Annotated in this window: 108 protein-coding genes and 1 other RNA gene (2 of these 109 only partly in view); 72 read left to right on the plus strand and 37 right to left on the minus strand. The window is 64.5% G+C overall.

Annotated features, from left to right (window positions below; translation table 11 throughout):
* The 4 genes from PJW05_RS05925 to PJW05_RS05940 all read left to right on the plus strand — a co-directional run.
* A protein-coding gene (locus PJW05_RS05925; protein WP_271410800.1) for a fatty acid--CoA ligase crosses the window boundary here: on the plus strand, positions 1–115 show its final stretch. Its footprint begins 1,568 nt before the window's first position; only the last 115 of its 1,683 coding nucleotides appear in the window; its start codon lies off the left edge, out of view; its stop codon occupies positions 113–115.
* Positions 116–385: 270 nt separating this feature from the next.
* Positions 386–2,341 carry a DUF1302 domain-containing protein gene (locus tag PJW05_RS05930; protein WP_271410801.1) on the plus strand — a complete coding sequence of 652 codons (1,956 nt, stop codon included), beginning with the start codon at positions 386–388 and terminating at the stop codon, positions 2,339–2,341.
* A 31-nt stretch (positions 2,342–2,372) separates the two neighbouring features.
* On the plus strand, positions 2,373–3,740 hold the full coding sequence (locus PJW05_RS05935) for a DUF1329 domain-containing protein (RefSeq protein ID WP_271410802.1): 1,368 nt from the start codon (positions 2,373–2,375) through the stop codon (positions 3,738–3,740).
* A gap of 152 nt (positions 3,741–3,892) precedes the next feature.
* Positions 3,893–6,598 carry a LuxR C-terminal-related transcriptional regulator gene (locus PJW05_RS05940; protein ID WP_271410803.1) on the plus strand — a complete coding sequence of 902 codons (2,706 nt, stop codon included), beginning with the start codon at positions 3,893–3,895 and terminating at the stop codon, positions 6,596–6,598.
* On the opposite strand, the gene PJW05_RS05945 is transcribed toward PJW05_RS05940, so the two are convergent.
* Complete coding sequence (locus tag PJW05_RS05945; protein ID WP_271410804.1) at positions 6,587–7,447, minus strand: hypothetical protein; 861 nt, start codon at positions 7,445–7,447, stop codon at positions 6,587–6,589. The two genes, PJW05_RS05940 and PJW05_RS05945, sit on opposite strands and share 12 nt — an antisense overlap.
* 220 nt (positions 7,448–7,667) lie before the next feature.
* Here PJW05_RS05945 and PJW05_RS05950 point away from each other — a divergent pair, with 220 nt between their 5' ends.
* The gene (locus tag PJW05_RS05950) at positions 7,668–8,609 is read left to right on the plus strand and encodes an alpha/beta fold hydrolase (protein ID WP_271410805.1); all 942 of its coding nucleotides are present in this window, start codon (positions 7,668–7,670) and stop codon (positions 8,607–8,609) included.
* 136 nt (positions 8,610–8,745) lie between these two features.
* Here PJW05_RS05950 and PJW05_RS05955 read toward each other — a convergent pair whose 3' ends face one another.
* The 5 genes from PJW05_RS05955 to gatC are packed head-to-tail and all read right to left on the minus strand — an operon-like array spanning position 8,746 to position 12,783.
* Entirely contained in the window at positions 8,746–9,123 is a 378-nt protein-coding gene (locus tag PJW05_RS05955; RefSeq protein ID WP_271410806.1) for a carboxymuconolactone decarboxylase family protein, read from the minus strand.
* Between the two features lie 13 nt (positions 9,124–9,136).
* The gene (locus tag PJW05_RS05960; RefSeq protein WP_271410807.1) at positions 9,137–9,520 is read right to left on the minus strand and encodes a septal ring lytic transglycosylase RlpA family protein; all 384 of its coding nucleotides are present in this window, start codon (positions 9,518–9,520) and stop codon (positions 9,137–9,139) included.
* Between the two features lie 52 nt (positions 9,521–9,572).
* Positions 9,573–11,018, minus strand: a complete 1,446-nt coding sequence (gene gatB / locus PJW05_RS05965; RefSeq protein ID WP_271410808.1) for an Asp-tRNA(Asn)/Glu-tRNA(Gln) amidotransferase subunit GatB — start codon at positions 11,016–11,018, stop codon at positions 9,573–9,575.
* Positions 11,019–11,029: 11 nt separating this feature from the next.
* Positions 11,030–12,481: an Asp-tRNA(Asn)/Glu-tRNA(Gln) amidotransferase subunit GatA gene (gene gatA, locus PJW05_RS05970; protein WP_271410809.1), complete on the minus strand. Its 1,452-nt coding sequence runs from the start codon at positions 12,479–12,481 to the stop codon at positions 11,030–11,032.
* A 14-nt stretch (positions 12,482–12,495) separates the two neighbouring features.
* Positions 12,496–12,783: an Asp-tRNA(Asn)/Glu-tRNA(Gln) amidotransferase subunit GatC gene (gene gatC / locus PJW05_RS05975; RefSeq protein ID WP_271410810.1), complete on the minus strand. Its 288-nt coding sequence runs from the start codon at positions 12,781–12,783 to the stop codon at positions 12,496–12,498.
* A gap of 218 nt (positions 12,784–13,001) precedes the next feature.
* Here gatC and mreB point away from each other — a divergent pair, with 218 nt between their 5' ends.
* The 8 genes from mreB to tldD all read left to right on the plus strand — a co-directional run bounded on the left by mreB (position 13,002) and on the right by tldD (position 23,868).
* Entirely contained in the window at positions 13,002–14,039 is a 1,038-nt protein-coding gene (mreB, locus tag PJW05_RS05980; protein ID WP_103102876.1) for a rod shape-determining protein MreB, read from the plus strand.
* An 80-nt stretch (positions 14,040–14,119) separates the two neighbouring features.
* Entirely contained in the window at positions 14,120–15,094 is a 975-nt protein-coding gene (gene mreC, locus PJW05_RS05985; protein ID WP_271412178.1) for a rod shape-determining protein MreC, read from the plus strand.
* A complete protein-coding gene (gene mreD, locus PJW05_RS05990; protein WP_271410811.1) occupies positions 15,094–15,582 on the plus strand; it encodes a rod shape-determining protein MreD in 489 nt (162 codons plus the stop codon). Before mreC ends, mreD begins: the two co-directional genes overlap by 1 nt.
* A 51-nt stretch (positions 15,583–15,633) precedes the next feature.
* Positions 15,634–16,224: a Maf family protein gene (locus PJW05_RS05995; RefSeq protein WP_271410812.1), complete on the plus strand. Its 591-nt coding sequence runs from the start codon at positions 15,634–15,636 to the stop codon at positions 16,222–16,224.
* 9 nt (positions 16,225–16,233) lie between these two features.
* A complete protein-coding gene (gene rng, locus PJW05_RS06000; protein WP_271410813.1) occupies positions 16,234–17,691 on the plus strand; it encodes a ribonuclease G in 1,458 nt (485 codons plus the stop codon).
* A 32-nt stretch (positions 17,692–17,723) separates the two neighbouring features.
* Positions 17,724–21,518, plus strand: a complete 3,795-nt coding sequence (locus PJW05_RS06005) for a YhdP family protein (protein ID WP_271410814.1) — start codon at positions 17,724–17,726, stop codon at positions 21,516–21,518.
* 56 nt (positions 21,519–21,574) lie between these two features.
* Positions 21,575–22,429 carry a carbon-nitrogen hydrolase family protein gene (locus PJW05_RS06010; RefSeq protein WP_271410815.1) on the plus strand — a complete coding sequence of 285 codons (855 nt, stop codon included), beginning with the start codon at positions 21,575–21,577 and terminating at the stop codon, positions 22,427–22,429.
* Positions 22,426–23,868 carry a metalloprotease TldD gene (tldD, locus tag PJW05_RS06015; protein WP_271410816.1) on the plus strand — a complete coding sequence of 481 codons (1,443 nt, stop codon included), beginning with the start codon at positions 22,426–22,428 and terminating at the stop codon, positions 23,866–23,868. The genes PJW05_RS06010 and tldD overlap by 4 nt, the downstream gene beginning before the upstream one ends.
* Positions 23,869–23,886: 18 nt before the next feature.
* On the opposite strand, the gene yjgA is transcribed toward tldD, so the two are convergent.
* Positions 23,887–24,408, minus strand: a complete 522-nt coding sequence (gene yjgA / locus PJW05_RS06020; RefSeq protein WP_271410817.1) for a ribosome biogenesis factor YjgA — start codon at positions 24,406–24,408, stop codon at positions 23,887–23,889.
* Positions 24,409–24,555: 147 nt separating this feature from the next.
* Here yjgA and pmbA point away from each other — a divergent pair, with 147 nt between their 5' ends.
* The gene (gene pmbA / locus PJW05_RS06025) at positions 24,556–25,902 is read left to right on the plus strand and encodes a metalloprotease PmbA (protein WP_271410818.1); all 1,347 of its coding nucleotides are present in this window, start codon (positions 24,556–24,558) and stop codon (positions 25,900–25,902) included.
* Positions 25,903–26,247: 345 nt separating this feature from the next.
* Here the strand turns inward: pmbA and PJW05_RS06030 are convergent, their stop codons facing one another.
* From PJW05_RS06030 to PJW05_RS06075, 10 genes are all read right to left on the minus strand, one after another.
* Positions 26,248–26,520, minus strand: a complete 273-nt coding sequence (locus PJW05_RS06030; protein WP_044872096.1) for an HPr family phosphocarrier protein — start codon at positions 26,518–26,520, stop codon at positions 26,248–26,250.
* Between the two features lie 16 nt (positions 26,521–26,536).
* Positions 26,537–27,394 carry an RNase adapter RapZ gene (rapZ, locus tag PJW05_RS06035; protein WP_271410819.1) on the minus strand — a complete coding sequence of 286 codons (858 nt, stop codon included), beginning with the start codon at positions 27,392–27,394 and terminating at the stop codon, positions 26,537–26,539.
* 9 nt (positions 27,395–27,403) lie between these two features.
* The gene (gene ptsN / locus PJW05_RS06040) at positions 27,404–27,868 is read right to left on the minus strand and encodes a PTS IIA-like nitrogen regulatory protein PtsN (RefSeq protein WP_271410820.1); all 465 of its coding nucleotides are present in this window, start codon (positions 27,866–27,868) and stop codon (positions 27,404–27,406) included.
* Between the two features lie 13 nt (positions 27,869–27,881).
* Positions 27,882–28,190, minus strand: a complete 309-nt coding sequence (hpf, locus tag PJW05_RS06045; protein WP_016490962.1) for a ribosome hibernation-promoting factor, HPF/YfiA family — start codon at positions 28,188–28,190, stop codon at positions 27,882–27,884.
* An 84-nt stretch (positions 28,191–28,274) separates the two neighbouring features.
* A complete protein-coding gene (locus tag PJW05_RS06050; RefSeq protein ID WP_271410821.1) occupies positions 28,275–29,771 on the minus strand; it encodes an RNA polymerase factor sigma-54 in 1,497 nt (498 codons plus the stop codon).
* A 147-nt stretch (positions 29,772–29,918) separates the two neighbouring features.
* Entirely contained in the window at positions 29,919–30,644 is a 726-nt protein-coding gene (gene lptB, locus PJW05_RS06055; protein ID WP_271410822.1) for an LPS export ABC transporter ATP-binding protein, read from the minus strand.
* On the minus strand, positions 30,644–31,180 hold the full coding sequence (gene lptA / locus PJW05_RS06060) for a lipopolysaccharide transport periplasmic protein LptA (RefSeq protein ID WP_271410823.1): 537 nt from the start codon (positions 31,178–31,180) through the stop codon (positions 30,644–30,646). Before lptA ends, lptB begins: the two co-directional genes overlap by 1 nt.
* A complete protein-coding gene (lptC, locus tag PJW05_RS06065; protein ID WP_271410824.1) occupies positions 31,167–31,736 on the minus strand; it encodes an LPS export ABC transporter periplasmic protein LptC in 570 nt (189 codons plus the stop codon). Before lptC ends, lptA begins: the two co-directional genes overlap by 14 nt.
* Before the next feature lie 9 nt (positions 31,737–31,745).
* Positions 31,746–32,270, minus strand: coding sequence for a KdsC family phosphatase (locus PJW05_RS06070; RefSeq protein ID WP_271410825.1), 525 nt, complete (start codon positions 32,268–32,270; stop codon positions 31,746–31,748).
* A complete protein-coding gene (locus tag PJW05_RS06075; protein ID WP_271410826.1) occupies positions 32,270–33,244 on the minus strand; it encodes a KpsF/GutQ family sugar-phosphate isomerase in 975 nt (324 codons plus the stop codon). Before PJW05_RS06075 ends, PJW05_RS06070 begins: the two co-directional genes overlap by 1 nt.
* Positions 33,245–33,474: 230 nt before the next feature.
* On the opposite strand from PJW05_RS06075, the gene PJW05_RS06080 reads away from it, so the two are divergent.
* From PJW05_RS06080 to hisC, 10 genes are all read left to right on the plus strand, one after another.
* Complete coding sequence (locus tag PJW05_RS06080; RefSeq protein WP_271410827.1) at positions 33,475–34,284, plus strand: ATP-binding cassette domain-containing protein; 810 nt, start codon at positions 33,475–33,477, stop codon at positions 34,282–34,284.
* Complete coding sequence (mlaE, locus tag PJW05_RS06085; protein WP_271410828.1) at positions 34,284–35,081, plus strand: lipid asymmetry maintenance ABC transporter permease subunit MlaE; 798 nt, start codon at positions 34,284–34,286, stop codon at positions 35,079–35,081. Before PJW05_RS06080 ends, mlaE begins: the two co-directional genes overlap by 1 nt.
* The gene (gene mlaD / locus PJW05_RS06090) at positions 35,081–35,548 is read left to right on the plus strand and encodes an outer membrane lipid asymmetry maintenance protein MlaD (RefSeq protein ID WP_271410829.1); all 468 of its coding nucleotides are present in this window, start codon (positions 35,081–35,083) and stop codon (positions 35,546–35,548) included. The genes mlaE and mlaD overlap by 1 nt, the downstream gene beginning before the upstream one ends.
* 11 nt (positions 35,549–35,559) lie before the next feature.
* Positions 35,560–36,204 (plus strand): MlaC/ttg2D family ABC transporter substrate-binding protein, encoded by a 645-nt coding sequence (locus PJW05_RS06095; protein WP_271410830.1) that lies wholly within the window; start codon positions 35,560–35,562, stop codon positions 36,202–36,204.
* On the plus strand, positions 36,201–36,509 hold the full coding sequence (locus PJW05_RS06100) for an STAS domain-containing protein (protein ID WP_271410831.1): 309 nt from the start codon (positions 36,201–36,203) through the stop codon (positions 36,507–36,509). Before PJW05_RS06095 ends, PJW05_RS06100 begins: the two co-directional genes overlap by 4 nt.
* Before the next feature lie 109 nt (positions 36,510–36,618).
* Positions 36,619–36,858, plus strand: a complete 240-nt coding sequence (locus tag PJW05_RS06105) for a BolA family protein (protein ID WP_271410832.1) — start codon at positions 36,619–36,621, stop codon at positions 36,856–36,858.
* A 19-nt stretch (positions 36,859–36,877) separates the two neighbouring features.
* On the plus strand, positions 36,878–38,143 hold the full coding sequence (murA, locus tag PJW05_RS06110; RefSeq protein WP_271410833.1) for a UDP-N-acetylglucosamine 1-carboxyvinyltransferase: 1,266 nt from the start codon (positions 36,878–36,880) through the stop codon (positions 38,141–38,143).
* A gap of 85 nt (positions 38,144–38,228) precedes the next feature.
* Positions 38,229–38,864: an ATP phosphoribosyltransferase gene (hisG, locus tag PJW05_RS06115; protein ID WP_271410834.1), complete on the plus strand. Its 636-nt coding sequence runs from the start codon at positions 38,229–38,231 to the stop codon at positions 38,862–38,864.
* A 121-nt stretch (positions 38,865–38,985) separates the two neighbouring features.
* Positions 38,986–40,299, plus strand: coding sequence for a histidinol dehydrogenase (gene hisD, locus PJW05_RS06120; protein WP_271410835.1), 1,314 nt, complete (start codon positions 38,986–38,988; stop codon positions 40,297–40,299).
* Positions 40,300–40,301: 2 nt separating this feature from the next.
* Positions 40,302–41,354: a histidinol-phosphate transaminase gene (gene hisC, locus PJW05_RS06125; protein ID WP_271410836.1), complete on the plus strand. Its 1,053-nt coding sequence runs from the start codon at positions 40,302–40,304 to the stop codon at positions 41,352–41,354.
* Positions 41,355–41,414: 60 nt separating this feature from the next.
* On the opposite strand, the gene PJW05_RS06130 is transcribed toward hisC, so the two are convergent.
* From PJW05_RS06130 to algW, 3 genes are all read right to left on the minus strand, one after another.
* On the minus strand, positions 41,415–42,143 hold the full coding sequence (locus tag PJW05_RS06130; protein ID WP_271410837.1) for a DUF4198 domain-containing protein: 729 nt from the start codon (positions 42,141–42,143) through the stop codon (positions 41,415–41,417).
* 11 nt (positions 42,144–42,154) lie between these two features.
* Entirely contained in the window at positions 42,155–44,254 is a 2,100-nt protein-coding gene (locus PJW05_RS06135; RefSeq protein WP_271410838.1) for a TonB-dependent siderophore receptor, read from the minus strand.
* 128 nt (positions 44,255–44,382) lie between these two features.
* A complete protein-coding gene (gene algW / locus PJW05_RS06140) occupies positions 44,383–45,534 on the minus strand; it encodes a Do family serine endopeptidase AlgW (protein WP_271410839.1) in 1,152 nt (383 codons plus the stop codon).
* A gap of 111 nt (positions 45,535–45,645) precedes the next feature.
* Between algW and PJW05_RS06145 the strand changes: the two genes are divergently transcribed.
* From PJW05_RS06145 to cysN, 3 genes are all read left to right on the plus strand, one after another.
* Positions 45,646–46,404 (plus strand): Nif3-like dinuclear metal center hexameric protein, encoded by a 759-nt coding sequence (locus PJW05_RS06145; protein WP_271410840.1) that lies wholly within the window; start codon positions 45,646–45,648, stop codon positions 46,402–46,404.
* Between the two features lie 150 nt (positions 46,405–46,554).
* Positions 46,555–47,472, plus strand: a complete 918-nt coding sequence (gene cysD / locus PJW05_RS06150) for a sulfate adenylyltransferase subunit CysD (RefSeq protein WP_271410841.1) — start codon at positions 46,555–46,557, stop codon at positions 47,470–47,472.
* A 12-nt stretch (positions 47,473–47,484) separates the two neighbouring features.
* Entirely contained in the window at positions 47,485–49,386 is a 1,902-nt protein-coding gene (gene cysN, locus PJW05_RS06155; RefSeq protein ID WP_271410842.1) for a sulfate adenylyltransferase subunit CysN, read from the plus strand.
* A 90-nt stretch (positions 49,387–49,476) separates the two neighbouring features.
* Here the strand turns inward: cysN and PJW05_RS06160 are convergent, their stop codons facing one another.
* Positions 49,477–49,917, minus strand: a complete 441-nt coding sequence (locus PJW05_RS06160; RefSeq protein ID WP_271410843.1) for a YhcB family protein — start codon at positions 49,915–49,917, stop codon at positions 49,477–49,479.
* Positions 49,918–50,043: 126 nt separating this feature from the next.
* Here PJW05_RS06160 and PJW05_RS06165 point away from each other — a divergent pair, with 126 nt between their 5' ends.
* From PJW05_RS06165 to zapE, 3 genes are all read left to right on the plus strand, one after another.
* Positions 50,044–50,673 carry an alpha/beta hydrolase gene (locus PJW05_RS06165; RefSeq protein WP_271410844.1) on the plus strand — a complete coding sequence of 210 codons (630 nt, stop codon included), beginning with the start codon at positions 50,044–50,046 and terminating at the stop codon, positions 50,671–50,673.
* A 30-nt stretch (positions 50,674–50,703) separates the two neighbouring features.
* On the plus strand, positions 50,704–52,053 hold the full coding sequence (locus tag PJW05_RS06170) for a tryptophan--tRNA ligase (protein ID WP_271410845.1): 1,350 nt from the start codon (positions 50,704–50,706) through the stop codon (positions 52,051–52,053).
* A 95-nt stretch (positions 52,054–52,148) separates the two neighbouring features.
* Positions 52,149–53,243 carry a cell division protein ZapE gene (gene zapE, locus PJW05_RS06175; protein WP_271410846.1) on the plus strand — a complete coding sequence of 365 codons (1,095 nt, stop codon included), beginning with the start codon at positions 52,149–52,151 and terminating at the stop codon, positions 53,241–53,243.
* Between the two features lie 171 nt (positions 53,244–53,414).
* Here the strand turns inward: zapE and PJW05_RS06180 are convergent, their stop codons facing one another.
* Together PJW05_RS06180 and PJW05_RS06185 are read right to left on the minus strand one after the other, a co-directional pair.
* Positions 53,415–54,380, minus strand: coding sequence for a hypothetical protein (locus tag PJW05_RS06180; RefSeq protein ID WP_271410847.1), 966 nt, complete (start codon positions 54,378–54,380; stop codon positions 53,415–53,417).
* A gap of 149 nt (positions 54,381–54,529) precedes the next feature.
* The gene (locus PJW05_RS06185) at positions 54,530–55,429 is read right to left on the minus strand and encodes a GlxA family transcriptional regulator (RefSeq protein ID WP_271412179.1); all 900 of its coding nucleotides are present in this window, start codon (positions 55,427–55,429) and stop codon (positions 54,530–54,532) included.
* A gap of 253 nt (positions 55,430–55,682) precedes the next feature.
* Here PJW05_RS06185 and PJW05_RS06190 point away from each other — a divergent pair, with 253 nt between their 5' ends.
* On the plus strand, positions 55,683–56,822 hold the full coding sequence (locus PJW05_RS06190) for an acyl-CoA dehydrogenase family protein (RefSeq protein ID WP_271410848.1): 1,140 nt from the start codon (positions 55,683–55,685) through the stop codon (positions 56,820–56,822).
* Positions 56,823–56,867: 45 nt separating this feature from the next.
* On the opposite strand, the gene PJW05_RS06195 is transcribed toward PJW05_RS06190, so the two are convergent.
* Positions 56,868–57,905 (minus strand): NADP(H)-dependent aldo-keto reductase, encoded by a 1,038-nt coding sequence (locus PJW05_RS06195; protein WP_271410849.1) that lies wholly within the window; start codon positions 57,903–57,905, stop codon positions 56,868–56,870.
* Positions 57,906–58,179: 274 nt separating this feature from the next.
* Between PJW05_RS06195 and rplM the strand changes: the two genes are divergently transcribed.
* From rplM to PJW05_RS06230, 7 genes are all read left to right on the plus strand, one after another.
* A complete protein-coding gene (gene rplM / locus PJW05_RS06200) occupies positions 58,180–58,608 on the plus strand; it encodes a 50S ribosomal protein L13 (protein ID WP_003448479.1) in 429 nt (142 codons plus the stop codon).
* Positions 58,609–58,623: 15 nt separating this feature from the next.
* Positions 58,624–59,016, plus strand: coding sequence for a 30S ribosomal protein S9 (gene rpsI, locus PJW05_RS06205; RefSeq protein ID WP_003448478.1), 393 nt, complete (start codon positions 58,624–58,626; stop codon positions 59,014–59,016).
* Positions 59,017–59,269: 253 nt separating this feature from the next.
* Positions 59,270–59,863, plus strand: coding sequence for a ubiquinol-cytochrome c reductase iron-sulfur subunit (gene petA, locus PJW05_RS06210; RefSeq protein WP_271410850.1), 594 nt, complete (start codon positions 59,270–59,272; stop codon positions 59,861–59,863).
* Positions 59,863–61,074: a cytochrome b gene (locus PJW05_RS06215; protein ID WP_271410851.1), complete on the plus strand. Its 1,212-nt coding sequence runs from the start codon at positions 59,863–59,865 to the stop codon at positions 61,072–61,074. The genes petA and PJW05_RS06215 overlap by 1 nt, the downstream gene beginning before the upstream one ends.
* Positions 61,074–61,856: a cytochrome c1 gene (locus tag PJW05_RS06220; protein ID WP_271410852.1), complete on the plus strand. Its 783-nt coding sequence runs from the start codon at positions 61,074–61,076 to the stop codon at positions 61,854–61,856. Before PJW05_RS06215 ends, PJW05_RS06220 begins: the two co-directional genes overlap by 1 nt.
* A gap of 88 nt (positions 61,857–61,944) precedes the next feature.
* Positions 61,945–62,562, plus strand: coding sequence for a glutathione S-transferase N-terminal domain-containing protein (locus tag PJW05_RS06225; protein WP_271410853.1), 618 nt, complete (start codon positions 61,945–61,947; stop codon positions 62,560–62,562).
* A gap of 10 nt (positions 62,563–62,572) precedes the next feature.
* On the plus strand, positions 62,573–63,001 hold the full coding sequence (locus tag PJW05_RS06230) for a ClpXP protease specificity-enhancing factor (RefSeq protein ID WP_271410854.1): 429 nt from the start codon (positions 62,573–62,575) through the stop codon (positions 62,999–63,001).
* 47 nt (positions 63,002–63,048) lie between these two features.
* On the opposite strand, the gene PJW05_RS06235 is transcribed toward PJW05_RS06230, so the two are convergent.
* From PJW05_RS06235 to PJW05_RS06250, 4 genes are read right to left on the minus strand one after another with little or no spacing between them, the layout of a single operon-like run.
* Positions 63,049–63,579 (minus strand): BON domain-containing protein, encoded by a 531-nt coding sequence (locus PJW05_RS06235; RefSeq protein ID WP_271410855.1) that lies wholly within the window; start codon positions 63,577–63,579, stop codon positions 63,049–63,051.
* Entirely contained in the window at positions 63,576–64,169 is a 594-nt protein-coding gene (locus tag PJW05_RS06240) for a phosphoheptose isomerase (protein WP_044872060.1), read from the minus strand. The genes PJW05_RS06235 and PJW05_RS06240 overlap by 4 nt, the downstream gene beginning before the upstream one ends.
* A 28-nt stretch (positions 64,170–64,197) precedes the next feature.
* Positions 64,198–64,566, minus strand: a complete 369-nt coding sequence (locus PJW05_RS06245; RefSeq protein WP_271410856.1) for a YraN family protein — start codon at positions 64,564–64,566, stop codon at positions 64,198–64,200.
* Positions 64,563–66,374 (minus strand): penicillin-binding protein activator, encoded by a 1,812-nt coding sequence (locus PJW05_RS06250; RefSeq protein ID WP_271410857.1) that lies wholly within the window; start codon positions 66,372–66,374, stop codon positions 64,563–64,565. The genes PJW05_RS06245 and PJW05_RS06250 overlap by 4 nt, the downstream gene beginning before the upstream one ends.
* A gap of 120 nt (positions 66,375–66,494) precedes the next feature.
* On the opposite strand from PJW05_RS06250, the gene rsmI reads away from it, so the two are divergent.
* From rsmI to PJW05_RS06345, 19 genes are all read left to right on the plus strand, one after another.
* Positions 66,495–67,367 carry a 16S rRNA (cytidine(1402)-2'-O)-methyltransferase gene (gene rsmI, locus PJW05_RS06255; RefSeq protein ID WP_271410858.1) on the plus strand — a complete coding sequence of 291 codons (873 nt, stop codon included), beginning with the start codon at positions 66,495–66,497 and terminating at the stop codon, positions 67,365–67,367.
* A 40-nt stretch (positions 67,368–67,407) separates the two neighbouring features.
* An RNA gene (gene rnpB / locus PJW05_RS06260) (RNase P RNA component class A) lies at positions 67,408–67,766 on the plus strand.
* 320 nt (positions 67,767–68,086) lie between these two features.
* Positions 68,087–68,542, plus strand: a complete 456-nt coding sequence (gene mraZ / locus PJW05_RS06265; RefSeq protein ID WP_151131983.1) for a division/cell wall cluster transcriptional repressor MraZ — start codon at positions 68,087–68,089, stop codon at positions 68,540–68,542.
* Positions 68,539–69,486 (plus strand): 16S rRNA (cytosine(1402)-N(4))-methyltransferase RsmH, encoded by a 948-nt coding sequence (rsmH, locus tag PJW05_RS06270; protein ID WP_271410859.1) that lies wholly within the window; start codon positions 68,539–68,541, stop codon positions 69,484–69,486. Before mraZ ends, rsmH begins: the two co-directional genes overlap by 4 nt.
* Positions 69,483–69,776, plus strand: coding sequence for a cell division protein FtsL (ftsL, locus tag PJW05_RS06275; RefSeq protein ID WP_271410860.1), 294 nt, complete (start codon positions 69,483–69,485; stop codon positions 69,774–69,776). Before rsmH ends, ftsL begins: the two co-directional genes overlap by 4 nt.
* A complete protein-coding gene (locus PJW05_RS06280; RefSeq protein ID WP_442969212.1) occupies positions 69,773–71,506 on the plus strand; it encodes a peptidoglycan D,D-transpeptidase FtsI family protein in 1,734 nt (577 codons plus the stop codon). Before ftsL ends, PJW05_RS06280 begins: the two co-directional genes overlap by 4 nt.
* Positions 71,506–72,969, plus strand: coding sequence for a UDP-N-acetylmuramoyl-L-alanyl-D-glutamate--2,6-diaminopimelate ligase (gene murE / locus PJW05_RS06285; protein WP_271410861.1), 1,464 nt, complete (start codon positions 71,506–71,508; stop codon positions 72,967–72,969). Before PJW05_RS06280 ends, murE begins: the two co-directional genes overlap by 1 nt.
* Entirely contained in the window at positions 72,962–74,326 is a 1,365-nt protein-coding gene (locus PJW05_RS06290; protein WP_271410862.1) for a UDP-N-acetylmuramoyl-tripeptide--D-alanyl-D-alanine ligase, read from the plus strand. The genes murE and PJW05_RS06290 overlap by 8 nt, the downstream gene beginning before the upstream one ends.
* Positions 74,327–74,328: 2 nt before the next feature.
* On the plus strand, positions 74,329–75,411 hold the full coding sequence (gene mraY, locus PJW05_RS06295; RefSeq protein WP_271410863.1) for a phospho-N-acetylmuramoyl-pentapeptide-transferase: 1,083 nt from the start codon (positions 74,329–74,331) through the stop codon (positions 75,409–75,411).
* A 6-nt stretch (positions 75,412–75,417) separates the two neighbouring features.
* On the plus strand, positions 75,418–76,764 hold the full coding sequence (gene murD, locus PJW05_RS06300; RefSeq protein WP_271410864.1) for a UDP-N-acetylmuramoyl-L-alanine--D-glutamate ligase: 1,347 nt from the start codon (positions 75,418–75,420) through the stop codon (positions 76,762–76,764).
* The gene (ftsW, locus tag PJW05_RS06305) at positions 76,764–77,972 is read left to right on the plus strand and encodes a putative lipid II flippase FtsW (protein WP_271410865.1); all 1,209 of its coding nucleotides are present in this window, start codon (positions 76,764–76,766) and stop codon (positions 77,970–77,972) included. The genes murD and ftsW overlap by 1 nt, the downstream gene beginning before the upstream one ends.
* Positions 77,969–79,039, plus strand: coding sequence for an undecaprenyldiphospho-muramoylpentapeptide beta-N-acetylglucosaminyltransferase (gene murG / locus PJW05_RS06310; protein WP_271410866.1), 1,071 nt, complete (start codon positions 77,969–77,971; stop codon positions 79,037–79,039). The genes ftsW and murG overlap by 4 nt, the downstream gene beginning before the upstream one ends.
* A complete protein-coding gene (gene murC / locus PJW05_RS06315; protein WP_271410867.1) occupies positions 79,032–80,492 on the plus strand; it encodes a UDP-N-acetylmuramate--L-alanine ligase in 1,461 nt (486 codons plus the stop codon). The genes murG and murC overlap by 8 nt, the downstream gene beginning before the upstream one ends.
* Positions 80,489–81,436 carry a D-alanine--D-alanine ligase gene (locus PJW05_RS06320; protein ID WP_271410868.1) on the plus strand — a complete coding sequence of 316 codons (948 nt, stop codon included), beginning with the start codon at positions 80,489–80,491 and terminating at the stop codon, positions 81,434–81,436. The genes murC and PJW05_RS06320 overlap by 4 nt, the downstream gene beginning before the upstream one ends.
* Before the next feature lie 4 nt (positions 81,437–81,440).
* Positions 81,441–82,304, plus strand: coding sequence for a cell division protein FtsQ/DivIB (locus PJW05_RS06325; RefSeq protein ID WP_271410869.1), 864 nt, complete (start codon positions 81,441–81,443; stop codon positions 82,302–82,304).
* A gap of 22 nt (positions 82,305–82,326) precedes the next feature.
* On the plus strand, positions 82,327–83,577 hold the full coding sequence (gene ftsA / locus PJW05_RS06330; RefSeq protein ID WP_271410870.1) for a cell division protein FtsA: 1,251 nt from the start codon (positions 82,327–82,329) through the stop codon (positions 83,575–83,577).
* 47 nt (positions 83,578–83,624) lie between these two features.
* Positions 83,625–84,812 (plus strand): cell division protein FtsZ, encoded by a 1,188-nt coding sequence (ftsZ, locus tag PJW05_RS06335; RefSeq protein ID WP_271410871.1) that lies wholly within the window; start codon positions 83,625–83,627, stop codon positions 84,810–84,812.
* Positions 84,813–84,924: 112 nt separating this feature from the next.
* Complete coding sequence (gene lpxC / locus PJW05_RS06340; protein WP_271410872.1) at positions 84,925–85,836, plus strand: UDP-3-O-acyl-N-acetylglucosamine deacetylase; 912 nt, start codon at positions 84,925–84,927, stop codon at positions 85,834–85,836.
* 151 nt (positions 85,837–85,987) lie between these two features.
* Positions 85,988–87,190, plus strand: a complete 1,203-nt coding sequence (locus PJW05_RS06345; RefSeq protein WP_271410553.1) for an ISL3 family transposase — start codon at positions 85,988–85,990, stop codon at positions 87,188–87,190.
* Between the two features lie 26 nt (positions 87,191–87,216).
* Here PJW05_RS06345 and PJW05_RS06350 read toward each other — a convergent pair whose 3' ends face one another.
* Positions 87,217–87,672 (minus strand): DUF721 domain-containing protein, encoded by a 456-nt coding sequence (locus tag PJW05_RS06350; protein WP_271410873.1) that lies wholly within the window; start codon positions 87,670–87,672, stop codon positions 87,217–87,219.
* A 282-nt stretch (positions 87,673–87,954) separates the two neighbouring features.
* On the opposite strand from PJW05_RS06350, the gene secA reads away from it, so the two are divergent.
* From secA to PJW05_RS06370, 4 genes are all read left to right on the plus strand, one after another.
* The gene (gene secA, locus PJW05_RS06355; protein ID WP_271410874.1) at positions 87,955–90,696 is read left to right on the plus strand and encodes a preprotein translocase subunit SecA; all 2,742 of its coding nucleotides are present in this window, start codon (positions 87,955–87,957) and stop codon (positions 90,694–90,696) included.
* 116 nt (positions 90,697–90,812) lie between these two features.
* The gene (gene argJ / locus PJW05_RS06360; RefSeq protein WP_271410875.1) at positions 90,813–92,030 is read left to right on the plus strand and encodes a bifunctional glutamate N-acetyltransferase/amino-acid acetyltransferase ArgJ; all 1,218 of its coding nucleotides are present in this window, start codon (positions 90,813–90,815) and stop codon (positions 92,028–92,030) included.
* 142 nt (positions 92,031–92,172) lie between these two features.
* On the plus strand, positions 92,173–92,811 hold the full coding sequence (locus tag PJW05_RS06365; protein WP_271410876.1) for a glutathione S-transferase family protein: 639 nt from the start codon (positions 92,173–92,175) through the stop codon (positions 92,809–92,811).
* The gene (locus PJW05_RS06370; RefSeq protein WP_271410877.1) at positions 92,808–93,749 is read left to right on the plus strand and encodes a Nudix family hydrolase; all 942 of its coding nucleotides are present in this window, start codon (positions 92,808–92,810) and stop codon (positions 93,747–93,749) included. Before PJW05_RS06365 ends, PJW05_RS06370 begins: the two co-directional genes overlap by 4 nt.
* A 49-nt stretch (positions 93,750–93,798) precedes the next feature.
* Here the strand turns inward: PJW05_RS06370 and PJW05_RS06375 are convergent, their stop codons facing one another.
* The 4 genes from PJW05_RS06375 to PJW05_RS06390 are packed head-to-tail and all read right to left on the minus strand — an operon-like array spanning position 93,799 to position 98,311.
* Positions 93,799–94,374 carry a cob(I)yrinic acid a,c-diamide adenosyltransferase gene (locus PJW05_RS06375; RefSeq protein ID WP_271410878.1) on the minus strand — a complete coding sequence of 192 codons (576 nt, stop codon included), beginning with the start codon at positions 94,372–94,374 and terminating at the stop codon, positions 93,799–93,801.
* 1 nt (position 94,375) lies between these two features.
* Positions 94,376–96,394, minus strand: coding sequence for a sensor histidine kinase (locus tag PJW05_RS06380; protein WP_271410879.1), 2,019 nt, complete (start codon positions 96,392–96,394; stop codon positions 94,376–94,378).
* A gap of 46 nt (positions 96,395–96,440) precedes the next feature.
* Positions 96,441–97,352, minus strand: a complete 912-nt coding sequence (locus PJW05_RS06385) for a putative 2-dehydropantoate 2-reductase (RefSeq protein WP_271410880.1) — start codon at positions 97,350–97,352, stop codon at positions 96,441–96,443.
* Positions 97,349–98,311 (minus strand): GGDEF domain-containing response regulator, encoded by a 963-nt coding sequence (locus tag PJW05_RS06390; protein WP_271410881.1) that lies wholly within the window; start codon positions 98,309–98,311, stop codon positions 97,349–97,351. The genes PJW05_RS06385 and PJW05_RS06390 overlap by 4 nt, the downstream gene beginning before the upstream one ends.
* Before the next feature lie 224 nt (positions 98,312–98,535).
* Between PJW05_RS06390 and PJW05_RS06395 the strand changes: the two genes are divergently transcribed.
* Together PJW05_RS06395 and PJW05_RS06400 are read left to right on the plus strand one after the other, a co-directional pair.
* Positions 98,536–99,015 (plus strand): YajQ family cyclic di-GMP-binding protein, encoded by a 480-nt coding sequence (locus PJW05_RS06395; protein ID WP_271410882.1) that lies wholly within the window; start codon positions 98,536–98,538, stop codon positions 99,013–99,015.
* Between the two features lie 114 nt (positions 99,016–99,129).
* Positions 99,130–99,957, plus strand: a complete 828-nt coding sequence (locus PJW05_RS06400; RefSeq protein WP_271410883.1) for a mechanosensitive ion channel family protein — start codon at positions 99,130–99,132, stop codon at positions 99,955–99,957.
* A gap of 54 nt (positions 99,958–100,011) precedes the next feature.
* Here the strand turns inward: PJW05_RS06400 and PJW05_RS06405 are convergent, their stop codons facing one another.
* Positions 100,012–101,751, minus strand: a complete 1,740-nt coding sequence (locus PJW05_RS06405) for an AmpG family muropeptide MFS transporter (RefSeq protein WP_271410884.1) — start codon at positions 101,749–101,751, stop codon at positions 100,012–100,014.
* A gap of 87 nt (positions 101,752–101,838) precedes the next feature.
* On the minus strand, positions 101,839–102,225 hold the full coding sequence (locus PJW05_RS06410) for an MGMT family protein (protein WP_271410885.1): 387 nt from the start codon (positions 102,223–102,225) through the stop codon (positions 101,839–101,841).
* Here PJW05_RS06410 and PJW05_RS06415 point away from each other — a divergent pair.
* The 8 genes from PJW05_RS06415 to PJW05_RS06450 all read left to right on the plus strand — a co-directional run bounded on the left by PJW05_RS06415 (position 102,224) and on the right by PJW05_RS06450 (position 109,335).
* On the plus strand, positions 102,224–103,222 hold the full coding sequence (locus PJW05_RS06415; RefSeq protein WP_271410886.1) for a DUF481 domain-containing protein: 999 nt from the start codon (positions 102,224–102,226) through the stop codon (positions 103,220–103,222). The genes PJW05_RS06410 and PJW05_RS06415 overlap by 2 nt on opposite strands.
* A 129-nt stretch (positions 103,223–103,351) precedes the next feature.
* Entirely contained in the window at positions 103,352–104,356 is a 1,005-nt protein-coding gene (locus PJW05_RS06420; protein WP_271410887.1) for a DUF481 domain-containing protein, read from the plus strand.
* A gap of 243 nt (positions 104,357–104,599) precedes the next feature.
* The gene (locus PJW05_RS06425) at positions 104,600–105,556 is read left to right on the plus strand and encodes an ornithine cyclodeaminase family protein (protein WP_271410888.1); all 957 of its coding nucleotides are present in this window, start codon (positions 104,600–104,602) and stop codon (positions 105,554–105,556) included.
* A 10-nt stretch (positions 105,557–105,566) separates the two neighbouring features.
* Positions 105,567–106,691: an NAD(P)/FAD-dependent oxidoreductase gene (locus PJW05_RS06430; protein WP_271410889.1), complete on the plus strand. Its 1,125-nt coding sequence runs from the start codon at positions 105,567–105,569 to the stop codon at positions 106,689–106,691.
* Positions 106,692–106,770: 79 nt separating this feature from the next.
* Positions 106,771–107,403, plus strand: coding sequence for a helix-turn-helix transcriptional regulator (locus PJW05_RS06435; protein ID WP_271410890.1), 633 nt, complete (start codon positions 106,771–106,773; stop codon positions 107,401–107,403).
* Between the two features lie 108 nt (positions 107,404–107,511).
* Positions 107,512–107,997, plus strand: coding sequence for a nuclear transport factor 2 family protein (locus PJW05_RS06440; protein ID WP_271410891.1), 486 nt, complete (start codon positions 107,512–107,514; stop codon positions 107,995–107,997).
* A gap of 47 nt (positions 107,998–108,044) precedes the next feature.
* Positions 108,045–108,362, plus strand: a complete 318-nt coding sequence (locus PJW05_RS06445; protein ID WP_271410892.1) for a GIY-YIG nuclease family protein — start codon at positions 108,045–108,047, stop codon at positions 108,360–108,362.
* Positions 108,363–108,399: 37 nt separating this feature from the next.
* Positions 108,400–109,335 carry a glutathione S-transferase family protein gene (locus PJW05_RS06450; protein WP_271410893.1) on the plus strand — a complete coding sequence of 312 codons (936 nt, stop codon included), beginning with the start codon at positions 108,400–108,402 and terminating at the stop codon, positions 109,333–109,335.
* 130 nt (positions 109,336–109,465) lie between these two features.
* Here PJW05_RS06450 and yejK read toward each other — a convergent pair whose 3' ends face one another.
* A complete protein-coding gene (gene yejK, locus PJW05_RS06455) occupies positions 109,466–110,473 on the minus strand; it encodes a nucleoid-associated protein YejK (RefSeq protein ID WP_271410894.1) in 1,008 nt (335 codons plus the stop codon).
* A 61-nt stretch (positions 110,474–110,534) separates the two neighbouring features.
* Entirely contained in the window at positions 110,535–111,869 is a 1,335-nt protein-coding gene (locus PJW05_RS06460; RefSeq protein ID WP_271410895.1) for a TAXI family TRAP transporter solute-binding subunit, read from the minus strand.
* Between the two features lie 110 nt (positions 111,870–111,979).
* Here PJW05_RS06460 and sbcD point away from each other — a divergent pair, with 110 nt between their 5' ends.
* On the plus strand, positions 111,980–112,493 hold the beginning of the coding sequence (gene sbcD / locus PJW05_RS06465) for an exonuclease subunit SbcD (RefSeq protein ID WP_271410896.1). Its footprint extends 707 nt past the window's final position; the window shows 514 of its 1,221 coding nt (coding positions 1–514); the start codon lies at positions 111,980–111,982; its stop codon lies beyond the right edge, outside the window.

Genomic DNA, 112,493 nt, shown 5'->3' on the forward strand with positions numbered 1-112,493 from the left:
CGCGCTTGTTACTGAAATTCCCAAGACCAGCGTCGGCAAGCTGGACAAGAAACGCATTCGTGTCGACATCGCCCAGTGGCAGGCTAGCGGCAGTACTTTCCTCTCCGCCCTCTGATTTTTTCCTTCCCGCCTGAAGAGCCCAGGCCGCGCCTTGCGCGGCCTGGGCTTTTTCATTGGCCGCCTACCAAGCAAGCGCTTGGCTTGTTAATTGCTGCGTTCCGCCAATAACTGGCTATCTTTCCTACCGAAGGGTCGGACTGTCCGTCGGGAGGTGCGAGCCAGAGTGCCTGGGGGTTCCAAATCACACTTTCGAGGGATCAAGCGCTCATACCCGCTGGCTATAGTCCGCAACCATCAATAACAAAAAACACATGGAGTAGCGTCGATGACAACAACCGCAACGTTCTGGCGCCTGGCAAAGCTGCCACTGGCTGTCAGCCTCGCTTCCACGCTCGCCGCCCCGGCATTCGGCGTGACGTTCAACCTCGGTGAAATCGAAGGTCAGTTCGACTCCTCGCTGTCGGTGGGGGCCAGTTGGTCCATGCGGGGCGCCGACAAGGACTTGATCGGCGTGAACAACGGGGGGGATGGCCTGTCCCAGACCTCCGACGACTCCCACCTGAACTTCAAGAAGGGTGAAACCTTCTCGAAGATTTTCAAGGGTATCCATGACCTGGAACTGAAGTACCGCGACACCGGCGTCTTCATGCGCGGCAAGTACTGGTACGACTTCGAGCTGAAGGACGAGAGCCGCCTGTTCAAGGACATCGACGATAGCGGTCGCAAGGAAGGCGCCAAAGCCTCCGGCGCCGAGTTGCTGGATGCCTTCATCTACCACAACTACAACATCGCCGACCTGCCGGGCAGTGTTCGTCTGGGCAAACAGGTGGTGAGCTGGGGCGAGAGCACCTTCATCGGCAACAGCATCAACTCGATCAACCCGATCGACGTATCCGCGTTCCGCCGCCCCGGCGCCGAGATCAAGGAAGGCCTGATCCCGGTCAATATGTTCTACGTATCCCAGAGCCTGACCGACAACCTCTCCGCCGAGGCCTTCTACCAGCTCGAGTGGGACCAGACGGTGGTCGATAACTGCGGCACCTTCTTCGCCCAGCCGGACGTGGTGGCGGACGGTTGTGATAACAACCTGGCGGTACTGCGTACCCAGTCCGCACTGGCCGGTGCTCTCGGTCCGATCTCCCCTGTGGTGCAGGGCGTCTTGGGCGCCAATGGCGTGACCTGGGGCAATCCGGATGAAGGTGTCATCGTTCGCCGAGGTCCTGACCGTGATGCCGATGACGACGGCCAGTTTGGCCTGGCATTCCGTTACTTCGCCGATCAGTTGGATACCGAGTTCGGTGCCTATTTCATGAACTACCACAGCCGCACGCCGATCTTCAGCGGCTCGGCCGCCAGTGCCGCCACCTTCGGCCAGTTCAGCCCGCTGAACCCCAATGGTTTCGGTCCGCAGTTGGCCCAGGCCCTGATCAATGCAGGCGTTCCGCCAGCGCAGGCGGCCGCCCTGGCTGGCCAGTTGACGCCGACGCTGGCGCCGTTGGTTGTCGCAGGCAATTCCCAGTATTTCATGGAGTACCCGGAAGACATTCGTCTTTACGGCCTGAGCTTCTCCACGACGTTGCCCACTGGCACTGCGTGGAGCGGTGAAGTCAGCTATCGTCCGAATGCTCCGGTACAGTTGAATACCACGGACATTCTGTTTGCCGGCCTGACGCCGTTGAACCCGGACGTGTCGGTATTGGACGGCTCTCCCGGTACCGACTTGCACGGTTACCGTCGCAAGGAAATCACCCAGTTCCAGACCACCTTCACCCACTTCTTCGATCAGGTCATGGGCGCCAGCCGCCTGACTCTGGTGGGTGAGATCGGTGTGGTACACACAGGGGGACTGGAGAGCACCAGCAAAGCCCGATATGGCCGTGACCCGGTTTTTGGTCCGGGGCCGCTGCCGAACAACACCTGCGTCACCCTCAATGCCGGTACCCTGGGTAATCCCAACGCCGAAAACGTTAGCAAGTACTGCGAAAACGACGGTTTCGTCACCAGCACTGCCTGGGGCTACCGCATGCGCGCCGTATGGGACTACAACGACGCATTCGCCGGCATCAACCTCAAGCCCAGCATCGCCTGGTCCCATGACGTCGACGGTTATGGCCCGAACGGCTTGTTCACTGAGGACGCCAAGGCCGTGAGCCTGGGCTTGGATGCCGAGTACCAGAACACCTACACCGCTAGCCTGTCCTACACCGACTTCTTCGGTGGCAAGTACAACACCCTGATCGATCGCGATTTCCTCGCGCTCAGCTTCGGCGTGAACTTCTAAGCGGATGGAAATTTCGAGGACGACTATGAAAATGAAAACAACAAAGAGTCTGCTGCAAACCGGCGCGCTGGCGCTGTCCCTGCTGGCCACCAGCGTCATGGCGGCCGTATCCGCCGATGAAGCGGCCAAGCTGGGCGCCACGCTGACCCCTCTGGGCGCCGAGAAGGCCGGCAACGCCGATGGTTCGATCCCCGAGTGGACCGGCGGCCTGCCGCAGAGTGCCGGCACCGTCGATGCCCGCGGTTTCCTGTCGGACCCCTTCGCCAGCGAGCAACCGCTGTTCACCATCACCGCGCAGAACGTCGACCAGTACAAGGACAAGCTGACCCCTGGCCAACTGGCGATGTTCAAGCGCTACCCCGACACCTACAAGATGCCGGTGTACAAGACCCACCGCACGGCCACCGTTCCGGCCAATGTGATCGAAGCCACCCAGTACAACGCTACCCACACCAAGCTGGTGGAGGGTGGTAACGGCCTGGAGGACTTCCGCACGGCCAACCCGTTCCCGATTCCCAAGGACGGTCTGGAAGCCATCTGGAACCACATCACCCGCTATCGCGGCGGCAGCGTGCGTCGCCTGGTGACCCAGGCGACCCCGCAGCCGAACGGCTCCTACAGCCTGGTGTACTTCCAGGACGAGTTCACCTTCCGCGACCAGCTGAAGGACTACGACGCGAGCAAGCCGAGCAACGTGCTGTTCTACTTCAAGCAGCGAGTGACCGCGCCGTCCCGCCTGGCTGGTAACGTGCTGCTGGTGCACGAGACCCTCAACCAGGTCAAGGAACCGCGCCTGGCCTGGCTCTACAACGCCGGCCAGCGTCGCGTGCGCCGTGCGCCGCAGGTGTCCTACGACGGTCCGGGTACCGCCGCCGACGGCCTGCGTACCTCCGACAACTTCGACATGTACAACGGCGCGCCGGACCGCTACGACTGGAAGCTGGAAGGCAAGAAGGAGATCTACATCCCCTACAACAGCTACAAGCTGGATGGTCCGAACCTGAAGTACGCCGACATCATCAAGGCCGGCCACATCAACCAGGACCTGACCCGCTACGAGCTGCACCGGGTGTGGCATGTGGTGGCGACCCTGAAGCCGGGCGAGCGCCACATCTATGCCAAGCGTGACTTCTACATCGATGAAGACACCTGGCAGGCCGCCGCCATCGACCACTACGACGGTCGCGGTACCCTGTGGCGCGTGGCCGAGGCGCATGCCCAGTACTACTACAACAACCAGGTGCCGTGGTACACGCTGGAAAGCCTCTACGACCTGCTCTCCGGCCGTTACCTGGCCCTGGGCATGAAGAACGAGGAGAAACAGTCCTACGACTTCAGCTATACCGCTGGCGAAAGCGACTACACCCCGGCGGCCCTGCGCCAGGCGGGCGTCCGCTGATCCCCTGCAACACCTTGTAGCGAAGCCGGCCTCCGGGCCGGCTTTTTCTTGTCTGTACTTCCTTCCCGCCGGGGCTTCTATTGGCTTCCCTGAACCGCTAGGCTCATTCAAGTTCGCGCCCCTGCCTGCACAACAATCCTAGAAGCTGGGTGATGACCGTACCGACCCGTTCGCACGCCATAACGCCGACCTCCGCCCATGTCGCGGATGCGCGCTTCTTCCGCCCGCCGCGACCCGCCGGCCATGTTCCACGTCCGCGCCTGTGCGAACGGCTTGCCGCCGGTCTCGATGGGCGCCTGCTGATGCTCAGCGCCCCGGCCGGCTTCGGCAAGAGCTCCCTGGCCAGCGAGTTCTGCGAATGCCTGCCGTCCGGCTGGCAGAGCCTCTGGCTCAGCCTGAGCCCGCGCGACAGCGACCCCGGACGCTTTCTCGAACGCCTGCTGGACGGCCTGCGCCAGTTCTATCCGGGGCTGGGCGATGAAGCCATGGGGCACTTGAAGATGCGCCAGCGGCACCAGCCCTTCGCCTTCGAACAGTGGCTGGACGGCCTGCTCGACGAAGTCGCCGAGCGACTGGACGCCAACCAGCCCCTGCTGCTGGTGCTGGACGACTACCACCTGGCGCAGAATGCGGTGCTCGACCGCTGCCTGCAGTTTCTCCTCAACCACCTGCCCGACGGCTGGGTGCTGCTGGTGACCAGTCGCCAGCGCCCGGACTGGCACCTGGCGCGGCTGCGCCTGTCGCGCCACCTGCTGGAGCTGAGCGAGCAGGACCTGCGCCTGACCGAAGAAGAATGCCTGGCCCTGCTCAGCAGCCAGGGCGCCCAGCTCGACGCCGACGATCTCGGAGGCCTGCTGCAGCGCAGCGAAGGCTGGGTTGCCGGCCTGCGCCTGTGGCTGCTCGCCGGTCCCGGAGGCGAACAGGCCGCCCGTGGCGACGAAAGCCTGATTCGCGAATACCTGCTGGAGGAAGTCATCGAGCGCCAGCCGCCCGAGGTCCAGGCCTTCCTCTTCGAGACTGCCCGTTTCGAGCGCTTCTGCGCCGAGCTTTGCGATGCCGTGCGCGAAAGCCACGACAGCGCCGCGATCCTCCGCCACCTGCAGGCCCACCAGGTATTCCTGGTGCCCCTGGACGAGCAGGGCGAGTGGTTCCGCTACCACCACCTGTTCTCTGACCTGCTGCGCGCCCGTGGCACCAGCAGCCTGTCCCCCTCCGGCATGCACCTGCGAGCCTGCCGCTGGTTCAGCGCGCATGGCCTGCTGGATGAAGCGGTGGAACAGGCGCTGCGTGCCGGACAGCCCGATGTGGCGGCCTCGCTGGTGCAGAACCTGTCCGAGGAGCAACTGCTGGCCAACCAGAATATCGCCATGCTGCTGCGCTGGAAGATGGACTTGCCCGATAGTCTGTTGTCCAGCACGCCGCGCCTGATCGTGCTCTACAGCCTGGCCCTGGGCCTGGCCTGCCAGCTGGATGCGGCGGAGGAGCTGGCCGGCAATCTGGCGCGTTTCCTGCCGGCGCCGAATGCCGTGCAGCAGCGCAACCTGCTGGTGCAATGGCAGGCTATCAGCGGCCTGATCGCCCGTGGGCGTGGCGACATTGAGCGCGCCGAGCATTTCTGCACCGAAGCCCTCGGTGCGCTGCCGCCGGAGAACTACGGCCAGCGTCATCTGTGCCTGTCTCTGCTGGGGAATATCGCCGTGGTGCGCGGCGACCTCTGGCGCGCCCGTGGCCTCAACCGCGAGGCCCTGGAAATGGCCCGGCGAGGGGCCAACCCGCTGTTCGAATCCCTGGTCCATTACGACCGGGCCCGCGTCCTGCAGGTGCGCGGTGAAACGCTGCGCGCCCTGGCCGAAGTGCAACAGGGGCTGGAACGCCTGCGTGGCGCGGAGGTCCCCCGCGCCTGCGTGGCCCGGGCACGGCTGACGCTCTACCAGGGCTTCCTGTTCGGCATGCGCATGCAGCATCAGGCCGCGCGGGTCAACCTGCAGGCCGGCATTGCCGAAGCGCGCGCCTGCCGCGACATCAGCTTGTTGATCGGGCACTGCGCCCTGGCTGCACTGGAAGGACGTGAGGGCCGCTTCGCCGCAGCCTTCGCGCAACTGGCCGAAGCCGAGCGGCTGATGCACATCTGGGACGTGCCGCCGATTTACTACCTGGCCATGATTACCCTGTCCAAATGTGAGCTGTGGCTGGCCCAGGGCCAGTTGGAGTTGGCCGAGGCCTGGCTGCCGCGCCTGGCGGAAACCTACGCCGGCGAAGGTGCCGCGGCGGCACCGGAGTTCCATCCTCTGCTGCCGCTGTGCATCGAGCAGCAGAATGCGGCCCTCGCCCGCGCTCAGGGCCGCATGGCGGACGCCGAGGCGCAGCTGCGGGCATTGCTGGACAAGGCCGAAGGACTGGGCATCACGCATGTGGCCCTGGGCGCGCGGCTGCAGCTGGTGAGCCTGCTGCGCACCGGCCGCGAGCGGGAGGCGGTGGCCATGCTCGATCGCGCGCTGGAACATCTGCCCGGCGGCACCTTGCTGCCCTATCGCGAGTTGCTGGAGCAGCAGCCCCAGTGGCTGCGCGAGCACCTGGCGACCCGCTCGCCTGAGCTGGTGCAGGACCTGCTGGAATTGCTGCCGGGCGCCGAGTCCGAGGCGCAGGTGGATGCCGGCACGGCCGAGGCGCTGAGTTCCCGGGAGCTGGCGGTGCTGCAGTTGATCGCCCAGGGCTGCTCCAACCAGGAAATCAGTGATCGCCTGTTTATCTCCCTGCACACGGTGAAAAGCCACGCCCGGCATATCAACAGCAAGCTGGGCGTGGAACGGCGCACTCAGGCGGTGGCCCGGGCCAAGACCCTCGGCCTACTGCGCTGAGGCCGCCGGGGGCACCGACAGGTCCAGTGCCGGTACGGCCGGCCCGGTCTTGGCGGGGCGGGCCAACTGACTGTCCACGTCCTGCTGGATGGCGACCAGCACCGGCAGCAGGTCGGCCATGTTGCCGCGCACCTCGCCGTAGGCGTGCTCCTGCGCAAGCTCGGCGACGCGCGCCAGCAACTGCCCGCGCACATCGCCCTGCAGATGGACGAAAAGCTCCGGCAACTGCTTGGCGAGTTCCGCGCTGTAGAGCACCAGGTCCTCGCGGTTGAACTGGCGGGTAAGGCCCAGGTAATCCAGCGCGCTGGAGGTCAGCATGGCCGCCGCGGCCTTCGTTTCCTGCAGGCCCTGCAGGCGAATGGCGCTGCCTTGTTCCTTCTCCGAAAGCGTCATCCAGAATTCCACCGTCAGGGTGAACAGGACCGCCTGCTGGCGCAGGGAGTAGGTCATCAGACCGAGGGCTTCGGCGCCATAGGGCTGCTGCGGCGCCTTGAAGTCGAAGTACAGGCGCATCAGCTCCTTGAGCTGGAACAGCACCTCGCGGGCCTCGTTCTGCCGCAGTTCCAGCGGGGCGTAGATATTCAACTGCGGCTTGAAGTTCTCCTCGCTGACCATCCGTGTGTAGATGGGCCCGGTGAACTCGCCGCTACGTCGGGGCAGGGCGTTGACCTGGGTCGTGTCGATCTTCTCCAGCGCCTGGCGCAACTGGTGGTAGTCGCCGCTGCTCCAGGGGCGCTGGATGTCGGGAATCTTCTGGCCGAGATAGAACAGCTCGGCGGCCGGCGCCAGCCGCGCGAAAACCAGCAGAAGGAGGGCCAGCGGCCAAAGCAGGGGGCGGGTCAGCGTCATCGCTCAGGACAATCCTACGGGTGAGGGCTGGCCAAGCGTAACGAGGCCGCGAAGCGCCGTCACCCGCGCCTTGGTTGGGGAAAACGAGCGGGCAGGGTGCGGGACGCGCGGCTGCTTGGCACCGCTGCCTGAAGGGGCGGACACATCCTAGGTTGGGCGCGGCCGCTCGGGCCACGTGCTGTGATAGGCCCTCGACAACAACCATCACGAGGTGCCCCGCATGTCCGCATCCAGCCTGCCGCTGTCGCCACCGCTCGCCGTCGGTTTTGCCCGCCTGGGCTTCGGCTCCCTGCCGCTCGACCGCCTCAAGGCGCGCTACGCCAGCAGCGACAGCGGTTCGCGTTTCATCGAGCTGGATGGCTTCAACGTCCACTACCGCGATGAAGGCAGTCGCGACAAGCCCGCCCTGGTGATGATCCATGGTGTGGTCGCATCCCTGCACACCTGGGACGACTGGGTCGAGGCCTTCGCTCCCCACTACCGCATCATCCGCTTCGACGTGCCGGGCTTCGGCCTCACCGGGCCCAAGCGCGACGGCGACTATTCGGCCGAGCGCATGATCGGCGTCCTCGGTCTGCTGCTGGATTACCTGGGCATCGCCAAGGCCGCTATCGCCGGCAATTCCCTGGGCGGCTACATCGCCTGGAACTTCGCCCTGTCCCAGCCGCAACGGGTGGACCGGCTGGTACTGATCGACCCGGCCGGCTACCCGATGCGCAAGGTGCCCTGGATGATCGCCGCCGCCGCGCTGCCCGGCGCCACCCTGGCCATGCCGCTGTGGATGCCGCGCGCGCTGATCGCCCAAGGTATCAAGGAGGTATACGGCGAACCGGGGCGGATCAAACCCGGGGTGGTGGACCGCTACTACGACCTGAGCCGCCGGCCGGGCAACCGCCGGGCGATGATGGACATCTTCCGCGTGCTGTTGAAGGTCAACCGCGAGGAACTGCAAGGCAGCGGCCAGCGCGTGGCACAGATCAAGACGCCGACCCTGCTGCTCTGGGGCGAGAAGGACCGCTGGATCTCGCCGAAGCACGTGCCGCTGTGGCAGCGCGACCTACCGGGCATCCAGGTGAAAACTTACCCCGGCGTGGGGCATATCCCCATGGAAGAGATTCCGCTGCAGAGTGCGGCGGATGCGATGCGCTTTCTGTTGGGCTGAATGGCGCCGGCGCCTTTCCCTCGCCCCAATCCTCGCCCTGGGGGAGAGGGACGCCGTATGACGTGCGGGACGGGCCAGTGATGCCAGCGGGGTGCATCCAGCCTACCGGCTGCCGGTAGGCTTCGGTGGTGAGCGTTCAAGCCTTCTGGTAGTCGTCGATAACTTCCTGGGCGGCGCGGAAGGCGTCAATGGCGGCGGGGACACCGGCGTAGACGGCGCAGTGCAACAGGGCTTCGCGGATTTCCTCCACCGTGCAGCCGTTGTTCAGCGCGCCGCGGACATGGCCTTTCAGCTCCTGCGGGCATTTCAGCGCGGTAAGGGCAGCCAGGGTGATCAGGCTGCGGGTCTTGCGCGGCAAACCGTCGCGGTTCCATACACCACCCCAGGCGTGTTCGTTGACGAAGTCCTGCAGCGGTTGGCTGAACGCGGTGGCATTGCCCAGGGCACGGTCGACGAAGGCGTCGCCCATGACCTCGCGGCGCACCTGCAGGCCGGATTTGCGTTCTTCGCTCATTGTGATGCTCCAGTCAGTCGAGGGATTCCACGCGCACCGGCGCCACGCCGGCGCGCAGCATGCCCAGGCGTTCGGCGGCTTCCCGCGAGAGGTCGATGATGCGGCCGCGAATGTGGGGGCCGCGGTCGTTGATGCGCACCACCACGGTGCGGTCGTTTCTGAGGTTGGTCACTTTCACCCGGGTGCCGAAGGGCAGGGTGCGGTGGGCCGCCGTCAGCGCATGCTGGTCGAAGCGCTCGCCACTGGCGGTGCGCCGACCATGGTGGCGGGAACCGTAATAGGAAGCCTTGCCTTCGGCGCTGTAGCCGTGGCCGGACTCGCCGCCGCCGAAGGGGCTGGTGCTGCAGCCCGCGAGGAACAGGGCGAGGAACGGGAGCCAGTACAGGGAACGGAGCATGGAAGTACCTCGGACAAGAAAACGCCGGGCAAGCCCGGCGTTGTCATCGGGATCAGCTTTCGAGCTTCTTCTTCAGCAGTTCGTTCACTTGACCCGGATTGGCCTTGCCCTTGGAGGCCTTCATCGCCTGGCCGACGAAGAAGCCGAACATCTTGGCGCGCTTGGCTTCGTCGCTGGCGCGGTACTGCTCGACCTGGGCGGCGTTGGCGGCCAGAACCTCGTCCAGCATGGCCTCGATGGCACCGGAGTCGGTGACCTGCTTCAGGCCCTTCTTCTCGATGATCTCGTCGGCGGAACCCTCACCGGCGGCCATCGCCTCGAAGACCATCTTGGCGATCTTTCCGGAAATGGTGTTGTCCTTGATGCGCAGGATCATGCCGCCCAGCTGTTCGGCGGACACCGGCGATTGCTCGATCTCCAGGCCGTCCTTGTTGAGCAGGCTGGCCAGCTCGACCATCACCCAGTTGGCGGCCAGCTTGGCGTCGCCGCAGACCTTCTGCACCGCTTCGAAGTAGTCGGCCATCTCACGGCTGGCGGACAGCACGCTGGCGTCGTAGGCGGATAGGCCGAACTCACTCTGGAAGCGCTCGCGCTTCTGGTTCGGCAGCTCCGGCAGGCCGGCACGCACTTCATCGAGGAAGCGCTGCTCGATCACCACCGGCAGCAGGTCGGGGCAGGGGAAGTAACGGTAGTCGTTGGCTTCTTCCTTGCCGCGCATGGAGCGGGTCTCGTCCTTGTTCGGGTCGTACAGGCGGGTTTCCTGCACGACCTTGCCACCGTCCTCGATCAGCTCGATCTGGCGCTGGATCTCGTGGTTGATGGCCTTCTCGATGAAGCGGAAGGAGTTGACGTTCTTGATCTCGGCGCGGGTGCCGAATTCGGCCTGGCCCTTGGGGCGCACCGACACGTTGCAGTCGCAGCGCAGCGAGCCCTCGGCCATGTTGCCGTCACAGATGCCGAGGTAGCGCACCAGGGCATGGATCGCCTTGACGTAGGCCACGGCTTCCTTGGCGCTGCGGATGTCCGGCTCGGAGACGATCTCCAGCAGCGGGGTGCCGGCACGGTTCAGGTCGATGCCGCTCATGCCGTGGAAGTCTTCGTGCAGGCTCTTGCCGGCGTCCTCTTCCAGGTGCGCGCGGGTGATGCCGATGCGCTTGACGGTACCGTCTTCCAGGGTGATGTCGAGGAAGCCCTTGCCGACGATCGGCAGGTCCATCTGACTGGTCTGGTAGCCCTTGGGCAGGTCCGGGTAGAAGTAGTTCTTGCGGGCGAAGACGTTCTTCTCGGCGATCTCGGCGTCGATGGCCAGGCCGAACTTGCAGGCCATGCGCACGGCTTCTGCGTTCAGCACCGGCAGGGTGCCGGGCATGCCGAGGTCAACCAGGCTGGCCTGGGTGTTGGGCTCGGCGCCGAAGGTGGTGGCGCTGCCGGAGAAGATCTTCGATTGGGTGCTGAGCTGTGCGTGGATTTCCAGCCCGATCACTGTTTCCCATTGCATGTTCGTGTTCCTCAGAATCCGGCCGGGGCTTGCTTGTGCCAATCGGTCGCCTGTTGGTACTGGTGGGCGACGTTGAGCAAGCGGCCTTCCTGGAAGTAGGGCGCCAGCAGCTGGACGCCGACCGGCAGGCCATCGACGAAGCCGGCGGGCATGGAGAGGCCCGGTAGACCCGCCAGGTTGGCGGTGATGGTGTAGATGTCTTCCAGGTACTGGGCGACCGGGTCGTTGTTCTTTTCGCCGAGCTTCCAGGCCGGGTTGGGCGTGGTCGGGCCGAGGATCACGTCGACTTCGCCGAAGGCGGCCATGAAGTCGTTCTTGATCAGGCGGCGGATCTTCTGCGCCTTCAGGTAGTAGGCGTCGTAGTAGCCGGCGGAGAGCGCGTAGGTGCCGACCATGATGCGGCGCTTCACTTCATCGCCGAAGCCTTCGGCACGGGAGCGCTTGTACAGGTCTTCCAGGTTCTGCGGGTTCTCGCAGCGGTAGCCGAAGCGCACGCCGTCGAAACGCGACAGGTTGGAGGAGGCTTCCGCCGGGGCGATCACGTAGTAGGCCGGAATGGCGTGCTGCATGTTCGGCAGGCTGACTTCCTTGACGCTGGCGCCGAGCTTTTTCAGCTCCTCCACCACGGCCAGCACGGCATCGGCGATGCGGCTATCGAGGCCGGCACCGAAATACTCTTTTGGCAGGCCGATGCGCAGGCCGGCCAGGGGCTGGTTCAGGGCGGCGAGGTAGTCATCCACGGGGGCATCGACGCTGGTGGAGTCCTTCGGGTCGAAACCGGCCATGGCGCCCAGCATCAGCGCGCAGTCCTCGGCAGTGCGGGCCAACGGGCCGCCCTGATCGAGACTGGAGGCGTAGGCGATCATGCCCCAGCGGGAAACCCGGCCGTAGGTGGGCTTGATGCCGGTGAGGTTGGTGAATGCGGCCGGCTGGCGGATCGAGCCGCCGGTGTCGGTGCCGGTGGCAGCGGGCACCAGGCGCGCGGCCACAGCCGCGGCGGAGCCGCCGGAGGAGCCACCGGGCACGCGGTCCAGGGCCCAGGGGTTCTTCACCGCGCCATAGTGGCTGGATTCGTTGGAGGAGCCCATGGCGAACTCGTCCATGTTCAGCTTGCCGAGGCTGACGGCGCCGGCGGCCTTTAGGCGGGCGACCACGGTGGCATCGTAGGGGGCCTTGAAGCCGCTGAGGATCTTCGAGGCGCAACTGGTCAGCACGCCTTCGGTGCAGAACAGGTCCTTGTGGGCGATGGGGGCCCCGAGCAGGGCGCCCTGCTCACCGGCGGCGCGCCGTGCGTCGGCCGCCTTGGCCTGGGCGATGGCCGGTTCGTCGGTGATGCTGATGAAGCTGTTCAATTGCGGATCGAGCTGGTGGATGCGTGCCAGCAGGTTGCGGGTCAGCTCTTCGGCGGAGAATTCCTTGGCGGAGAGGCCACGGGCGATCTCGGCGAGGGTCAGTTGATGCATGGGAAACCCTTTCCTTATTCGATGACTTTAGGCACGAGGTACAGGCCGTCCTCGACAGCCGGTGCGATGGCCTGGTAGGCGTCGCGGCGGTTTTCCTCGGTGACGCTGTCGGCGCGCAGGCGCTGGGTGGCGTCCAGCGGGTGGGCCATGGGCTCGATGCCGTCGGTGTCGACCGCCTGCATGGCGTCGATCAGGCCGAGGATGTTGTTCAGGGTCTCGGTGGTACGCGGGATATCGGCCTCGTTCAGGCCCAGTCGGGCGAGATGGGCGATTTTTTCCACGTCGGAGCGTTCAAGCGCCATCGGGGGTCTCCAACTAGAAGCGGCCTGCGTGGGCAGTCGACCGTGCGGGAATCGAGCGGGGAACGGTGCTGCGAACGGGCGGTCAAAGGCCGCGATGATGGGCCTTGACGGCCCGGAAAAACAGGCAATTTAACATATCGGCGCCTTGCCCAAAATCCCTGTCATTGTTAGAGTTTGCCGCACTTTTTTACCCACGCGTTGCCTAGGGTCCCTCTCCCATGTTCAAGAAACTGCGTGGCATGTTTTCCAGCGATCTGTCGATCGACCTGGGCACTGCCAATACCCTTATTTATGTGCGCGAGCGCGGTATCGTCCTCAACGAGCCTTCCGTGGTCGCCATTCGTAACCACGGCAACCAGAAGAGCGTGGTCGCCGTAGGCACCGAGGCCAAGCGCATGCTCGGTCGTACTCCGGGCAACATTTCCGCGATCCGCCCGATGAAGGATGGCGTGATCGCCGACTTCAGCGTCTGCGAGAAGATGCTGCAGTACTTCATCAACAAGGTGCACGAGAACAGCTTCCTGCAGCCCAGCCCGCGCGTGCTGATCTGCGTGCCCTGCAAGTCCACCCAGGTGGAACGTCGCGCCATCCGCGAATCCGCCCTGGGCGCCGGCGCCCGTGAAGTCTTCCTGATCGAAGAGCCCATGGCAGCCGCCATCGGTGCCGGCCTGCCGGTGGAAGAAGCCCGCGGCTCGATGGTCGTCGACATCGGTGGCGGCACCACCGAAATCGCCCTGATCTCGCTGAACGGCGTGGTCTACGCCGAGTCCGTGCGTGTTGGTGGCGACCGCTTCGACGAATCCATCGTCACCTACGTGCGCCGCAACTACGGCAGCCTGATCGGCGAATCCACCGCCGAACGCATCAAGCAGGAGATCGGCACCGCCTACCCGGGCGGCGAGATCCGCGAGATAGACGTTCGCGGCCGCAACCTGGCCGAAGGTGTTCCGCGCAGCTTCACCCTGAACTCCAACGAAGTGCTGGAAGCCCTGCAGGAGTCCCTGGCGACCATCGTCCAGGCGGTGAAGAGCGCCCTCGAGCAGTCCCCGCCGGAGCTGGCGTCCGACATCGCCGAGCGCGGTCTGGTGCTGACCGGTGGTGGCGCGCTGCTGCGCGACCTGGACAAGCTGCTGGCCCAGGAAACCGGCCTGCCGGTGATCGTTGCCGAAGACCCGCTGACCTGCGTCGCCCGTGGCGGCGGCCGCGCCCTGGAGATGATGGACCGTCACGCGATGGACCTGCTCTCCACCGAGTAAGGGGGAGAGCGTCGCAGCCATAGGAGCGGGCCATCAAGCCGCTATTCACTAAGGGACCTTCGCTCGGCGTGCGCCTGCTGGTGTTTGCCGTGCTCTCGGCCGCGCTGATGGTGGTCGACGCCCGTTTCGACACCTTGAAGCCCATGCGCAGCCAGATGGGCCTGGTGCTGACGCCGTTCTACTGGTTGGCCGATCTGCCGGTGCGCGTCTGGGGTGGTGTCAGTGACCAGTTCACCAGCCGCAGCACCCTGATCGCCGAGAACGAGAAGCTCAAGGCCGAGGCGCTGCTGATGCAGCGCCGCCTGCAGAAGCTGGCTACCCTCACCGAGCAGAACGTGCGCCTGCGCGAGTTGCTCAACTCCGCCGCGCTGGTGGATGAGAAGGTGCTGGTGGGCGAGTTGATTGGCGTCGATCCCAACCCGTTCACCCACCGTATCCTGATCGACAAGGGTGAGAAGGACGGCGTGTTCCTCGGCCAGCCGGTGCTCGACGCGCGCGGCCTGATGGGCCAGGTGGTGGAGGTCATGCCCTACACCGCCCGCGTCCTGCTGCTGACCGATACCACCCACAGCATTCCGGTGCAGGTGAATCGCAACGGCCTGCGCGCCATTGCCAGCGGCACCGGCAACCCGGAACGCCTGGAGCTGCGCCACGTGGCCGACACCGCCGACATCAAGGAGGGCGACCTGCTGGTCAGCTCCGGGATGGGGCAGCGCTTCCCTGCCGGTTATCCGGTGGCCACGGTCAAGGAAGTCATCCACGACTCCGGCCAGCCCTTCGCCATCGTTCGCGCGGTGCCCACCGCCGCGCTGAACCGCAGTCGCTACATGCTCCTGGTGTTCAGCGATCCGCGCAGCCCGGAAGAACGTGCCAACGACGCTGCCGAGGCCCAGGAAGCGGCCGACCGCGAGGCCGCAGCGCAGCCCACTCCTGCGGATGCAGGCGTTTCCGCAATCCCGCCCCAGGCGTCACCGGCACCGGCCAGTGCCCCCGCGGCCGCTCAGGCCGCGCCGAACAGACCACCCGCCGCGCCAAACGCCCAGGAGAGTCATTGATGGTCGGCCTGCGCAGCAACAACGGTTGGGTCATCTGGCTCAGCCTGATCTTCGCCCTGGTGCTCAGCGTCGGGCCGGTTCCCAGCTTCATGGAGATCGGCCGGCCGCTCTGGCTGGCGCTTTTCCTCACCTACTGGACCCTTGCCCTGCCACATCGCGTGGGCATGACCACGGCCTGGGTGCTGGGCCTGGCGGAAGATGTGCTCTACGGCACCCTGCTGGGACAGAATGCCCTGATTCTCGCCCTGATCACCTTCCTGGTGCTGACTCTGCACCAGCGCCTACGGATGTTCCCCATGTGGCAGCAGTGCCTCGTGCTGCTCGTGGTTTTTGGCCTGGCCCAGCTGGTGCAGCTGTGGCTCAATGCCCTTACCGGTAATCGTCCCCCGACCCTGGTCTTCCTGCTGCCCGCACTGGTCAGCGCGTTGCTCTGGCCTTGGGTATACGCCGCCCTGCGCGGTACGAGTCGCCGCCTCAACGTCAACTGATCGGCTTGCGGCCCTGTCGCAAGCCTCTGTCTTCGACAGGGAGAAGTCCGCATGGCCACGCTGTACCTGGCTTCGGGGTCGCCGCGCCGGCGTGAGCTGCTGGCGCAGATTGGCGTTCCGCATATCACCCTGCGCGCTACCGTCGACGAAACCGTGCGTCCCGCCGAGGCCGCGCCCGCTTATGTCGAGCGACTGGCCCGGGAAAAGGCCCTGGCTGGCCTTGCCAGTCTGGCGGAGGCCGCTGAGGCCTGTGTGCTGGGCGCGGATACCGCGGTGGTACTGGATGGCCGCATCCTCGGCAAGCCGGCCGATCGCGACGACGCCCTGGCCACCCTGGAACAGCTGTCCGGCCGCGAGCACGAGGTGCTCACTGCTATCGCCCTGGCCGATGCGAATCGCTGCGAGGTGCGGGTGGTGGCCAGTCGGGTCCGCTTCCGTCCCATTACTCGCGCTGAACGGGAAGCCTACTGGGCCAGCGGCGAGCCCGCCGACAAGGCCGGCAGCTACGCTATTCAGGGGCTGGGTGCGGTTTTCGTCAGCCGCGTCGAGGGCAGTTATTCAGCGGTAGTGGGATTGCCGCTGCTGGAAACGGCGGAAATCCTCGCCGGTTTCGGCATTCCTTGTTGGCAGCACCTGGGATAGGTCAACGGCATGAGCGAAGAGATTCTGATCAATATCACGCCGATGGAATCGCGCGTGGCGGTGGTGGAAAACGGCGTGTTGCAGGAAGTGCATGTCGAGCGCACCCTGCGTCGCGGCATCGTCGGCAACATCTACAAGGGCAAGGTGGTGCGGGTATTGCCGGGCATGCAGGCGGCGTTTGTCGACATCGGCCTGGACCGCGCGGCCTTCATCCACGCTTCGGAGATCAGCAACCGCGAAGGCAGTGCCGTCGAGAGCATCAGCGCCCTGGTGCACGAAGGGCAGAGCCTGGTGGTGCAGGTCACCAAGGACCCCATCGGCAGCAAGGGCGCGCGCCTGACCACCCAGCTGTCGATCCCCTCGCGCTACCTGGTGTACATGCCGCGCACCAGCCATGTGGGCATATCCCTGAAGATCGAGGATGAAGCCGAGCGCGAGCGCCTCAAACAGGTGGTGGCCGACTGCATCGCCACCGAAGGCATCGAGGAAACCGGCGGCTTCATCCTGCGTACGGCCGCCGACGGTGCCCGGGCCGACGAAATCCTCGTCGACATCCGCTACCTGCGCCGCCTCTGGGTGCAGATCTCCGCGCAGATGCAGACCGCGCCCGCGCCCTCGGTCATCTACGAAGACCTCAGCCTGGCCCTGCGCACCCTGCGGGACCTGGTGAACCCGCGCATCGAGAAAATCCGCATCGACTCGCGGGAAACCTTCCAGAAGGTCACCCAGTTCGTCGACGAGCTGATGCCGGAAATCGCCGACCGCCTGGAGCACTACCCCGGCGAGCGGCCGATCTTCGATCTCTACGGCGTCGAGGACGAAATCCAGAAGGCCCTGGAGCGCAAGGTGCTGCTCAAGTCCGGCGGCTACCTGATCATCGACCCCACGGAGGCGATGACCACCATCGACGTCAACACCGGCGCCTTCGTCGGGCACCGCACCCTCGAGGAAACCATCTTCAAGACCAACCTCGAGGCGGCCACCGCGATCGCGCGCCAACTGCGTCTGCGCAACCTGGGTGGGATCATCATCATCGACTTCATCGACATGGAAGATGAGGAGCACCAACGCCAGGTGTTGCGGACCCTGGAGAAGCAGCTGGAGCGCGACCACGCCAAGACCAACATCATCGGCATCACCGAACTTGGCCTGGTGCAGATGACCCGCAAGCGTACCCGCGAGAGCCTGATTCAGGTGCTGTGCGAGCCCTGTTCCTGCTGCCAGGGCCGTGGCCTGCTGAAGACCGCGGAAACCATCTGCTACGAAATCTTCCGCGAGATCCTGCGCGAGGCCCGCGCCTACCAGGCGGAGGGTTACCTCGTGCTGGCCAACCAGAAGGTGGTGGACCGGTTGCTGGATGAAGAATCGGGGAACGTCGCCGATCTGGAAGCCTTCATCGGGCGCCCCATCAAGTTCCAGGTGGAAACCATGTATTCCCAGGAACAGTACGACGTGGTCCTGCTCTGAGGCGCTGAGTGGAAAACTTCGCCGGTTGGTTGATGCGCCTCCTGCGCTGGTCGTTGGGCACTTGTGCCCTGTTGCTGGTGTTGGCGGCGCTTTATGTCAGTCTTGGGCGCGAACTGCTGCCCCTGGCGGCCGAGTACCGTGCCGAGGTGGAGTCCAAGGCCGCCGCGGCGCTGGGCCGGCCGCTGCGGATCGGCGCCCTGGAAGGTCGCTGGCAGGTGTTCTCACCGCTGCTGATCGCCCACGACGTGCAGCTGGGGGAGGGTGACGATGCCCTGCGCCTGGATGAGATTCGCGTGCGGCCCGACGTGCTCGGCAGCCTGCTGGCAAGGCAGCCACGCATCGCCCGCCTCGAGCTGGATGGCGTACAGCTTGGCCTGAGCCAGGACGAAGCCGGGAAATGGCAGCTGGAAGGGTTCGCCGCCGGTTCCGACAAGCCTCCGCCTGGCCCCCGGCAACTGCGTGACCTGCTCCAGCAGGTCGGCCGGGTGTCGGTGTTGAACGGCCAACTGATCCTGAAACCTCACGGGCAGGAAGCGAGCCGTTTCACCCAGGTCAACCTCAGCCTGAGGGCCAGCGGCAGCCGCCAGCGGCTGGATGGCCGCCTGGCCCTGCCCGATGGGCAGCCCCTGGCTCTTAGAGTGCGCACCCGGCTCAACCTCGATGCCTGGCTGCAGGGGAGCGCCGAGATCTATCTCAGCCTTCCGCAAACCGATTGGGCGCGCTGGCTGCCGGCCAGCCTGACCCGCGACTGGCATCTGCAGCGCCTGCAGGCCGGCGGCGAGTTCTGGGGCGAATGGGCGAAGGGAGGCTTGCAGCGGGTCGTCGCCAGGCTGCACGTGCCCGAAGTCCGCGGCGCCTACGCCGAGCGCAAGGCGGTCAGTCTCGCCAACCTGGGAGTGAACGCCTACTTCACCCGCACCGGGGAGGGATTCCAGGTCCTGCTTGACTCCCTTGCCGCGAACATCGGCGAGACGCGCTGGGGCGAGGCTCACCTGCGTCTGGATCACCGGGCCGGCGAGCAACCGGAATGGCACCTGAGCGCCGACCGCCTGGATATCGCTCCCCTGTTGCCGGTGGTGAAGGCCCTGGTGCCCCTGCCCGAGCAGGCCGCCGCCGTGGTGGCGGGCCTCAAGCCCAGGGGCGCTCTGCGCAACCTCAACCTGCATTACCGGCCCCGGCAGGAGGGCGCTGGGCGCCTGGCGTTCAGCAGCAATCTGGAGGCCGTCGGTTTCGCCGCCTATCGCGGTGCGCCTGCGGCCGAGAACGTCAGTGGCAGTCTCGCGGGCGATTTGCAGCAGGGTGAACTGCGCCTGGACTCCACCGATTTCGCCTTGCATCTGGACCACCTCTTTCCCAAGCCCTGGCGCTACCGGGAGGCGCGCGCCCGGCTGACCTGGCGCCTGGACGACAGTGCCTTTACCCTGGCCAGTCCCTACATGCGCCTGGAGGGTGAGGAGGGCGACATCGCCGGCGACATGCTGATCCGCCTGATGCGCGATCCCGAGGCGGAGGACTACATGGATCTGCGAGTCGGCCTGCGCAACGGCGATGCCCGTTACACCGAGAAGTACCTGCCGACTCGCTCGCCGGGGATGAGTCCCGCCCTGGCCAAGTGGCTGAAGGACGCGATCAAGGGTGGAACGGTGGATGAGGGCTTCTTCCAGTACCAGGGGTCTCTGGTCCAGGGCGCCGTGGCGCAAGCTCGCTCCCTCAGCCTGTTCTTCAAGGTGCGCGATGCCCGCCTGGCCTATCAGCCCGGCTGGCCGGAGCTGCGCGAGGCCCGTGGTGAAGTCTTTGTCGAGGACACTGGCGTACGCGTCCGGGTGCCGGACGGTCGCATCCTCGACAGCCGGGTGAGCGACGCCGAGGCCGATGTTCCCCATGTTGAGCCCGGCGAGGTGCCGCGCCTGCTGCTGAATGCGCAACTGGACAGCAGCTTCACCGACGGTCTGAAGATCCTCCAGGATGCCCCGATGGGCACGGCGGATATCTTCGCCGGCTGGCAGGGCCAGGGCACCCTGGACGGCAGCCTGAAGCTGGATATACCGCTGGAGAAGGGGCTCCCACCCCAGGTCGTGGTGGACCTCGAAACCCGCGATGCGCAATTGAATATCCCCCGTCCCGCGCTGTCCTTCACCCGGCTCAGGGGGGTGTTTCGCTACGACACGGCCAAGGGGCTGAGCGCCCGGGATATTCGCGCCCAGGCCTTCGGTCGCGAGGTCCGCGCCAGGGCCAGGGCTGAAGGCCGCGGGGGCCAGGCCCGCTCACGCATCCTTGCCAACGGCAGCATTGCTCTGACCGAGCTCACCGCCTGGCTCGGCGTCACCCGGCCGCTGCCGGCATCTGGGCTTCTGCCCTACAGCCTGGACCTGACCTTGGACGGCAAGGACAGCCTGCTGCGTATCGATTCGACCCTGAAGGGACTGGCGATCGACCTGCCGGCGCCCTTTGGCAAGTCGGCCGGCGCGAGTCGTGATACCAACTGGCGCATGACCCTGGACGGCGACGAACGGCGCTACTGGCTCGACTATGGTGGACTCGCCAGCCTGGCCCTGGCGGCGCCTGTGGGCAAACTAGACGACGCACGCGGCGAGCTGGTGCTGGGGGGCGCGTCGGCGCGCTTGCCGGGAGAACAGGGGCTGCGAGTTCGTGGCCGGGTCGAGGAGCTGGACGTCGCGCCGTGGCTGGCGCTGGCCAAGCAGTACATGGACAAGGATGGCGCCGAGCAAGCCCGCATGCTGCGTAGCGTCCGCCTGGACATCGGCCGGTTCAAGGGCTTCGGCATGAGCCTGGACAACCTCAGCGCCAGCCTGCGACGCTCCGCGGGGACCTGGAACCTTGGTCTGGACAGCGCCCTGATGCAGGGCAACGTGACGCTGGCGGATACCCGGGATGCACCCATCGACATCCGTCTGAAGCAGCTGCGCTTGCCCAAGCCGCCGGAGAACGATGCCGAGGCGGATGCCAAGCCCGATCCGCTGGCGGGTGTCGACCCGCGCCAGGTGCCGGCGCTGGATGTGCGCATCGACCAGGTCGTGCTGGGTGACTCACCCCTGGGCAGTTGGTCCTTCAAGGCGCGGCCCAATTCCAGGGGGGTGGGTTTCAGTGACTTGGATCTCGACCTCAGGGGGCTGAAGATCCACGGCAATGCCGGTTGGGAGGGTACCGAAGCCAGCAGCAGTTCCTGGTACAAGGGGCGGATGGAGGGCAAGAACCTCGCGGATGTGCTCAAGGCCTGGAACTTCGCGCCCTCGGCCACCAGCCAGCGTTTTCGCCTGGACGCCGACGGGCGCTGGCCGGGGTCGCCAGCCTGGGTCAGCCTCAAGCGTTTCTCCGGCACCCTGGATGCCGCCTTGCGCAATGGCCAGTTCGTCGAAGTGGAGGGAGGCGCCCAGGCGCTGCGGGTGTTTGGTCTGCTTAACTTCAACTCCATCGGCCGGCGCCTGCGCCTGGACTTTTCCGACCTGCTCGGCAAGGGCCTGGCCTATGACCGGGTCAAGGGGGTACTGGCGGGCAGCGACGGACGTTTCGTCACCCGTCAGCCCATAACCGTGCAGGGGCCATCCAGTAGCCTGGAACTGGACGGCACCCTCGATCTCGCCGCCGATCGCATGGACGCCAAGCTGCTGGTGACTCTGCCGGTGACCAACAACCTGCCGTTGGCCGCGCTGATCGTCGGTGCGCCGGCCATTGGTGGCGCGCTGTTCGTGGTGGACAAGCTGTTGGGCGACAAGGTGGCGCGTTTCGCCAGCGTGCAGTACAGGGTTGAAGGTTCGTGGAAGAATCCCAAGATCACCTTCGACAAGCCTTTTGAAAAGCCGCGTTGAAGCGAGCCGGCGTGGCTTGGGTTAGCATGCATCCCATGCCTTGTGCGGAGATTACGATGTCCCTTGCCGTGATTCAGATGGTCAGCCAGGACGATGTCCTGGCCAACCTTGCCAGTGCCCGGCGCCTGCTGGAACAGGCCGCCGAAGGCGGCGCGCGCCTGGCGGTGCTGCCGGAGAACTTCGCCGCCGTCGGTCGCCGTGACCTGGCCGAACTGGGCCGCGCCGAGGCGCACGGGCAGGGCCCGATCCTGCCCTGGCTGCGCCAGGCGGCCCGCGACCTGAAACTGTGGATAGTCGCCGGTACCCTGCCGCTGCCGCCCGATGGGCGGCCCGACGCGCGTCCCCATGCCTGTTCGCTGCTGATCGACGAGCACGGTGAGCGGGCGGCGCGCTACGACAAGATCCACCTGTTCGATGTCGACGTCACCGACAATCGTGGCCGCTATCGCGAGTCCGATGACTATGCGCACGGTGCCCGAGTGGTCGTGGCCGACACGCCGGTCGGCCGGCTGGGCCTGACCGTCTGCTACGATCTGCGCTTTCCTGAACTCTATGGCGCACTGCGCGAGGCGGGCGCCGAGCTGATCAGTGCGCCGTCGGCCTTCACCGCCGTCACCGGTGCGGCGCACTGGCAGGTGTTGGTGCGTGCCCGCGCCATCGAAACCCAGTGCTACCTGCTGGCGGCCGGGCAGGGCGGCCTGCACCCCGGCCCGCGCGAAACCTTCGGCCATTCGGTCATAGTCGACCCCTGGGGCCGGGTCATGGCCGAACACGCCCAGGGTGAGGCCGTGCTGCTCGCCACCCGCGACGTGGACGAGCAGGCGGCGATCCGCCAGCGCATGCCCGTGAGCATCCACAGAAGATTCATGACGCCGGCCGCTCCCGGGCCGGCGCGTACGGAGAAGTTATGAGCGACCTCTTGTTATCCGTCAGCGAGCAGTTGCTGGCGCCCGGCGACCTCAGCATCGAGCAGTTGCCGGAGATCCTCGGCGAGCTGGCGGGCCCCGGCATTGATGCCGCTGACCTGTATTTCCAGGGGCAGGTGTCCGAGTCCTGGGTACTGGAAGACGGCATCGTCAAGGAAGGCAGTTTCCATCTCGACCAGGGCGTTGGGGTGCGTGCCCAGTCCGGCGAGAAGACCGGTTTCGCCTACAGCAATGCCATTACCGCCGAGGCCCTGCGCCAGGCCGCGCGTGCCGCTCGGTCGATATCCCGCGCCGGGCAGGAAGGTCGGGTACAGGCCTTCGCCAGCCCGCAGATCACTCGGCTCTACGACTCCAGCAGTCCGCTGGATGTGATCAGCCGTGCCGAGAAGGTCGAACTGCTCAAGCAGGTCGATGCCGCCACTCGTGCCCTGGACCCGCGCATCAAGCAGGTCACCGTGAGCATGGCCGGGGTCTGGGAGCGTATCCTCATCGCCGCCAACGACGGCAGCCTGGGCGCCGATGTGCGTCCGCTGGTGCGTTTCAACGTCAGCGTGATCGTCGAACAGAACGGGCGCCGTGAGCGCGGCGGTCACGGTGGTGGTGGGCGTACCGACTACCGTTACTTCCTTCAGGAAGACCGCGCCATGGGCTATGCCCGCGAGGCGTTGCGCCAGGCGTTGGTCAACCTGGAAGCGGTTCCCGCCCCGGCCGGTACCCTTCCCGTGGTAATGGGCGCGGGTTGGTCCGGCGTCCTGCTGCACGAGGCCGTGGGCCATGGCCTGGAAGGGGACTTCAACCGCAAGGGCAGCTCGGCCTACAGCGGCCGCATCGGCGAGAAGGTCGCCTCCAGCCTGTGCACCATCGTCGACGACGGTACTTTGGCCTATCGCCGCGGCTCCCTCAGCGTCGACGACGAAGGCACACCGACCCAGTGCACCACGCTGATCGAGAACGGCGTGCTCAAGGGCTACATGCAGGACAAGCTCAACGCCCGCCTGATGAAGGTGGCGCGCACCGGCAACGGCCGTCGCGAGTCCTATGCGCATCTGCCGATGCCGCGCATGACCAATACCTACATGCTGGCCGGCAAGAGCGACCCGCAGGAGATCATCGCCTCGGTGGAGCGCGGCCTCTACTGCGCCAACCTTGGCGGCGGCCAGGTGGACATCACCAGCGGCAAGTTTGTCTTCTCCACCAGCGAGGCCTACCTGATCGAGAACGGCAGGATCACCGCACCGGTGAAGGGCGCCACGCTGATCGGTAACGGGCCCGAGGCCATGAGTCGGGTGTCCATGGTCGGTAACGACCTGGCGCTGGACAGTGGCGTAGGCACTTGCGGCAAGGATGGTCAGTCGGTGCCGGTAGGCGTGGGCCAGCCGACCCTGAAAATTGATGCGATCACGGTGGGAGGAACGGGGGCCTGATGGCGGCCCCGGGCAGGATCAGCGCAGGCCGCGCTTGGATTCGTCCAGGTCGCGGATGTACTTGAACACCTTGCGCGCGGCGGCTGGCGGTTTGTTGTGAGCTGCTTCGTGCTGGGCATGGCGGATCAGGCCGCGCAGGTGCTGGCGGTCGGTGTCCGGGTAGTCGGCGACGAAGCTCTCCAGGGCGGCGTCGCCACCCTCGATGAGGCGATCGCGCCAGCGCTCCAGGGCGTGGAAGCGTTCGTTATATTCGCGGGTGGAGCTGTCGAGCTGGTCGATCAGGCTGACGATGGCCTCGATGTCCTGCTCGCGCATGAGCTTGCCGATGTACTGGATGTGCCGTTTGCGGGCGACGTGGGCCTTGTGCTTCGGCGCTTCGGCCAGGGCTTTCTGCAGGGCGTCGGAGAGCGGCAGCTTGGCCAGCACGTCGGGCTTGAGGGTGGTCAGGCGCTCACCGAGCTCCTGCAGCGCGTGCAGCTCGCGTTTGACCTGGGATTTGCTCTTCTCTCCGGAGAAGTCGTCGTCGAAGAATTCAGGCATGGGGGTGGTCCAGTGGGAAACGCCGCCATGATAACCAGTCGGGGCCGCCTTGTCCGGCCCGGCTGGCACCGCCGGAGCGCGGTACGTACGGCTGGGGGGCGTCATGCTCGTCCCGCCGTGTCGAAGCATTTATGAACTGGAGTGGCTATGAGTGAAGTAGAAGTGGTCGGCCCGGAAGCATTGCCGGAACTGCAGGCGCGGGTCGAGCGCATCCTTGCCGAAGCCCGACGCCAGGGCGCCAGCGCCTGCGAAGTGGCTGTTTCAGTGGAGCAGGGACTGTCCACCACCGTTCGCCAGGGCGAGGTGGAAACGGTCGAATTCAACCGTGATCAGGGCTTCGGCATCACCCTGTACGTCGGGCAGCGCAAGGGGTCGGCCAGTACCTCTGCCAGCGGCGGGGATGCGATTCGAGAAACCGTCGCTGCAGCCCTGGCTATCGCCAGGCATGCCTCCGAGGACGAATGCGCCGGCTTGGCCGATGCGGCGCTGATGGCCCGCGACCTGCCGGAACTCGACCTCTACCATCCCTGGGCGATCACCCCGGAGCAGGCGGTGGAGCAGGCGCTGATTTGCGAAACAGCGGCGTTCGAGACTGACAAGCGCGTCAGCAAGGCTGACGGCACGACCCTCAATACCCATCAAGGCTGCCGGGTCTACGGCAACAGCCATGGCTTCGTCGGCGGCTATGCCAGCACCCGGCACAGCCTCAGCTGCGTGATGATCGCCGAGGCCCAGGGCCAGATGCAGCGCGACTACTGGTACGACGTCAGCCGCATCGGCAGCCAACTGGCCGACCCGCTCAGCATCGGCCGGCGCGCCGCCGAGCGAACAGCGGCGCGGCTGGGCGCACGCCCGGTGCCGACCTGCGAGGTGCCGGTGCTGTTCGCCGCCGAGCTGGCCACCGGCCTCTTCGGCAGCTTCCTCGGCGCCATTTCCGGCGGCAACCTGTACCGCAAGTCGTCGTTCCTCGAAGGCGCCCTGGGCCAACGGCTGTTCCCGGAATGGCTGTCCATCGACGAACGCCCGCACATTCCGCGTGCCATGGCCAGCGCGGCCTTCGACAATGACGGCCTGGCGACTTACGCCAAGCCTTTCGTCGAGAAAGGCGAACTCGTCTCCTACATCCTCGGTACCTATTCCGGGCGCAAACTGGGCCTGCCCAGCACGGCCAATGCCGGTGGTGTGCACAACCTCTTCGTCAGCCATGGCCAGGAAGACCAGGCGGCGCTGCTGCGGCGCATGGGGCGTGGCCTGCTTGTGACCGAGCTGATGGGGCAGGGGTTGAATATGGTGACCGGCGATTACTCCCGTGGAGCCGCTGGTTATTGGGTGGAGAACGGCGAGATCCAGTTCCCGGTTCAGGAGGTGACCATCGCCGGTAACCTGAAGGACATGTTCCGTCAAATTGTTGCAATCGGCAGCGATCTCGAGCTGCGCGGCAATATCCGCACCGGTTCGGTCATGATCGAACGAATGACGGTCGCCGGTAGCTGATCGATTCAATGCCTCTCGAACGCGCGCCCCCGGGCGCGTGATTCATTGCTGGCCGATGGCTGTACTTTGGGCCGGCTTGCACTGCGCTGTTACGGGTGGTCATTGCGCTTGAAATTCAAGATGATTTGAATGCTGGCGTGCCTGATCGATTCCATGATCAGTCGTTCAACGACGACTGGCGCTGACAGGCCAGGCCGCGCACTCGCTCTCGATGATTCCTGGTTTAGCTAACGCTTCATCGCCACAGCGGCAGCAACGTTCCAAGGTTGGCTCCTGCCCGCCTGGCGTGCGCGAGAGGCCTCTCCCGCCAACTGCTGGATGCTGCTGGCCGGGTGCGGCCGGCGCTCATTCGCCTTCGTCGAATTTGTTGTTGATCAGCTCGATCAGTGCATTGAGGGCGTCGTCATCCTGCTCACCCTCGGTGTGCAGATGAATGGGCGTGCCTTTGCCAGCGGCCAGCATCATTACCGCCATGATGCTCTTGCCATCCACCAGGCTCTCGGGAGAACGGCCCACGCGAATCTGGCAGGGGAAACGGCCGGCTACGCCGACGAACTTCGCCGCCGCCCGGGCGTGCAAGCCGAGCTTGTTGATGATGGTGATCTCGCAGGCGGGCATCGCGTTTCCAATCCTTCTAACTGAGGTCGCGGTGGCGAACCTGGACATTCTTCAAGCTGGGTTTCAATGCCGCGCCAAGGCGTTCCGCGATGTAGACCGAACGGTGATGTCCGCCGGTGCAGCCGATGGCAATGGTGACATAGGCGCGATTGCTGGCGGCGAAGCGCGGCAGCCATTTGTTCAAGTAGCCGAGGATATCCTGATACATCTCCTCGACGTCCGGTTGACTCGCAAGGTACTCGGCGACTGCCGGCTCCAGTCCTGAATGGTCGCGCAGCTCCGGCTTCCAGTAAGGATTGGGCAGGCAGCGCACGTCGAACACCAGGTCGGCGTCCACGGGCATGCCGCGCTTGAAACCGAAGGACTCGACCAGGAACGCGGTACCGGGTTCCGGCTGGTTCAGCAGGCGCAGCTTGATGCTGTCACGCAGCTGATAGAGGTTGAGGTGGGTGGTGTCGATCTTCAGGTCGGCGAGATCGGCAATGGGGGCCAGCAGGACTTCTTCGTCCTGGATGGCTTCGGCCAGGGAGCGATCGTTGGTGGTCAGTGGATGGCGCCGACGCGTTTCGGAGAAGCGCTTGAGCAGGGTGTCATGGTCTGCGTCGAGGTAAAGCACATCGCATTTGATGTGGCGACTGCGCGCCTCGATGAGCAGTTCGGGAAAGCGCTGCAACTGGCTGGGCAGGTTGCGCGCGTCGACGGACACGGCCACTTTGGGTTCCAGTAGCTCGGTGTGCAGCAGCGCCCGTTCGGCCAGTTCGGGAAGCAGGCCGGCGGGCAGGTTATCGATGCAGTAGAAACCGTGGTCCTCGAGAACATCGAGGGCGGTGCTTTTGCCCGATCCGGAGCGACCGCTGACGATGATCAGGCGCATGCGGGAATCCTAGCGTCCGCTCTGTACGTCCACGACCACCTGATACAGGCTGGTGCTGTCGGGAGCCTCGCGCAGGCGCTCACGCACATCGCTGCGATCGAGCATACTGGCGATCTGGCGCAGAAGTTCAAGATGTTCATCGGTAGCGGCCTCCGGGACCAGCAGGACGAACAGCAGGTCAACCGGGGCGCCGTCGATGGCGTCGAAATCGACTGGAGCATCAAGGCGCAGCACGGCGCTGATGGGCGACATGCAGCCGGTGAGGCGACAGTGGGGAATGGCAATGCCGTTGCCGAATCCGGTGGAGCCGAGCTTTTCCCGGGCTACCAGGCTTTCGAAGACATCCTGGTTGTCGAGGTCGGGAAGATCACGGGCGACCAGCTTGGCAATCTGTTCCAGTACACGTTTCTTGCTGCCACCCGGCACGTTCACCAGGGAACGGCCGGGGGTCAGGATTTGCTCGAGTCGGATCATAGAGGGGAGAGGGTCAGCGGGCAGTGGCACCCTGCTGGCGGTTCAACTGCTTTTCCTTGTGCTTGATCAATTGGCGATCGAGCTTGTCGGTGAGCAGGTCGATGGCGGCATACATGTCTTCATGCTCCGCATTGGCAACGACTTCGCCGCCGGCGATGTGCAAAGTGGCTTCGATTTTCTGTTTGAGTTTCTCGACCTGCATGATCACCTGTACGTTGGTGATTCGGTCGAAATGGCGCTCCAGACGGTCGAATTTCTCGACAACGTAGTTGCGCAGGGCGTCGGTCACATCCAGTTGATGTCCACTGATGTTGACTTGCATACCGCGTTCTCCTTATTGCCCGTGTAGAAGAGACAGGCTAACGGGCCTGCCACCGGAACACTTTGGCGTGGGTCAATATCCGCGTCACATCAGTCGCTTTCGTTCGCTGGAAGGCGCTATCCCAAGGGATTCGCGATACTTGGCTACTGTGCGACGGGCCACTTGAATGCCCTGTGCCTCCAGTAAACCAGCGATCTTGCTGTCACTCAACGGCTTTTTCGGATTTTCCGCTGCGACCAGTTTCTTGATGATGGCGCGGATCGCGGTAGACGAGCATTCGCCGCCTTCCGAAGTACTGACGTGGCTGGAGAAGAAGTACTTCAGCTCGTAGATTCCGCGGGGTGTGTGCATGTATTTCTGGGTGGTCACGCGCGAGATGGTTGACTCGTGCATGCCCACGGCTTCAGCGATGTCGTGCAGGACCAGGGGTTTCATCGCCTCTTCGCCGTATTCGAGAAAGCCGCGCTGGTGCTCGACGATCTGGGTGGCCACCTTCATCAGGGTTTCGTTGCGGCTCTGCAGGCTCTTGATGAACCAGCGCGCCTCCTGCAACTGGTTGCGCATGAAGGTGTTGTCGGCGCTGGAGTCCGCGCGGCGGACGAAGCCGGCGTAGTGAGGATTGACACGCAGGCGCGGCACGGCTTCCTGGTTCAGCTCCACCAGCCAGCGTTCGTTGTGCTTGCGAACGATGACGTCAGGTACGACGTACTCGGGCTCGCTCGCTTCGATCTGCGAGCCGGGGCGTGGATTCAGGCCCTGGATCAGTTCGATGATCTGGCGCAGCTCGTCCTCCTTGACCTTCATGCGCCGCATCAACTGGGTGTAGTCGCGGCCGCCCAGCAGGTCGAGGAAATCGCTCGCCAGTCGTTGTGCCTCGGTCAGCCATGGGGTTCCCGGGGGCAGTTGGCGCAGTTGCAGGAGCAGGCACTCGCGCAGGTCGCGGGCACCGATACCGGCGGGCTCGAACTGCTGGATTCGGTGGAGGACGACTTCGACCTCGTCCAGTTCGATACCGAGTTCGGGGTCGAAGGCATCGACGATCTCCGCCAGTGACTCCTCAAGGTAGCCGTCGCTGTTGATGCAGTCGATCAGGGTGACCGCGATCAGGCGGTCGGTATCGGACATGGGCGCCAGGTTGAGTTGCCAGAGCAGGTGGCTCTGCAGGCTCTCACCGACCGAGGTGCGCGAGGTGAAGTCCCATTCGTCGTCATCGTTGCTCGGCAGGCTGCTGGCACTGGTCTGGTAGACGTCTTCCCAGGCGGTGTCGACGGGAAGTTCGTTAGGAATGCGTTCGTGCCACTCGCCATCTTCCATGGCTTCGGCATTGGTCTCGACGCTGGACTCCTGGAAGCTGACCTCCTGGCTGCCGGGATTGGGCAACTGATCGCCTTCGGCCATGGGGTCGGAGGTGTCGAAGTCGTCGCCATCCTCCTGCCGCTCGAGCATCGGGTTCGACTCCAGCGCTTCCTGGATCTCCTGTTGGAGGTCCAGGGTGGAGAGTTGGAGCAGGCGGATGGCCTGTTGCAGCTGAGGGGTCATCGTCAGCTGCTGGCCCATCTTGAGGACTAGCGATGGTTTCATGGCAGAGGGCTTAGCACCTTATTCGCCGGCGCTCGCGCGCCATCCACTACAGGGCGCCGAGGCGCCACCAGGAAGCAAATTATATGCCTGACCTTGAAGGATTTGCCTAGCTCGCGCAAGTCGCCTTGTAGGCGCGGTCGCGCGAAACTACAGGCGGAACTCGTGGCCTAGGTAGACTTCCTTCACCAACTGATTGGCCAGGATGGCTTCCGCATTGCCTTCGGCGATCAGCTGTCCATCGCTGACGATGTAGGCGGTCTCGCAGATGTCCAGGGTCTCGCGGACGTTGTGGTCGGTGATGAGCACACCGATCCCCTTGGCCTTGAGGTGATGGATGATCTGCTTGATATCGCCCACGGAAATCGGGTCCACGCCGGCGAAGGGCTCGTCCAGCAGGATGAACTTGGGGGCGGTGGCGAGGGCGCGGGCAATCTCCACGCGACGGCGTTCGCCACCCGACAGGCTCATGCCGAGGCTGTCACGAATGTGGCTGATATGGAATTCCTGCAGCAGACTTTCCAGCTCTTTGCGGCGTGCGGCGCGGTCGAGGTCCTTGCGGGTCTCGAGAATCGCCATGATGTTGTCCGCCACGCTGAGCTTGCGGAAAATCGAGGCTTCCTGCGGCAGGTAGCCAATGCCGGCGCGGGCGCGGCCGTGCATGGGCTGGTGGGTGACGTCCTGCTGGTCGATGAGAACGCGCCCCTGATCGGCCTTGACCAGGCCGACGATCATGTAGAAACAGGTCGTCTTGCCCGCGCCGTTGGGGCCGAGGAGGCCGACGATCTGGCCGCTGTCGATGGACAGGCTGACGTCGCGAACCACCTGGCGGCTCTTGTAGCTCTTGGCGAGGTGCTGGGCTTTGAGAGTCGCCATTACTGTGCTTTCTGCTCTTTTTTCTTCGGCTGGATGACCATGTCGATCCGTGGGCGCGGCGTGGTCACGTTGCTGCCGGTGGCGCGGCCCGCGTTGACGATCTGGCGTTGGGTGTCATAAACGATTTTTTCGCCTTCGAAGGTATTGCCTTCCTGAACCACCTTGGCCTGGTCGAGAAGGATGATGCGCTCGTTGGCGGCGAAGTACTGGATGGTCAGGCCGTAGGCTTTGACGATTTCCTTGTCCACAGCGGGCCTTTGCTCGTAGTAGGCGGGTTTGCCCACCGAGGTAAAGACTTCGACGTCGCCATTGGCGTCCTGGGTGATGGTGACGGTGTCGCCGGTGATCTTCAGGGTGCCCTGGGTGATCACGACGTTGCCGCGGTACACCGCGACACCCTGTTTGTCATCGAGCTCGGCGCTGTCGGCCTGGACGCGGATCGGTTGGTCGCGGTCCGTGGGCAGTGCCCAGGCGGTAGCACTTCCGAGTGCGGTGCCCAGGCTGAGCAACAGGGGGAGGGTATTAACGAACCTCATGCTGACCTCTTACGTTGGACTGCAGGAGCATCCTGCCGTCATTCAAGTACGCTTTCATTCCTTGTGCCGTGGTCACCCCATTGGCCGCGTCGATTCTAACGGCTTGCTGGGTCTGCGCATATTCCTCGTCGGGGAACACGGTCAGGCGGCTGGTAGTCAGGATGGTCGGGCGCCCCTTGGCGTCAGTGCGGGCCACCCTGACCTTGTCGATCAGTTCGACCTGCTTGCCTTCGGGGCCCACCTCGCCACGCTCGCTCTGCACGTGCCAGGGGTAGGCGGTTCCGCGGTGCAGCAGGAGGTCGGGGTTGGTCAGCAAGGTGACATCGGTCGCCTTGAGGTGTTCGAGGCGCTTGGCGGTCATTTCGTAGTTGAGCTTGCCATCGGGCTGGAACTGGGTGCTCTTGCCGTTCTCGACGTAGAAGTCGATGGCATTGTCGTTGCGCTGGGCGGAGGTCCGGTCCATGAAGCTTTCCGGACGGATGTTCCAGTAGCCGAGGGCGATGAGCAGCGCCACGACGGGTGTCAGGATCAGGGCCAGGCGAAGGTTCTTGGGCATGGGCGGGTCTCAGAGATAGGCGGCTTGCGCCGCTTCCAGTTTGCCCTGGGCGCGCAGGATGAGTTCGCAGAACTCGCGCGCCGCGCCTTCGCCACCGCGGGCTTGCGTGACGCCATGGGCGCGCTCGCGCACAAAGGCGTCGGCGTTGGCGACCGCCATGCCCAGGCCGACGCGGCGGATCACCGGCAGGTCGGGCAGGTCGTCGCCGAGGTAGGCGACCTGGTCATGGGTCAATCCGAGTTCGGCAAGCAGGCCGTCAAGCACCACCAGCTTGTCTTCGCGCCCCTGAAACAGGTGCTGGATGCCGAGGTTCTGTGCGCGGCGCTCGACCACTTCGGACTGGCGGCCGCTGATGATGGCGGTGCGTACCCCAGCATTCATCAGCATCTTGATGCCGTGGCCGTCGAGGGTATTGAAGGTCTTGAATTCGCCGCCGCCAGGCAGGAAGTAGAGGCGGCCGTCGGTCAGTACGCCGTCCACATCGAACACGGCCAGGCGAACGGCCTTGGCACGGACGAGGAGTTCGTTGCTCATCAGATCACTCCGGCGCGGGTCATGTCGTGGATATGCAGGGCGCCAACGGGGCGGTCGTCTTCGTCGACCACTACCAGCACGTTGATCTTGTAGTCGTCCATGATCTTCAGGGCTTCGGCGGCGAGCATGTCCGGTCGCACGGTCTTCCCGTGGATGGTCATGACGTCGTCGATGCTGGCATGGCGCACATCAACGCCCTTGTCCAGGGTGCGGCGCAGGTCGCCGTCGGTGAATATGCCCGCGAGACTGCCGTCATCCTCCTTCACCACGGTCATGCCAAGGCCCTTGCGGGTCATTTCCAGCAGCGCCTCACGCAGAGGCGTGCCGCGCGCGACGCTAGGCAGGCTGTCGCCGCCGTGCATGATGTTCTCCACCTTGAGCAGCAGGCGCCGCCCCAGTGCACCGCCCGGGTGGGAGAAGGCAAAGTCTTCGGCCGTGAAGCCTCGGGCCTCCAGCAGGGCGATGGCCAGTGCGTCACCTAGCACGAGGGCGGCTGTGGTGGAGGAGGTGGGGGCCAGGTTCAGCGGGCAGGCTTCTTGGGCCACGCGGGCATCGAGATTGGCCGCGGCGGCCTTGGCCAGCGCCGAATCCGGATTCCCGGTAAGGCTGATCAGGGTGATGCCAAGGCGCTTGATCAGCGGCAGAAGGGTGACGATCTCAGCGGTGGAGCCGGAGTTGGATAGCGCCAACACCACGTCATCGCGGGTGATCATGCCCATGTCGCCATGGCTCGCTTCGGCCGGGTGAACGAAGAAGGACGGGGTCCCGGTGCTCGCCAGGGTAGCAGCGATTTTCTTGCCGATGTGCCCGGACTTGCCCATTCCCACAACCACCACGCGCCCCTTGCAGGCCAGGATGAGCTCGCTGGCGCGTACGAAATCAGCGTCTATGCGCGGCAGAAGGGCGTCGATCGCCTCGCGTTCGAGCTGGATGGTGCGTTGTGCGGACTTGATGAGATCGCTGGATTGGCTCATGGAGGGCGCGCGGTTGCCGAAGGAAAAGTCAGCGATTATAGCGATAAAGGCGATTCAGCTCACGCGCCAATGCCGAGGAAGCTGTCGCAAAGCTGAACAGGGGCTGGGGCGGCCTTGGGAGGCGCATTGGCGCGGTGATATAGTTCGCGCCTTGTTCGGCCTGTCCCGGGCGGGTGTCCTTGCGTTGGGGCGCGTCGTCTTTCAGGGAGGCTGTATTGCAAGGAGTCCAGATGAGCGCCGAAAACGCCTATGCCGTCGAGCTGAAGGGGGTAACCTTCAAGCGCGGCACGCGCAGTATTTTCCAAGATGTCGATATCCGCATCCCGCGCGGCAAGGTGACCGGCATCATGGGGCCTTCCGGCTGCGGCAAGACCACGCTGCTGCGTCTGATTGCGGCCCAGCTCAAACCCGCCAGCGGCGAGGTCTGGGTCAATGGCCAGAACCTACCCCAACTTTCCCGTGCCGACCTGTTCGATATGCGCAAGCAGTTCGGTGTGCTGTTCCAGAGCGGTGCGCTGTTCACCGACCTGGATGTCTTCGAGAACGTCGCGTTTCCGCTGCGGGTGCACACTCAACTGCCCGAGGAAATGATTCGTGACATTGTCCTGATGAAGCTTCAGGCCGTCGGGCTGCGGGGGGCCATCGAGTTGATGCCGGATGAGCTGTCCGGCGGAATGAAACGCCGCGTGGCGCTGGCCCGCGCCATCGCCCTCGATCCCCAGATTCTGATGTACGACGAGCCGTTCGTCGGGCAGGACCCCATTGCCATGGGCGTCCTGGTGCGCCTGATTCGACTCCTCAACGATGCCCTGGGCATCACCAGCATCGTGGTTTCCCACGATCTGGCCGAAACCGCCAGCATCGCCGACTACATCTATGTGGTGGGCGATGCCGAGGTATTGGGGCAAGGCTCTCCGGACGAACTGATGAATTCCGATAACCCGCGTATCCGCCAGTTCATGAAAGGTATCCCTGACGGGCCGGTACCTTTCCATTTCCCGGCACCGGATTACCGCAACGACTTGCTGGGAGGGCGCTGATGCGCAAGAAACCTGTGCTCGAGCGCATTCGCCTGCTCGGGCGTTCCGGTCTGGACGTGCTGGAGGCGCTGGGGCGCTCGACGCTGTTCCTGATTCATGCGCTGTTTGGTCGAACCGGCGTGGGCCAGGGCTTCCAGCTACTGGTCAAGCAGCTCTATGCCGTCGGCGTGCTGTCGCTGGCGATCATCGTGGTATCCGGCATCTTCATCGGCATGGTCTTGGCCCTGCAGGGCTACAACATCCTGGTGGACTATGGTTCCGAACAGGCGGTGGGCCAGATGGTCGCCCTGACCCTGCTGCGCGAACTGGGTCCGGTGGTGACCGGTCTGCTCTTCGCTGGCCGTGCAGGCTCGGCGCTGACCGCCGAGATCGGCAACATGAAGGCCACCGAGCAGTTGTCGAGCCTGGAGATGATCGGCGTCGATCCACTCAAGTACATCATCGCTCCGCGGCTTTGGGCCGGCTTCATCTCGATGCCGCTGCTGGCGATGATCTTCAGCGTGGTGGGCATCTGGGGCGGCGCCATGGTGGCCGTGGATTGGCTGGGAGTCTACGAAGGCTCTTTCTGGTCCAACATGCAGAACAGTGTGCAATTCACCGAGGACGTGCTGAACGGCGTGATCAAGAGCGTCGTATTCGCCTTCGTGGTGACCTGGATCGCCGTATTCCAGGGCTATGACTGCGAGCCGACCTCGGAAGGGATCAGCCGCGCAACGACGAAAACCGTGGTCTATGCCTCGCTGGCCGTGCTGGGGCTGGACTTCATCCTGACCGCATTGATGTTTGGAGATTTCTGATGCAAATCCGCACCTTGGAAATTGGTGTCGGCCTGTTCCTCCTGGCCGGTCTGTTGGCCTTGCTGCTGTTGGCCCTGAGGGTCAGCGGCCTGTCCTACGGCGCCACGGGCGACACGTACAAGCTCTACGCCCATTTCGACAATATTGCCGGTTTGACTGTCAGAGCAAAGGTGACCATGGCTGGCGTCACCATCGGCAAGGTCACGGCGATCGACCTGGATCGCGACAGCTACACGGGGCGGGTGACGATGGAAGTCGAGCAGCGCGTGGACAACCTGCCCACTGACTCCACTGCCGCCATCCTCACCGCCGGCCTGCTGGGCGAAAAGTACATCGGTATCAGCGTCGGCGGTGAAGAGGAGTTGCTCAAGGATGGTGGCACTATCCGTGACACCCAATCCGCCCTGGTGCTGGAGGACCTGATCGGCAAGTTCCTGCTGAACTCGGTCAACAAAGAGAGCAAATGAGGATTCGAGAGATGATCAAAGCCCTGAGAAATGGCCTGCTGGTCCTGCTGGCAGCCCTGCCTCTGCTGGCCACCGCAGCGCCCAGCGCGCACGATGTGGTCCAGAAGACCACCGACGAACTGCTGGCCGAACTGAAGGCCAACAAGCAGCAGTATCGCAGCGATCCCCATGCGTTCTATTCCACTCTGGACCGAATCCTGGGGCCGGTTGTGGATGCCGATGGCATTTCCCGCAGCATCATGACCGTGAAGTACTCGCGCAACGCCACGCCCGAACAGATGAGTCGCTTTACGGAGAACTTCAAGCGCAGCCTGTTCCAGTTCTACGGCAACGCCCTGTTGGAGTACGACAACCAGGAAATTCGAGTGCTGCCCGCCAAGAAGGAAGACCCCGAGCGCACCAGCGTCGGTATGGAAGTCAAGGACAGCAAGGGCACTGTGTACCCGGTTTCCTACACCATGGTGAACCGCAACGGCCAATGGATGCTGCGCAACGTGATCATCAACGGCATCAACGTCGGCAAGCTGTTCCGCGATCAGTTCGCCGACACCATGCAACGCAACGGCAACGACCTCGACAAAACCATCAATGGCTGGGCGGACGTGGTCGCCAAGGCCAAGGATTCCGATCAAGCCAAGCAGGCGGGCGGCCAATGAGCGAGGCCCGTCTGGAACAGGCCGCTCCCGGCGAGTTGCATCTGGTCGGGGTCCTTGACCATAGCACTGGTCCCCAGTTGCGCGAGGCGGGCGGGCAAATGATCCGCGAGTTCGCTGGCAAGGAGTTGGTGCTGGATTGCTCCGCAGTGGAAAAGACCAGCAGTGTCGGCCTCGCCCTGCTGCTGGCGTTCATGCGCGATGCCGGGGCCGCCGGCAAGGCGCTGACGGTGCGTGGAATGCCCGAGGACATGCGGCAGATCGCCGAGGTATCCGGATTGACCGAGCTGCTGCCCACAGTGGCCTGAGCCGGCCAGACGGCCCCCCGTCAGGCCCCGCGCGCGCGGGGTTCGCAGGCGGGGGGCTTTTTTGTATCATGGCCGACCCGCGCGCGTTGGGCGCCGATTGAGGTTGAGCATGCAGGCCGTAGAAGTGAAAAGCCTCCTGGAGGCGAAACTGCCAGGTATCCAGGTGGAAGTTGAAGGGGAAGGCTGCAACTTCCAGTTGAACCTGATCAGCGATGAGCTGGCCGGCCTGAGTCCGGTGAAGCGTCAGCAACAGGTATATGCGCATCTGAACGCCTGGATCGCCGATGGCAGCATCCATGCCGTCACCATGAAATTCTTCAGCCGGGCCGCCTGGGCCGAGCGTTCCTGAGCCAGCTTCTGAGAGAGCTATGGACAAACTGATTATTACCGGCGGTCAACGCCTTGATGGCGAGATTCGCATTTCCGGCGCCAAGAACTCCGCGCTACCGATCCTGGCGGCCACCCTGCTGGCCGATACCCCGGTCACTGTGGCGAACCTGCCTCACCTGCACGACATCACCACCATGATCGAGCTCTTCGGCCGCATGGGCGTGCAGCCGGTGATCGACGAGAAGCTGGCGGTCGAAGTCGACGCCAGCAGCATCAAGACCCTGGTTGCGCCCTACGAGCTGGTGAAGACCATGCGTGCCTCCATCCTGGTCCTGGGGCCGATGGTCGCTCGTTTCGGCGAGGCCGAAGTGGCCCTGCCTGGCGGCTGCGCCATTGGCTCGCGCCCGGTGGACCTGCACATTCGCGGTCTTGAGGCCATGGGGGCGAAGATCGATGTCGAAGGTGGTTACATCAAGGCACGTGCTCCGGCCGGCGGCCTGCGCGGCGCCAACTTCTTCTTCGATACCGTCAGCGTGACCGGTACCGAAAACATCATGATGGCCGCGGCCCTGGCCAATGGTCGCACCGTGCTGCAGAACGCCGCCCGCGAGCCGGAAGTGGTCGACCTGGCCAATTGCTTGAATGCCATGGGCGCGCAGATCCAGGGTGCCGGTACCGACACCATTACCATCGACGGCGTCAAGCGCCTCGGTGGCGCACGCTACAGTGTGATGCCCGACCGTATCGAGACCGGCACCTACCTGGTGGCGGCCGCCGCCACCGGTGGTCGCGTCAAGCTCAAGGACACCGATCCGACCATCCTCGAAGCCGTGCTGCAGAAGCTGGAAGAGGCGGGTGCGCAGATCAACACCGGCAACAACTGGATCGAGCTGGACATGAAGGGCAACCGCCCGAAGGCGGTCAATGTGCGTACCGCTCCGTATCCGGCGTTCCCGACCGACATGCAGGCCCAGTTCATCTCCATGAACGCGGTGGCCGAAGGCACCGGTGCGGTGATCGAAACCGTGTTCGAGAATCGCTTCATGCACGTCTACGAGATGAACCGCATGGGCGCGCAGATCCTGGTCGAAGGCAACACCGCCATCGTCACCGGCGTGCCGAAGCTCAAGGGCGCACCGGTAATGGCCACCGACTTGCGGGCGTCCGCCAGTCTGGTGATCGCCGGCCTGGTGGCCGAGGGCGATACCCTGATCGACCGCATCTACCACATCGACCGTGGTTACGAGTGCATCGAAGAAAAACTGCAGTTGCTCGGCGCCAAGATCCGTCGCGTACCGGGCTAGGTCGTCTGCCCTGCCGGCCAACCGGGCGGCAGGGCGTGACCGTGCAACAGGCCCGATAGGGCCGTAGCCAAGGAAATCCTGTTTCATGCTCACCATCGCGCTGTCCAAGGGCCGCATCCTCGACGACACCCTGCCGCTGCTCGCGGAGGCAGGTATCGTGCCGACCGAGAATCCGGACAAGAGCCGCAAGCTGATCATCCCCACTACCCAGGAGGATGTGCGCCTGCTCATCGTGCGTGCCACCGACGTGCCGACCTATGTCGAGCATGGCGCCGCCGACCTCGGCGTGGCCGGCAAGGACGTGCTGATGGAATACGGTGGCCAGGGCCTGTACGAGCCACTGGATCTTAGAATCGCCCGCTGCAAGCTGATGACTGCCGGCGCGGTCGGAGCACCGGAGCCCAAGGGCCGCCTGCGCGTGGCCACCAAGTTCGTCAATGTCGCCAAGCGCTACTACGCCGAGCAGGGCCGCCAGGTCGACGTGATCAAGCTCTACGGCTCCATGGAGCTGGCGCCGCTGGTCGGTCTGGCCGACAAGATCATCGACGTCGTCGACACCGGCAACACCTTGCGCGCCAACGGCCTGGAGCCCCAGGAGCTGATCGCTCACATCAGTTCCCGGCTGATCGTCAACAAGGCGTCGATGAAGATGCAGCACGCGCGTATCCAGGCGTTGATCGACGTGCTGCGCGGCGCCGTCGAGTCCCGACACCAAAGCTGACACCTTGTGCGGCCTTGTGCCGCACGCGCCTATCCGTGTCATAGCCACTATTCTCGGGTGCCCGCACGGTGGGCTTGCTACTCTAGCGGCGCCCGAGCATTTGCCATTCAAGAGGCCCGCTATGACTGATCCAATCGCCATCCGCCGACTCAATGCCGCTGATCCGGATTTCGCGCGACATCTGGATCATCTGCTGAGCTGGGAAAGCGTGTCGGACGACGCGGTCAACCAGCGGGTTCTCGATATCATCCGGGCCGTGCGTGAGCGTGGTGACGCTGCGGTGGTGGAATTCACCCAGCGCTTCGACGGTGTGCAGGCCACCTCCATGGCCGAGCTGATCCTGCCGCGCGAGCGCCTGGAACTGGCCCTGACCCGCATCACGGCCGAGCAGCGCAAGGCCCTGGAAACTGCCGCCGCCCGGGTGCGCAGCTACCACGAGAAGCAGAAGCAGGACTCCTGGACCTACACCGAGGCCGACGGCACCGTGCTGGGTCAGCAGGTCACTCCGCTGGATCGCGCCGGTCTCTATGTGCCGGGTGGCAAGGCCTCCTATCCCTCGTCCGTGCTGATGAACGCGATTCCGGCCAAGGTCGCTGGGGTCGCCGAAGTGGTGATGGTGGTGCCGACGCCTCGTGGCGAGATCAATGAGATCGTCCTGGCCGCCGCCTGTGTGGCCGGCGTGGACCGTGTGTTCACCATCGGTGGCGCCCAGGCCGTGGCCGCGCTGGCCTATGGCACCGAAAGCGTGCCTCAGGTGGACAAGATCGTCGGTCCGGGCAACATCTACGTCGCCACCGCGAAGCGTCACGTGTTCGGCCAGGTGGGCATCGACATGATTGCCGGTCCTTCGGAAATCCTTGTGGTCTGCGACGGCGGTACCGATCCGGACTGGATCGCCATGGACCTGTTCTCCCAGGCCGAGCACGACGAGGACGCCCAATCCATCCTGGTCAGCCCCGATGCCGAGTTCCTCGACAAGGTGGCCGCCAGCATCGCGAAGCTGCTGCCGACCATGGAGCGCGCCGAGATCATCCGGACGTCTCTGCAGAATCGTGGCGCGCTGATCCTGGTCGCCGACCAGGCCCAGGCATGCGAGGTGGCCAACCGTATCGCCCCCGAGCACTTGGAGCTGTCGGTGGCAGATCCGCAGGCCTGGCTGCCGCAGATTCGTCACGCCGGCGCCATCTTCATGGGCCGCTACACAGCCGAAGCCCTGGGCGACTACTGCGCCGGGCCGAACCACGTGCTGCCGACCTCCGGCACTGCGCGCTTCTCGTCGCCGCTGGGCGTGTACGACTTCCAGAAGCGTTCCTCGATCATCTTCTGTTCGGCCGATGGCGCGTCCGAACTGGGCCGGACCGCGTCCGTCCTGGCCCGTGGCGAGTCGCTGACCGCCCACGCCCGTAGCGCCGAGTTCCGAATCAAGGGGGAGTGAAAATGAGCAAATTCTGGAGTCCCTTCGTCAAGGACCTGGTGCCCTACGTACCGGGCGAGCAGCCCAAGCTGGCCAAGCTGGTGAAACTGAACACCAACGAGAACCCCTACGGCCCCTCGCCCAAGGCGGTGGCGGCCATGCAGGCGGAAGTCGGCGACAACCTGCGCCTCTATCCAGACCCGAACAGCGATCGCCTCAAGCAGGCGGTGGCCGACTACTACGGCGTGCAGCCGAGCCAGGTATTCGTCGGCAATGGCTCGGACGAGGTGCTGGCCCACGCCTTCCACGGCCTGTTCCAGCACGGCAAGCCGCTGCTGTTCCCGGATGTCACCTACAGCTTCTATCCGGTCTACTGTGGCCTGTACGGCATTCCCTTCGAGGCGCTGCCGCTGGACGAACAATTCCAGATCCGTGTCGAAGACTACGCGCGCCCCAATGGCGGCATCATCTTCCCCAACCCCAATGCACCCACCGGTTGCCTGCTGGCCCTGGAGGCTATCGAGCGCCTGCTCCAGACCAATCCGGATTCGGTGGTGGTGGTGGATGAGGCCTATATCGACTTCGGCGGCGAAACAGCCATCAGTCTGGTGGATCGCTACCCGAACCTGTTGGTGACCCAGACCCTGTCCAAGTCGCGTTCCCTGGCGGGGCTGCGTGTGGGCCTAGCGGTTGGGCACCCGGATCTGATCGAGGCGCTGGAGCGGATCAAGAACAGCTTCAACTCCTATCCGCTGGATCGCATGGCCATCGTCGGTGCAGCCGTAGCCTTCGAGGATCGGGCGTATTTCGAGGAAACCTGCCGTCGGGTGATCGACAGCCGTGACCAACTGGTGGCCGAGCTGGGCAAGCTGGGCTTCGAAGTGCTGCCCTCGGCGGCCAACTTCGTCTTCGCCCGCCATCCGCAGAAGGACGCCGCTGGCATTGCTGCGGGCCTGCGCGAGCAGGGTGTGATCGTTCGCCACTTCAAGCAGGAGCGGATTGCTCAGTTCCTTCGCATCACCATTGGTGCGCCGGAGCAGAACCTGGCATTGCTGGCGGCGCTGAAGGCACTCTGAGGGTTTGCCGGCAGCTGACAGAAGCCGAGCGCGGGAGTCCGCCTCGGCTTTTTTCTTGCCTCACTCGTGGTGCGGAGTACCCAGAAAGGTCAGCGAACTGAACAGGCCTTGCTGCTTCACGTCAGGGTCGTTCGGTGTATCCAGTGTGACCTGCGCCGCGACTATGTTCAGACCGGCGTTGCGCACCACTACCGTGGCTCTGCCCTGCGCATCGGTCTTCGCGCTCACCGCGTCGGGTTCGCTGCGATAGTCGCCGATCAGTTCGATGCCTGCGGCCGGCTTGCCATCCAGCAGCACCCGGACCGGCAGTGGCTTGCCCGGCCCGACGGCGAGCGGATCGACCTCCGGTACAATCGCCAGGCGAATGCGCTTGAGGTCCGGCTGCTGGGCGCCGGCCTGGTAGTAGGCCAGGCTGTACTTCCAGGTATGGATGGAAGCGATGGCGCCGGGCACTTGCCGCTGTCCCCGGTTGATCCACCGCTGATCGGCGGTCTGCGACCAGGGGCCGTTGTCCAGGGCCACCGCCAGGGTAGCCGGGACGTTCAGCGGTTTGAGCCGAGCGTGGTCCGACAGGCGCTCCACGGTCACCGGCACCATCCGACCCTGGCCGTCGAAGGCCCAGGCACCGCTGACTTTCTCCGCCTTGAAGGCGTCATCCTCGGCTCCGTGGCCGTAGATCACCTCGATGTTGCCGCGGCGCTGCTCCGTCCAGAGGCCGTGGGCCTGGGCCTGGCCGATCGTGAAAACGGCGAGGAAGGGGGTGATGAGGAAACGTTTATCCAGTCCCATGAAGGTTCCTTTCAGAGGTTGAGGGTGAAGCTGAGGTTGAGGTTGCGCGGCTCGCCCGGCATGACCCAGACGCTGTTGTACGAGCGCTCGTAATATTTGCGATCGAAGAGGTTGTTGACGTTCAGCCCGAGGGTCACCTGCTCGCTGGTCTTGTAGTGGGCGAGCAGGTCGAGGGTGGCGTAGGCGGGCAGTTCGAACTGGCTGCCGGCCTGGCCGGAACGGTCGCCGACGTAGTTGAACGCCGCGCCGAGGTCGGAGCCCCGCAGGCGGCCATCCTGGAATTCATAGACCGCCATGAGACTGCCGCTGTGTTCCGGAATACCCAGCAAGCGGCTGCCTTCGGGCAGGGTGTTGTCTTTGGTGACCTCGGCATCGATGTAGGCGTAGGCGCCGATGATGCGCAGGGCGGTGCTCAGTTGGCCGCTGACCTGAAGGTCCAGGCCCTGGCTGCGCGCGCGCCCGGCGGCGATGCTCTCGCCCGGCGCGTTCGGGTCGGCTGTGAGCACGTTCTCCTTGTCGATGTGGAAAAGGGCGATCGTCGCGCCCAGGCGTCCGTCCAGCATGTCGAGCCTGAGACCCGCTTCCTTGCCGAGCCCTTCCTCCGGCTCGAATACCGTCCCCCGGCTGCCGATGGTGTTGGGTTTGGACGACGTGGCAGCGTTGGCGAACAGGCCGATTTCGGGGCTCAGTTGGTATAGCAGTCCGGTGCGCAGGGTGATGGCGTCCTTGCTCTGCGAATCGCGGACACCGGTGGCGCGGTTCAGCGCGGACTGTTCGAAATGTTCGAAGCGCGCACCGAGGAGACCTTTCCACCCACCACCGAAATCGATCTGGTCCTGCAGGTTGAGGGCGTGGCTTTCCACCTGCTCGAAGAAGTCGTTGGGATTGACCAGAGGTGGTTTCGGCTGGCCATACACCGGGTTGTAGATGTCCAGCCCATAATCCAGTGAGGTCCGGCTCTGCGGATATTTCTGGCTGTTGCGGTAGTTCTCGTACTCGACGCCGACGAGGGGCTGGTGCAGCCAGGCGCCGGTTTCGAACGCCCCATGCAACTCCAGCTGGCTGATGCTGTCGTTCCACTCGAAGTCGCGCTGGCGATGGAAGCGGCTCACCTCGGTACCGATCAGGCGCGAGGTTTCCGAGGAGTCGCCGTGCAGGTGGCCCTGGGCATAGTGGTTGGCCAGGCGCAACTTCCAGCTGTCGTTGAGCTGCTGCTCCAGGCTGGCCTGGAGCATCTGGTTGCGGTTGCGGATATCGCCGTCGTTGGGCTCGCCGAGGAAGGTAGAGCGTTTCACCGAACCCAACTCGCCATTCACCGCCGGAATGCCGCGGTCGAACACCGCGTCGTGCTGCACGAACTCGGATTCCAGGAGCAGGCGCGTATCGGAGGTCAACTGCCAGCTCAGGGAGGGACTGACCACCAGGCGCTGGCTGCCGACATGATCGCGGAAGCTGCCATTGTCCTCGGTGGCCAGGTTGATGCGGGAAAGCACCTGCGCCTGGTCGTCCAGGGGCGAGTTGACATCCAGGGTGGCGCGATAGCGGTCCCAGCTCCCCGCGCTGGCCTTGAAATGGGTGAAGGCGTCGGCCTGGGGCTTCTTGGTGACGATGTTCACAGTGCCCCCCGGATCGCCACGGCCATAGAGACTGGCGGCAGGCCCCTTGAGGACTTCGATGCGCTCGATGCCGGAGGCGTCGGGCGAGCTGTAGCTACCGCGATTGACGGCGAAGCCGTTCTTGTACAGCTCGCCGGTGGTGAAGCCGCGAATGCTGTAGGAAAGGAATGTCAGCCCGCCGAAGTTGTTCTGTCGCGATACTCCGCCGGCGAAGTCCAGCGCGCGATCGATGCGGGTGGCGTCCAGGTCCTCGAGCACCTGGGCTGGGACCACGCTGATGGCCTGGGGAATGTCGCGGATATCGGTATCGGTGCGTGTGGCACTGGCCGAGCGTGTCGCGCGATAGCCTTGTACCGGGCTGTCGGCGTTTTCCTGGAGACTGCTGTCGATTCGAATGTCCTCCAGCTCCAGAGGATGGTCGGCTTCGGCGGCGGCTGCTTCACCGAGAAGGCTCAGCAGCAGCCCGGTGATGGGGGCCAGGTGGCGGGATGGCATCAAATTGTCTCTCTAGATGTAATAACATAACATTTTGAGAGATGAGAATTGTTCCTGTCCAGTCCATGACCACACTTTTGCGCGACGCCGGACAGGAAAACGGCGCCCGAAGGCGCCGCTGCTGTCGATCAGTTACCGCCGTTGCTGTTGGGGGGCGGGCGAACGCCGACTTCCGCGGCCAGCTCCAGTTCCTGACCGTTGCGCATCACCTGGATGCTGACTTTCTCGCCGGGGCGGGTGCGGGCCACCTGGTTCATCGAGCGGCGACCGTCGCCTGCCGGCTCGCCATCGATGCTGAGAATGATGTCGCCGGGCTGCAGGGCCGCGCGCTGGGCCGGACTGTCGCGATAGATGCCAGCGACCACGATGCCGGGGCGGCCTTCCAGGCCGAAGGATTCGGCCAGTTCCGGGGTCAGCGGCTGCACCTCGATGCCGAGCCAGCCGCGGATCACCGAGCCGTGTTCGATGATCGCCTTCATCACTTCCAGCGCCAGCTTGACCGGGATGGCAAAGCCGATGCCCTGAGAGCCGCCGGACTTGGAGAAGATCGCGGTGTTGATGCCGATCAGGTTGCCGTTGGCGTCCACCAGGGCGCCTCCGGAGTTCCCCGGGTTGATCGCAGCATCGGTCTGGATGAAGTCTTCGTACGTGTTCAGGCCCAGCTGGTTGCGGCCGGTGGCGCTGATGATGCCCATGGTCACGGTCTGGCCGACACCAAAGGGGTTGCCGATGGCCAGGGAGACGTCGCCGATGCGGATGTTGTCCGAGCGTCCGAGGGTGATGGAGGGCAGGTCCTTGAGGTCGATCTTCAGCACCGCCAGGTCGGTTTCCGGGTCGCTGCCCACCAAGCGCGCCAGGGTCTCGCGGCCATCCTTGAGGGCTACCACTATCTGGTCGGCGCCGGCAGTCACGTGGTTGTTGGTCAGCAGGTAGCCTTCCGGACTCATGATCACCGCCGAACCCAGGCTGGATTCCATGCGCCGCTGGCGCGGCAGGTTGTCGCCGAAGAAACGGCGGAACTGCGGGTCTTCGAACAGCGGGTGGGCCGGTTTGCTGACCATCTTGGTGGTATAGAGGTTGGCCACGGCAGGAGACGCGCTGGTGACCGCATCGGCATAGGAGTCAGGTCCGCGGCGGGTGAAATTGAACTTGGGCGCTTCCTGCAGATGCACTTCCTGGTGGGGCAGGCCGACCCATTCCGGGTATTGCTGGATGATCAGCAGTGCAACGAGCACGCCGACCGTCAGAGGCCAGCCGATAAATCGCAGCGCCTTGAGCATCGAGGGAGAATCCTGAGGGTTGCGAGGGGCGAGGGGGCCCCTTAAGGTGGCGCCATTATACGAGGGCGTCTGTTAAAAACGAGCCGTCCGCAACAGCTTGTGAGGAATGCCATGGCCATCGCCCTGAACACCCTGGTGGAGGAAGCGGAGCGTTACCTGAACGCCTCGCGCATCCAGGATTACTGCCCCAACGGCCTGCAGGTCGAGGGCCGTCCCCACGTCAGTCGGATCGTCACTGGCGTCACCGCCAGCCAGGCGCTGCTGGATGCCGCCGTGGAGGCCGAGGCGGACGTGGTGCTGGTACACCACGGCTACTTCTGGAAAGGCGAAAATCCCTGCGTGGTGGGCATGAAACAGCGCCGCCTGAAGACCTTGCTGGCCAACGACGTCAGCCTGCTGGCCTACCATCTGCCGTTGGACCTGCATCCCGAGGTGGGCAACAACGTCCAGCTCGCACGTCAGTTGGACATCATCGTCGAAGGCCCTCTGGAGCCGGACAATCCCCGCACCGTCGGCCTGGTGGGCTCCCTCGTCGAACCGATGACCGCCGCCGATTTCGCCCGCCGCGTGCGCGAAGTGCTCGGCCGTGAGCCGCTGCTGGTGGAGGGTGAGCGGATGATCAGTCGCATCGGCTGGTGCACCGGCGGTGGGCAGGGCTACATCGATACCGCCATTGCCGCGGGCGTCGACCTGTACCTGACTGGCGAAGCATCGGAGCAGACATTCCACAGCGCGCGGGAGAATGGCATCAGCTTCATCGCCGCCGGCCACCACGCCACCGAGCGTTATGGGGTGCAGGCGCTGGGCGATTACCTGGCGCGGCGCTTCGCACTGGAACACCTGTTCATCGATTGCCCGAACCCCGTATGAAACCGGGCCGGGCAGCATCAACCCGGCCGGCATATCTCTAGACTGTTTCGTTCTAAACAAGCCCCTCAATAGAAGGGAGGGGCTGTGTTAGAGTGCCCGCTCGCCCACGGCCCGCCGGCCGTCGTATCAGAAAGAACTTCGTGAGTAGCCATGCTCGATAAACTGACGCACCTGAAACAGCTGGAGGCGGAGAGCATCCACATCATTCGTGAAGTGGCCGCCGAATTCGACAACCCGGTGATGCTCTATTCCATCGGTAAAGACTCCGCCGTCATGCTGCACCTGGCGCGCAAGGCGTTCTTCCCCGGCAAGCTGCCTTTCCCCGTCATGCATGTCGACACCCGGTGGAAATTCCAGGAGATGTACAGCTTTCGCGACAAGATGGTCGCCGAGATGGGCCTGGAACTGATCACCCACGTCAACCCGGAAGGCGTCGCCCAGGGCATCAATCCCTTCACCCATGGCAGCGCGAAGCACACTGACGTGATGAAGACCGAAGGTCTCAAGCAGGCACTCGACAAGTACGGTTTCGATGCGGCCTTCGGCGGCGCCCGCCGTGACGAGGAGAAGTCTCGCGCCAAGGAGCGTGTCTACTCCTTCCGCGACAGCAAGCATCGCTGGGACCCGAAGAACCAGCGTCCCGAGTTGTGGAACGTCTACAACGGCAAGGTGAAGAAGGGCGAGTCCATCCGCGTCTTCCCGCTCTCCAACTGGACCGAGCTGGATATCTGGCAATACATCTATCTGGAACAGATCCCGATCGTCCCGCTGTACTTCGCCGCCGAGCGCGAAGTCATCGAGAAGAACGGCACGCTGATCATGATCGACGACGAGCGCATCCTGGAGCACCTCTCCGATGAGGAGAAGGCGCGTATCGAGAAGCGCATGGTGCGGTTCCGTACCCTGGGCTGCTACCCGCTCACTGGCGCGGTGGAGTCCACGGCGACCACCCTGCCGGAAATCATCCAGGAAATGCTCCTGACCCGTACTTCCGAACGCCAGGGCCGCGTAATCGACCATGATCAGGCCGGTTCGATGGAAGAGAAGAAACGTCAGGGCTATTTCTAAGGATTCCGCACCATGAGCCACCAATCCGATCTGATCAGCCAGGACATCCTCGCCTACCTGGCCCAGCACGAGCGCAAGGAACTCCTGCGCTTCCTCACCTGCGGCAACGTCGACGACGGCAAGAGCACCCTGATTGGTCGCCTGCTGCACGACTCCAAGATGATCTACGAAGATCATCTGGAAGCCATCACCCGTGATTCTAAGAAAGTCGGCACCACTGGTGACGACGTCGACCTGGCGCTGCTGGTGGACGGTCTGCAGGCCGAGCGCGAACAGGGCATCACCATCGATGTGGCGTATCGCTATTTCAGCACCGCCAAGCGCAAGTTCATCATCGCCGACACGCCCGGCCATGAGCAGTACACCCGCAACATGGCTACCGGTGCGTCGACCTGCGACCTGGCGATCATCCTCGTCGATGCCCGCTACGGCGTGCAGACCCAGACCCGCCGCCACAGTTACATCGCGTCGCTGCTGGGGATCAAGCACATCGTCGTCGCGGTCAACAAGATGGACCTGAAAGACTTCGACCAGGGCGTCTTCGAGGCGATCAAGGCCGACTACCTGCAGTTCGCCGAGCGCATCAAGCTCGCTCCCGCCTCGATCCACTTCGTGCCGATGTCGGCGCTGAAGGGCGACAACGTGGTCAACAAGAGCGAGCGTTCGCCCTGGTACACCGGCCAGTCGCTGATGGAAATACTCGAATCCGTGGAGATCGCCGGCGACCGCAATGTCTCCGACATGCGCTTCCCGGTGCAGTACGTGAACCGTCCGAACCTCAATTTCCGTGGTTTCGCCGGCACCCTGGCCAGCGGGATCGTGCGCAAGGGCGACGACGTAGTGGCCCTGCCGTCCGGCAAGGGCAGTCGGATCAAATCCATCGTCACGTACGAGGGTGAGCTGGAGCAGGCCGGTCCGGGCCAGGCCATTACCCTGACCCTGGAAGACGAGATCGACGTTTCTCGCGGCGATATGCTGGTGCATGCCGACAACCGTCCGGTGGTGACTGACAGCTTCGACGCCATGCTCGTGTGGATGGCCGAGGAGCCGATGCTCCCGGGCAAGAAGTACGACATCAAGCGCGCGACCAGCTACGTGCCGGGCTCCGTTCCGAGCATCACCCACAAGGTGGATGTGAACACCCTGGAGGAAACCGCTGCCAGCAGCCTGCAACTGAACGAGATCGCCAAGGTCAAGGTCAGCCTGGACGCCCCTATCGCACTCGATGGCTACGAGCAGAATCGCACTACCGGTGCCTTCATCGTCATTGACCGCCTGACCAATGGCACCGTGGGCGCCGGCATGATCATCGCCGACCCGCAGGCAGGGCGTAACGTCGATGGGCACCATGGCAAGCAGGCTCACGTGTCCCGCGAAGAGCGCGCCGCTCGCTTCGGCCAGCAACCGGCCACAGTGTTGTTCAGTGGCCTGTCCGGCGCTGGCAAGAGCACCCTGGCCTACGCCGTGGAACGCAAACTGTTCGACATGGGTCGTGCTGTCTACGTGCTGGATGGCCAGAACCTGCGCCACGACCTGAACAAGGGGCTGCCGCAGGATCGCACCGGTCGCACTGAGAACTGGCGCCGCGCCGCCCACGTCGCACGTCAGTTCAACGAAGCCGGTCTGCTGACCCTGGCTGCGTTCGTCGCCCCCGATGCCGAGGGGCGCGAACAGGCCAAGGCGCTGATCGGAGCCGACCGTTTGATCACCGTCTACGTCCAGGCTTCGCCGCTGGCCTGCCGCGCGCGTGACCCGCAAGGTCTCTATGCCGCTGGCCAGGACAACATCCCGGGTGAGTCTTTCCCCTATGACGTGCCGCTGGATGCCGATCTGGTGATCGATACCCAGTCTACCGAGGTGGAAGAGGGCGTGAGGCAGGTTATCGATCTGCTCCGGCAGCGCGGCGCCATCTAAGGCGCCGCCCAACAAAAAGCCCCGCGATCCGCGGGGCTTTTTGTTGGTTTCCAATTCCACCCGACCGCATAGGCGGTCGGGTGGGTGGAATCAGTACTTGCCTTTCAGGCCGAAGGTCTCGTCCAGGGTGCCGGGGGTATCCGGGACCTTCGGTGCATAGTCCTTGGGCGCCTCGTTGCTTTTCGGCGGGGTCAGGCGTTCGCGCGGGCTCGCGGCTTCGTCAGCGTGCAGGGCGGCCAGCAGGCGTTGGCGGGTCAGCTCGTCCAGGGCCAGGCGGCTGGCGCCCTCGGACAGGTGCTCCTGAACCTCCTGGTAGCTCTGAGTGAGCTTTTTCACCAGGCTGGCGGTGGTGTTGAAGTGGGTGACCACCTCGCTCTGGTAGGTATCGAAGCGTTCCTGCAGGTCATCCAGCTGGCGCTGCGTCCGGTTCGGCGCGGCGTTGGGTACCAAGCGGGCAATCAGGAATCCGATGCCGATACCGGCGAGCAGGGCGAAGGCTGGTAACAACCAGACGGTGAGCGACTGTTCCACGAGTCCTTCCTCTATAAACGGCTTTGCTTTACGTTAACGGCTCGAATCCGCGCTGTATACCGCGACACAAGCCCTGTTGTGCTAATCCAAGACGAGTCGACCCGTCACGAGGTCACGGAGTTTCCCTTGCTGATCCGCGAAAACCCACTTTTGCTCGATGGCCCCTGTGGCCAACTCGAAGCGCTGCATCTCGACCTGCCCGAAGCCAAGGGCCTGGCGCTGATCTGCCACCCCAATCCGGTGCAGGGCGGCACGATGCTCAACAAGGTGGTTTCCACCTTGCAGCGCACTGCGCGCGATGCCGGCTACAGCACCCTGCGTTTCAACTACCGCGGTGTTGGCGCCAGCGCCGGCAATCATGACATGGGAGGCGGAGAAGTGGACGATGCCGAAGCCGCGGCCCAGTGGTTCCGTGCGCAGCGCCCGGAGCTTCCGCTGACCTTGTTCGGTTTTTCCTTCGGTGGTTTCGTGGCGGCCAGCCTGGCCGGTCGCCTGGAGCGCCAAGGCGTCGCCGTGCCCCGCCTGTTCATGGTGGCGCCGGCGGTGATGCGCATGACCGCCGAGTACCCACTGCCCGAAGGCGGGGCGCTCACCGTGATCCAGCCTGACGCCGACGAAGTCGTACCGCCTCAAGCGGTATACGACTGGTCCGCCGGCCTGGCGCGTCCCCATGAGCTGCTGAAAGTGGCAGAATGCGGGCACTTCTTCCACGGCAAGCTGACCGATCTCAAGGACCTGGTTCTGCCGCGTCTCTGATTCCGAACGAAAGTCCGACAAGCGAATACCATGACCACTCGTATCCTCACCGGCATCACTACCACCGGCACGCCGCACCTTGGCAACTATGCCGGTGCCATCCGCCCGGCGATCATCGCCAGCCGCGCCAATGACGTCGACTCCTTCTACTTCCTGGCCGACTACCATGCCCTGATCAAGTGCGACGACCCGGCCCGCATCCAGCGTTCGCGCCTGGAAATCGCCGCCACCTGGCTGGCCTGCGGCCTGGATACCGACAGGGCGACTTTCTACCGTCAGTCCGACATCCCCGAGATCCCTGAGCTCACCTGGCTGCTCACCTGCGTCAGCGCCAAGGGGCTGCTCAATCGTGCCCACGCCTACAAGGCCTCGGTGGACAAGAACCTGGAAGCCGGCGAAGACCCGGACGCCGGCGTTACCATGGGCTTGTACAGCTACCCGGTGCTGATGGCCGCGGACATCCTGATGTTCAACGCCCACAAGGTGCCGGTCGGTCGCGACCAGATCCAGCACGTGGAGATGGCCCGCGACATCGGTCAGCGCTTCAATCACCTGTTCGGCGCCGGGCGCGAATACTTCACCTTGCCGGAAGCCGTGATCGAGGAAGAAGTGGCGACCCTGCCCGGCCTGGACGGTCGCAAGATGTCCAAGAGCTACGACAACACCATTCCGTTGTTCGGTAGCGCCAAGCAACTGAAGGACGCCATTGCGCGCATCGTTACCGACTCCCGTGCCCCGGGCGAGCCGAAGGACCCGGACAACTCTCACCTGTTCACGCTCTTCCAGGCCTTCGCCACCCCGGCGCAGCTCGCCGAATTCCGCGCCGAGCTGCTGGGCGGCCTGGCCTGGGGCGAGGCCAAGCAGCGCCTGTTCCAATTGCTCGACAACGAACTGGGCGAGGCCCGCGAGCGCTACCATGCGCTGATCGAGCGCCCGGCCGACCTGGAGGACATCCTGTTCGCCGGTGCCGCCAAGGCGCGCAAGATCGCCACGCCGTTCCTCGGCGAGCTGCGCGAGGCCGTCGGTCTGCGCTCTTTCCGCGCCCGTGTGCAGACGGGTGGCGACGCCAAGGCGAAGAAGGTTGCCAAGAACGCCCGTTTCGTCAGCTTCCGCGACGAAGACGGCAGCTTCCGCTTCCGCCTGTTGGCTGCCGACGGCGAGCAGCTGCTGCTGTCCCGTTCATTTGCCGACGGCAAGGCGGCAGGCCAGATCAGCAAGCGCCTGCAATCGGGTGATGAGCTGGACCTGCGGGTAGACGGCGAAGGGTTCGGCATCTGGCTGGACGGCGAGCAAGTCGCCGCCAGTCCGTCATTCGCTGACTCGGCGGCCCGCGATACGGCCATCGAGCGCCTGTACGCGGCCCTCGCGCCGCAGGAGTAACAGCACTTCCAGCGGTCGGCGTTGCCGGCCAATTGCCAATCCACGGGGCAGGCTCTAAAGTACCTGCCCCGTTTTTCGTTGCCTTGCTACCGATCATGACCCCCCTCGAGCGCTACCAGGCCGATCTCAAGCGGCCGGATTTCTTTCACGATGCCGCGCAGGAAACCGCTGTTCGCCACTTGCAGCGGCTGTATGACGACCTGATTGCCGACGACCGCAGCAAACCCGGCCTTCTGGGCAGCCTGTTCGGCAAGAAGCGCCAGGGCCCGGTGAAGGGCCTGTATTTCTGGGGTGGCGTAGGTCGCGGCAAGACCTACCTGGTGGATACCTTCTACGACGCGCTGCCGTTCAAGCAGAAGATGCGTACCCACTTCCACCGCTTCATGAAGCGCGTCCACGAGGAAATGAAGACCCTCAGGGGCGAGAAGAATCCGCTGACCATCATCGGCAAGCGTTTCGCCGACGAGGCGCGGGTGATCTGCTTCGATGAGTTCTTTGTGTCGGACATCACCGACGCCATGATCCTGGCCACGCTGCTGGAGGAGCTGTTCAAGAACGGCGTGAGCCTGGTGGCGACGTCCAACATCGTGCCCGACGGCCTTTACAAGGACGGCCTGCAGCGTGCGCGCTTCCTGCCGGCCATCGCGCTGCTCAAGGAGCACACCGACATCGTCAACGTCGACAGCGGCGTGGACTATCGCCTGCGTGCCCTGGAGCAGGCCGAGCTGTTCCATTTCCCCCTGGACGCCGAAGCCGAGGCCAGCCTGAGCCGCAGCTTCAAGAGCCTGCTGCCGGATTGCACCATGGCCCAGGAGAACGAAGTCCTGATGATCGAAAATCGCGAAATCCGCGCGGTGCGCGTCTGCGAAGACGTCGCCTGGTTCGAGTTCCGCGAACTCTGCGACGGTCCACGCAGCCAGAACGACTACATCGAGCTGGGCAAGATCTTCCACGCTGTGATCCTCGCGAATGTCGAGCAGATGGGCGTGGCCAAGGACGACATGGCGCGGCGATTCATCAACCTGGTGGACGAGTTCTACGACCGCAACGTGAAGCTGATCATCTCCGCCGAGGTGGAGTTGAAGGATCTGTATTCCGGTGGCCGGCTGAACTTCGAGTTCCAGCGCACCCTCAGCCGCTTGCTGGAAATGCAGTCCCATGAATTCCTGTCGCGTCCGCACAAGCCCTAAAGGCGAATAGCCGGCAAGAGGGGCTAAGGGCTGAAGGCTGGACGATGGGATACGGCGTGGCCATAGGTTGGTGCCTCGCGAAGCGAGGCCCAACGTTGCACCGGATACCTCGTTCGTTGGGCTTCGCAGGCTCAGCGCCGCCCTGCAAAGGCGGAAGAGCCTCCAGCCTGATCAGTTCTGCGCCACCTTCCGTTCCCGCTGCTCCAGCAGCCTCCGGGCGTGGGCCACTTCCAGGGCTTCCATGGCATTGATCGGCGTGATTGCCACCGCCCTCCTCAGGTGCTCCAGGACCTTGGCGTCCTCGTCGTCGCCGTACACGTACTCCAGTGCATTGGCATACTCGTAGTGGCCGATGGGCAGATCGTCGGCGGCCTTGAAGGAGCGGGCGAAGTACGCCTCCATCTTGTCCGAGCTGACCCCGTAGGTCATCTTGCCCACCAGCTTGCCCACCTTGCGGATCACCCCGGCTTCGTAGCCGCCGTAGAGGGCGAGGGCGAAGGGTTGCTGCGGCTGCTTCTCCAGCAATGCGTCCAGTTCCTCGGGGATCTGGCTGGTGTAACCGCGCTTGAGCACCACCGGCACGGGCAGTTCTTCACCCAGGCGGGCCTTGGCGTAGGCGCGACCGAACTGGGCCACCACGTCGGCCTTGACCAGATCGCCGGCGTCATCGGTGTAGCGGATCACCTCTTCCAGCAGACGGTGCTTTTCCGCCTGGTCCGGTACCAGGAAAAGCGCGTAGACCACCTGGGCGAACATGGCGGGCACCTGGCCGCCGACGCCCAGGGCCAGTCCCTGCTTCTTGGCCGCGGCGAAGTCGCCTCGGAACATCAGGCGCCAGACATCCTGCAGCCTGGTCGCGTACGCCTCGGCTTCCTCCGGCGTGCCGGCGAAGCCGGTCTTGCCCGCCACCGTCAGCTCCAGGGCTTTGGGATATCGTGTGGCCATGGTCACCACCCAGTCGGCGTCCGGGAAGGGATAGTTCGTGCCAAAACCCCGGGTCAGGCGCGGCCAGGCTTCGCGCAGCTTGTCACCGGAGTAGTCGTAGGCGGCCTGGTCATGGGGGAAGGGTTTCCAGTTGTCATCCGCCGCAGCGGTGAGGCTGCAGGCGGCCAGCAGGGCAAGCAGGTAACGGCGCATGGCGATGGACCTTTTCTTGTTGTTTGTCCTCCCGCGCCGACTGGCGCGGGTGCGGGCGTCCCGTTCGGGCATGGACCGATCATAGGGCCGCGGTAGCGGCGGCCAACCCATCCTTGGGATGGCATCGCCACCCCCATGAAAATGTCGTTCTACTCGCCTTTCTGCTGGTACTGGCGCCGGTACTGATTCGGTGAGAGCTGGGTGTGCTGGCGAAACAACCGGGCGAAGAAGCTGGCGTCGTCGTAGCCCACTTCGTAGCTGATGGTCTTGATGCTCTTGCGCGTCGCCGAGAGCAGCCCCTTGGCCGTTTCAATGCGTAGCCGCTGCAAGTAGTGCAGGGGCTTGTCACCGGTGGCGGCCTGGAAGCGCCGCATGAAGTTGCGGATGCTCATGCCATGGTCGCGGGCCACGTCCTCGAAGCGGAACTTGTCGGCGAAATGTTCTTCCAGCCATTGTTGGATTTGCAGGATGGTCATGTCGTGGTGCAGCTTCTGCCCGCCAAAACCGATGCGGCCGGGCGTATAGCTGCGCTGGACTTCGTAGAGGATGTCACGGGCCACTGCCTGGGCGATGCCGGCGCCGCAGAAGCGTTCGATCAGGTAGATGTACAGGTCGCAGGCGGAGGTGACGCCGCCGGCGCAATAGAGGTTGTCGGCGTCGGAGAGGTGCTTGTCCTGGTTCAGAAGCACCTTGGGGAAGCGTTCGGCAAATTCGCCGAAGAAGCGCCAGTAGGTGGTCGCTTCCTTGCCATCCAGCAGGCCGGCCTGGGCCATCCAGAATACGCCGTAGGCTTCTCCACAGATGGCGCTGCCGGCGGCGTGGCGCTCGCGCAGCCAGTCGCAGATTTGCGGGTAACGGCTGAGCAGGTCATCGAAGTCCCCCCAGAACGTCGGGAGGATGATGATGTCCGCGTCGTCCAGCGGACCATCCACTGGCACTTTCACTTCGCTGAAACTGCCCACGGGCTGGCCGTCGGGGCTGACCAGGCGAGTCTGGAAGGCGGGGGTGAGGCCCTTGCCTTGCAGCTTGCCGAATCGCAGGCTGGCCATGTGGAAGAAGTCCTTGGCCTGCATCAGGGTGGAGGCGAAGACGCCGTCGATGGCCAGGATGCTGACCTGCCGAAGGTCTGGGGACTGCATGGTGCTCATGGTGTTGTTCTTATGATGGGGAAACGGTCATTCTGCGGCTGGATCGTCTTATTTTTTGTCCTAAGTGTCCAGTGCGGTGATGGAGGGGGCTGGCCTAGAGTCGTCAGCCTCTGTCCTCCAATAAACGGCATAAATACCGATTCAAGGTGAAATCATGATCCCAAGAACCGTGTTCAGCTCCGATCACGAACTCTTCCGCGACAGCGTGCGCAAGTTTCTCGAGCAGGAGGCGGTGCCCCATCACTCTCAGTGGGAGAAGGATGGGCATATCGATCGTGCCCTGTGGAACAAGGCCGGCGAGGCCGGCATGCTCTGTTCGCACATTCCGGAGGAGTACGGTGGCATGGGCGCCGACTTCCTCTACAGCGCGGTGGTGATCGAGGAAATCGGTCGGCTGGGCCTGACCGGAATCGGCTTTTCGCTGCACTCCGATATCGTCGCGCCCTACATCCTTCACTACGGCTCCGAGGCGCAGAAGAAAAAATACCTGCCCAAGCTGGTCAGCGGCGAACTGGTGACGGCCATTGCCATGACCGAGCCCGGCGCCGGCTCCGACCTGCAGGGCGTGAAGACCACCGCAGTGCTGGATGGCGATGAATACGTCATCAACGGCTCCAAGACCTTCATCACCAATGGCTACCTCGCCGACCTGGTGATCGTGGTGGCCAAGACTGACCCCAAGGCGGGTGCCAAGGGCACCAGCCTGTTCCTCGTCGAGGCGGGCACTCCCGGTTTCGCCAAGGGCAAGCGACTGGAGAAGGTGGGCATGAAGGCCCAGGACACTTCCGAGCTGTTCTTCCAGGATGTGCGCGTGCCCAAGGAGAACCTGCTGGGCCAGGCCGGCATGGGGTTCGCCTACCTGATGCAGGAGCTGCCCCAGGAGCGCCTGACCGTGGGTGTAGGTGCACTGGCGTCAGCCGAAGCCGCACTCAACTGGACCCTGGATTACACCCGTGAGCGCAAGGCCTTCGGCAAATCCATCGCCGAGTTCCAGAACACCCGCTTCAAGCTGGCCGAGATGGCTACCGAAATTCAGATTGGTCGCGTCTTCATCGACCGCTGTCTCGAGCTGCACCTTGAGGGCAAGCTGGACGTCCCTACTGCGGCGATGCTCAAGTACTGGGGCACCGACCTGCAGTGCAAGGTGCTGGACGAGTGCGTGCAGTTGCATGGCGGTTACGGCTTCATGTGGGAGTACGCGGTAGCCCGTGCCTGGGCCGATGCACGAGTGCAGCGGATCTATGCCGGCACCAACGAGATCATGAAGGAGATCATCGCGCGCTCCCTGGTGTGAAAACGATGAAAGCTAGAAGCCCGGCGATTGCCGGGCTTCTGCGTTTCAGGGGGCGGGGTTCGGCTGGTCCTTGTGGATGGCGGCGATGCCTTCCAGCACGCCCTCGGTCAGTTTCAGCTCGGTGCTGCGCAGATTCGCCTCCAACTGCTCCAGCGAGGTGGCGCCGATGATGTTGCTGGTCACGAAGGGTTGTGCCGTGACGAAGGCCAGGGCCATCTGCGCCGGGTCCAGTCCGTGCTCCCGGGCCAACTGTACGTAGCGTGTGCAGGCCGATTGGGATTGCGGGTTGGTGTAGCGGGTGAAGCGGCTGAACAGGGTGATCCGCGCATTGGCCGGGCGGGCACCATTCTCGTACTTGCCAGAGAGCATGCCGAAGGCCATGGGTGAGTAGGCGAGCAGGCCGCAATCTTCGCGGAGCGCGACTTCGGCCAGTCCCACCTCGAAGCTGCGATTGAGCAGGTTGTAGGGGTTCTGGATGGAAGCGGCGCGGGGCAGGCCCAGTCGCTCCGCCAGTTGGAGGAACTTCATGGCGCCCCAGGGTGTTTCGTTGGACAGGCCAATGTGGCGGACCTTGCCGGCCTTGACCTGCTCATCCAGCGCTTCGAGGGTCTCCTGCAGAGGCGTGAAATCCTCGTCCTTGTGCTGATAGCCCAATTGGCCGAAGAAATTGGTACTACGTTCTGGCCAGTGCAATTGGTAGAGGTCGATCCAGTCGGTCTTGAGGCGCTTGAGGCTGGCGTCCAGGGCCGCGGTAATGTGCTGGCGGTTGTGCTTGAGATTGCCGCCGCGGATGTGGCTGATGCCGTTGCCGGGCCCTGCCACCTTGCTCGCCAGCACCCAATCGGCGCGGTCGCCGCGTTTGGCGAACCAGTTGCCGATGATGGCCTCGGTGGCGCCGTAGGTTTCCCCGCGCGGCGGCACTGGGTACATCTCCGCCGTATCCATGAAGTTGATGCCGTAGGCCTTGGCGCGCTCGATCTGGGCGAAAGCGTCTGCCTCGGTGTTCTGCTCACCCCAGGTCATGGTGCCCAGGCAAAGGCTGCTGACCTTGAGGTCGGTGCGGCCGAGTTGGCGGTATTCCATCGCTGCTTCCTTGGTTCGAATGAAGAAGGCATGAAATCAGGTTGAAATTTTTCCTGCAATCGGCATAATTTCGCGGCTTTCTTCGCGGGGATGCCTAGCCTGCGAGGAAGGAAGGTGGGGATGCCTAGCCCGCCGAACAACACTTTGCCGTGGCGGACGCGCTGACCCGAGCCCCCGATAGCGTCTGTTTCCGGCTGCCCTGTATTGCCAGGGCGAGCACTATTCAGTAAGATCCGCCGTCTTATTTTCAGGGCGGCCCCTGAGGCTATAGCGAATGAAGACTTTTACTGCAAAACCGGAAACTGTTAAGCGCGACTGGTACGTCGTCGACGCTGCAGGTCAGACCCTGGGTCGTCTGGCCACCGAAATTGCCAGCCGTCTGCGTGGCAAGCACAAGCCGGAATACACCCCGCACGTTGATACCGGCGACTACATCGTCGTGATTAATGCCGAGCAGGTGCGTGTTACCGGTGCCAAGACCACCGACAAGATGTACTACTCGCACTCCGGCTTCCCGGGTGGCATCAAGGAAATCAACTTCGAGAAGCTGATTGCCAAGGCTCCCGAGCGCGTGATCGAGACCGCGGTAAAAGGCATGCTGCCGAAAAACCCGCTGGGCCGCGACATGTATCGCAAGCTGAAGGTGTACAAGGGTTCTGTTCACCCGCACACCGCTCAGCAGCCCCAAGAACTGAAGATTTAACGGGATAAGTTCATTATGTCGGCGACTCAAAACTACGGCACCGGCCGTCGTAAGACTGCTACCGCTCGCGTCTTCCTGCGTCCGGGTACTGGCAAGATTTCCATCAACAACCGCAGCCTGGATACCTTCTTCGGCCGCGAAACCGCTCGCATGGTCGTGCGTCAGCCGCTCGAGCTGACCGAGACCGTCGAGAAGTTCGACATCTACGTCACCGTCGTTGGCGGTGGTGTAAGCGGTCAGGCTGGTGCCATCCGTCACGGCATCACCCGCGCCCTGATCGAGTACGACGAAACCCTGCGCAGCCCGCTGCGTAAGGCCGGCTACGTCACTCGTGACGCTCGCGAAGTTGAACGTAAGAAAGTCGGTCTGCGTAAAGCGCGTAAGCGTCCGCAGTACTCCAAGCGTTAATACAACGCTTGCAAAAAGCGCCCAGTCTCTTCGGAGCTGGGCGTTTTTTTATGTGCGGAAAGTTATGCCATGCGACAGCTTGTCGCATGCGCGAACCCCCGCCAGTCAAGGCTTCCGGCCTATTTGTATCGGGCTATTACCTTGTCAGCAAAGGGGGTTTTCTTTACCATTTGGCGAATTTTTTGCGCGGCTCGATTTTTTACTTAGTAGAGGCCTGAACAACAGGCCACAGAAGCTGATGGGAGACGACTGAATGAGCAATGACGGCGTGAATGCAGGCCGGCGTCGCTTCCTCGTAGCGGCCACGTCCGTGGTTGGCGCTGCGGGAGCGGTGGGGGCTGCGGTCCCGTTCGTGGGGTCATGGCTGCCCAGTGCCAAGGCCAAGGCCGCGGGTGCACCGGTCAAAGTGAACATAGGCAAGGTCGAGGCCGGCCAGCAGATCGTTGCCGAATGGCGCGGTCAACCGGTGTTCATCGTGCGTCGTACCGAGGAGATTCTTGCCAATCTGGGCAAGATCCACGACCGCATGGCCGACCCGGAGTCCAAGGCTTCGGTGCAGCCCACCTACGTGGATCCAGTCAGCCGCTCGATCAAACCGGAAATCCTGGTGCTGGTCGGTATCTGCACCCACCTGGGCTGCTCGCCTTCCTTCCGCCCGGAGGTCGCTCCGGCGGACTTGGGGGCTGAGTGGGTTGGTGGCTATTTCTGCCCCTGCCACGGTTCTCGCTACGACCTTGCCGGTCGTGTCTACAAGGCGCAGCCCGCGCCGCTGAACCTGCCGGTACCGCCGTACTCGTACGAGTCGGATGACGTCATCGTCGTCGGTGTGGACCAGGAGAAGGCCTGATGAGCAAATTCATGGAATGGGTCGATGCGCGCTTCCCCGCGACCAAGATGTGGGAAGACCATCTGAGCAAGTACTACGCTCCGAAGAACTTCAACTTCTTCTACTTCTTCGGTTCGCTGGCACTGCTGGTGCTGGTCAACCAGATTCTGACCGGTATCTGGCTGACCATGAGCTTCACGCCGTCCGCCGAAGAGGCCTTCGCGTCCGTCGAGTACATCATGCGCGACGTGGAGTACGGCTGGATTATCCGCTACCTGCACTCCACGGGTGCTTCGGCATTCTTCATCGTGGTCTACCTGCATATGTTCCGCGGCCTGCTCTACGGCTCCTACCAGAAGCCGCGTGAGCTGGTGTGGATCTTCGGCATGCTGATCTACCTTGCCCTGATGGCCGAGGCCTTCATGGGCTACCTGCTGCCCTGGGGACAGATGTCCTACTGGGGTGCCCAGGTGATCATCTCCCTGTTCGGTGCGATTCCGGTGGTGGGAGACGACCTGACCCAGTGGATCCGTGGCGACTACCTGATTTCCGGTATCACCCTGAACCGCTTCTTCGCCCTGCATGTGATCGCCCTGCCGATCGTTCTGCTCGGCCTGGTTGTGCTGCACATCCTCGCGCTCCATGAAGTGGGCTCGAACAACCCGGACGGCGTGGACATCAAGAAGAAGAAGGACGAGAACGGCGTTCCGCTGGATGGCATTGCGTTCCACCCCTACTACTCCGTGAAAGACATCGTCGGCGTGGTGGTCTTCCTCTTCGTGTTCTGCTTCGTGGTGTTCTTCTTCCCGGAAATGGGTGGTTACTTCCTGGAGAAGCCGAACTTCGAGCAGGCCAACCCGTTCAAGACCCCTGAGCACATTGCGCCCGTTTGGTACTTCACCCCGTTCTACGCGATCCTGCGTGCGGTACCGGACAAGCTCATGGGCGTAATCGCCATGGGGGCTGCCATTGCCATCCTGTTCGTGCTGCCGTGGCTGGATCGCAGCCCGGTTAAGTCCATGCGTTACAAGGGTTGGCTGAGCCGCATCTGGCTGGTGGTCTTCTGCATCTCCTTCGTAATCTTGGGCGTTCTGGGTGTACTGGCGCCGACCCCTGGTCGCACCCTGCTGTCCCAGGTGTGCACCATCCTGTACTTCGCGTACTTCATCCTGATGCCGTTCTACACAAGGATGGAAAAAACCAAACCGGTACCGGAAAGGGTAACAGGCTGATGAAAAAGCTATTTGCTGCATTTGTTCTCGCTGCGCTGCCGGCCCTCTGCTTTGCCGCCGGTGGTCATGATGTGCACCTGGACAAGGTCGATATTGACTTGACCGACAAGGCCGCCATGCAGGATGGTGCGCGCACTTTCGCGAACTACTGCATGGGCTGCCACAGTGCCAAGTTCCAGCGCTACGAGCGTGTAGCCAAGGACCTGGGCATTCCTGAAGAGCTGATGATGGAGAATCTGGTCTTCACTGGCGCCAAGATCGGCGACCACATGAAGATCGGCATGCAGCCCGAGGATGCCAAGAACTGGTTTGGCGCGGCTCCGCCGGACCTGACCCTGGTTGCCCGTGTTCGCGGCACCGACTGGCTGTACAGCTACCTGCGTGCCTTCTACGAAGATCCTGCTCGTCCGTGGGGCGTTAACAACAAGGTCTTCCCGAACGTCGGTATGCCTAACGTCCTGGTCAGCCTGCAAGGCCGCCAGGTCATCGGTTGCAAGCAGGTGCAGGTCGTCGAGGAGGGCAAGAAGCAGTTCGACCCTCTGACCGGCGCGCCACTGACCCACGAGGCCTGTGACCAACTGACCGTGCTGCCGAAGACCGGCAAGCTGACCGAGGCCGAATTCGACGAGAAGGTTCAGAACCTGGTGACCTTCCTCGCCTATTCGGCCAACCCGGTCAAGCTGGAGAGCCAGCGTATCGGTACCTACGTGCTGCTGTATCTGGCGTTCTTCTTCGTGTTCGCCTACCTGCTCAAGCGCGAGTACTGGAAGGACGTGCACTGATACACTGCCGCACCGTTGTACAAGCGCGCGCCCTTATTGGGCGCGCGCGTTTTTCTGCCCCTGAATAATCCCAAGCGAGGAGGGCGCAATGGCCGTCACCAACAGGCTGGCCTGTTTTTCCGACCCTGCCGATCACTACTCCCATCGTGTGCGTATCGTGCTCGCCGAGAAGGGAGTCGCTGCCGAAATCATCAACGTCGAGCCGGGCCGTTGCCCGCCCAAGCTGGCTGAGGTGAATCCCTACGGCAGTGTGCCGACGCTGGTGGATCGCGATCTGGCGCTCTACGAATCCACGGTGGTGATGGAATACCTCGAGGAGCGCTATCCCCATCCGCCGCTGCTGCCGGTTTATCCGGTGGCGCGTGCCAATAGCCGTCTGCTCATTCATCGGGTTCAGCGTGACTGGTGTTCGCTGGTGGACCGCGTTCTCGACCCGCGCGGCAAGGACGCCGACAAGGCACTGGCGCGCAAGGAATTGCGTGAGAGCCTGACCGGCGTATCGCCGCTCTTTGCGGACAAGCCCTATTTTCTGAGCGAAGATTTCAGTCTGGTGGATTGCTGCCTGCTGCCGATTCTCTGGCGCCTTCCGGTGCTGGGCATCGAGTTGCCGAGGCCGGCCAAGCCGCTGCTGGATTACATGGAGCGCGCATTCGCGCGCGATGCGTTCCAGGCCAGCCTGTCCGCCGCCGAGCGCGATATGCGCTGAGGAGACCAAGATGAACTCCAGTCGTCCTTATCTGGTCCGTGCTCTCTATGAGTGGATCGTTGACAACAATTGCACGCCGCACCTGCTGGTGAATGCCGAGCATGCCGGCGTGCGGGTACCTCCGGGTTACGCCAACGACGGCCAGATCGTGCTCAACGTTTCGCCGAGCGCAGTCCGCCACTTGCACATGGACAATGATGCGGTGAGCTTCGAGGGGCGTTTTGGCGGCGTCGCCCACACCCTTTACATCCCTTCGGCCGCGGTCATGGCCATCTATGCCCGGGAGAACGGCCAGGGCATGGTCTTCGATCTCGATCCACCGATTCCGGGCGACGATCCGGGGCCGGATGATGATGGTCCGTCCGGTGGGGAGCCGCCAGGCTCTGGAGGCGAGCCTTCACGCCCCAGCGGCCGGCCCAGCCTGAAAGTGGTCAAGTAATGAAAAAGGCGATCCGAGGATCGCCTTTTTCATGCCTGCTGCAAGGGTCAGTTGGTGTACTCGAAGAGTCGGACGATCTTCTGGACCCCGGAAACGCCTTGGACGATGCTGGTGGCCAACTGCGCTTCCTGGCGGGTCACCAGGCCCAGCAGGTAGACGATGCCATTTTCCGTGACCACCTTGATCTGCGAACTGGGGACTTTGCTGTCTGCCAGTAGCTGGGTGGTGATCTTGGTGGTGATGGTGCTGTCGTTCATGCGTGCCAGGGTGGAGGAGGGGGGCAACACCTGCAGTTCGTTGTGTACGCGTCGTACGCCTTGTGCGGTTTGCGCGGCGCGGCCGGCCAAGTCCTTGAGGTCGGCACGCGGCGTCTGGCCGGCGAGCAGCACCACGCCGTTGTAACTGGCGACGACAACGTGCGAGTTGGTCTTCAGGTCGGGACTGGCGGCTTCCACCTTGGCGCGCACCTTGGATGGCGTGGACTGGTCATCGATGGCCTTGCCGATGGTGCGGCCGCCGCAGCCGGAAAGCGCGAGGCAAAGGGCGAGGCCGGCGAGTATCAGGGGGGAACGGGTCATTCTTCACTCCCAAACAGTTGACGGTCGATCAGGTCGCAGAGGCAATGGATGGTCAGCAGATGGACTTCCTGGATGCGCGCCGTGATCTTCGACGGTACGCGAATCTCCACGTCCTCGGGCAGTAGCAGGGAGGCCATGCCGCCGCCGTCACGGCCGGTCAGGGCAACCACCACCATTTCCCGATCGTGGGCGGCCTGGATGGCCTGGATTACGTTGGCCGAGTTGCCGCTGGTGGAAATGGCCAGTAGAACGTCGCCAGGTTGACCGAGGGCGCGGATCTGCTTGGAAAAGACCTCGTTGTAGCTGTAGTCGTTGGCGATGGAGGTGATGGTCGAGCTGTCGGTGGTCAGTGCGATAGCCGGCAGGCTGGGGCGCTCGCGCTCGAAGCGGTTGAGCAGTTCCGAGGAGAAGTGCTGGGCGTCGCCGGCCGAGCCGCCGTTGCCGCAGGACAGGATCTTGCCCTCATTGAGCAGCGCGTGGACCATCACCATGCTGCCGTGCTCGATGTGCGGGGCCAGCAGTTCCATGGCTTGCAGCTTGGTGTCGATGCTGGCCTGGAACAGTTGGCGGATACGGGGTTGCATGTCCATCGGGTAAGACCTTCAGTGGGGCGACCGATCAGGTGTCGAAGGCGTTCTTCAGCCAGGTCAGTCGCGGGGGCGAATCACCGTCCATTGCATTGACGGCAATCACATCAAATCGACAAGGGTATTTGGCCCAGCGGGATTCCTGCTGGAGGAACTGCTGGGCGGCGTATGCCAGTTTTTCGCGCTTGCGGGCGTCGACGCTCTCGAGGGCGCCGCCCCAACCGGCGTGACGCCGGTAGCGGACCTCGACGAATACTACTGTATCGCCGTCGAGCATGACCAGATCGAGCTCGCCGCGGCGGCACAGCCAGTTCTGGAACAGCAGTCGCAGTCCGTTTGCTTCGAGGTGGGTGCGAGCGGCGGCTTCCGCCGCCTGCCCGCGGGTGCGTCTGTCACTCAAGAGTCGCTGTCTTTCAGGCGCTGGACCTGGCCGTCGCGGAACTCGGCCCAGGGGAGTTGGCGTTCGATGCGTTGCGCCGGATTCAGGCTGAGACGACCGGACAGGCCATCCATCCGGGTTTCCGGCAGGGCTTTCAGCTGTGCCAGGCGCGGCGCCAGACGATAGGCGTCGGCGCCCATGGCGTAGAGGCGGCCCAGGCTGCCTCCGGCCTGCGGCCATTGGCTACCCACCTGTTGGCGCAGCGGGTCATCGCTGTTCAGCAGCCAGGGGGTTTCGCAGAAACGAATGCCGTTCAGGTCCTGGTACTGGGCAGGGTCATTGCTGGCCGAATACAGGTGGGACGTGGCGTATACGGGCACGTCGCCGGCGTATTGGAAGGCCAGGGTCGGTTTGATCTGCTGGGCCTGTTGAGGCGTTGCGGCGAGGAAGATGAAGTCCACGTCCTGGCGGCGCGCGGGTTGCGCGGCGACCGGAACGCCGAGTGTGCCCTGCAGGCGTTTGGCGCGGGCTTCGCTCTGGCGGAGTTGGAACAGGTCGGCGATCTGTTGGGCCAGGGCGACTGGCTGGTCGACGTGTTCGGCGGCGATCAATCGACCACCTTCGGCTTGCCAGGCCTGCTGGAATGCGCGCAGTACGCGGTCACCCCACTCGCCGCGGGGGACCAGGGCTACGGCGCTGCGCATCCCGTCGAGCCAGGCGCGGCGGGCGGCTTCGCGGGCCTCGTCTTCGGCGGCGAGGCCGAACTGGAAGAGCTGGGCCGGGGCCTCCTGGCCGGAGTCGCTGTAGTTCAGGGCCAGGGTGGTGATGGGAAGCTGCTCGCGGGCGCTCAGTTGCTTGACCAGCGGCTTCTCCAGCGGTCCGACCACCAGTTGCACGCCATCGGCCTGGGCCTGGCGGTAAAAGTCGTCGAGGGAGGTCAGCTTGGCGCTGTCGTAGAGTTCGATGGCCGGTTGGGCCTGGCCGGATTGCTTGGCCTGGTAGTGGGCGGCCAGGAAGCCGTCGCGCAGGGCGCGGGACACCGAGGCCAGTTGGCCTTCCTGGGGCAGCAGCAGGGCGATCTTGGTCAGCGGTTGGCCGGCGATTTCCTTCAGCTTGATCAGGGGCTGCGGAAGCTGTCTGGCAGCCGGATGCTCCGGATTCTGCGCGCGCCAGTTGTCGATGGCGGCCTGTTGCTGTTCCAGGGTGGGGGCCGTTTTGGTCAGGCGTGCCAGCTCCAGCCAGCCGGCCAGGTCCTTGTCGGCGCCGCCTTGAAGCTGATCAAGGGGCACGCCGGAAACCAGGGCCCAGATTGCTTCGTGGTTGCTGCCGGCGGCGTCGCCGCTCAGCAGCGGGGCGATGAATACGCGCTCGCGGGCTGCGGCGAGGGTCTGTCCATCGGCTTCCAGGGCGCGGGCGCGAACCAGTTGAGTGCGCACCTGCTGGTCGACTGGAAGTTCGGCCAAGTGTTCGAGGCTGGGGTGGCTCAGTGCTTTCAGGGCGCTCTTGGGTTGGTTGCGGGCTATGGCCAGCTCGGCGGTCAGGGTGCTGGCGAAGATCTGCTGGGCGGGCTTCAGGCCCTCCAGCGGAATCTGCTCCAGGATGCGTGCCGAACGGCCGACATCCTGCTGCTTGTAGGCGAGGTCGGCGGCGGAGAGGCGCAGCAGTGCGGCCTGTTCCGGCTTGGCCTCATTAGCCTGCTGCAGCAGTTGCTCGATGCTGGCCTGGGGGGTGCGGGGCAGTTCGCCAAGGCTGGACGTGGGCGAGCTGGTGCAGGCAGCCAGCAGGCCGGCGAGGCAAAGGGCGGAGAGCGGACGCAGGCAAGCGATCATTTATCGGTCCCGATACTCGTTGGAGAAAGGCGCGATTGTACCCAAGGCCCGGTTGAGGCGCGATGTCGGTCCGGTGAATCGGGATACAATGCGCGCTTTCCGTCTTTCCCGAGGTGCCTTGTGACCCTTTCTACCGCCGCTGGCAATGCGTCCGGCACGCTCTATGTGGTTGCAACGCCGATCGGTAATCTCGATGACATCACGGCGCGGGCCCTGCGGGTGCTGCGGGAGGTGAAGTTGATCGCGGCCGAGGACACGCGTCACTCGGCCCGTTTGCTGCAACACTTCGGTATCGAGACGCCCCTGGCCGCCTGTCACGAGCACAACGAACGCGACCAGGGTGGGCGCTTCCTGGCGCGGCTGCAGGCAGGGGATGACGTGGCGCTGATCTCCGATGCCGGTACGCCGTTGATTTCCGATCCAGGTTTTCACTTGGTGCGCCAGGCTCGTGCCGCCGGTATCGGCGTGGTGCCCGTCCCCGGAGCCTGCGCGCTGATCGCGGCACTGTCGGCGGCTGGCCTGCCGTCGGATCGTTTCATGTTCGAGGGGTTCCTGCCGGCCAAGGCCGGTGCCCGCCGTGGCCGTCTGGAGGACGTCAGGGAAGAGCCGCGAACCCTCATCTTCTATGAAGCGCCCCATCGTCTGCTGGAATCCCTGGAGGACATGCGTGCTGTGTTCGGCGGAGATCGTCCGGCTGTGTTGGCGCGAGAGCTGACCAAGGCCTTCGAGACCCTCAAGGGCGCTGCGCTGGATGAGTTGTGTGGCTGGGTGGCGGCGGACGCCAATCAGCAGCGCGGCGAGTGCGTGGTGCTGGTAGGCGGCTGGCAGGCGCCGGAAGGTGAGGGAGCCTTGAGTGCGGAGGCTTTGCGGGTGCTCGATCTGTTGCTGGGCGAGCTTCCACTCAAGCGGGCTGCCGCGTTGGCGGCGGAGATCACCGGCGTTCGCAAGAATCTGCTCTATCAGGCGGCCTTGGAGCGGCAGGGTAACTCTTGAGCTTGTCCTCGAGGGCGCCTGCCGTTAACCTTGGCGGCGGAGAGTCGATCGGACAGTCGCTGTCTCATTTCGTTCCACGATTTTGAGAGGGAGGAAAGTCCGGGCTCCATAGGGCGGAGTGCCAGGTAACGCCTGGGAGGCGCAAGCCTACGGAAAGTGCCGCAGAAAATAACCGCCTAAGCGCGTAAGCGCCGGTAAGGGTGAAAAGGTGCGGTAAGAGCGCACCGCACGACTGGTAACAGTTCGTGGCTAGGTAAACCCCACTCGGAGCAAGACCAAATAGGAATCCATGGCGTGGCCCGCGTCGGATTCGGGTAGGTTGCTAAAGGCTGTCAGTGATGGCTGCCGTAGATGAATGACTGTCCTCGACAGAACCCGGCTTACAGATCGACTCTCTGCTTTTTCTCTCTTCCCGCGTTAGCACTTCGGCGTTCTCATCCCCTCCTTCGCAATGCCGAAAAGATCTTACTCTTAACAATTCACTTTAAGTTTGAAGTTCAGCTCCTTGTAAGTGCTGGATTTTGCTCCTTCTTTGTCTCGCCAAAACGTACCAAAACCCTTTTGAACCTCCGCTAAATTGCCGTCCTGTAAGGAGTTTTCCGCTTTTGCGTGCCTTGACGGTGGGGTGGGCGCATTTCTATAGTGTGCGGAAGTGGAGCGAAGTGGGTCGAAGTGGGATTTTCTGGCACGGAAAGCCAATCAAAAGGGGAAGCGCAGCCTTGTTTCGCGGAGCCAACGCCATCAGTCTCGACGCCAAAGGGCGGCTCGCGATGCCTAGCCGGTATCGTGACGAGCTCGTTTCGCGTTGCGGCGGCCAGCTCATCGTCACAATTGACGCCGTCGATCCCTGTCTGACTGTTTACCCGTTGCCTGAATGGGAGCTCATCGAAGCGAAGTTGCGTGAGCTGCCGTCACTGCGCGAGGAAACTCGCCGCCTGCAACGCCTGCTGATCGGCAACGCCGTGGACCTGGAGCTGGATAGCGCCGGGCGTTTTCTGGTCCCGCCTCGCCTGCGGGAGCATGCCGGGCTGGATAAGCGGGCGATGCTGGTCGGCCAACTGAACAAATTTCAACTGTGGGATGAGGACGCTTGGAATGCGATTTCCGAGGCGGATCTCATGGCAATCAAACAACCCGGCGGCCTGCCGGATGAACTACGTGACCTGATCCTGTGAGCGCGACCAGCAGCTTCCGCCATATCACCGTCCTGCTTGAAGAAGCAGTGGAAGGCCTCGCCCTGCGTGCGGATGGCTGTTACTTGGATGGCACCTTCGGGAGGGGAGGGCACAGTCGACTCATTCTGGAGCGGCTCGGGCCCGGAGGGCGCTTGCTGGGGTTCGACAAAGACCCGCAAGCGATTGCAACGGGGCAAGCTCTGGCGGCCGATGACGGCCGCTTTGTCATTGTGCAAAGGAGCTTTGCCGAGCTGGGTGACGAGGTGCGCACAAGCGGCCTGGTTGGCAAGGTGGATGGCGTTCTGCTCGACCTCGGCGTGTCATCTCCGCAGCTTGACGACCCGGAGCGCGGCTTCAGCTTCCTCAATGACGGTCCGCTGGATATGCGCATGAATCCGGACCGTGGCCAGAGCGCTGCGCAGTGGATCGCCAGCGCCAACGAGGACGAGATCGCCCGCGTCTTCAAGGAATACGGCGAAGAACGATTCGCCAAGCGCATGGCCCGCGCCGTGGTGCAGCGTCGCGCGGAGAAGCCCTTCGAGCGCACCGCCGATCTGGCGGCCGTGCTGAGTGCCGCCAATCCGGCCTGGGAAAAGGGCAAGAACCCTGCGACGCGCGCGTTCCAAGGCATTCGCATTCACGTCAACAACGAACTGGGCGATCTGGAGCTCGGGTTGGACGCCGCGCTCGAGGCGCTCGCAGTCGGCGGCCGCCTGGTGGTGATCAGCTTCCACTCCCTGGAAGACCGCATCGTCAAGCAGTTCATGCGCAAGCATGCCAAGGGTGAAGCCGACAAGCTGCCCCGCCATCTGCCAGTCCGCCAGGCCGCCTTCGAGCCGCGCCTGAAACTGCTGGGCAAGCCGCAGTACGCTTCCGACGAAGAACTCAAGGCCAACCCGCGCTCGCGCAGTGCGGTCATGCGTGTGGCGGAGAAACTGCGATGAGCCGCCTCTACGCCAAGCCCCTGCCCGGTGGCAGCCTGCTGATGTTGCTGCTGTTCGTCGGTGTGCTGTTGTCCGCCATCGCGGTGTCCTACAGCGCTCACTGGAATCGCAAACTGCTCAACGAGCTCTATGCGGAACTCAGCGTGCGCGATAAGGCCCAGGCCGAATGGGGGCGCCTGGTTCTTGAGCAAAGCACCTGGACCGCCCACAACCGCATCGAATCCCTGGCCAGCGAGCAGCTGAAGATGCGCATCCCCGATCCGGCCGAAGTGCGGATGGTTGCGCCATGATGAAGCTCGAGGGCGCACTCTATCCCTGGCGTTTCCGGGTGGTGCTGGGCCTGCTCGCCATCATGGTCGGCGCCATTTCCTGGCGTATCGTCGACCTGCACGTGATCGACCATGACTTCCTCAAGGCACATGGCGATGCGCGGAGCGTGCGGCACATCCCGATTCCCGCCCATCGCGGTCTGATCACCGACCGCAATGGAGAGCCGCTGGCCGTCAGCACTCCGGTCAGCACCCTCTGGACCAACCCCAAGGACCTGATGGCGCTGCGCGACGAGTGGCCGCGGATCGCCCAGGCCGTGGGGCAGGACCCGAAAGCCTTTGCCCAGCGCATCGAACAGAACGCCAATCGCGAGTTCATGTATCTGGTTCGTGGTCTGACACCAGAGCAGGGGCAGGCCATCCTCGCCAAGAAGCTGCCTGGCGTATATGGCATCGAAGAGTTCCGCCGCTTTTACCCGGCCGGCGAAGTGACTGCCCATGTGGTGGGCTTCACCGATGTCGATGATCGGGGGCGCGAAGGTGTCGAGCTGTCCTTCGATGAATGGCTGGCCGGCGTGCCCGGCAAGCGCCAGGTACTCAAGGATCGCCGTGGCCGGCTGATCAAGGACGTCCAGGTGGCCCGCAATGCCAAGCCCGGCAAGACCCTGGCCCTGTCCATCGACCTGCGTTTGCAGTACCTGGCCCATCGTGAACTGCGCAATGCCCTGGTGGAGAACGGCGCCAAGGCGGGCAGCCTCGTCATCGTCGACGTGAAGACGGGCGAAGTGCTAGCCATGGCCAACCAGCCCACCTACAACCCGAACAATCGCCGCAACCTGCAGCCGGCCGCCATGCGTAACCGCGCGATGATCGACGTGTTCGAGCCCGGCTCGACCGTGAAACCGATCTCCATGTCCGCAGCGCTGCAGACCGGCCGCTGGAAGCCCGAGGACAAGGTCGAGGTCTACCCCGGCTCGCTGCAGATTGGCCGGTACACCATCAAGGATGTCTCCAGGACTGCGGGCCCGGTCCTCGACCTGACGGGCATCCTGATCAACTCCAGTAACGTCGGTATGAGCAAGATCGCCTTCGATATCGGCGGCGAAACCATCTACGACACCATGCGCAAACTCGGCCTGGGGCAGGACACCGGCCTCGGTTTCCCCGGCGAGCGGGTGGGCAACCTGCCCAACCATCGTGAATGGCGCAAGGCGGAAACCGCGACCCTGTCCTACGGCTATGGGCTGTCGACCACCGCGATCCAGTTGGTTCATGCCTACGCCACCCTGGCCAACAATGGCCAGGCGGTGCCGCTGTCGATGACCCGGGTGGACAGTGCTCCCGACGGTGTCCAGGCCATTCCCGAGGATGTGGCCAAAACCATGCAGGTCATGCTGCAGCAAGTGGTCGAGGCGCCGCGCGGCGTGTTCCGGGCCCAGGTACCGGGCTACCACGTGTCCGGCAAGAGTGGCACTGCGCGTAAAGCCAGCGTAGGAACCAAGGGTTACACCCAGAACGCCTATCGCTCGCTATTCGCGGGTTTCGGTCCCTCCACCAATCCGCGTATCGCCATGGTCGTGGTGATCGACGAGCCCAGCAAGGCGGGTTATTTCGGCGGCCTGGTTTCGGCCCCGGTTTTCGGCAAGGTCATGGCTGGCGCGCTGCGTCTGATGAACGTCGCGCCGGACAACCTGCCGACCGAAGAGCAACAGACCGCTCACGCGGCCGACGGCAAAGGAGGGCGGATCTGATGCCCATGCCACTGAACCAGCTATTGCCCCAGGCGCAAAGCGCCACCCTGATTCGCGAACTGACCCTGGACAGCCGCAAGGTGCGTCCGGGCGACCTGTTCCTGGCTGTGCCCGGTGCCCAGCACGATGGCCGTATCCATATTGCCGACGCCGTGGCGCGTGGCGCCGTCGCCGTGGCCTATGAGTCCGTGGATGCCGAAGTTCCCGAGGTTACCGGTGCGGAGCTGATCCCGATCAAAGGTCTGGTCGGTCAACTGTCGGCCATTGCCGGCCGCTTCTATGGTGAGCCGAGCCGCGCCGTGCGCCTGGTTGGCGTCACCGGTACCAATGGCAAGACCAGCGTCAGCCAGTTGCTGGCACAGGCGCTTGACCAACTGGGCGAACGCTGCGGCATCGTGGGTACGCTGGGGACCGGTTTCTATGGCGAGCTGGAAAGCGGCCGCCATACCACGCCCGATCCGCTGGCCGTGCAGGCCACCCTGGCCGATCTCAAGCAGACCGGCGCGCGAGCTGTCGCCATGGAGGTTTCCTCCCATGGCTTGGAGCAGGGTCGTGTCGCGGCTCTGGACTTCGATGTCGCGGTGTTCACCAACCTGTCCCGCGATCACCTGGACTACCACGGCAGCATGGAAGCTTACGCGGCGGCCAAGTCCAAACTGTTCAACTGGCCGAATCTGCGTGCGCGGGTGATCAACCTGGATGACGAGTTCGGCCGTCGTCTGGCGGCCGAATTCCACGAGTCGCGGCTGTTCAGCTACAGCCTGGAAGACTCCAGTGCCTTCCTTTATTGCCGCGAAGCCCATTTCGATGATCACGGTGTTCGTGCCCAACTGGTGACCCACCAGGGCGAAGGCCTGCTACGCAGCCCTCTGCTGGGACGCTTCAACCTGAGCAACCTGCTGGCCGTGGTCGGCGCCTTGCTGGCCATGGATTACCCGCTGGCCGACGTGCTGCCGGTGTTGCCATCGCTGCAAGGGCCGGTTGGTCGGATGCAACGCCTGGGCGGCGGTGAGCGGCCTCTGGTGGTGGTGGATTACGCCCACACGCCGGATGCCCTGGAAAAGGTCCTGCAAGCCCTGCGTCCCCATGTTCGTGGCCGTCTGCTTTGCCTGTTCGGCTGCGGTGGCGATCGTGATCGCGGCAAGCGCCCGCTGATGGCCACGGTCGCCGAGCGCTTGGCTGACCGCGTGCTGGTGACCGATGACAATCCACGCAGCGAGGACCCCGCGCAGATCTTCGCCGACATCCTGCCGGGCTTCACCCATGTGGAGCAGGCTGAATTCGTCGCCGGCCGTGGCCTGGCGATTGCCCAACTGATCGCTTCCGCTGGCGTGGACGACGTGGTCCTGCTGGCCGGCAAGGGCCATGAGGACTACCAGGAAATTGCCGGCGTCCGTCATCCCTTCTCCGACCTGCAGGCAGCCGCCAAGGCTCTGGAAGCCTGGGAGGTGCCCCATGCTTAAGTCCTTCCGCCTGTCTGAACTCCTTGGGCCGCTGCAGGCTGAGTTGGTGGGCGCCGATGTCGCCTTCACCGGTGTGTCCAGCGATAGCCGCAAGATAGAGGCGGGGCAATTGTTTGTCGCCCTGGTCGGCCCGCGTTTCGATGGTCACGACTACCTGGCCGAAGTCGCCGCCAAGGGGGCGGTAGCAGCGCTGGTGCAGCGCAAAGTGGCCGACGCGCCGATTCCGCAACTGCTGGTGGCCGACACCCGTGACGGACTCGGCCGGCTGGGGGCCTACAACCGTGACGGCTTTACCGGTCGCGTCGCGGCGGTCACTGGTTCCAGCGGCAAGACCACGGTCAAGGAAATGCTCGCCAGCATCTTGCGTACCCAGGGTGCCGTACTGGCTACGCGCGGAAATCTGAACAACGACCTCGGTGTCCCGCTGACGCTGCTGGAACTGGGCGCCGAACACGATAGCGCGGTGATCGAACTGGGCGCTTCGCGCGTTGGCGAGATCCGCTACACCGTGGGCCTGACCCGACCGCAAGTGGCGATCCTGAACAATGCCGGCACCGCTCATGTCGGCGAGTTCGGTGGTCCGGAGAAGATCATCGAGGCGAAGGGCGAAATACTCGAGGGCCTGTCCGCCGATGGCGTGGCGGTACTCAACCGCGATGATCGTGCCTTCGATATCTGGCACGCCCGTGCCGCCGGCCGCAAGGTGCTCAGCTTCGCCCTGAACGATGCCCGCGCGGACCTGCGCGCCGAGCGCCTGACCCGCGATGCCCGTGGTTGCATGGCCTTCCACCTTCGTGGCGCGGCCGGCGATGCGGACATTCAGCTCAACCTGTTGGGGATGCACAACGTCGCCAACGCCCTGGCCGCTGCAGCGGCCGCCCATGCCCTGGGTGTGCCGCTGGTCGGGATCAAGACTGGCCTGGAGAACCTGCAGCCCGTCAAAGGCCGCGCCGTAGCGCAGCTCGCCACCAGCGGCATGCGTGTGATCGACGACAGCTACAACGCCAACCCCGCGTCGATGCTGGCCGCCGTTGATATACTCGCCGGCTTTTCCGGTCGCACCATCCTGGTGCTCGGGGATATGGGCGAACTCGGCGAATGGGCCGAACAGGGCCACCGCGAGGTAGGCGAATATGCTCGCGGCAAGGTCAGTGCCTTGTATGCCGTCGGTCCGCTGATGGCACACGCGGTCGCGGCCTTCGGCGCCCAGGGACGCCACTTCGCCGACCAGGCCAACCTGATCCAGGCCCTGGCCGACGAGCAGGACCAAAACACCACAATTCTGATCAAAGGCTCCCGCAGTGCGGCGATGGACAAGGTCGTCGCGGCTTTCTGCGGGACGGGGGAGGCTCACTAATCATGCTGCTGCTGCTCGCTGAGTACCTGCAACAGTTCCATAAAGGGTTCGGCGTATTCCAGTACCTGACCCTGCGCGGGATTCTCGGCGTCCTGACAGCCCTGTCGCTGTCGCTCTGGCTCGGTCCGTGGATGATCCGTACCCTGCAAATCCGCCAGATCGGGCAGGCCGTGCGTAACGACGGCCCGCAGTCGCACCTGTCGAAATCCGGCACGCCGACCATGGGCGGCGCGCTGATCCTGACCGCCATCGCCATCAGCACCCTGCTTTGGGCAGACCTGTCCAACCGTTACGTGTGGGTGGTTCTGGCCGTGACCCTGGCCTTCGGGGCCATCGGCTGGGTGGACGATTACCGCAAGGTGATCGAGAAGAACTCCCGTGGCCTTCCGAGCCGCTGGAAGTACTTCTGGCAGTCGGTGTTCGGCATTGCGGCCGCGATCTTCCTCTATATGACCGCCAGCACCCCGGCCGAGACCACCCTGATCCTGCCGCTGGTGAAGAACATCGAGATCCCGCTGGGCATCGGCTTCGTCGTTCTGACCTACTTCGTGATCGTCGGCTCCAGCAATGCGGTGAACCTGACTGATGGTCTCGACGGCCTGGCCATCATGCCCACCGTCATGGTCGGCGGCGCGCTGGGCATCTTCTGCTACCTGTCGGGCAACATCAAATTCGCCGAATACCTGCTCATTCCCTATGTGCCGGGTTCGGGCGAGCTAATCGTGTTCTGCGCCGCCCTGGTGGGAGCGGGGCTCGGTTTCCTCTGGTTCAACACCTACCCGGCCCAGGTTTTCATGGGAGATGTGGGCGCCCTGGCCCTGGGGGCTGCCCTTGGCACCATCGCCGTGATCGTCCGGCAGGAAGTGGTGCTGTTCATCATGGGGGGTGTGTTCGTCATGGAAACCCTGTCGGTGATGATCCAGGTCGCTTCCTTCAAGCTGACCGGTCGTCGCGTATTCCGCATGGCGCCCATCCATCACCACTTCGAGCTGAAAGGCTGGCCCGAACCCCGGGTCATCGTACGGTTCTGGATCATCACCGTGATTCTGGTGCTGATCGGCCTGGCCACTTTGAAACTGAGGTAACCGAGCGTGACGTTGATCGCTTCCGACCAGTTCCGCATCGTTGTCGGTCTCGGCAAGAGCGGCATGTCCCTGGTGCGCTTCCTGGCGCGCCAGGGCGTGCCGTTTGCCGTGGCCGACACCCGTGCGAACCCGCCGGAGCTGGCGACGCTCAAGCGCCAGTACCCGCAGGTGGAAGTGCGCTGTGGCGAGCTCGATCCGGCCTTCCTCAGCCGGGCCAGCGAGCTTTACGTCAGCCCGGGCCTGGCGCTGGCCACGCCAGCGCTGCAGGAAGCGGCGCGCAACGGTGTGAAGCTGTCCGGTGACATCGAGCTGTTCACTCGCCATGCCAGGGCTCCGATCGTCGCCATCACCGGCTCCAATGCCAAGAGCACCGTCACCACCCTGGTGGGCGACATGGCCAAGGCTGCCGGCAAGCGTGTCGCCGTAGGCGGCAACCTCGGCACCCCGGCACTGGATCTGCTGGCCGATGACATCGAGCTCTATGTGCTGGAGCTGTCCAGCTTCCAGCTGGAGACCACCGAGCGGCTGAACGCCGAGGTGGCCACCGTGCTCAACGTCAGCGAAGACCACATGGATCGCTACGCGGACATGCAGGCCTATCACCTGGCCAAGCACCGCGTTTTCCGTGGTGCCCGCCAGGTGGTGGTCAACCGCGGCGACGCGCTGTCGCGTCCGTTGGTGGCTGACCAACTGCCCTGCTGGACCTTCGGCCTGAACAGGCCGGACTTCAAGTCCTTCGGTTTGATCGAGGAAGACGGCGAGAAGTACCTGGCCTACCAGTTCGACAAATTGATGCCGGTGCGCGAATTGAAAGTCCGTGGCGCGCACAATCAGTCCAATGCCCTGGCCGCGCTGGCCCTGGGCCACGCCGTGGGCCTGCCGTTCGAGCCGATGCTGGAGACCTTGCGCTCCTTCGCCGGCCTGGCCCACCGTTGCCAATGGGTGCGCGAGCTGCGCGGCGTGGCCTACTACGACGATTCCAAGGCCACCAACGTCGGTGCCGCCCTGGCAGCGATCGAAGGCCTGGGCGCCGATATCGACGGCAAGCTGGTGCTGATCGCCGGTGGCGACGGCAAGGGCGCGGACTTCTCCGGCCTCAAGGCGCCGGTGGCGCGCTTCTGCCGCGCGGTGGTCCTGATAGGGCGTGACGCCGAACTCCTTGCCGCGGCATTGGGCGATGCCGTACCGCTGGTACGGGTCGGGAGTCTGGACGACGCGGTACTGCGTTGCGCCGAGTTGGCCGAGGCCGGGGATGCCGTGCTGCTATCGCCGGCTTGCGCCAGCCTGGACATGTTCAAGAACTTCGAGGAACGCGGGCGCTTGTTCGCCCAGGCCGTGGAGGGGCTCTCCTGATGCTGGCCCGTCTGCTCGCCGCCCCCTCGCCGCTGCACGGCCGTCGTGGCATCGACATCGATTTCCCGCTGCTGGCCGGTTGTCTGGCATTGCTCGGTCTCGGCCTGGTGATGATCACCTCGGCGTCGTCGGAAGTCGCTGCGGCGGCGTCCGGGAATCCGCTGTACCACATGATCCGCCACCTGATCTATCTGGCGATTGGCCTCGGTACTGGCGTGGTCGTCCTGCAGGTTCCCATGGCCTTCTGGCAGCGCCATGGTGCGCGCCTCATGCTGGCCGCGACCGTCCTGCTGATCCTGGTGCTGCTGCCGGGGATCGGCCGCGAGGTCAACGGCGCCAAGCGCTGGATCGGCTTCGGTCTGTTCAACCTGCAGCCGTCCGAGCTGGCCAAGTTGTTCACCGTGATGTTCATCGCCGGCTACATGGTGCGTCGCCAGGACGAGGTGCGCGAGAAACTCACCGGTTTCATCAAGCCCATGCTGGTGCTCGGCCCCATCGCCGTGCTGCTGCTGGCCGAGCCGGACTTCGGTGCCACCGTGGTGCTGATGGGCTCCTGCATCGCCATGCTGTTCCTCGGCGGTATCAACCTGATGCGCTTCATCCCTCTGGCCGGTGTGGTGCTCGCCGCCGGTGTGCTGGTGATGACCAGCCAGAGCTACCGGATGCAGCGCCTGACCAACTTCATCGACCCGTGGGCCGACCAGTACGGTGCCGGCTACCAGCTGAGCCAGGCCCTGATTGCCTTCGGCCGTGGTGAGTGGTTCGGCGTGGGCCTGGGCAACAGTATCCAGAAGCAGTTCTACCTGCCGGAAGCCCATACCGACTTCGTGTTCGCTGTACTCGCCGAGGAACTGGGCATGATCGGTGCCCTCGTCACCGTAGGCCTGTTTGTCTTCGTCAGCGTCCGTGCCCTGTACATCGGCCTCTGGGCCGAGAAGGCGCGCCAGTACTTCTCCGCCTACGTGGCGTACGGCCTGGCCTTCCTCTGGATTGGCCAGGTGCTGATCAACATCGGCGTGAACGTCGGCCTGTTGCCGACCAAAGGACTGACCCTGCCGTTCCTCAGCTATGGCGGCAGCTCGCTGGTGATCTGCTGCGTAAGCCTCGCCCTGCTGCTGCGCATCGAATGGGAGCGGCGCACCCAATTGGGCAACGAGGACGTGGAGTTCGTCGAAAGCGACTTCTTCGACGAGGAGGTGCGCCCATGAGCGGCAATGTGCTGATCATAGCCGGCGGCACCGGCGGCCACGTGTTCCCCGCCTTGGCTTGCGCCCGCGAGTTCGAGGCGCGGGGCTTCAAGGTGCACTGGCTGGGCACTCCGAAAGGCATCGAGAACGAACTGGTTCCCCAGGCCGGCCTGCCGCTGCACCTCATCCAGGTGAGCGGTCTGCGTGGCAAGGGGCTGAAATCCTTGCTCAAGGCGCCCTTCGAACTGCTCAAGTCGTTGTTCCAGGCCCGTCGCGTCATGCGCCAGCTCAAGCCGGTCTGCGTGCTGGGCATGGGGGGTTACGTGACCGGCCCCGGCGGCCTCGCCGCACGCCTGTCCGGCGTGCCGTTGATCATCCATGAGCAGAATGCCGTGGCGGGTACCGCCAACCGCAGCCTGGTGCCTTTTGCCAGTCGTGTCTGCGAGGCCTTCCCCGACACCTTCGGGAAAAGCGACAAACGGCGCACCACCGGCAATCCGGTGCGCGAGGAGCTGTTCCTGGAAACGCCGCGCGACGCCTTGTCCGGCCGCAAGCCGCGTCTGCTGGTGCTGGGCGGCAGCCTGGGCGCTGAGCCGCTCAACAAGCTGCTGCCGGAAGCCCTGGCGCAACTGCCGGCAGACCTGCGTCCGGCGGTGTTCCACCAGGCCGGTCGCAAACACGACGAAGTCACCGCGGAGCGTTATCGCCAAGTCGCGGTCGAAGCGGAGGTCGCGCCCTTCATCAAGGACATGGCTCGTGCCTATGCCTGGGCCGATCTGGTCATCTGCCGCGCGGGCGCCCTGACCGTGAGCGAACTGGCTGCCGCCGGGCTGCCGTCGTTCCTGGTGCCGCTGCCCCACGCGATCGACGACCACCAGTCGCGCAATGCCGAATATCTGGCGAAGGAGGGCGCGGCTGTCCTTCTTCCGCAACATTCCACTGACGCGGCCAAGCTGGCCGCTCAGCTGACCGAGGTTCTGATGCAGCCCGAAAAACTCAAGGCCATGGGGGCTACCGCCCGCCGTCTGGCCAAGCCCGCCGCCACCCGTACCGTGGTCGAGATCTGCCTGGAGGTGGCCCATGGTTGAGAGCCAGAAAGCCATGCCCCAACCGGAGATGCGTCGCATCCGCCGTATCCACTTCGTCGGCATCGGCGGCGTGGGCATGTGCGGGATCGCCGAAGTGCTGCTGAACCTGGGCTACCGGGTATCCGGTTCCGATCTCAAGGCTTCGGCCGTGACCGAGCGCCTGGAGAAGTTCGGCGCGCAGATCTTCATCGGTCATCGCGCCGAGAATGCCGAGCACGCCGATGTGCTGGTCGTGTCCAGCGCCGTGAACAAATCCAACCCCGAGGTGGCGGTCGCCCTGGAGCGTCGCATCCCGGTGGTGCCGCGCGCCGAAATGCTCGCCGAGCTGATGCGCTATCGACACGGTATTGCGGTTGCCGGCACCCACGGCAAGACCACCACCACCAGCCTGATCGCCTCGGTCTTCGCCGCCGGCGGCCTGGACCCGACCTTCGTCATCGGTGGCCGTCTGAACGCCGCGGGCACCAACGCCCAGTTGGGCACAAGCCGCTATCTGGTGGCCGAAGCGGACGAGAGCGACGCCAGCTTCCTGCACCTGCAGCCGATGGTGGCCGTGGTCACCAATATCGACGCCGACCACATGAGCACCTACGAAGGCGACTTCAACAAGCTGAAGAAGACCTTCGTGGAATTCCTCCATAACCTGCCGTTCTACGGCATGGCCGTGCTCTGCGTGGACGACCCGGTGGTTCGCGAGATCCTGCCCCAGGTCGCCCGCCCCACCGTCACCTATGGCTTCTCCGAGGATGCCGACGTGCGCGCCATCAATGTGCGCCAGGAAGGCATGCGCACCTGGTTCACCGTCCTGCGCAAGGATCGAGAGCCGCTGGATGTCTCGGTGAACATGCCGGGCAATCACAACGTGCTGAACTCCCTGGCGACCATCGCCATCGCCACCGACGAAGGCATCAGCGACGAGGCCATCGTCCAGGGACTGTCCGGCTTCCAGGGTGTGGGTCGGCGCTTCCAGGTCTACGGCGAACTGCAGGTCGACGGCGGCAGCGTGATGCTGGTGGACGACTACGGCCACCACCCGCGCGAAGTGGCCGCGGTGATCCGCGCCGTACGCGGCGGCTGGCCGGAGCGCCGCCTGGTGATGGTCTACCAGCCTCACCGCTACAGCCGCACCCGTGACCTGTACGACGATTTCGTACAGGTACTGGGCGAAGCCAATGTCCTGCTGCTGATGGAGGTCTACCCGGCCGGCGAAGAGCCGATCCCTGGTGCCGACAGCCGTCAGCTCTGTCACAGCATTCGCCAGCGCGGCCAATTGGACCCGATCTACATCGAGCGTGGCGTCGACCTGGCTCCGCTGGTCAAGCCGCTGCTGCGCCCCGGCGACATCCTGCTCTGCCAGGGGGCCGGTGACATCGGCGCGCTGGCGCCGCAGCTGATCCAGAACCCGTTGTTTGGCGGCCAGTCGGCCGACGCCGCCAAGAGGAAGACGAAATGAGCGCGCACCTGAAATCCACACTCGATCCGGCCGCGTTCGGCCGGGTCGCCGTGCTCCACGGCGGCAAGAGCGCCGAGCGCGAGGTTTCGCTGAAGTCCGGCGCCATGGTGCTGCAGGCCTTGCAGGCCGCTGGCGTTGACGCCTTTGGCATCGATGTGGGTGATGACCTGCTGGCACGCCTGCAGGCCGAGAAGATCGACCGCGCCTTCATCATTCTCCATGGCCGTGGCGGCGAAGATGGCAGCATGCAGGGGCTGTTGGAATGCCTGGGCATTCCCTACACCGGCAGCGGCATCCTCGCCTCGGCCCTGGCGATGGACAAACTGCGCACCAAACAACTGTGGGTCAGTCTTGGCCTGCCGACCCCACGTCACGCCGTGCTGGCCAGCGAGCAGGACTGCCGCCAGGCCGCCGCCGAACTGGGCTTCCCGCTGATCGTCAAGCCGGCGCACGAAGGTTCCAGCATCGGCATGGCCAAGGTCGCGGATGTCGAAGCGCTGATCGAGGCCTGGCGCGCCGCCGCTGTCTACGACCCGCAGGTGCTGGTGGAACAGTGGGTCCACGGCCCCGAGTTCACTGTTGCCTGGCTGCGCGGCGAGGTGTTGCCGCCCATCCGCCTCGGTACGCCGCACACCTTCTACGACTACGACGCCAAGTACCTGGCCAGTGATACCCGCTACCAGATCCCCTGTGGCCTGGAGGCGGACAAAGAAGAGGAACTGAAGCAACTCACCGCGCGCGCCTGCGAGACCCTCGGCATCCAGGGCTGGGCCCGGGCCGACGTGATGCAGGACGCAGACGGCCGCTTCTGGCTCCTGGAAGTCAACACTGCACCCGGCATGACCGACCACAGCCTGGTGCCCATGGCCGCACGTGCTGCGGGCCTGGATTTCCAGCAGTTGGTGCTGGCGATCCTCGCCGACAGCGTCGAGGCAAGGGGCTGATCCCATGCGTAGCGCCACTTTCCGTCGCCAGGAACCCGTAATCGGCCGCGCCGCTCCGTCGCGCAAGCCGATGCCGCGTGGCGCCAGCCGGATGGTGGCCAAGGAACCGCTGACCCAGCGCCTGCCCAAGCCGAGCTTCGGATTCCTGCGCAGGCTGATGTGGCCGGTGATGCTGGCGGTGCTCGGCTTCGGTGCCTATGAGGCGGCGCAACGGTTGTTGCCCTACGCCGATCGGCCCATCGCCAAGGTCAATGTGCAGGGCGACCTGAGCTACATCAGCCAGCAAGCCGTAGAGCAACGCATCGCGCCCTACATCGCCGCGAGTTTCTTCAGCATCGACCTGGCCGGTATGCGTCGGGAGCTGGAACAAATGCCCTGGATCGCCCATGCCGAAGTGCGCCGGGTATGGCCGGACCAGGTGATGGTCCGCCTCGAAGAACAACTGCCCATCGCCCGCTGGGGCGATGAGGCGCTGCTGAACAACCAGGGTCAGGCCTTTGCCCCGCGCGAGCTGACCCATTACGAGCAACTGCCGCAGCTCCGGGGCCCGCAGCGGGCGCAGGAGCAGGTGATGCAGCAGTACCAGATGCTCAGCCAGATGCTGCGTCCGCTCGGCTTTTCCATCGTGCGGTTGGAGCTGCGCGAACGCGGCAGCTGGTTCCTGTCCACCGGTCAGGGCGTCGAGCTGCTGCTGGGGCGGGATCACCTGGTGGAAAAAATGCGGCGTTTCATCTCGATCTACGAGAACACGCTGAAGGACCAGATTGCGAACATCGAGCGCGTCGACCTGCGCTATCCCAACGGCCTGGCAGTGGCCTGGCGGGCGCCGGTCGAGGCACCGGCGGCGACCACGGTCGCCGCGCAGTGAATTGAGAGAGAAGGTTAGAAGCATGGCAAGCGTACAGAGCGGCAAGATGATCGTCGGCCTGGACATCGGGACCTCCAAGGTGGTGGCCCTGGTGGGCGAGATCGCCGCCGACGGCCAACTGGAGATCGTCGGCATCGGCACTCATCCGTCGCGCGGCCTGAAGAAGGGCGTGGTGGTGAACATCGAATCCACTGTGCAGTCGATCCAGCGTGCGGTGGAAGAGGCCCAGCTGATGGCGGGTTGCCGCATTCATTCGGCTTTTGTCGGCATCGCCGGCAACCATATCCGCAGCCTGAATTCCCACGGCATCGTGGCGATCCGCGACCGCGAAGTGAGCGGTGCCGATATCGAGCGCGTGCTGGATGCCGCCCAGGCCGTGGCCATCCCGGCCGACCAGCGGGTACTGCACACCTTGGCCCAGGATTACGTGATCGATAACCAGGAAGGCGTGCGCGAACCCCTGGGCATGTCCGGCGTGCGCCTGGAAGCCAAGGTCCATGTGGTGACCTGTGCGGTGAACGCCGCGCAGAACATCGAGAAATGCGTGCGTCGCTGCGGGCTGGAAGTCGACGACATCATCCTCGAGCAACTGGCCTCGGCCTACTCGGTGCTGACCGACGACGAGAAGGAGCTGGGCGTGTGCCTGGTGGACATCGGCGGCGGCACCACCGACATCGCCATTTTCACCGAGGGCGCCATCCGTCATACCGCGGTGATCCCGATTGCCGGCGACCAGGTCACCAACGACATCGCCATGGCCCTGCGCACGCCGACCCAGTACGCCGAAGAGATCAAGATCCGCTACGCCTGCGCCCTGGCCAAGCTGGCCGGCGCCGGCGAGACCATCAAGGTGCCCAGCGTCGGCGACCGTCCGCCGCGCGAGCTGTCCCGCCAGGCCCTGGCTGAAGTGGTGGAGCCGCGATACGACGAGCTGTTCACCCTGATCCAGGCCGAGCTGCGCCGTAGCGGCTACGAGGACCTGATTCCGGCGGGCATCGTCCTTACCGGTGGCACCGCCAAGATGGAAGGGGCGGTGGAACTGGCCGAAGAGATTTTCCACATGCCGGTGCGCCTGGGCGTGCCGCATAGCGTGAAGGGGCTCGCCGATGTCGTGCGCAACCCCATCTATTCCACGGGCGTCGGTCTGCTGATGTACGGGCTGCAAAAGCAGTCCGACGGCATGCCGTCGACCAGTGGCAGCTTCGGTTTTGCCGAAGAGGCCAGGGCTCCTGTACTGGAACGGCTCAAACGCTGGGTCCAGGGCAATTTTTAACCGCGGTACGCAGTAGGCGAAAAACTAAAAAAGGAAGGAGAGGGGAAATGTTCGAACTCGTAGATAATGTTCCGCAAACAGCGGTCATCAAGGTCATAGGTGTCGGTGGTGGCGGTGGCAACGCCGTGAACCACATGGCCACGAGCAACATCGAAGGCGTCGAGTTCATCTGCGCCAACACCGATGCCCAGGCACTGAAGAACATCGGTGCGCGCACCGTGCTGCAGCTTGGCCCGGGCGTGACCAAGGGCCTGGGTGCCGGGGCCAATCCGGAAGTCGGTCGCCAGGCCGCCATCGAGGACCGTGAGCGCATCGCCGAAGTGCTGCAGGGCGCCGACATGGTCTTTATCACCACCGGCATGGGCGGTGGCACTGGTACTGGCGCGGCGCCGATCATCGCCGAAGTGGCCAAGGAGATGGGCATTCTCACCGTTGCGGTGGTGACCCGTCCGTTCCCGTTCGAAGGCCGTAAGCGCATGCAGATCGCCGACGAGGGCATCCGCTCTCTGGCGGAAAGCGTCGACTCGCTGATCACCATTCCCAACGAGAAGCTGCTGACGATCCTCGGCAAGGACGCCAGCCTGCTGGCCGCCTTCGCCAAGGCTGACGACGTGCTCGCTGGCGCGGTGCGCGGCATCTCCGACATCATCAAGCGTCCCGGCATGATCAACGTCGACTTCGCCGACGTGAAGACCGTGATGGGTGAAATGGGCATGGCGATGATGGGCACCGGCTGCGCCAGCGGCCCGAACCGCGCCCGCGAGGCCACCGAGGCGGCCATTCGCAACCCGCTGCTGGATGACGTCAACCTGCAGGGTGCGCGCGGTATCCTGGTGAACATCACCGCCGGTCCGGACCTTTCCCTGGGCGAATACTCCGACGTGGGCAACATCATCGAGCAGTTCGCTTCCGAACACGCCACCGTCAAGGTGGGCACCGTGATCGATCCGGACATGCGCGACGAACTGCACGTGACCGTCGTGGCCACCGGCCTGGGCGCGCGTATCGAGAAGCCGGTCAAGGTGGTCGACAACACCGTCCAAGCCGCCGCAGTGGCCCCGGCCACCGCAGCCGCTCGTCCGGAACAGCCGTCGGTCAACTACCGTGACCTGGATCGCCCGACCGTGATGCGCAACCAGGCTCACGCCGGCGCGGCCACCGCGGCCAAGCTCAACACTCAGGACGATCTGGATTACCTGGATATTCCAGCATTCCTGCGTCGCCAGGCTGATTGATGGACTGTATCAGGAGCATTAGGGTGATTGGTGTTCAGCAAAGGGCGGTTCTGCTATTATCGCCGCCCATTGTTGAAAACAGTTCGCAACTTGCGCACAAGCGGCCAATGCCATGATCAGACAACGCACTCTCAAGAACATTATCCGTGCCACTGGTGTGGGGCTGCATTCCGGGGAAAAGGTCTACCTGACCCTCAAGCCCGCACCGGTCGACACCGGCATAGTGTTCCGCCGTACCGACCTCGATCCCGTGGTGGAAATTCCCGCCCGCGCCGAGAATGTCGGTGAGACCACCATGTCGACCACACTGATCAACGGTGAGGTCAAGGTGGACACCGTGGAGCACCTGCTTTCGGCCATGGCTGGCCTGGGCATCGACAACGCCTACGTCGAACTCTCCGCGTCGGAAGTGCCGATCATGGACGGCAGTGCCGGTCCCTTCGTCTTCCTGATTCAATCCGCCGGCCTGCAGGAGCAGGAAGCGCCGAAGAAGTTCATCCGGATCCTGCATGAAGTGACAGTGGAGGAGGGCGACAAGCGCGCCACCTTCGTGCCCTTCGACGGCTTCAAGGTGAGCTTCGAGATCGATTTCGATCACCCGGTATTCCGCAACCGTACCCAGAGTGCGAGCGTGGACTTCTCCAGCACCTCGTTCGTCAAGGAGGTCAGCCGCGCGCGGACCTTCGGCTTCATGCGCGACATCGAGTTCCTGCGTTCGCAGAACCTGGCACTCGGCGGCAGCGTGGAGAACGCCATCGTGGTTGACGAGAACCAGGTGCTCAACGAAGACGGCCTGCGTTACGAGGACGAGTTCGTCAAGCACAAGATTCTCGATGCGATCGGTGACCTCTATCTGCTCGGCAACAGCCTGATCGGCGAATTCCGTGGCTTCAAGTCTGGCCATGCGCTGAACAACCGCCTGCTGCGCCAGCTCATCGAGCAGAAGGACGCCTGGGAAGTGGTGACCTTCGAGGATGCCAGGACTGCGCCTATTTCCTATATGCGACCGGTAGCAGCCGTTTAAGCAAAACCCTCTTTCCTGACTTCAAAGGCCACCTTCGGGTGGCTTTTTTTATGGTTCTTCGCGGGATCAGGGGGAAGAGCGAGTTGACAGTCAGGGAAGTGGTTAGATTGGCAGTCGCCAAACGAACCAACCACCACCCCCTGCTGCCGCCGTGCATCCTATTGATCTTGCTGCTTTCTGGCCAGGCTACGCAGTCGTCTCCTGTCGCCAATCAACCCACGACACCCTGCTAATCGAGCTCGAGCCTCAAGTCGGCTCCATCCCCGAATGCGGACGCTGTGGTGAAGCCTGTCCATTGATCCATGAGCGGCGGACTCGTCAGGTGCGCGATCGCGATCTGTTCGACCAGCGCGTCTTGCTCCAGCTACCGGTGCGCCGCGTCGATTGCCTGAGTTGTGGGCGGGTAACCGAGCGGATCAGCTGGTTGGAACCGGTGTCGCGTTTGACCCAACGCTTGCGCGTCTGGCTCGAAGGCTTGCTGCAATTGCTGCCCATCAGTCATGTCAGCCGCCTCACCGGCCTGCACTGGCACACGCTCAAGACGCTCGATAAGCGCCGCCTGGAGGCCGCCGTTGGCGCTTTCAAGCCGGGCGATGTTCGCCGTCTGGTGATGGACGAGTTCGCCCTGCACAAGGGGCATCGTTATGCCACGGTGATCATGGATGCCGAGCGGACGCGGGTGCTGTGGGTCGGGCATGGCAACAGCCGCGAGGCGATTCGCCCGTTCTTCGAATTGCTGGGCGAGCGCTGCCAGCAGATCGAGGCGGTGGCGATGGACATGAACACGGCTTTCGACCTGGAGGTGAAGCGGCACTGCCCGCAGGCCGAAGTGGTGTATGACCTGTTCCACGTGGTGGCGCGCTACGGCCGTGAGGTGATCGACCGTATCCGCGTCGACCAGGCCAACCTCCTGCGCGAAGACAAACCGGCGCGCAAGGTGGTCAAGCAGAGTCGCTGGCTGCTGCTGCGCAATCACGACAACCTCAAGGACGGGCAGGCCGTGCAGTTGCAAGAGCTGCTCGCGGCCAACCAACCACTGGCCACGGTCTATGTGCTCAAGGATGCGTTAAAGGCAATCTGGTACGCCCCCAGTGTGCAGGAGGGCTGGCGGCGCTGGCGAAGTTGGCTACGGCATGCCCGGGACAGCGGTCTGGCGCCACTGCAACGCTTTGCCCGCAACCTGCGCAAATACGCCCGGGGCATCCTCGCCAGTGCGCGTTTCCACCTACATACCAGCCTGCTGGAGGGCGTGAATAACCGTATCAAGGTGATCAAGCGCATGGCCTATGGCTTCCGAGACTCAGCCTACTTCTTCCTGAAAATCAAGGCTGCCTTCCCCGGGAAAGCGCGATGAACCTTTTTTATGTCGTCGATTCGCGCTCAGTCGTGCGGTCGGCCGTGGCGCGCCAGGCGCTCCAGGGCTTCCCGCAGCCTTGGGTCGCTGACCGTTTCCGCCGTGGCCTGCAGGCTTTCCGCGGCAGTGGGGGAAAGGCGGCCTTCGGTCGCCTGGGTGCTGGCGGGGGTGAAACTCGGCTGGACCTTGAAGATGATTCGCTCCAGGCCGGCGAAAGCCTCGAACCCTTTCAGTTGGCGCAGCAGGCGAGCTTGCTGGTAGCGCAGGCGAGTCGCCCAATGACCGTCGGTGACGATCAGCAGCAGCCGACCCTCGCGCCATGAGGCGACATGACAGTGTTCGCGGGCTGCGGGCTGAAGTTGGCTGGCCAGCAATTGCTGCAACTGATCGATGCGTTGCGCCTCGTTGAACAGCGCACGCAACGGCTTCTCCTCGCGCAACAGCACGGCGGGGGAGCGGGCGGGCAAAGGACGGAACGCCATGGCGGATGCTTGAATGAGGACAGGGAAGGCCATATTAACAGAGGGCGTCCATAACCTCGGTGTGCGTATGCCGCGGGAGGGGGCGAGTGGTCGGGGCCGCGGTGATTCGTGGCGAGATGCCATCGCTCAAGGTTATGGATGCGGTCCTACGGCGACCGGGAAGTGCTCGCGCTTTCCTCGACAAGGATTCCGGGTAGAATGCCCCCTTCGCAAGTAGCCATGATGGCTGCGCGGGCGACTCCAGGCCGCCCTCCATTCCAATGTGTGGAAGATCCTCTCTATATGTTCGCGCCATTGTTGAAGAAACTCTTTGGAAGCAAGAACGATCGCGAAGTGAAGCGCATGGCCAAGGCCGTGCAGGCCATCAACGCGTTCGAAGAGCAGATGGTGGCCCTGTCCGATGACCAACTGCGTGCCAAGACCGAAGAGTTCAAGGCGCGCCTGGCCCAGGGCGAGACGCTCGACCAGTTACTGCCGGAAGCCTTCGCGGTGGCGCGTGAGGCTGGCAAGCGCGTGATGGGCATGCGCCACTTCGACGTTCAGCTGATTGGCGGCATGACCTTGCACGAGGGCAAGATCGCCGAGATGCGCACCGGTGAGGGCAAGACCCTGGTAGGCACCCTGGCGGTCTACCTCAATGCGCTGTCCGGCAAGGGCGTGCACGTGATCACCGTGAACGACTACCTGGCCCGCCGCGACGCCAACTGGATGCGTCCTCTGTATGAGTTCCTCGGCCTGTCCGTCGGTATCGTCACCCCCTTCCAACCGCCGGAAGAGAAGCGCGCTGCCTACGCCGCCGACATCACCTACGGCACCAACAACGAATTCGGTTTCGACTACCTGCGCGACAACATGGCCTTCAGCCTGGACGACAAGTTCCAGCGCGAGCTGAACTTCGCCGTGATCGACGAGGTGGACTCCATCCTCATCGACGAAGCGCGAACGCCGCTGATCATTTCCGGCCAGGCCGAAGACAGCTCCAAGCTCTATATCCAGATCAACAAGCTGATTCCGCGCCTCAAGCTGCACGTCGAAGAGGTGGAGGGCCAGGTCACCCAGGAAGGCCACTACTCGGTCGACGAGAAGACCCGCCAGGTCGAGCTCAACGAGATGGGCCACCAGTTCATCGAGGAAATGCTCACCCAGGCCGGCCTGCTGGCCGAGGGCGAGAGCCTCTACTCGGCGCACAACCTCAGCCTGCTGACCCACGTCTATGCCGCGCTGCGTGCCCACACCCTGTTCCACCGCAACATCGAGTACATCGTGCAGAACGACCAGGTGCTGCTGATCGACGAGCACACCGGCCGTACCATGCCGGGCCGCCGCTTGTCCGAAGGCCTGCACCAGGCCATCGAGGCCAAGGAAAACCTGCCGATCCAGGCGGAAAGCCAGACCCTGGCTTCCACCACTTTCCAGAACTACTTCCGCCTCTACAAGAAGCTGTCCGGCATGACCGGCACCGCAGACACCGAGGCCTTCGAGTTCCGTCAGATCTACGGCCTGGACGTGGTGGTCATCCCCACCCACCGTCCGATTGCCCGTAAGGACTTCAACGACCTGGTCTACCTGACCCAGGAAGAAAAGTTCGGCGCCATCATCACCGACATCAAGGAGTGCCAGGCCAGCGGCCGTCCGGTGCTGGTGGGTACCGCCTCCATCGACAGTTCCGAGTATGTTGCCCAACTGCTGGTCAAGGCTGGCATCGAGCACAAGGTGCTCAACGCCAAGTACCACGAGAAGGAAGCCGAGATCATCGCCCAGGCCGGTCGTCCGGGCGCAGTGACCATCGCCACCAACATGGCGGGCCGTGGTACCGACATCCTCCTCGGCGGCAACTGGGAGGCCGAGGTGGCTGCCCTGGAAGGGCCGACCGACGAGCAGGTTGCGCAGATCAAGGCCGAATGGCAGAAGCGCCACCAGCAGGTGATCGAGGCCGGTGGCTTGCACGTGGTCGCTTCCGAGCGTCACGAATCCCGCCGTATCGACAACCAGTTGCGTGGCCGCGCCGGTCGCCAGGGTGACCCGGGTTCCAGCCGCTTCTACCTGTCGCTGGAAGACAACCTGATGCGCATCTTCGCCTCCGACCGGGTGAAGAATTTCATGAAGGCGCTGGGCATGCAGTCCGGCGAGGCCATCGAACACCGCATGGTGACCAACGCCATCGAAAAGGCCCAGCGCAAGGTCGAAGGCCGCAACTTCGACATCCGCAAGCAGCTCCTCGAATACGATGACGTGGCCAACGAGCAGCGCAAGGTGATCTATCACATGCGCAACAGCCTGCTGGCGGCCGCCGACATCGGCGACACCATCGGCGAGTTCCGCGAGGAAGTGCTGAACGGCACCATCGATGCCCATATCCCGCCGCAGTCGATGCCCGAGCAGTGGGACATTGCGGGTTTGGAGGCGGCGCTGTTCAGCGATTTCGGCCTGAAGCTGCCGATCCAGCAATGGCTCGATGAGGACGACAAGCTCTACGAAGAAACCCTGCGCGAGAAGATCCTGGCGCAACTGCTGGCGGCGTACAACGAGAAGGAAGAACTCGCCGGTGCCGAAGCCCTGCGCGCCTTCGAGAAGCAGATGCTGCTGCGTGTGCTGGACGACCTGTGGAAGGACCACCTGTCCACCATGGATCACCTGCGTCATGGCATCCACCTGCGCGGCTACGCCCAGAAGAACCCGAAGCAGGAGTACAAGCGCGAGTCCTTCACCCTGTTCCAGGAACTGCTCGACTCCATCAAGCGTGACACCATCCGTGTCCTTTCCCATGTTCAGGTCCGCCGCGAGGACCCGGCCGAGGAAGAGGCTCGCCTGCGCCGCGAGGCCGAGGAAATGGCGCGCCGCATGCAGTTCCAGCATGCCGCGGCGCCGAGCCTCGACGAGCCGGAGATGGCCGAGGAGGACGGTGACGTGGCCGTCGCCACCGCGACCGCCCCGGTGCGTACCGAACCCAAGGTGGGCCGCAACGAGCCCTGCCCCTGCGGTTCCGGCAAGAAATACAAGCACTGCCACGGTCAGATCAACTAAGGCACTGCTGTAGTACCAACGCCGCGACCGGCCCCGCCGCTCGCGGCGTTTTTCCGCTATCCCCGGCCGCCTGCATCGACAGCAGCCGGCCGCCCGATGACAAAGGAGCGCTTCCCATGGCTGTTGGTCTTGGTCCTCTGCCTACGCTGCACCCGGTACCCGGTTTCGAACTCGGCATCGCCTCTGCCGGCATCAAGCGCCCTGGCCGCAAGGACGTGGTGGTGATGCGCTGCGCCGAGGGCTCCAGCATCGCTGGCGTGACCACCACCAATGCCTTCTGCGCCGCACCGGTGCTGATCACCCGCGAGCGCCTGGATGGCGAGGTTCGCTACCTGCTGACCAACACCGGCAACGCCAACGCCGGCACCGGCCCGGATGGCCTGGTCCGCGCCCGTCGCGCCTGCGCCAGGCTGGCTGAACTGGCCGGCGTGAGCGAAGACGCCGTGTTGCCGTTTTCCACCGGCGTGATCGGCGAACCGCTGCCGGTCGAGAAGATCGAAGGCGCTCTGGCTGCGGCCCTGGCCGACCTCAAGGCGGACAACTGGGTTCAGGCCGCCGAAGGGATCATGACCACCGACACGCTGCCCAAGGGCGCTAGCCGCCAGTTCGACCACGATGGCGTGACCGTCACCATCACCGGCATCAGCAAGGGCGCCGGCATGATCCGGCCGAACATGGCCACCATGCTCGGCTACATCGCCACCGATGCCAAGGTTGCCCGCGATGTATTGCAAGCGCTGGTACGCGACGCGGCGAACAAGTCCTTTAACCGCATCACCATCGATGGCGACACCTCCACCAATGACTGCTGCATGCTGATCGCCACCGGGCAGACGGCTCTGCCGGAGATCACCGCCGCCAGCGGTGAACTGTTCGCCAAGCTCAAGCAGGCGGTGTTCGAGGTGTTCATGGAGATCGCCCAGGCCATCGTGCGGGACGGCGAAGGCGCCACCAAGTTCGTTACCGTGCAGGTGAACGGCGGCGGCAACCATCAGGAGTGCCTGGATGTGGCCTATGCCGTGGCCCATTCGCCGCTGATCAAGACTGCGCTGTTCGCCTCCGACCCCAACTGGGGCCGTATCCTCGCGGCCGTGGGTTACGCCGGGGTACCGGAGCTGGACGTGAGCAAGATCGACGTGTTCCTCGGCGAAGTCTGCATCGCCAGCCAGGGTGGCCGCGCCGCCACCTACACCGAAGCGCAGGGTGCGGCGGTGATGGCCCGCGAGGAAATCTCCATTCGCATCGAGCTGGGCCGTGGGGATTGCAGCGAAACCATCTGGACCACCGACCTCTCCCACGAGTACGTGAAGATCAACGCCGAGTACCGCACCTAATCACTCGCGCGGCGTCGCCGGCGTCCAGGCCGCGTGGCATTCCCGATTTTCATCCCCCGATGAAAATCGGGAATTTGCCAGCGGAACGGGCAGCTTCCATCATCCAGCGACACCCCAAGGAACTGGAACGAAGGAGCCCGGCATGTCCCTGACACTGGTAATCGGCAACAAGAACTACTCCTCCTGGTCGTTACGCGCCTGGCTAGCCATGGAACTGACCGGCTCGCCCTACGACGAGGTGCGTATCCCCCTCTACCAGGCTGACAGCCACAAGCGGCTGCTGGCCTTCTCGCCCACCGCCAAGGTGCCGGTCCTGCAATCCGAAGACGGCACTGTCTGGGATTCCCTGGCCATCGCCGAATACCTCGCCGAGCGCTTCCCGGAGGCTCACCTCTGGCCCTTTGGCCAGGCGGCTCGTGCCATGGCCCGGGCGGTATGCGCCGAGATGCACAGTGGTTTCGTGCCCCTGCGCAGCCATATGCCGATGGATATGCAACGGAACGAGCCCTTGGCCGAGGTGCCCGAAGAGGTGGCGGAGGACATTCGTCGCATCTGCGCCCTGTGGGCCGACTGCCGCGCCCGTTTCGGCCAGGACGGTCCCTTCCTGTTCGGCCACGCCAGCATCGCCGACGCCTTCTACGCGCCGGTGGCCTGCCGCCTGCGCAGTTATGCCGTGGAGCTGCCGGCGGATGCCGCGGCCTATGTCGATACCATTTACCGGTGGCCTGCGTTCCAGCGCTGGTACCAGGCCGCCTTGCAGGAAACGGAGATCATCGAATGAAACGAGTGCATGTGGCGGCCGCAGTGATTCGCGGCGCCGACGGCCGGGTGCTGATCGCCAGGCGCCCGGACGACAAGCACCAGGGCGGCCTCTGGGAGTTTCCCGGCGGCAAGGTGGAGGAGGGCGAAGCGGTGCAGGCCGCGCTTTCCCGTGAGTTGGAGGAGGAGCTGGGCATCCGCGTCGGCGTCGCCCGGCCGCTGATCCAGGTCCACCATGACTATCCGGACAAGCAGGTCCTGCTGGATGTCTGGGAGGTCAGCGCCTTCGCCGGCGAGCCCCACGGCGCCGAAGGCCAGCCCCTGGCCTGGGCGTCGCCTCGGGAGTTGGGGAACTATGAGTTTCCCGCCGCCAACCAGCCCATAGTGGCTGCCGCGCGTCTGCCGGATCGCTACCTCATCACCCCCGACGACCTTGAACCCCATGCCCTGCTGGCGGGCCTCAAGACCGCCCTGGCCAATGGCGTGCGTCTGGTGCAGTTGCGCGCGCCGCGCATGTTTGACGCCCAGTACCGTGACCTCGCCGTGGATGTGCAGGGCCTCTGCGCCGGTAAGGCGCAACTGATGCTCAAGGGGCCGTTGGAGTGGCTGGGCGATTTTCCCGCAGCCGGCTGGCACCTTACCGCCGAGCAGTTGCGCAAATACGCCCCCAATGGCCGCCCCTTTCCCCGTGAGCGCTGGCTCGCGGCGTCCTGCCACAGTCCCGAGGAGCTGCGGCTGGCCGCGGCGATGGAAGTGGACTTCGTGACCCTTTCGCCGATACAGGCGACCCAGACCCACCCCGATGTCCAGCCCATGGGATGGGAGCAGGCGGAGGCGTTGCTGCGCGATTTCAACCAGCCGGCCTTCCTGCTGGGCGGTGTAGGCCCCGGCGACCTCGAACGCGCCTGGCAGGTCGGCGCCCAGGGTGTGGCGGGCATCCGGGCGTTCTGGCCGGACTAGCGTTTCCGGGGTTGGCCCAGCGCCGATCGATGCGTGTGCTTGGGGGACCTCAGCCTTTCTTCGCCGCCTGCCACAGCACCTCGTCCACGCCCTGGCGCCGGGCGATCAGGCGGGCGGCGACGAACAGCAGGTCGGATAGCCGGTTGAGGTAGGCCGGCAATACGTCGCGCAGCGGTTCTTCGCCGTTCAGCGTCTGTGTGCGGCGTTCGGCGCCGCGGGCGACGCTGCGGCAGACGTGGGCCTGGGCCACCACGCGCGAACCGCCCGGGAGGATGAAGTTCTTCAGCGGGCCCAGTTCCTCGTTCCAGAGGTCGATGGCCGCTTCCAGCCGGGCGATTTCCTCGGCGTCCACCACCTGATACTCCGGCATTGCCAGCTCGCCGCCCAGGTCGAACAGGCGGTGCTGACAGGGCGTCAGAACCTCGATCACCTCGGCCAGGCCAGGCCAGCGCTCCACGCCGTCGGCGAGTTCCGCCAGCAGCAGGCCGAGCTGGCTGTTCAGGCTGTCCACCTCGCCTATGGCCTCGATGCGTGGGTGATCCTTGGGTACCCGACGACCGCTGGACAGGCCGGTTTCGCCCTTGTCGCCGGTGCGCGTGTAAATCTTGGAAAGGCGGTTGCCCATGTCAGGCTCCTGTGTTCAGGGGGCCGGAAGTGAGCGGCAGGCGCAGGGTGAAGCAGGTGCCCTGGCCGGGCTTGGACTGCACCTCCATCTGGCCCTTGTGGTTGTTGGTGATGATGAAATAGGAAACCGACAGCCCGAGCCCGGTGCCCTGGCCCACCTCCTTGGTGGTGAAGAAGGGCTCGAAGATGCGTTTGCGCACCGATTCGGGAATACCCACGCCGGTATCTTCCACCTGGATTTCCGCCCAGGGTGGGCTCAGGCGGGTGCGCAGGGTGATGCGACCTTCCTCGTCGTCCTCGCGCAGGTGGATGGCCTGGGCGGCATTTTTCAGCAGATTGAGCAGCACTTGCTCCAGTTCGTTGGCGGTGCCGGGCACGGGTCCCAGTTCCGGGTCGAACTCGCGGACGACCTCCATTCCCTTGAAATCGAAACCTTCGGTCAGGTCGAAGTCGTTGCTGGCGATTTCCAGCGCCTGGTCGATCAGCATCGGCAGGTGGCAAGGCGCGAGCTGCCGGTTGCTGCGGCGGCTGAAGGCGAGCATGTGGGTCACGATCTTCGCCGCCCGCGCGCCGGCTTGCTGGATGTCGTCCAGCAGCCTGGGCACTTCGCGGGCCTCCAGGTACTGGTTGACGGCTTCCAGCCTGACGCCGCTGATGCTTGCCTGCTCCTGGTTGCGGTCGAGCTCCGGGGAGATGCGCCGGCGGATGTTCTGCACGTTGTGCAGGATGGCGCCGAGGGGGTTGTTGATCTCGTGGGCCATGCCGGCGGCCAGGCCACCCACCGAGAGCATCTTTTCCGACTGCACCATCAGTTCTTCCATGGACAGCCGCTGGGTGATGTCGTCGATACGGATCACCACGCCGCGTCCGGTGCCGCCCATCAGCGGGTAGAAGGTCAGGGCGTAGTGGTGGACGTCCTCGCCGGCCAGCCAGCTCACCCGCTCGACCTTTTCCACCTTGTGCTTCTCGGCGGTCAGGCGAATCTGCGGCAGGAAAGGCTTGAGCAAGGGGAAGGCGAGGAACACCGGCTGGTTCAGCGCGTCGTCCATGGGCGTGCCCGAGAGAGCGCTGGCTTCCTGGTTCCACTGGGTGACGTAGAGCTGCTCGTCCAGGGCGATGAGCGCCGAGGGCATCGAATCGATGATGCTGTTGAGGTAGTTCTGGAAGCCCGTGAGCTTTTTCTCGATCTTGCTGCGCACCTGCACTTCCAGCTCCAGCTTGCGGTTGGAGTGGCGGGTTTCCTCGGCCAGTTCGTGGGCCTGGTCGAAGGCCGCCTGGGCGTCGTCGCGGGCGCGCTTGAGTTGCTGCTCGCGGGCCTCGATGCGGCTGAGCATGGTGTTGAAGGCGTCGGCCAGGCTGCCGATCTCGTCGCGGTTGCCGCGGGGCGCGCGCAGGGCGTAGTTCTCCTCGCGGGTCACCTGGCGCGAGAGTTCCTCCAGGCGGCGGATGGGGCGGGTGACCATGCGCCGGATCTGCCGCGCCACCAGCAGCCAGAGCAGCACGCTGCAGGCGAGGATGGCGAGGCTTGCGGTCAGGGTCCCGGTGTAGAACACGCCCGGGAGCTCGCTGGACGCAATGAGCAGCAGATGGCCCGGCGGCTGCCCAGGCATCGGCAGTTCGGTGAGGTGGGTGGTGCGGAACTCGCGCAGGCGCCAACCTGGGATATCGCTGGCCTTCAGCGGCAGGTTGAGCTGCGTGCCGCGTTGCAACTGCGCCAGCAGGCGACCGTCGGTGTCGTAGAGCGCGGCGGCGCGCAGGGGCGTGTAGCCGTCCAGGCGCTGCAGCATTTGCTTGGCGTTCTCTTCCGAAGACAGCGCCTCGGGGCCGACGGCCGAGGTGGCGAATAGCCGGCCAAGGGTTTCCAGGCCCTGGGGGGCCACGCTTTCCTGGGAGATCCAGTAGGCGGCGCTGATAAAGGCCAGGTTGGCGATGAGCAGGACGGTGGCGAGCAGAACCAGCAGGGCGGCGAGCAGTTTGCGGCCGACCGACAGGTTTTCGAGGCGTTGACGCAGGCTGGTCAAGGGCGTGGCTATCCGCGGCTGGGCTGAGGGGCAGGTTAGCGCGGGGTCAGGTGACCGGCAATCCACGTTGCGCGAGATGGGCCCGGAGGCGGTCGTGCAGGCTGTCCAGGTGCGGCAGGCTGAGCCGGTGACGGGCCGCGCTGGCGCAGGCGTGGCCGAGCAGGTAGCTGATCTCCGTGCGGCGGCCGTTGGCGACGTCCTGGTACATGGACGAGTAGTTGGCCGCGGTGGCCTGGATCACCCGCAGCACCTCTTCGTGGAGCCCTTCGGCGGCGTCCGGCTGGCCGCAGCGCTGCAGCAGCTCGGCCAGCTCGGCACAGAGCACGCTGACTTCGGCCGGGTGCTCCGCCAGGCCGCCGTTGCGGCAGCCGTACAGCACGGTGAGTGGATTGATGGCGCAGTTCAGCGCCAGCTTGCGCCACAGTCGCGAGAGGATGTCCGGTGTCCAGCCGTGGGGAATGCCGGCCTGTTCCAGGTCATCCAGCCAGGCGGGCGCGGCGGGCTGCCGCGGGTCGCCGAGCCAGGTGAAGCCGTGGCCGGCGAAGACCACGCGAAAGTCCGCTTCGCGAAAGGCACCTTCGGTGCTGGAGGCCAGCACGCAGCGGGCATGGGGCAGGCGCAGGGCCACGGCGTCCTGGCTGCCGAGGCCGTTCTGCAGCAGGATCAGCTCCGCGCCCGGCGCCAGGCGTGGCAGCAGGGGCTGCACCGCGGACTCGGCGTCGTAGGCCTTGCAGGCTACCAGCAGACGGCTGATGGGTCCGGCGCTGCTGGGCAGTTCGGCGGGAATCGGGTAGTGCCGCTCCGTGCCCTGCTCCACCAGGGTCAGGCCGCCGACGGCTTCATAGGCGGCGAGGCGGGGGCGATCGCGCAGCACCAGGCGCACCGGCAGTCCGCGGCGCGCCAGGCGGGCGGCCCAAAGGCTGCCCAGGCTGCCGGCGCCGAGGATGTGCCAGGTCATGGTTGCGGCAGGCGCAGGGCGGTGACGCGACCGCTGGCGTAGGATTCGGGGAGCAGGGCGCCAGCCTTGTCCATCAACTCCTCGACATCCACCGGCAGCGCCTTGGTGTCCAGGCCGACCAGGGCGATGCCGGCCTTGAGAGTGATGAAGCCCTCGCTGGTCTTGAAGGCTTTCAGGTTCAGCCCTTCATGCAGGCGGCGGAAGCTGCTCGGCGAACACTCGTGGAGGTCCTCGAGCAGGGTAATCAGGCCGAAGTGGCTGTCGTCCACGCGGGTCAGCACATCCAGCGGCCGTACCAGTTGCTGCAGACGCCGCGCGACGCCATGCAGCAGTTCGTTGTAGAAGGTTTCGCCGTATTGCTGGCGCAGTTGCGGCGCGTCCAGCAGACCGATCAGCAGGTAGCACAGGGCGCCGCCGCGGGACTCCACCTGGCGCAGGCTGTCGGCCAGTTTCTGTCGCAGGTAGCGCGGGTTGCCGAGGCCGGTGAGGGAGTCCACCAGGTTGCGCTGCTCCAGGCTGGCGATGTTCTGGGTCAGCAGGCGGTTCTCCTGCAGCAGGCGCTGCAGGGTGTTGCACAGGCGGTCGGCGGCGTAGACCCGTGGCACCAGCTGTTCGCTCATGGCGGCCTTGCTGATGAAGTCGTCCACGCCGCGGTCGAAAGCCTCGCCCAGGACGTTTTCGCCCTCCTTGCCGGTCAGCAGGATGATGTAGCTGTAGTGATCGGTCATCTCATCGAGCTGGCGCACCCGCGCGGTCAGTTCCAGGCCGTCGATCTCGGGCATCAGCCAGTCGGCGAGGATGACGTTGGCGGGCATGTGTTCCAGCAACTGCAGGGCTTCGCTGGCGCTGCTGGCGAATCGCAGATCCTGGTAACCGGCCTGGCTCAGGGTGCGGCCGATCATGGCGCTGGAAAACTTGGCGTCGTCCACCACCAGGATACTGAGATGAGGATTGGGCATTGGGCAGGCTCGCAGGGCGGATGGGGTAACGTGATGTGGCGTTATGATATCAAGCTCCGCTCCGGATGCCTTGTCGCCCCACCGTTCTGCCGGTTTCGGACTGCTGGGGACGGCCCCGGAAAGGCGGCTTGTCGCTCGGTTATAATGGGTGCGCATTTTCAACCGTCAAGCCAGGCGCGTTCATAACCGTGATGCAGATCGCGCCGTCTATCTGGAGGAATCCCATGCCCTCGTTCGACGTGGTGTCCGAATTGGACAAGCACGAAGTCACCAACGCCGTCGACAACGCCATCAAGGAGCTCGATCGCCGCTACGACCTGCGTGGCAAGGGCAGCTTCGAGTTCAAGGAACTGACGGTCACCCTGACCGCCGAAGCCGATTTCCAGCTGGAGCAGATGCTGGAAATCCTCAAGTTGTCCCTGGTCAAGCGCAAGATCGACATCCAGTGCCTGGAGATCAAGGACTCCTACGCCTCCGGCAAGGCCGTGAAGCAGGAAGCCGTGCTGCGCGAAGGGATCGACAAGGAACTGGCGAAAAAGATCGTCGCCCATATCAAGGAAAGCAAGCTCAAGGTTCAAGCCGCCATCCAGGGCGAGCAGGTGCGCGTCACCGGCAAGAAGCGCGACGACCTGCAGGAAGCGATCGCCGCCCTGCGTGCCAAGGAATTCGGCATGCCTCTGCAATTCAACAACTTCCGCGACTGAGCGGAACCTTTGCGGTCCATCCGCGTCGCAAACCTGAAGTCCTTTGAACCTTCGCCGCCGTGGGATGTCCATGGCGGCCTGGTTTCGCATTGTTGAGAAGAACGGGAGTACCCCATGGAGATGAACGTCGACCAGTTGGTAAAGGTTTCCGAGGCCTGGCTGCCGATCGTGCTGGAGTACAGCGGCAAGCTGACCCTCGCCTTGATTACCCTGCTGCTGGGCTGGTGGCTGGTCAACCTGCTGACCGGCAAGGTCGGCAATCTGATGCAGAGCCGCCGTGTCGACCGAACCCTGCAGGGATTCATCGGCAGCCTGGCCAACATCATTCTGAAGGTGCTGTTGCTGGTCAGCGTGGCTTCGATGATCGGCATCGAGACCACATCCTTCGTCGCGGCCATCGGTGCCGCCGGCCTGGCGATCGGCCTGGCCCTGCAGGGCAGCCTGGCGAACTTCGCCGGCGGTGTGCTGATCCTGCTGTTCCGTCCGTTCAAGGTCGGTGACTGGATCGAAGGGCAGGGCGTGGCCGGGAGCGTGGACAGCATCCAGATCTTCCACACCACGCTGAAGACCGCCGACAACAAGGTGGTGATCGTGCCGAACGGCAGCCTGTCCAACGGCAATATCACCAACTACTCGCGGGAAAAGACCCGCCGCGTGGATATCAATATCGGCATCGACTACGACTGCGATATCAAGCGTGCCCGCCAGGTGCTGCTGGACATCGCGCGTGACCCGCGCGTGTTGAAGAACCCGGAGCCCGTGGTGTTCGTCACCGGGCTGGGCGAGAGCGCCATCAACGTGTCCCTGCGGGTGTGGGTCGAGACTGCCGACTATTGGGCGGTGAACTTCGACTTCATCGAGCGCGCCAAGGAAAAGATGGATGAAGCGGGCATCAGTATTCCCTTCCCCCAGCGGGTGGTGAAACTGGTGCAGAGCGCCTAGTGCGCCGCAATGAACGAGGCCGGCATTTGCCGGCCTTTTTCATGTCCGCGAGGCTCAGGGCTGCTCGGGGGAGCCAGGCGCCGCGGGGGCGTCGGATGAGCCGTTCTCCTTCGGCTGCTGGCGGTCGCGGCCCCACTGGACGGCAATCAGCACCAGGGTGGGGATGCCCAGCAGGGCGGTGAGCAGGAAGAAGTTGTGGTAGCCGAGGCTTTCCACCATCACCCCCGAGTAACCCCCGATCAGGCGCGGCAGCAGCAGCATGATGGAGCTGAGCAGGGCGTACTGGGTGGCGGAGAACTTCAGGTTGGTGAGGCTCGACAGGTAGGCGACGAAGGCGGAGGTGGCCAATCCGGCGCTGAAGTTGTCGCAGGAGATGGTCAGGATCAGCATGTTCAGGTGCGCGCCCATGTCGCTGAGGGCCACGAACATCAGGTTGGTCGCTGCCGAACTCAGGCCACCGATGAAAAGGATCGGCAGGATGCCGAAACGCACGATGAGCACGCCGCCGGCAGCCGCCCCGAGCAGGGTCATTACCAGGCCGAACAGCTTGCTGACGCTGGCGATCTGCTCCTTGGTGAAGCCCTGGTCGATGTAGAAGACGTTGGCCATCACGCCCATCACCGTGTCCGACATCCGGTAGGTGGCGATCAGGCCCAGCAGCAGCAGTGCCTGCCAGCGATAGCGCTGGACGAATTCGTTGATGGGGGTCAGCACCGGTGCCATCAGCAGGCGCCCTGCGGCGGAGAAACAGGCCAGGGTAATCAGCAGGAACAGCGTGCCGCGCGGCCAGGCGCCGGAGGAGAAGGCCTTCACGGCGGCGGCGACGGTCACCAGGATGACGATCAGCACGATGATCGACACGGCTTGGTGGACGAAGTCGAAGTTGGGCATCACCTTGCCCCGCGCCGCCACCAGCAGTTGGCGCCGTTGCTGGCTGAGCAGCTCGCGCACCGGGAGGATCTGGCGCAGGCCCCAGGGCGACAGGCAGGTGATCAGGAAGATGGCGTAGAGCGCGGCGCGCGGCCAGGCGCGGTCGAGCAGGCCGGTGATCATCGCCGGCAGGGAAATCAGCATCACCAGCAGGATCAGCACCGACGACAGCTGGTGCTTGAGCTTGAAGCGAGAGGGGTTGCCCTGGCTCGGCAGGTTCACCAGCGGTTCACGCATCCACAGGCTGGTGATCAGGCCCGGCAGCATCAGCGCGGCGAACAGCAGGTAGGTGCCGGCCCAGGCTCCGTATTCATAGAGCTTGGCAGTGGAGCCGAACCATTCGGCGAAGTAGAGGGCGCCGGCGGTGGCGAGCAGCGCCGAGACCCGGTAGCCGGTCATGTAGCTGGCGGCGAGGGCCGCCTGGCGGCTGTCTTCGGCGATTTCCAGGCGGTAGGCGTCGATGGCGATGTCCTGGGTGGCCGAGGCGAAGGCCACCACCACCGCCAGGGCGATCAGCCAGGTGAGGTGGGTCTGCGGATCGCACAGCGCCATGCCCACCAGACCGAGCCCCACCAGCGACTGGGACAGTACCAGCCAGGAGCGCCGGCGACCGAGGCGGCCGAGCAGCGGCAGGCGCCATTGGTCGAGCAGCGGCGACCAGATCCATTTGAACGCATAGGCCAGGCCGATCAGGCTGGCGAAGCCGATGGTTTCGCGGGAGACCCCGGCCTCGCGCAGCCAGACGGAGAGCGTGGAGAACACCAGCATGTAGGGCAGGCCGGCGGCGAAACCCAGCAGCAACAATGAAAGGGTGGCCGGCGTGGCATAGGCGGCGATGGCGGCGCGCCAGGAACGATGGGGCATTAGCGGTGCGATCCGAAAAGCGTGGTGCTGGGCATGGGGCTGCTCGCGACGTCCAGGTTGGCGGCTGAAAACAGGGCAGGGCGCACTCTAACCCTTGGGTGGCATGGGATGCCAGCCGTGCCGACGCATGTCCACCCGATCATTGCGGATACTGACCCCTTCGGCGCGCAGACGTGCCCGCTGTTCATCGCCGGACGACGTGCCCAGCGCAAGGCTGAAGCGCCCACCCGCCCCCAGAACCCGGTGCCAGGGCAGTTGCGTACCGCTCGGCAACTGGCTCAGCGTGCGCCCGACCCAACGCGCGGCGCGGCCCAGGCCCGCCAGCTCGGCCAATTGGCCGTAGGTCACCACCTTGCCTTCCGGGACCTGGCCCAGGGTCAGGTAGAGCGCCTCGCGGCGAACGTCCGGACTTGCCGCCGGCAAGTCCGCCCATGCATCCTCTGGCGCCTCCCTTGTCTTCCGCTTGTCGATCATGCTGCTCCGTCGCCTTTGTGCCCTGCTTTCTATAGTCCTGTGCGCGCCGCTCTGGGCCGATACCGTGTGGCTCGACAATGGTGATCGCCTGAGCGGCGAGATCATCCTCCTGGATGGCGGCAAGCTGGCGCTGAAAACCAAATACGCCGGTCAGGTGCTGATCGACTGGAAGGATATCGACACCCTCAGCGCCGATAAACCGTTGCTGATCAAGCGCAGCCATCTCGTCAGCCAGCGGAGCCACAGCCTCGAGGCCGCGGGCAAGGGCATGGTGCGTCTGGGAAACGGCACGGGCGAAACCGTGCCCCTGGCCAGCATCCGCCAGATGGTGCCGCCGCGCCCGGTGCTCAAGGACCGCATCTGGGAAGGCAACCTCGACGCCAAGCTGGACATGGAGCGCAACGAGAACAGGACGGACGAATGGAAGCTCAAGGGTGATACCCGCATCGAGCACGGCCGCTGGCGTCATGTGTTAAGCGGGGAGTTCGAGAAGGAGATCAAGGACGGCGAACGCACCGAGGACAACTGGGAACTCGAGTATGACCTCGACCGTTTTCTCACCGACCACTGGTTCGTGCGCGGCAGCTACGACCAGCACAGGGACGACTTCGAGTTCTTCACACAGCAGCGCTCCTTCGGCGTCGGGCCGGGCTACCGCTTCTGGGACAGCGAACTGGGGCGATTCGACCTGATCGCGCAGCTCTCGCGCTTCCATCTGGAGAGCGATGCCGGCGACCTGGATTTCAATGCCTATTCCTTCGAGTGGGATTTCAAGCGGTTGATCTGGGGGACCCGTTTCGAACTCTATTCCAAGGCCCAGTTGCAGATGCCGCGGATCCAGGAGGTCGACTACGTGCTCGACAGCGAGTTCGGCCTGCGTTACCGCCTCAACGACTGGGCGCGGCTGTCGCTGCTTTACGAACTGGACCAGGTGCGCGGCCTCGGTGAGTCCTCGTCGGACAGGCATTACCTCATCGGCGTCGGGGTCGGCTGGTAGGGGCGGGGCAGGGTACGCCTGTCGACTTCCCGGAACTCGTCAGGGCGCCGGCCGGTCAGTCCTTGCTCTGCCGTTGGCCATAGGGATAATGCCCGGCTTTTTTTAGAACCCGAGCAAAGAAGCCGTTTCATGTTGTCCAGAACCCTCCTGTGCGTGACCCTTGCCGCCGTTTCCACCGCCACTGTCGCCGACACCGTCTGGCTGAAGAACGGCGACCGACTCACCGGCACCATCCGCGTCTTCGACGGTGGCAAGCTGGTGCTGGAAACCGACTACGGCGGAACCATCCCGCTGGATTGGAAGAAGGTCGCCACCCTGGAGAGTGAGCGTGAACTGCTGATCAAGCAGGGCGACCTCAATGGCGAGCGCGCCAAGTCCCTGCACCGCGCCGAGAGCGGCAAGGTCATCCTGGCCAACGGTGAAGCGCCCAAGGAAGTGGAACTGGCCAGCATCGAGCAGATCATGAAGCCCAAGCCCCTGGTGGAGGACCTGACCTGGCGCGGCAACGTCGATCTGTCCCTGGACTACAAGCGTGCCGAGAAGGACACCGACGACTACGACGTCGACTTCAAGACCAAGGCCCGCCACGGCCGCTGGCGGCACAACGCCAACGGAGAGTACAACCGCGAATTCACCGACGAGGTGAAGACCACGGACAATTGGGAAGCCGAGTACGCGCTGGACCGGTTCATCACCGACAAGTTCTTCTGGCAGGGCCGTGGCGAGTACAAACGCGACCTGGTCGAGGACCTCGAGCGCCAGCGCGGCCTGGGTACCGGCCCCGGCTACCAGTTCTGGGACGACGAGCTGGGCGCGTTCTCCCTGGCCGGCCTGGTCAACCGCAGCGACTACCAGTTCGCCGACGATGGGAAGGAGAGCTTCTATTCCCTCAGCACCAAGTGGGACTACAACCGCTACCTGGTGGGCAAGACGGTGGAACTATTCACCACCGGCGAGATCGGTCGTCCCCTGGACAACACCGCCGACTACGCCCTGGATGCCGAGGTGGGCCTGCGCTACAAGCTCAACAGCTGGGCCTCGCTCAACATGAAGGCCGAGAAGGACCAGGTCAGCGGCGCCGAGGGCGAACTCGACGAAACCCGCTACACCGTCGGTTTCGGGGTGGGTTGGTAAACCACTTTCATCGTCCCGCCCGCGGGACCCGGTTTCGAGGCCCGGCATAATGTCGCGGGTGGATGGAACGGCACCCTCCCCCCGGCCGGGCCGCGGCGTTCACCTGGAAACTCCCAACAGGTTCTCCCGCATTCCTTACACCCAGGCGCCATTCCCGTACATCCCGTCCGCTCGGCCCTTGCTGGTATAAACTTAAAAGTCCAATATGGACAAATTGTTTATATCCAGCCCTGGGAGTGCCCCATGTCCAGCACGCCGCCGCTCGTCCTCCAGCAAACCGAAGCACGCCGTCTGCTCCAGCAGGTGGATGTCCACCAGGCCATGCGCCGCATGTTCCTCGACCTGGCGGCCGGCGATGCCCTGCAGCCGTCCCAGCAACTGGTGGAGTTTCCCAATGCCGCCGGTGACTTCATCAATTACCTGGGGGTGCTGGCCAAGGAAGGGGTCTACGGGGTCAAGACCTCTCCCTATATCAAGACCGCCGATGGCGCGATCGTCACGGCCTGGACCCTGTTGATGTCCATGGAGACCGGACAGCCGCTGCTACTCTGCGATGCCGGCGAACTGACCACCGCACGTACCGCCGCCACCACGGCGGTGGCCGTGGAATGCCTGGCGCCGGACCAGGCCCGTACGCTGGCGGTGATCGGCAGCGGCCCGGTGGCCCGTGCTCACCTGGACTACGTGAAAGGCCTGCGCGATTGGCAGCGCATCGCCGTCTTCTCGCCGTCCCTGGCGGACGATGAGGGGCTGCGGACGCGGTTGCTCGCCCAGGATGCGCGCGTAGAGATCAGCGCCAGCCTGGAGGAGGCGGTAGCGGACGCCGAGGTGGTGATGCTTTGCACCTCCTCCGCCGAACCGTTGTTGGACCCGCGGCAGTTGTCCAGGCCCGCGCTGGTCACCTCCATCAGCACCAACGCGCCGCGTGCCCATGAAGTCTCGCCGGATGCCCTGCCCGGGATGGACGTGTACTGCGACTACCGCGCCACCACGCCCGCCTCCGCCGGCGAGATGCTGCTGGCCACTGCGCGCCAGGGTTGGGGGCCGGCGTCCATCCGTGGCGACCTGGCGGAGCTGGTCAGCGGCCAGGCGCCGCGTCCGGATTACAGCCGCCCGGTGTTCTTCCGCTCCATCGGCCTGGGCCTGGAAGATGTGGCCCTGGCCAACGCTCTCTATCATCTTCAACGCCAAGGCCAGTGAGGTAGACGCCATGAACCAGGCTGACTTCATCATCATTGGCGCCGGCATCGCCGGCGCGTCCACCGGTTTCTGGCTGTCCCGCCACGGCCGTGTGCTGGTGCTGGAACGCGAGGAACACGCCGGCTACCACTCCACCGGCCGTTCCGCCGCCCTCTATACCGTGGCCTACGGCACGCCCCAGGTGCGTGCCCTCACCGCCGCCAGCCGAGCCTTCTTCGATGCGCCGCCGCAGGGCTTCAGCGACCACCCGCTGCTGACCCCGCGTGGCGAGATGGTGGTGGATTTCAGCGGCGATGCCGAAGAGTTGCAGCGTCAGTTCGACAGCGCCCTGGAAAACGTCCCCGACGTGCGGATGCTCACCCCGGAGCAGGCCTGTGCCCTGGTGCCGGTACTGCGCCGAGACAAGGTGCGGGGCGCCATGCTCGACCCCAGTGCCGCCGACATCGACACCGATGCCCTGCTCCAGGGCTACCTGCGCGGTATCCGCCGCAATGGCGGCGACGTGCGGCACAGCTGCGAAGTGATCGGTGCGTGCCGCGAAGGCGAGAACTGGGTGGTGGAAACGCCCCTGGGCCGCTTCCAGGCGCCGATCCTGGTCAACGCCGCTGGCGCCTGGTGCGACCGGCTGGCGCAGCTCGCCGGGGTCCAGCCGCTCGGTCTGCAGCCCAAGCGTCGCGCGGCGTTCATCTTCTCGCCGCCGGAAGGCGTGGACGCCCACCAGTGGCCAGCCCTGGTGAGCCTGGACGAGTCCTTCTACTTCAAGCCCGACGCCGGCATGCTGCTCGGCTCGCCGGCCAACGCCGACCCGGTCGAGCCGCACGACGTGCAACCCGAAGAGCTGGACATCGCCCTCGGCATCTACCAGATCGAAGAGCACACCAGCATGAGCATTCGCCGGCCCGCGCGGGTCTGGGCCGGCTTGCGCTCCTTCTTCCCCGATGGCGACCTGGTGTCCGGCTACGATCCGCGCACAGCGGGCTTCTACTGGGTGGCCGGGCAAGGCGGTTACGGCATCCAGACGTCCGCCGCCATGGGCGAAGCCAGCGCCTGCCTGATCCTGCGCCAACCGCTGCCGGAGCACCTGGCGCGCTTCGGCCTGAGCGAGGCCATGCTGTCCCCCGCGCGGCTGGGATGACGAGGCCGGCGCTTTGCGCCACACTCGCAGCGCCGGGCCTCGCGCCTGGCGCTGATCTTTCCGTTCCAGGAGCCGCTCCATGACCCCCCGCCCAGACCTTTCCCTGGACAACTACCGGGCCATCGCCGACGCCATCGCCACACTGTTCTTCCCCCATGCCGAGGTGGTGCTGCACGACCTGCGCACGCAGACGATCGACTACATCGCCAACAACATCTCCAAGCGCTGCGTCGGCGATGACGCCGCGCTGGAAGACATGCTCGGCGAAGCGCGGGATGAGCGGAACATCGGACCCTACGAGAAACTCAACTGGGATGGCCAGAAGATCCGCTCCGTGAGCACCGTGCTGCGTGATGCCCAGGGGGCGCCGGTGGCCGTGCTCTGCATCAACCTGAACATCTCCCTGTTCGAGACGGCCAAGGCGGCTCTCGACCTGTTCCTCTCGTCCAGCAAGCTGATTCCCCAGCCCGATGCCCTGTTCCGCGATGACTGGCAGGAACGCATCAACACCTTCCTGCACAACTGGCTGCGCCAGCGCCAACTGGGCCTCAACCTCCTCACCCGCGAGCACAAGCGCGAACTGGTCCTGGCCCTGCACGCCGAAGGCGCCTTCAAGGGCAAGAGCGCGGCCAACTACGTGGCCAATGTCCTCAATATGGGCCGCGCCACCGTCTACAAGCACCTCAAGGAACTCAAGGAAGAGTCGGTGTAGCCCTGCGCTTCATCGCGAGGCAGGTCTATTCGCCCAATCGATGGGACTGGAGCAACCCCCCTGGCCGGGTCAATACTTTCGCTCTGACCTTCGATCCGGAGCTGCCCCATGGCCCACCCCAACGCCGAACTCATCACCCGCTTCTACGAGGCTTTCCAGCGCCTGGACGCCGAGGCCATGGCGGCCTGCTACAGCCCCGACGTGCACTTCAGCGACCCGGTGTTCACCGACCTCAACGGCCGGGAGGCCGCCGACATGTGGCGCATGCTCGCCGGCCGCGCGCAGCAGTTCTCCCTCACCTTCGACCGCGTCGAAGCCGACGACTTCCAGGGCAGCGCCCACTGGGTGGCGCGCTATCTCTTCAGCCAGACCGGACGTATGGTGGAGAACCGCATCCAGGCGCGTTTCCTCTTCTCCGATGGTCTTATCATCGAGCATCACGACAGCTTCGACCTCTGGCGCTGGGCGAGCCAGGCCCTGGGTGCCAAGGGCCTGTTGCTGGGCTGGCTGCCGCCGGTGCAGAACGCCATTCGCCAGCAGGCCGCGCGGGGCCTGGCCGCCTACCGGGCGGGAGCATTGAAGGACTTGTCTTGACGGGGGCGGCATTGCCTAATGCGGCGGCATTTCATCAGGACCCCGCGATGCCCGAACACGCCGAACCCACCCTTGCCGCCAAACCCTGGTTCGTTTACTTGGTGCGTGCCGAGAACGGCGCGCTCTACTGCGGCATCAGCGACGACCCGCAGCGGCGCTTCGCCCAGCACTGCAGCGGCAAGGGCGCGCGCTTCTTCCATTCCAGCCCGGCCCAGGCGCTGGTGTTCGTCGAGGCCTGCGCCGACAAGGGCGAGGCCCTGCGCCGCGAGATCGCCATCAAGCGCATGAAGAAGGCGGCCAAAGAGGTACTGATACAAGGCTGGGAGCACGCCGTGGGGGTGGGCCCCAGCGAAGCGGCAGGCTAAGCTGCGGGGCTTATCCCACCCGCAGCGGAGCCCCGCCATGTCCGAACTTATCCTGCACCACTACGACGCCTCGCCCTTCGCCAAGAAGGCGCGGTTGATGCTTGGCTACAAGCAGCTGTCGTGGCGCTCGGTGGAAATCCCGCGGATCATGCCCAAGCCGGACCTGGTGGCGCTGACCGGCGGCTACCGCAGGACCCCGGTGCTCCAGGTGGGGGCCGATATCTACTGCGACACCGCGCTGATCGCCCGCCGCCTGGAAGCGGAAAAATCCGGTCCGGCGCTGTTCCCGGAAGACCAGGCGTTCAATGTCGCCAGCTTCGCCCAGTGGGTGGACGCGGTGATCTTCCAGCATGCCGTCACCCTGGTGTTCCAGCCTGAATCCATCGCCGTGCGCATGGGCCAGCTGCCGCCGGCCGCGCAGCAGGCCTTCCTCGCCGACCGCGCCAAACTGTTCTCCGGCGGCAGTACCACCCGCCTGCCCGCGGAACAGGCCCGCAACAACTGGCCGGTGCTGATGGGCCGGTTGCAGCAGCAACTGGAACGTAGCGAGGGGGACTTCCTGTTCGGCGAGCCCTCGGTGGCCGACTTCTCCCTGGCCCACTGCCTGTGGTTCCTCAAGGCGACGCCGGTGACCGCGCCCCTGGTGGACGACTACCCGGAAGTCGCCGCCTGGCTGGGCCGGGTGCTGGGCTTCGGCGAGGGCTCATTCAGCCCGTTGTCCGCCGACGAGGCCCTGGACATCGCCCGCGCCGCCACCCCGGCGCCGCTGCCGGACGAGGATTTCGTCGATCCGAACGGCTTCGCCCCCGGCCAGAAGGTGACGGTGGCGGCCACCGACTATGGTGTCGACCCGGTGGACGGTGAGCTGGTGTTCCTCGGCCGCGAGGAAATCATCCTGCGCCGCGAGGACGAGCGCGCCGGGCGGGTGCATGTGCACTTCCCGCGTCTTGGGTTCCACATCGAGGCGCGCTGATCTTATGTAGGAGCGAATTCATTCGCGAAGGGTCGCATAGCGGCCCGTTGGTCCGTTTCGCGAATGAATTCGCTCCCACAGGAAGAAGCTCGAATACACCAAGCCCGGCATTTGCCGGGCTTGTTGGTCTTCAATCCGTGCGTCGCTTGAGCTGGTCCTTCAGTTGGGTCGGCAACTGGCGGATGATCAGCATGTCGCGGCCCTCGTCGTATTCGATCTTCGAACCGAGCAGGTGGGCCTCGAAGCTGATGGACAGGCCCTCGGCGCGGCCGGTGAAGCGCTGGAACTGGTTGAGGGTGCGCTTGTCCGGCGGAATTTCCGGGGACAGGCCGTAGTCCTTGTTGCGGATGTGCTCGTAGAAGGCGCGCGGGCGGTCTTCGTCGATCAGTCCGGACAGTTCGTCGAGGGTGATCGGCTCGCCCAGCTTGGCCTGGGTGCTGGCGTAGTCCACCAGGGTCTTGGTCTTCTCCCGGGCCTGTTCCTCGGCCAGGTCCTCGGCCTCGACGAAGTCGCTGAAGGCCTTGAGCAGGGTGCGGGTTTCGCTCGGCGGGTCGACGCCTTCCTGGCAGCCGATGAAGTCGCGGAAGTAGTCCGAGACCTTCTTGCCGTTCTTGCCCTTGATGAAGGAGATGTACTGCTTCGACTGCTGGTTGTTCTGCCACTCCGACAGGTTGATGCGTGCCGCCAGGTGCAACTGGCCCAGGTCCAGGTGCTTGGCCGGCGCGACCTCCAGTGAGTCGGTCACCGTCACGCCTTCGCTGTGGTGCAGCAGGGCGATGGCCAGGTAGTCGGTCATGCCCTGCTGGTAGTGGGCGAAGAGCACGTGGCCGCCGGTGGAGAGATTGGACTCCTCCATCAGCTTCTGCAGGTGCTCTACGGCCTGCCGGCTGAAGGCGGTGAAGTCGCGGGCGCCCTCCTGGTATTCCTTCAGCCAGCCGCTGAACGGGTAGGCGCCGGACTCCTCGTGAAAGAAGCCCCAGGCCTTGCCCTGCTTGGCGTTGTAGCTTTCGTTGAGGTCGGCCAGGAGGTTTTCCATGGCCTGGGACTCGCCCAGTTCGCTATCCCGGGCATGCAGCGCGGCGGCGCTGCCGTCGGGCTTCTTGTCGATGAAGTGAACGATGCAGTGGCGGATGGGCATGGATCTTCGCTCTCGGGGGCACGAACGGCGCGGGGACGCGCCGGTGTAAAAGTGCGCCAGTTTACCCGACCTGTTCTTCGGCTGCCTGCCGTCTCTGCACGGCCTGCAAACGCTCGATCACGTAACGCAGGTGCACGTGCAGGTCGTACAGCTCGTTGGAGTAGGACAGCGGCACTTCCACCTTGGCCAGGCGCTGCTCCAGTTCCTCGAGCTGGGCGATTTCGCTCGCCAGCTGGTCGGGCGGGGTACCGTCATCCAGCTTGCGGTCGATCTCGCGCAGGTACTTGTACCAGCGATAGATGCGCGCGCGGATGCGCCAGCGGTAGATCGGGCCGACGGCCTTGGACAGGGGGATCATGATCACGATCAGCGGGATCAGCAGGATGATGTAGCGATCCGCCAGGGAGGCGATGCGGAAGGGCAGGTAGCGTTGCAGGATCGGCAGGCCCTTCTCGTAGTAATAATCGGCCTCGCTCAGGCTGGCGAGGGTTTGCGGCTTGGCGGCGGGGTAGGCGCCGGGCGGGTCCAGCAGCGTGCCGTTCTTCATCACTTCGCGGGCGGCTTCGAGGATCAGCGGGGTGAGCGAGGGATGGAACGCGTCGTTGGCCACCAGGGTAGCCACCGGGGCCAGGGTGCGGATATCCCGCGACGGGTTGTTGCTGGCGAGGTTGAGCAGGCCCTCGCCGACTTCCAGGCGGGTCAGGTAAGGCAGGCGCGCACGGTAGGCGGCGCTGCGCCGCAGGCTGACCAGGTCCAGCTCGGTGCTGGCGGCCAGGCGCTGCACCACGGCGCTCTCCGCCGGGCCGAGGAAGAACCCGGCGTCCAGATCCCCGGCGAGCAGGGCGCTGGCCGCCGGCGTGCCGCTGACGGGCTGCCACTGCGGCGGATAGCGTTCGGCGGTGATCTGGTTGGCGGCCAGAAGTGCGTCGCTGACCGAGCGGGTACCGCTGTCCGGCGCGCCGATGGCCACCCGCAGCGGCAGCAGGTCGGCCATGCTGTCGATCTCCACTGCCTTGCGCTTGAACAGCCAGAGCGGCTCCTGGTACATCACTCCCAGGCCGTGCAGGCGCTCGCGCTGATGGCTGTCCAGGGTGAGTTCCTGGCCACTCTGCACCAGGGCGATCTCCACCTCGCCGCGTTGCAGCTTGGACAGGTTGTCCAGCGAGCCGGAGCTGCGCACCAGTTCCAGCTCGAAGCCCTGCTTGGCCAGTTCCTCCTTGAGCCGTTCGCCGAAGGCGTTGTAGCCGCCCGAGGGGCTGCCGGTGGCCAGCCGCGCGTGCATGGGCGGCGGCGGCGCGACGAAGTAGAAAAGGGCGCCCACCAGCGCCGCCAGCACCGGAATCAACCAGAGGTTGGCCAGGAGCATGATCCGGATGTCGCGAAAAATGCGTTGCATGTCATTCCTTGTCTGCAGCGGATGCCGGAAGCATAGCGGCTCGGTGGTTGCCAGGTCAGGAAGGAAATGACAGGGTTGCCGGCATTTCCGTTCCATTTCAGTGATATCCGATGCGCATCCTGCACACTTCCGACTGGCACCTGGGCCAGCACTTCATGGGCAAGACCCGCCAGGCCGAGCACCGGGCCTTCTGCCGCTGGCTGATCGAGCAGGTGCACGAGCGCCAGGTGGATGCCGTGCTGGTGGCCGGCGACGTGTTCGACACGGGGGCCCCGCCCAGCTATGCGCGGGAGCAGTACAACCAGTTCATCGTCGAGCTGCGCGAAACCGGCGCGGAGCTGGTGGTGCTGGGCGGCAACCACGATTCGGTGGCCATGCTGGGCGAGAGCCGCTCCCTGCTGGCGCAGTTGGATACCCGCGTGGTGCCGGCGGTGGGGGTAGACCTGGCGGAACAGGTGCTGGTGCTCGAACGCCGTTCCGGCGAGCCGGGCGCCATCCTTTGCGCCGTGCCCTTCATCCGCCCCCGCGATGTGCTGCAGAGCCAGGCCGGGCAGAGTGCGGCGGACAAGCAGCTGTCCCTGCAGCAGGCGATCCAGGCGCACTACCAGCAGCTCTTCGCCCTGG

The sequence above is a fragment of the Pseudomonas sp. Q1-7 genome (assembly GCF_028010285.1).
In the GTDB taxonomy this organism is placed as follows: Bacteria; Pseudomonadota; Gammaproteobacteria; order Pseudomonadales; family Pseudomonadaceae; genus Metapseudomonas.

Coding starts and splice junctions, on each gene's coding strand:
- PJW05_RS06050 (WP_271410821.1), bottom strand. CDS start 29,771: ATGAAACCATCGCTAGTCCTCAAGATGGGCCAGCAGCTGACGATGACC.
- PJW05_RS06170 (WP_271410845.1), top strand. CDS start 50,704: ATGACCACTCGTATCCTCACCGGCATCACTACCACCGGCACGCCGCAC.
- PJW05_RS06215 (WP_271410851.1), top strand. CDS start 59,863: ATGAGCAAATTCATGGAATGGGTCGATGCGCGCTTCCCCGCGACCAAG.
- PJW05_RS06240 (WP_044872060.1), bottom strand. CDS start 64,169: ATGGACATGCAACCCCGTATCCGCCAACTGTTCCAGGCCAGCATCGAC.
- yejK (WP_271410894.1), bottom strand. CDS start 110,473: ATGCCCATCCGCCACTGCATCGTTCACTTCATCGACAAGAAGCCCGAC.
- PJW05_RS05950 (WP_271410805.1), top strand. CDS start 7,668: ATGTCCGCATCCAGCCTGCCGCTGTCGCCACCGCTCGCCGTCGGTTTT.
- PJW05_RS05995 (WP_271410812.1), top strand. CDS start 15,634: ATGGCCACGCTGTACCTGGCTTCGGGGTCGCCGCGCCGGCGTGAGCTG.
- PJW05_RS06010 (WP_271410815.1), top strand. CDS start 21,575: ATGTCCCTTGCCGTGATTCAGATGGTCAGCCAGGACGATGTCCTGGCC.
- PJW05_RS06005 (WP_271410814.1), top strand. CDS start 17,724: ATGCGCCTCCTGCGCTGGTCGTTGGGCACTTGTGCCCTGTTGCTGGTG.
- argJ (WP_271410875.1), top strand. CDS start 90,813: ATGGCTGTTGGTCTTGGTCCTCTGCCTACGCTGCACCCGGTACCCGGT.
- ftsW (WP_271410865.1), top strand. CDS start 76,764: ATGCTGGCCCGTCTGCTCGCCGCCCCCTCGCCGCTGCACGGCCGTCGT.
- PJW05_RS05945 (WP_271410804.1), bottom strand. CDS start 7,447: ATGACGCTGACCCGCCCCCTGCTTTGGCCGCTGGCCCTCCTTCTGCTG.
- murG (WP_271410866.1), top strand. CDS start 77,969: ATGAGCGGCAATGTGCTGATCATAGCCGGCGGCACCGGCGGCCACGTG.
- PJW05_RS06235 (WP_271410855.1), bottom strand. CDS start 63,579: ATGACCCGTTCCCCCCTGATACTCGCCGGCCTCGCCCTTTGCCTCGCG.
- PJW05_RS06280 (WP_442969212.1), top strand. CDS start 69,773: ATGATGAAGCTCGAGGGCGCACTCTATCCCTGGCGTTTCCGGGTGGTG.
- PJW05_RS06395 (WP_271410882.1), top strand. CDS start 98,536: ATGCCCTCGTTCGACGTGGTGTCCGAATTGGACAAGCACGAAGTCACC.
- PJW05_RS06105 (WP_271410832.1), top strand. CDS start 36,619: ATGCAGGCCGTAGAAGTGAAAAGCCTCCTGGAGGCGAAACTGCCAGGT.
- PJW05_RS06440 (WP_271410891.1), top strand. CDS start 107,512: ATGGCCCACCCCAACGCCGAACTCATCACCCGCTTCTACGAGGCTTTC.
- PJW05_RS06350 (WP_271410873.1), bottom strand. CDS start 87,672: ATGGCGTTCCGTCCTTTGCCCGCCCGCTCCCCCGCCGTGCTGTTGCGC.
- mlaD (WP_271410829.1), top strand. CDS start 35,081: ATGCAAATCCGCACCTTGGAAATTGGTGTCGGCCTGTTCCTCCTGGCC.
- PJW05_RS06095 (WP_271410830.1), top strand. CDS start 35,560: ATGATCAAAGCCCTGAGAAATGGCCTGCTGGTCCTGCTGGCAGCCCTG.
- PJW05_RS06225 (WP_271410853.1), top strand. CDS start 61,945: ATGGCCGTCACCAACAGGCTGGCCTGTTTTTCCGACCCTGCCGATCAC.
- PJW05_RS05960 (WP_271410807.1), bottom strand. CDS start 9,520: ATGCTCCGTTCCCTGTACTGGCTCCCGTTCCTCGCCCTGTTCCTCGCG.
- ftsZ (WP_271410871.1), top strand. CDS start 83,625: ATGTTCGAACTCGTAGATAATGTTCCGCAAACAGCGGTCATCAAGGTC.
- PJW05_RS06400 (WP_271410883.1), top strand. CDS start 99,130: ATGGAGATGAACGTCGACCAGTTGGTAAAGGTTTCCGAGGCCTGGCTG.
- pmbA (WP_271410818.1), top strand. CDS start 24,556: ATGAGTGAAGTAGAAGTGGTCGGCCCGGAAGCATTGCCGGAACTGCAG.
- murA (WP_271410833.1), top strand. CDS start 36,878: ATGGACAAACTGATTATTACCGGCGGTCAACGCCTTGATGGCGAGATT.
- yjgA (WP_271410817.1), bottom strand. CDS start 24,408: ATGCCTGAATTCTTCGACGACGACTTCTCCGGAGAGAAGAGCAAATCC.
- mraY (WP_271410863.1), top strand. CDS start 74,329: ATGCTGCTGCTGCTCGCTGAGTACCTGCAACAGTTCCATAAAGGGTTC.
- PJW05_RS06075 (WP_271410826.1), bottom strand. CDS start 33,244: ATGAGCCAATCCAGCGATCTCATCAAGTCCGCACAACGCACCATCCAG.
- ftsL (WP_271410860.1), top strand. CDS start 69,483: ATGAGCCGCCTCTACGCCAAGCCCCTGCCCGGTGGCAGCCTGCTGATG.
- hisC (WP_271410836.1), top strand. CDS start 40,302: ATGAGCAAATTCTGGAGTCCCTTCGTCAAGGACCTGGTGCCCTACGTA.
- lptC (WP_271410824.1), bottom strand. CDS start 31,736: ATGCCCAAGAACCTTCGCCTGGCCCTGATCCTGACACCCGTCGTGGCG.
- PJW05_RS05940 (WP_271410803.1), top strand. CDS start 3,893: ATGACCGTACCGACCCGTTCGCACGCCATAACGCCGACCTCCGCCCAT.
- PJW05_RS06410 (WP_271410885.1), bottom strand. CDS start 102,225: ATGATCGACAAGCGGAAGACAAGGGAGGCGCCAGAGGATGCATGGGCG.
- PJW05_RS06230 (WP_271410854.1), top strand. CDS start 62,573: ATGAACTCCAGTCGTCCTTATCTGGTCCGTGCTCTCTATGAGTGGATC.
- PJW05_RS06375 (WP_271410878.1), bottom strand. CDS start 94,374: ATGGGCAACCGCCTTTCCAAGATTTACACGCGCACCGGCGACAAGGGC.
- PJW05_RS06430 (WP_271410889.1), top strand. CDS start 105,567: ATGAACCAGGCTGACTTCATCATCATTGGCGCCGGCATCGCCGGCGCG.
- PJW05_RS06070 (WP_271410825.1), bottom strand. CDS start 32,270: ATGAGCAACGAACTCCTCGTCCGTGCCAAGGCCGTTCGCCTGGCCGTG.
- PJW05_RS06325 (WP_271410869.1), top strand. CDS start 81,441: ATGCGTAGCGCCACTTTCCGTCGCCAGGAACCCGTAATCGGCCGCGCC.
- mreD (WP_271410811.1), top strand. CDS start 15,094: ATGGTCGGCCTGCGCAGCAACAACGGTTGGGTCATCTGGCTCAGCCTG.
- algW (WP_271410839.1), bottom strand. CDS start 45,534: ATGCTCAAGGCGCTGCGATTTATCGGCTGGCCTCTGACGGTCGGCGTG.
- PJW05_RS05930 (WP_271410801.1), top strand. CDS start 386: ATGACAACAACCGCAACGTTCTGGCGCCTGGCAAAGCTGCCACTGGCT.
- PJW05_RS06365 (WP_271410876.1), top strand. CDS start 92,173: ATGTCCCTGACACTGGTAATCGGCAACAAGAACTACTCCTCCTGGTCG.
- PJW05_RS06195 (WP_271410849.1), bottom strand. CDS start 57,905: ATGGAATACCGCCAACTCGGCCGCACCGACCTCAAGGTCAGCAGCCTT.
- gatA (WP_271410809.1), bottom strand. CDS start 12,481: ATGCATCAACTGACCCTCGCCGAGATCGCCCGTGGCCTCTCCGCCAAG.
- PJW05_RS06135 (WP_271410838.1), bottom strand. CDS start 44,254: ATGCCATCCCGCCACCTGGCCCCCATCACCGGGCTGCTGCTGAGCCTT.
- PJW05_RS06445 (WP_271410892.1), top strand. CDS start 108,045: ATGCCCGAACACGCCGAACCCACCCTTGCCGCCAAACCCTGGTTCGTT.
- PJW05_RS06290 (WP_271410862.1), top strand. CDS start 72,962: ATGCTTAAGTCCTTCCGCCTGTCTGAACTCCTTGGGCCGCTGCAGGCT.
- PJW05_RS06185 (WP_271412179.1), bottom strand. CDS start 55,429: ATGGCCAGCCTGCGATTCGGCAAGCTGCAAGGCAAGGGCCTCACCCCC.
- zapE (WP_271410846.1), top strand. CDS start 52,149: ATGACCCCCCTCGAGCGCTACCAGGCCGATCTCAAGCGGCCGGATTTC.
- rpsI (WP_003448478.1), top strand. CDS start 58,624: ATGTCGGCGACTCAAAACTACGGCACCGGCCGTCGTAAGACTGCTACC.
- PJW05_RS06250 (WP_271410857.1), bottom strand. CDS start 66,374: ATGATCGCTTGCCTGCGTCCGCTCTCCGCCCTTTGCCTCGCCGGCCTG.
- PJW05_RS06405 (WP_271410884.1), bottom strand. CDS start 101,751: ATGCCCCATCGTTCCTGGCGCGCCGCCATCGCCGCCTATGCCACGCCG.
- lpxC (WP_271410872.1), top strand. CDS start 84,925: ATGATCAGACAACGCACTCTCAAGAACATTATCCGTGCCACTGGTGTG.
- PJW05_RS06130 (WP_271410837.1), bottom strand. CDS start 42,143: ATGGGACTGGATAAACGTTTCCTCATCACCCCCTTCCTCGCCGTTTTC.
- ptsN (WP_271410820.1), bottom strand. CDS start 27,868: ATGATCCGACTCGAGCAAATCCTGACCCCCGGCCGTTCCCTGGTGAAC.
- ftsA (WP_271410870.1), top strand. CDS start 82,327: ATGGCAAGCGTACAGAGCGGCAAGATGATCGTCGGCCTGGACATCGGG.
- PJW05_RS06320 (WP_271410868.1), top strand. CDS start 80,489: ATGAGCGCGCACCTGAAATCCACACTCGATCCGGCCGCGTTCGGCCGG.
- murE (WP_271410861.1), top strand. CDS start 71,506: ATGCCCATGCCACTGAACCAGCTATTGCCCCAGGCGCAAAGCGCCACC.
- PJW05_RS06220 (WP_271410852.1), top strand. CDS start 61,074: ATGAAAAAGCTATTTGCTGCATTTGTTCTCGCTGCGCTGCCGGCCCTC.
- PJW05_RS06420 (WP_271410887.1), top strand. CDS start 103,352: ATGTTGTCCAGAACCCTCCTGTGCGTGACCCTTGCCGCCGTTTCCACC.
- petA (WP_271410850.1), top strand. CDS start 59,270: ATGAGCAATGACGGCGTGAATGCAGGCCGGCGTCGCTTCCTCGTAGCG.
- gatB (WP_271410808.1), bottom strand. CDS start 11,018: ATGCAATGGGAAACAGTGATCGGGCTGGAAATCCACGCACAGCTCAGC.
- mlaE (WP_271410828.1), top strand. CDS start 34,284: ATGCGCAAGAAACCTGTGCTCGAGCGCATTCGCCTGCTCGGGCGTTCC.
- PJW05_RS06190 (WP_271410848.1), top strand. CDS start 55,683: ATGATCCCAAGAACCGTGTTCAGCTCCGATCACGAACTCTTCCGCGAC.
- PJW05_RS05955 (WP_271410806.1), bottom strand. CDS start 9,123: ATGAGCGAAGAACGCAAATCCGGCCTGCAGGTGCGCCGCGAGGTCATG.
- PJW05_RS06030 (WP_044872096.1), bottom strand. CDS start 26,520: ATGCCCGCCTGCGAGATCACCATCATCAACAAGCTCGGCTTGCACGCC.
- PJW05_RS06435 (WP_271410890.1), top strand. CDS start 106,771: ATGACCCCCCGCCCAGACCTTTCCCTGGACAACTACCGGGCCATCGCC.
- PJW05_RS06100 (WP_271410831.1), top strand. CDS start 36,201: ATGAGCGAGGCCCGTCTGGAACAGGCCGCTCCCGGCGAGTTGCATCTG.
- PJW05_RS06460 (WP_271410895.1), bottom strand. CDS start 111,869: ATGCAACGCATTTTTCGCGACATCCGGATCATGCTCCTGGCCAACCTC.
- cysN (WP_271410842.1), top strand. CDS start 47,485: ATGAGCCACCAATCCGATCTGATCAGCCAGGACATCCTCGCCTACCTG.
- hpf (WP_016490962.1), bottom strand. CDS start 28,190: ATGCAAGTCAACATCAGTGGACATCAACTGGATGTGACCGACGCCCTG.
- PJW05_RS06370 (WP_271410877.1), top strand. CDS start 92,808: ATGAAACGAGTGCATGTGGCGGCCGCAGTGATTCGCGGCGCCGACGGC.
- mreB (WP_103102876.1), top strand. CDS start 13,002: ATGTTCAAGAAACTGCGTGGCATGTTTTCCAGCGATCTGTCGATCGAC.
- rapZ (WP_271410819.1), bottom strand. CDS start 27,394: ATGCGCCTGATCATCGTCAGCGGTCGCTCCGGATCGGGCAAAAGCACC.
- tldD (WP_271410816.1), top strand. CDS start 22,426: ATGAGCGACCTCTTGTTATCCGTCAGCGAGCAGTTGCTGGCGCCCGGC.
- hisG (WP_271410834.1), top strand. CDS start 38,229: ATGCTCACCATCGCGCTGTCCAAGGGCCGCATCCTCGACGACACCCTG.
- gatC (WP_271410810.1), bottom strand. CDS start 12,783: ATGGCGCTTGAACGCTCCGACGTGGAAAAAATCGCCCATCTCGCCCGA.
- PJW05_RS06180 (WP_271410847.1), bottom strand. CDS start 54,380: ATGCGCCGTTACCTGCTTGCCCTGCTGGCCGCCTGCAGCCTCACCGCT.
- PJW05_RS06415 (WP_271410886.1), top strand. CDS start 102,224: ATGCTGCTCCGTCGCCTTTGTGCCCTGCTTTCTATAGTCCTGTGCGCG.
- lptB (WP_271410822.1), bottom strand. CDS start 30,644: ATGGCGACTCTCAAAGCCCAGCACCTCGCCAAGAGCTACAAGAGCCGC.
- PJW05_RS06385 (WP_271410880.1), bottom strand. CDS start 97,352: ATGACCTGGCACATCCTCGGCGCCGGCAGCCTGGGCAGCCTTTGGGCC.
- secA (WP_271410874.1), top strand. CDS start 87,955: ATGTTCGCGCCATTGTTGAAGAAACTCTTTGGAAGCAAGAACGATCGC.
- PJW05_RS06425 (WP_271410888.1), top strand. CDS start 104,600: ATGTCCAGCACGCCGCCGCTCGTCCTCCAGCAAACCGAAGCACGCCGT.
- lptA (WP_271410823.1), bottom strand. CDS start 31,180: ATGAGGTTCGTTAATACCCTCCCCCTGTTGCTCAGCCTGGGCACCGCA.
- rng (WP_271410813.1), top strand. CDS start 16,234: ATGAGCGAAGAGATTCTGATCAATATCACGCCGATGGAATCGCGCGTG.
- PJW05_RS05935 (WP_271410802.1), top strand. CDS start 2,373: ATGAAAACAACAAAGAGTCTGCTGCAAACCGGCGCGCTGGCGCTGTCC.
- murC (WP_271410867.1), top strand. CDS start 79,032: ATGGTTGAGAGCCAGAAAGCCATGCCCCAACCGGAGATGCGTCGCATC.
- hisD (WP_271410835.1), top strand. CDS start 38,986: ATGACTGATCCAATCGCCATCCGCCGACTCAATGCCGCTGATCCGGAT.
- PJW05_RS06450 (WP_271410893.1), top strand. CDS start 108,400: ATGTCCGAACTTATCCTGCACCACTACGACGCCTCGCCCTTCGCCAAG.
- PJW05_RS06145 (WP_271410840.1), top strand. CDS start 45,646: ATGGCCATCGCCCTGAACACCCTGGTGGAGGAAGCGGAGCGTTACCTG.
- PJW05_RS06390 (WP_271410881.1), bottom strand. CDS start 98,311: ATGCCCAATCCTCATCTCAGTATCCTGGTGGTGGACGACGCCAAGTTT.
- cysD (WP_271410841.1), top strand. CDS start 46,555: ATGCTCGATAAACTGACGCACCTGAAACAGCTGGAGGCGGAGAGCATC.
- PJW05_RS06080 (WP_271410827.1), top strand. CDS start 33,475: ATGAGCGCCGAAAACGCCTATGCCGTCGAGCTGAAGGGGGTAACCTTC.
- rplM (WP_003448479.1), top strand. CDS start 58,180: ATGAAGACTTTTACTGCAAAACCGGAAACTGTTAAGCGCGACTGGTAC.